This is a genomic window from Pseudomonas sp. G(2018) (genome assembly GCF_005502415.1).
Classification (GTDB): domain Bacteria; phylum Pseudomonadota; class Gammaproteobacteria; order Pseudomonadales; family Pseudomonadaceae; genus Aquipseudomonas.
This window is the reverse complement of record NZ_SCOO01000008.1, coordinates 114,234-226,350: the sequence shown is the minus strand read 5'-3', so window position 1 is coordinate 226,350 and position 112,117 is coordinate 114,234. Positions and strand designations below refer to the sequence as shown.

The window sequence follows — 112,117 nt, the reverse complement described above, 5'->3', positions numbered from 1 at the left end:
CATGCACAGGATGCCATCCGCACCCTAACCAACGCTTTTGCACCAATGAACTGCCTGATCATGGCCGCTCGCAAAGGCTGCTTCAGCTTTACCCTGGTCAACGAACACGGCATCGCCCGTCACAGCGAGCGCCTGTACCCTGATCAATACTCCAGCGCCGAACCGCTGCAGGCTGTGATCGAGCGTACCCGTCAGGCACTGGTTGCCTGAGACGCCAGCAAGGCTGAAACATCAGAAGCCCCGCTCAAAAAGCGGGGCTTTTTGTTGCGCGGAATTTCACGTTGCAGGCCATCCGGTTAAGCACCAAGCGATATAACGGTTATAACTGGAAGCCGGAAATATTTTAAAAACAGACCTTTACGCAGTGAATATGACACTACACTTCAACTCAAGCGGCTTGATCCGCTTCCGGCGAGCCTGAGTCGATTCACCGCTGCCAACGCTCCCTTCAGGTTTCGCCGACCATTTCGTGTTTCGAGGGTTTTATGGGTATCGCTGCCAGCGAACTGTGCCGCTATGTGATCCGCCCGACGTTGATCTACCTTGGACGCCATAGCGCAACCGCCGAATCCCTGCTGCTGGGTATCGCCGCCAGCCAGTCAGCCCTTGGCTCCGCCCTGCACGACCGCCGTGGCCACGGCCTGTATCGAATCGCCGAACCCCGCCACCAGGCACTTTGGGACCATTACCTGGCACTCGATCCCGAGCGTGCCAGCCTGGTCCGCGGCCTCGCCAGCCAGCATGCTTTTCTCAGTGGCCCGCACCTGGAATTAACCGTCAACCTGCGTTACGCCACAGCCATTGCCTGGCTGCTGGTCGAAGAACAGAACACCCCTCTCCCCGAAGCAGACGACCTGCTGGGCATGGCCCGAATCTGGCGCCAGACCTTCCAGCCCCAAGGACGCCTGAGAGACTTCACCTCCGCCTGGCAAACCTGTGTTTCACCGCTGAATCAGGTAGCCTGCTGATCCCCGCCTGGATCCAAAGATCGCACAACAGGTCGCGAATCTGGTCTGATTGTCCTACAAAACCGCTCTAAATCAAGCGATACAGCCTATAGCGCCCGGACAAAAATGTTGGTAATTTGCGCCCCGGTGATCACCAGGAGTTCTAATAATGAAAAAAGTAATGCTCAAAACCACCATTAGCCTCGCCGTTGCCTTGGCATCCACCCAGATCTTTGCAAGTGGCTTTGCCCTCAACGAACAAAGCATCAGCGGGATGGGTACAGGTTTTGCCGGGCGATCTTCCTCTGCCGACGACGCATCCACCATTTTTGGCAACCCTGCCGGCATGTCTCGCCTCAAGCGCGAACAAGTGACTGGCGGTGTTGCATTTATTGACGCGCACACCGATATCAGCGATGCCAGCTCCCGTCCGAACGGCGGCACCAACAAAGGTGACATGGTCCCTTTCATGGGCGTGCCGATGGGCTACTACGTCAAGCCACTCGATGACCAGTGGGCGGTCGGTTTCGGCGTCTACGCACCATTCGGCCTGGTAACCGATTACGAGAACGGCTTTGCCGGCCGTTACTTCGGCAGCAAGAGCGAAGTTAAAATCGTGACCCTGCAGCCAACCATCAGCTATGCGTTCAACGACAAGGTGTCGATCGGTTTCGGTCCGACCATCAACCGCATCGACGGCAAGCTGGAATCGAACGTATCCCTGAACCCGCTGGCACCGGACGGTGAAGTCAAGATCAAGGGTGACGACACCGCACTGGGTTACAACATCGGTATTCTGGTGCAAGCCACCGACAGCACTCGCGTCGGCCTGACCTACCATTCGAAAGTGAAGTACAAGATCGAGGGTGACACCAAGGTCAACTACGGCTTGCTCAGCGCACTGGGCCAAAACCCGAGCCAGAAGTACGACGCTTCGCTCGACATTACGACGCCTGAGTCGGTTGACTTCTCCGTGACTCACCAGCTGAACGACCAGTGGACCCTCTACGCAGGCAGCACCTGGACTCGCTGGAGCCGCCTCAAAGAAATCTCTGTCGAGAACGAAGGCGTACCTGCAGCGTTGGCCGCACGCGGGTTTGGCACCATTACTGAAGAGCAGAACTGGCACGACACCTGGGCGCACGCCATTGGTGCTTCCTACCAGCTGAACAAGCAATGGGTGCTGCGTACCGGTCTGTCCGTCGACCAGGCGCCGACCAACAACGAAAACCGCTCCCCACGTATCCCGACTGGCGATCGCACGATTTTCAGCCTGGGTGCCGGCTGGAGCCCGACCGACGACCTGACCATCGACGTGGCGTATTCCTATCTAAAGGAAGAAGCGGTCCATATCAACAACAGCAATGGTGCTCCTCGCAACCAGAGCTACAGCGCCAAGTATGAAAACTGGGCGAACGGCTTCGGTGTCGGTGCGACCTACCGCTTCTGATGATCGTCGGCGAGCCTGAACCACTCGCCGCCCGAATCAAAAAAGCCCCGCGTTCTTCTGCAGAACGCGGGGCTTTTTTGTGGGCTGTAGGAGCGAGCTTGCTCGCGATGGACGTTAACGATAACGCGTGCTTTCTGAATAAACGCGTCGATCTTGCGACCATCGCGAGCGAGCTCGCTCCTACAAGGGTTCAACCAGGATCATGGCGTGGCAGCCAGCGGCGGGGACGCCAGGGCTTTCTCCACAGCGCTAATGAACTCAGGGTCATCGGGCTTGGTCAGGCTGGAGAAACTGGCGATCACCTTGCCTTGGCGATCGACCACATACTTGTAGAAATTCCATTTAGGCGCGCTGCTCTGCTTGGCAAGAACCTTGAACAGGTGCGTGGCATCATCGCCGCGGACTTTCTGCGGTTCGGTCATGGTGAAGGTCACGCCATAGTTCACGTAACAGACTTTGGCGGTCTCGGCACCATCCTTGGATTCCTGCTTGAAGTCATTGGACGGTACGCCGATCACCTCCAGCCCCTGCTCCTTGTAACGCTGATTCAACGCCTCAAGGCTTTTGAACTGCGGCGCGAAGCCACAGAAACTGGCAGTGTTGACCACCACCAACGGCTTGCCGGCAAAGCGCTTGCACAAATCGATGGACTCATTGGCGCGCAACTTGGGCAATGAGCCTTGCAACAGCGCCGGGCACTCTGCCGCTTGAGCCAACCCGCTAAACGCTACCAGTAACGCGGGAACTGCAAACCAGCGCATCAGCATATCGGTGCCTCCTTGTGAGGAATCGTCAGGATCGAAGTTACTCGCCCTGACATCCTGCTAGCAAGCCTCCCTCTAGCACACACTCATGCCCAACTGCATCAACGCCAACCCGCCCTGATGCCAGCCCCACCACGCCAGGGCCAGCAGCAAGGCACAGACTGCCAAAAAGGTGATTCGCGGCCAGAGACTGTTCATGTTGCACTCATTTGGGTTTGCAGGCGCGCCACCGGCCGTTCACGCACCGGCCAGTTCAGGGCCGCGGCCATCAGGCTCAAGAGAATCGCGACCTGCCAGATCAAGTCATAACTCCCGGTTCGATCGTACACCACCCCGCCCAACCAGCCGCCGAGGAACGAGCCGAGCTGATGGAACAGGAAAACAATCCCACCGAGCATGGACAGGTTTCGTACGCCAAACAAGGTCGCGACCGTGCCGTTGGTCAAGGGCACCGTCGACAACCACAGGAAGCCCATGGCCATGCCGAATAGATAGGCTGTTGTCGTGGTCACCGGCGCCCAGAGGAACAGCGCAATCACCACAGCCCGCAACAAGTACAGACCCGTGAGCAACCGCGGCTTGGACATGCGCCCGCCCAGCCAGCCTGCGGTGTAGGTGCCGAAGATATTGAACAGACCGATCAGCGCCAACACCGTGGTGCCGACGGTGGCTGGAAGGTGTTGATCCACCAGGTACGCCGGCAAGTGCACACCGATGAACACCACCTGGAAACCGCAGACAAAAAAGCCGAACGCCAGCAGCCAGAATCCCGAATGGGAACAGGCTTCACGCAACGCTTCGGACAGGGTTTGTTCATGCCCTAGCACCGGCAAGGGTTTGTCCTTGAGCATGCCCACCAGCGGCACGATCAAGGCCACCAGCAACCCCAACGCCAGCAAGGCCGCGGACCAGCCGAGCCAGCCGATCAACCCGAGCGTGCCGGGCAGCATGGCGAACTGACCGAAGGAACCGGCGGCGCTGGCGATACCCATGCCCATGCTGCGTTTCTCCGGCGGCACTGCCCGCCCGACCACGCCGAGGATCACCGAAAACGAGGTACCGGACAGCCCGATGCCGATCAACAGGCCGGCACTTAGCGACAAGGTCACCGCCGAGTCGGACAAGCCCATGAACACCAGGCCCAGGGCATACAGAACGCCACCGATGAGCACCACTTTCGCCGCGCCAAAGCGGTCGGCCTGCGCGCCGGTGAACGGTTGCGCCAGGCCCCAGATCAGGTTTTGCAGGGCGATGGCGAAGGCAAAGACTTCCCGCCCCCAACCGAATTCGGCACTCATCGGCGCCAGGAACAGGCCGAAGCCATGCCGAACGCCCAGAGACAACGCAAGAATCAGCGCACTCCCCAACAAAACCCAACCGCACGTACGCCACATCGATGTCATTCTGGTTCTCCGGTCGCGGGTATATACCCGCTTAAGATCGAACAAACCGGCATCAAACCAGTTCGTCCAGCAACTTCAACAACGTTTCACGCTTTTCGGCCCCCAGACGATCAACCAATCGCTGCTGCGCCGCCTCCCAGGCCGGCAAGGCTGCTTTTAGCCGCTCGGCCCCAGCCTCGGTCAGCAAGACGATACGATTGCGCATGTCCTCGCCTTCCACCAGCGTCACCAGACCTTCGCCCTCCAACACTCGAAGATTACGCCCCAGGGTGCTGCGATCCAGCCCCATGGCTTCGGCCAACGTGGAAATGCTCGGTTGATCCAGGCGCTGCAGATTGCACAGCAAAGAATACTGCGCAACGTTGATCCCGAAGCCATCGAGAGCGCCGTCGTAATGCCTGCTGACGCCACGGGCGGCGCGACGCAGGTTGATGCATAAACATTGGGAGTCGAGCATGGTGCGTGTATATACCCGCGGTTGAATGAATGCAAATTTATGTTACATGAAACCCCTGTAGGAGCGAGCTTGCTCGCGATAGGCGTCAACGATAGCGCGCGCTTTCTGAATAAACGTGGCGGTCTCGAGTGCATCGCGAGCGAGCTCGCTCCTACAGGACTAGCGCCAACCCTACGAGTACCGCCATCTCCAGCAATTCCAGCAAGGCCCCCGCCGTATCGCCTGTCGTTCCGCCCAAGCGCCGTAGCATCACCTGCCTTAGCCAGGCAGATAGAAACACCGCCAGCACCACAGCGACAACACCGGTATAGCCAGCAATCAATACACAAGCCACCCCACTGGCCACCAACACCTGCTTGCCCGCCAACCGCGGAAGATGATCGGCCAGTGCCTGCCCCAGACCTCCAGGACGCACATAGGGTGTGGTCAGGAATAACCCCAGCAACGCGCTGCGCCCCAGCAACGGAACGATGATCAGCGCCACGGCGTACTGCTGTTCGATCAACGCCAGCAACGCGGCAAATTTCAGGAGCAGCACCAAGACCAGCGTAACCACTGCGATTGGTCCGCTGCGCGGGTCTTTCATGATGGTCAGTGTGCGCTCACGGTCGCCATATCCACCGAGCCAGGCATCGGCGCTGTCGGCCAGACCGTCCAGGTGCAACGCACCGCTGAGCAACACCCAAACCGTCAGCAACAGCGCTGCGTGCAACAACAAGGGTGTGCCCACCAACAGCCAGTTCAATGCCCATAGAATCCCGCCGAACAACAAACCCACCAGTGGATAAAACAGCAGCGATCGCCCCAGCTCTTGCGGTGCCGGCATGCCCGGCAATCGTATCGGCAGGCTGCTGAGGAATTGCAGGGCGATCCAGAACGGCAACATGGTCAATGCACTTCCTTCAACAGGCCATCGGCATCAACCGATAGCGAAAACAGTGCTCCATGACTTACTTCTACGTTGAGCAACTGCTCACGAGGCAAACCTCGGGCTTGAGCCAGCAACAAACGCATGACTCCGCCATGGCTGATCAACAGCACCCGCTCGCCGGCGTACGCCGCTTGCAAACGCGCCACCGCCGCCCGCACCCGCACAGAAAATTCGGCCACCGGCTCCCCCTGAGGCGGGGTGAATGAATAAGGATCAGCCCAAAACAACCCCAGGGCTTCGGCATCGGTTTCCATCAACGCCGCAGCGCTCTGCCCTTCCCAACGACCAAAGTGCAGTTCTTGCAGGTTCTGATCGAACGCTACCGGTAAGCCCATTTGCCCGGCGAGCTCTTCAGCGAAGCGCGCACAACGCTGCAATGGTGAGCTGATCACACGATCCCAAGGCCCCTGCTCCATCACAGCCGCGCGCATCTGCTGCCAACCCTTTTCGGTCAGCGCATCGTCGAGACTGCCACGCAAGCCGCCGCCGAGTTCGGTTTCGCCATGACGCAGCAGATCCAGGCGCAAAATCATGCCGGACGATCCGCGACCGCCGCTTCAGCGAACGTCGCCATTTGCCCGTGCAGGTCACACGCAAGCCGCAACAACGGCACGGCCAGTGCCGCGCCGCTGCCTTCGCCCAGACGCAAACCGAGGTCGAGCAACGGCTCGGCGCCCAAGGTTTCCAGCACATGCCGATGCCCGGGCTCGGCGCCACGATGACCGAACAACAACCACTGGCGGCATTCAGGATTCAGGCGCACCGCGACCAACGCCGCGACGCTGCAGATGAAGCCATCCACCAGTACCGCAACACCTTCCTGGGCACAGGCCAGATAAGCGCCGACCAGTGCTGCGATTTCGAAGCCGCCCATATTGAACAGGGTTTGCAAGGCGTCGCCACGTTGAGCGCCATGCAAGGCCAATGCGCGTTCAATCACCTCGGCCTTGTGGCTGACACCCGCCGCATTCAAACCGGTGCCCGGCCCGGCCAGATGCACCACCGGGCATTCAAGCAAGGCACAGGCCAGCGCGCTGGCGGCAGTGGTGTTGCCGATGCCCATCTCGCCACCGATGAACAACTGCGCACCGCCCGCTTTCGCCCGCAATACGCTGTCACGACCGGCCTGCAGAGCGCGTTCGCCTTGAGCCGCGGTCATCGCCGGCCCCTGCGCGAAATTCGCCGTGCCCGGGCCGACGTTCAGGTGACGCACCCCCGGCAGGTTCAGCGATGGCGTGACCGTTCCCAGATCCACCACTTCGAGGGAAGCCCCCAACTGCCGCGCCAATACGCTGATCGCCGCGCCGCCGCTGACGAAGTTATGCAGCATCTGCCCGGTGACTTCCTGGGGAAACGCCGACACCCCTTCGGCCACCACGCCGTGATCACCGGCAAAAATCACGATCGACACCTGCTCCAGACTCGGCTTGACCCGCCCCTGCAATCCCGCCAGTTGCACCGCCACCGACTCAAGTTGACCGAGAGACCCGGCCGGCTTGGTCAGTTGCTGTTGGCGGGCTAACGCCTGCTCGACCGCCTGGGCGTCGATCACTTGGCACGGGTTCAACCACCAGGATGGGCTCATAACGCAGTTCCTTTCAAAGTCAGGGGCAGGCCGGCGACGGTCAGGACAACTCGCTGACAACGCTCGGCCAGCGCTTGATGCAGCCAACCGGCTTCATCGACATAGCGGCGAGTCAATTCGCCCAGCGGCACGACACCCATTCCGGTCTCGTTGCTGACAAAAATGATTTCCCCCGGCAGTGACGCCAGGCACTCCAGCAAGGCTTCACGCTCGGCGTTCAGGCGTTCGGCATCGCCCTGCATCAGCAGATTGGTCAGCCACAGGGTCAGGCAATCGACCAACAGGCATTGATCGGCGCGGGCGTTTTCACGCAGGACACGGGCCAGTTCCAGGGGTTCTTCGATCAACGCCCATTCAGCCGGACGGCGGGCGCGGTGATGGGCGACCCGCTCGCTCATTTCGCCGTCCAAGGGTTGGCTGGTGGCGATGTAGGTCACCTGGAGCTGACTGTCTGTTGCCAGTTTTTCGGCCAGGCGACTTTTGCCGGAGCGGGCGCCGCCGAGGATCAGTTGGAGCATATTTGAATCCTTAAAATCTTTGGTGAGACAGCTGGCCTCATCGCGGGCAAGCCCGCTCCCACGAGGATCAAGGCTGCTCACAGTTTTTTTGTCCAACCGCAGAATCTGTGGGAGCGGGCTTGCCCGCGATGGGGCCAGTACAGCCACCTCAAATCCCACAGAGCTCCCGCAACAGCGCGGTATCCAGATGCTTCTCCACCAGATCCGCCAAGCGCTCGATATCCCGCTCGCGCAACCCGTGGTAATCCACATCCTGCACAGCCTGCAAACCGGCCCAGCGCAACAGCGCACTGCAGGCCGCCGGTGATTCAAACAAGCCGTGCAGGTAGGTGCCGAGAATCTGCCCGTCGATACTTTGCGCACCGTCACAACGACCATCATCGAGCTGCACCGCGGCGTTTTCCAACGCCGCTCCGGTGGTCACGCCGGCATGGATTTCATAACCGCTGACTTCAGCATTCTCCAGCGCCAGGCGCCCACGCACATTGCGCAGTTGCTTCTCTGCTTCGAGCCGGGTTTCGAACGCCAGCAAACCCAGGCCGATGCTGGAACCCGATGCGCCTTCAAGGCCCAGCGGATCGTGTACCTGCTCACCGAGCATTTGCAGGCCGCCACAGATGCCCAGCACTTTCCCGCCGTAACGCAGATGTCGAGAAATCGCGGTGTCCCAGCCGTTGGCCCGCAGATAGGCAAGGTCACTGCGCACGCTTTTCGAGCCGGGAAGAATGATCAGATCGGCCGGTGGAATCGCCTGTCCGGGACCGATGAATTGCAGGTCCACTTGCGGATGCAGGCGCAACGGGTCGAAGTCGGTGTGATTACTGATGCGCGGCAGCACCGGCACCACCACTTTCAACACCTGCTCAGCCTTGTCGGTCTGGCGCTGATCGATACCGTCCTCGGCTTCCAGATGCAGGTCCATCACGTAAGGCAGAACGCCAATAACCGGTTTGCCGGTGCGCTGCTCCAGCCAGTCCAGGCCCGATTGCAGCAAAGCGATATCGCCACGAAAACGGTTGATGATGAAGCCCTTGACCCGCGCCTGTTCGCTGGGCGACAGCAGCTCCAGCGTGCCCACCAGATGGGCGAACACTCCGCCCCGATTGATATCGGCGATCAGTACTACCGGACAATCCACCGCTTCGGCGAAGCCCATGTTGGCGATGTCGCCGGCACGCAGATTGATCTCGGCAGGCGAACCGGCACCTTCGACCATCACCAGCGCATAGGCCGCGCTCAACCGGGCATGGGAGGCCAGCACCGCTTGCATGGCGATGGCTTTGTAGTCGTGATAAGCCACGGCATTCATGGTCGTGACTGCACGACCGTGGATGATCACCTGGGCGCCGGTGTCGCTGTTGGGTTTGAGCAGCACCGGGTTCATGTCGGTGTGCGGTTCGAGATACGCGGCCTGGGCCTGCACCGCTTGTGCGCGGCCGATCTCGCCACCGTCGGCCGTCACCGCGCTGTTGAGCGCCATGTTCTGCGGCTTGAATGGCACCACGTCTACACCCTGACGCGTGACCCAACGGCACAGCGCCGTCACCAGCGTGCTTTTGCCAGCGTCCGATGTGGTGCCCTGCACCATCAAGGTGGTCATGAGGCTTCCTTGGCAAAGTCTTCGAATGCGGCGGCGAGGCGTGCCCAATCGGCTTCATCGGCCGGCAAGCCAAAACGCAGGCTGCTGTTTAGCGTGAACAATCGCAGCAGAATGCCGCGCCGGGCCATGAATTCATGGAGTTCTTCGGCACGTTCGGTGATCAGCCATTGGAACAAGGCGCAACCGCCCTGGGGTTTGAAGCCGTGCTGCTCAAGCAACGACGCCAACCGTTCGCTGGCCTCCTCGGCTCGCACCCGTTGCCGCGTATGCCCTTCGGTATCGCGCAGGCAAGCCTGACCCAGCACCCGGGTCGGGCCGCTCACCGCCCAGGGTCCGACCTGTTCGGCGAGCAGCTTGAGCAATTTGCGCTCGGCCAGGACAAACCCCAAACGCACCCCGGCCAGGCCGAAAAACTTGCCGAACGAGCGCAGCACAATCAGCCCGACCTGATGGGCAAACGGCGCCACACTCAGGTGCGGCGTGTTGTCCATGAACGCTTCGTCCACCACCAGCCAGCCACCACGCTGGGCCAGTCGCGAATGCCAATCGAGCAATCGGGCGGGCGTCAGGCTCAGGCCGGTAGGATTGTTCGGGTTGACCACCACCAGCACGTCGAGGCTGTCGACAAAAAAATCGACTTCCTGCTCCAGCACTTCACGCACGATGTAGCCATTACGACGCCAGGCTTCGGCATGTTCGGCGTAACACGGCGACAGCACGCCGACCTTGCCCGCCCGGCGCAATCGCGGCAACAACTGGATGGCCATTTGCGAACCGGCCACCGGCAATGCCTGCAGGGTTCCGTAGTAATCGCAGGCGGCCTGTTCCAGGCCGTCATCGGTTTCCGGCAAGCGTGCCCAGGCCCGCAGCGGGATCTGCGGCACCGGGAACGGCCAGGGCGCCAGGCCGCTGGACAAGTCAAGCCAATCGGCTTGCGCGATGCCGTATTCGAGCGCCGCCTTGCGCAACCGTCCACCGTGTTCAAGCATAAAATTCAGCCCCCACGCAGAGAATCAGCAGCCATAACCATACCCCGCGCTGGACCAATTGCCAGCCGCGGTCAATGGAGTCGGCGTCCGCCGGCAGGCCTTCGCCCAGTGGCGGACGCTCATGCAGTTCGCCGTGATAAATCGCCGGCCCACCCAACTCGACGCCCAGGGCACCAGCACCGGCGGCCATCACCGGACCGGCATTCGGACTGTCCCAGGTCGGGCCCTGGGTACGCCAACATTTCAAGGCCAGCCGAGTCTTGCCCAGCAGCGCGTAGGTCAACGCCACCAACCGCGCGGGAATGTAATTGAGTACATCGTCGATCTTCGCCGCAGCCCAGCCAAATCGCTCGAAGCGCTCGTTGCGATAGCCCCACATCGCATCCAGGGTGTTGCTCAAACGGTAGAGCACCACGCCTGGCGCACCGGCCACGGCAAACCAGAACAAAGCCGCGAACACCGCATCGCTGCCGTTCTCCAGCACCGACTCGGTGGCGGCGCGGGCGACTGCGGTTTTGTCGAGTTCGCTGGTCTGACGGCTGACCAGATAACCCACCCGCGTGCGCGCCTCGTCCAGATCATCGCTGCGCAGAGCCTTGGCCACCGGCTCGACATGCTCACCGAGACTGCGCATACCGAGGGCACAATACAGTGCGAGAATCTCGACGACCCAGCCAACGTAAGGCGCCCAGGAAAACGCCGTGGCCAACAGCGTCAGCGGCAACACAGCGATCACCCACGCGGTGACGCCGTGGCTGCGCCAGCCGCGACCACCGCCGTTGAAACGTTCCTCGATGCGCTCGGCAAAACGGCCGAACGCCACCAGAGGATGCCAGCGCTTGGGTTCGCCCAGCAGCGCATCCAGCGCCACGGCGGCGACACTCAACAACGCCAAACTCATGGACGCACTCCCCAATAATTTTCGTACAACAGTTCACTGAGCGGACGCGCCTGCGCCCAGCCTTCCAGCACCAGCATCGGCGCCGGATAAAATTCCTTGACCGGTCCCAGGCACAAAACGGCCAACGGCTTGGCGCCGGACGGCAGGCCCAGCAAGTCCGCCAGCGCCTGTGGCTCGAACAGCGAAACCCAGCCCATGCCCAACCCTTCGGCGCGAGACGCCAGCCACAGGTTCTGGATCGCGCAGGACAATGAGGCCAGATCCATTTCCGGCAAGGTGCGCCGACCGAAGATATGCCGTTCGCGATCATCCATCAGCGCCGCGACCAGCACTTCGGCGCAATCGTTGATGCCTTCAACCTTGAGTTGCATGAATTCGTCGGTGCGCTCACCCAGGGCTTCGGCGGTGCGGATGCGTTCTTCTTCCACCAGCGCCTGGATCTTGCCGCGCAAGGCACGGTCGCTGATGCGGATGAAACGCCAGGGCTGCATCAGGCCGACACTCGGCGCCTGGTGCGCGGCTTCGAGCAGGCGCCGCAAGAGCTCGGGCTCGACAGTGCCGCCGCTGAAGTGGCGCATGTCGCGGCGCTCGGCGATGGCGCGATAAACCGCTTCGCGTTCGGCCGGACTGAATGCGTTGTCGTTCATGGCCTCTTCGCGAGCAGGCTCGCTCCCACAGGATTCAGGTGATCATTGGTGAGAGCGAGCCTGCTCGCGAAGGCATCCCCTAGGTCAGGTGCAAACAGCGAGGCAATCGCTGTCGGATTGGACGGGAAATAAAAATGCACATACGAGGCCGTCATCCGCCCCTGACGATAAACCGCCTCCGCCCCACGCCCGCCGTTAGGGCTCAAGCCCCGGGCAATCGGCGTCAGTTCGGTGGTGGTCAGCGAATGATGATAGGTGTGGCCGCGCAGCGAACCTTCCGGCAGTTCAACCGCTTGCAAAGCCAGCGCGGCGAGACGCTTTTGCATCACCGCATCACCACCCAGCAAGCCGACCATCTGCGCGCAGGTGCCTTCGACATCGGTCAGCGAATCGAGCAGATAAAGCATGCCGCCACATTCGGCCAGCAACGGTTTGCCTGCTGCGTGGTGCGCACGTATTGCGCTCAGCATCGAAGTGTTTTGTGCCAGGGCCACATGGTGCAGTTCCGGATAGCCACCCGGTAGATACAGGCTGTCTGCTTCCGGCAAATCCGCATCACGGATCGGCGAGAAAAACCGCAGCTCGGCGCCCATCGCCCGCAGCAAATCAAGGCTGGCGCCGTAGGTGAAGGCAAACGCTTCGTCCCGGGCCACGGCAATGCGCACGCCGGCCAGCAGTGGCTCGGCGGCAATCAGATCCGGCGCAGCGAATTCAACCGCCGGCGGCAGCGCAACCTCGCAACTGCTGGCCAAGGCATCGGCCGCCGCATCGAGACGCACATCGAGGTCGTTCAACTCGCTGGCCTGGACCAGGCCGAGGTGTCGGCTCGGCAATTCGATCCCGGTTTCCCGGGACAGCGCGCCGTACCAGCGCAGGCCTTCGGTCAAGCTACCTTCGAGCAATTGTGCATGACGCAAGGTGCCGACACGATTGGCCAGGACCCCGGCGAAGGGCAAGTCCGGCTGATAGCGCGCCAACCCCAGTGCCAGTGCGCCAAAGGTCTGGGCCATGGCGGTGCCGTCGATCACGCCCAGCACCGGCACACCGAAGTGCCGTGCCAGATCAGCGCTGGAAGGTGTGCCGTCGAACAGCCCCATCACGCCTTCGATCAGGATCAGGTCGGCGTCGCCTGCGGCTTCCCACAACAAGCGGCGACTTTCCTGCTCGCCGACCATCCACATGTCCAGTTGATACACCGGCGCACCGCTGGCGCGCTCGAGAATCATCGGGTCGAGAAAGTCGGGGCCACATTTGAACACGCGAACCTTGCGCCCCTGATTGCGATGCAATCGGGCCAGCGCGGCGGTGACCGTGGTCTTGCCCTGACCGGAGGCCGGCGCGGCAATCAGTACCGCGGGGCAACGACGGGGTTGATTCACAGCTCGACGCCTTTTTGCGCTTTGATCCCAGCCTGGAACGCGTGCTTGATCATGCCCATCTCGGTGACGGTGTCGGCCAGTTCCATCATCTCTGGCTTGGCGCCGCGACCGGTGACCACCACGTGCTGCATCGGCGGACGTGCCTGCAAATCGCTGAGCACCTGATCGAGATCGAGGTAGCCGTGCTTGAGCGCGATGTTCAATTCATCCAGCACCACCAGGCCGATGGATGGATCGCGCAGCAATTCCTGCGACACCGCCCAGGCCGCTTCAGCGGCGGCGATATCACGCTGACGGTCCTGGGTTTCCCAGGTAAAGCCCTCGCCCATCACATGAAAGCGCACCTGCTCGGGAAAGCGCCGGAAGAACAACTCCTCGCCCGTGCAGTTGCGCCCCTTGATGAACTGCACCACGCCGCACTGCATGCCGTGGCCCAGCGACCGGGCGAGCATGCCAAACGCCGAGCTGCTCTTGCCTTTGCCGTTGCCGGTCAGCACCAGCAACAGACCGCATTCGTTCGGGGAATTGGCGATGCGTTCGTCGATCACGGCTTTCTTGCGCAGCATGCGCGCCAGATGACGTTCGTCACGATCAGGGGTATCAGTCATGGGGGAGCTCTCCGTTGAGGCTGGATAACGGCGGGCAGGCACAAGAATAGACGGCAAGAAGCCTGGCATCGCCCACCGTGATGCCGCTTGGATGGATCAGGCCGGTCTCCGGGCTCATGAGCGGCGTTGGCCTGACTGCGCGCCTTCCCATGTCTTTTGACACAGTGGCTCAAGACGCAGCTTTCACTCATTTACCGTTGCGGGGGCAGCGCCGGAATTGCAGACCTTCGTGCTTTGAAGTGACCACTCACCGGCTTCCCTGTTTCACTCTGTCGGCCCAAGCCACAGAGCACCTGAAACAAGCCGCGAAGGTTAGAGGGTTGGGGGTGGAGCGTCAATTGAAGACGGGGCGTATCAGTGAATAACAGCCACCCATCCACAAATTGACGCCAATCTTGTGCCACACTCTCAGCAGTGATATCAAAGAGCCACAAACCCACAACACAATAAAAAGGGTGAGCCCCATGCAAGGCATGATCATCAGCAATCCGAAGCTGGAATTCCTGCGACCGGTGCTGGAGCGCTGGTTCGAGTGTATTGACCGCTACAACGCTGTGCGTGGTGATAATGAAACACCGTACTGGCTCGACGAAAAAGCCAATCTCGGCCTGCTCTCAGCTGCGGCATGGATGGCGGAAACAGTGACCCTGCAACAATCGCCCACCCGCAAACAGACCGAAGAAGGCGAACGCAATGGCCGCGCCGACCTGTTTATCGCCACCCCCGAAGCCCGCGCCTGGCTGCAGGCCACGCAACGCTGGCCACGGGTCAACAGCTTGAACCTGACCCAGGCCCTGCACGACATCACCAGCAACGCCAAGCAAATCAGCTACGCCAGCGACCTGAAGCTCGGCTGCCTGTTCGTCGCCCCGCAAAAAGCCCAGCACGGCGCCACCCCGGAAGAACTGCAGGACATGGTCGACGACCTGCAAAAGGAGCACACCTGCGCCGTGGCCTGGTACTTCCCCTACGCCTATCGCAAGTTGCGCAACGAAGCGGGCCACTATCACCCCGGCATCGCCGTGCTGCTGAAAGAGGCTCGCGGTTGAGGGTTGAACCATCCAGCGTCCAGGCTTCTCTATGATTAGATCAAGGCATTCATAGGGAAGATCAGCAATGCGCACCTCTCAACTCGCTTTTGTCATCGCCCTCGCCGGAGGGCTCGCCGCCTGCGGTGAAACCTCCAGGCTGCAAGTCTCCGACGGCACCGGCCCGTCGCCCAAGCTGCCAGAACCGAACAAAACACTGATCCCGACTGTGAACATCGCGCCGGCCATTGGCTGGCCGGACGGCGCGAAACCCGTCGCTGCCGCCGGCACGCAAGTGGCCGCGTTCGCCGAAGGCCTTGATCACCCGCGCTGGCTTTACGTACTGCCCAATGGCGACGTGCTGGTCGCCGAAACCAACGCCCCGCCAAAACCCGCTGACGGCCAGGGAATTCGCGGCTGGGTCATAAAAAAAATCATGGGCCGTGCCGGAGCCGGCGTGCCGAGCCCTAACCGCATCACCTTGTTGCGAGATTCGGATCACGATGGCATTGCCGAGACCCGCACGGTCTTCCTGGAAAATCTCAACTCGCCCTTCGGCATGACCCTGGTCGGCAATGATCTGTACGTTGCCGATACCGATCGCCTCCTGCGCTTTCACTATGAAAGCGGCGACACAGCGATCAAGTCGCAGCCGATTAAAGTGGTGGATTTACCGGGCGGCACCCTAAATCACCATTGGACCAAAAACGTCATCGCCAGCAAGGACGGCAGCAAGCTGTACGTCACGGTGGGCTCAAACAGCAACGTCGGCGAAAACGGTATGGATCAGGAAGAAGGACGCGCGGCGATCTGGGAAGTGGATCGCGCCACCGGCAACCACCGAATCTTTGCTTCGGGGATTCGCAATCCGAACGGACTGGCCTGGGAACCCACCAGCGGTGCTTTGTGGACTGCGGTCAATGAGCGGGATGAAATCGGCAGCGACCTGGTGCCCGATTACATCACCTCCGTGAAGGACGGCGGGTTCTATGGTTGGCCTTACAGCTATTACGGCCAGCACGTCGACATTCGCGTCGAGCCGCAAAAACCCGAGCTGGTGGCCAAGGCGATTGCGCCGGACTACGCGGTGGGTCCGCATACCGCGTCACTGGGTCTGTCGTTTGCCGAGGGCAACAAGTTGCCGGCGCAATTCAGGGAAGGCGCCTTTATCGGCCAGCACGGCTCATGGAACCGCAAGCCGCACAGTGGCTACAAAGTGATTTTCGTCCCCTTCAGCGCCGGCAAACCGAACGGGCAGCCGGTGGATGTGCTAACGGGCTTTCTCAATGACGACAAAAAAGCCATGGGTCGGCCGGTGGGTGTGGTGATCGATCGGCAAGGCGGTTTGCTGGTGGCGGATGATGTGGGGAATAAAGTGTGGCGAGTGTCAGGCACTAAATAACGCAATTACCATCAGACACAAAACCCAGTGGAAGCGGCGGTTAGTGTTTACGACAAAGGGTCAGCCCATCCCCCAATGGCAATAACGATAAATCCACCCGCGAATCATCCTTCAAGGCACGATTGAGCGCCTGGATGGCGCGGGTGTCTTCACTCTCCGGATCAGCCTCAAGCACCCGGCCACTCCACAGCGTGTTATCGAACACGGCCAGACCGCCGGTGCGCAACAGACGTAACGCATGCTCCAGATAGACGGGATAGTTGGCCTTGTCAGCATCGATAAAAACAAGATCGAACTGCCCGGGCTGGTCCAGCGTACTCAGGGTTTCCAGCGCAGGCGCCAGACGCAGATCGATTCGCCCGGACAAACCGGCTTCCTGCCAGTAACGGCGCGCCGTGGCGTTGTAATCGCCGGGAATGTCACAGCAGATCAGCGAGCCGTCTTGCGGCAATGCCGCTGCCATGCACAGGGCGCTGTAACCGGTGAAAGTGCCGACTTCCAAAACACGCCTGGCGCCGATGAGTTTCACCAGCAACGCGAGAAACTGCCCCTGCTCGGGCGCCACTTGCCAACGCGCCATGGGCAACGCCTGGGTCTCGTCGCGCAAACGCTTGAGCAGGGGCGTTTCACGCAGGGAAACGTCCAGCAGGTACTGATAGAGCGAATCGTCGAGATTGAGCGTGCGAGCGGTCATGACCACAACCTCCGGCGGTTACGGATTGCGCGCCAGGTGCTCCGGTTGCAGGACGCGCTTGGCGCTCAGGTAGGCTTTCTGCCAATACACCTTGGACAAGCTGTCGAGCTTGACCGTGCCACCCGTGGCAGGCGCGTGGACGAACCGGCCTTCGCCGACGTAGATGCCAGCATGGTTGACCTGGGAACTGCCATTGGTGGCGAAGAAAACCAGATCACCTGTTTGCAGCCCTTCCTTGCCCACGCTGGCCGCTTGCATGGTGATCATTTCACGGGTGGTGCGCGGCAAGGAAATTCCGGTGACATCACGGTACACGTAACCGATCAACCCGCTGCAATCGAAACCGGAATCCGGCGTATTGCCGCCCCAGCGATAAGGCGTGCCCACCAGACCCAACGCGCGGAACAGCACGTCTTCCGCTTCAGGCGAAAAGGCTTGGGAGGGACCGAAAACGATGGGCGCGCGAACCACCGGCGCTGGCGGCGGTGTGCGGCTGGCGCAGGCGCTGAGCAGCGCTGCGAAAAGCATGATTGCGAGGCGGGCCGACGTCGACATAGGCAGAGCATCCTGATCTGGCTGCGGCTTTTTTTCTGCAGAGACGCAGAAAAGAAAACCGCCTGCGCAGCACGCAGGCGGTTTGCCATCATTCATAGATCAGATTCTAGCGCTTATGCGGCAAACTTCAAGTAAGACTTTAAGTTCGCCTTACAAACTGTCCGCTTACTTGCGAGCCGTGACGATCGGGCTTGCCGCAGGAGCCATCGCGAGGGCGCGCTTGGCTTCGATGAAGGTTTTGCTCCAGTAGCTGTCGCCCAGGCTATCGATCCGCACACCACCGCTTTTGCGGCTGCTGGAATGAATGAACTGGTTGTCACCCAGGTAGATCCCGGCGTGACTGACGCGACCGCGACGGCCATTGGTGGCGAAGAACAGCAGGTCGCCTGGTTCAAGTTTGTTGCGAGACACCAGCGGCGCATCCACGTTGATCATTTCGCGGGTGGAGCGTGGCAGGTACATGCCCGCCTCTTCGCGGAACAGATAACCGATGAAACCGCTGCAATCAAAACCGGCTTCAGAGGTACCACCAAAACGGTAACGGGTACCGATCAGGGACATGCCGCGTTCGAGGATACTGTCGGCCAGAACTGGAAGTTGATAAGACTTGCCGTCGGCGAAGGCTGCCAGTTCTTTTTCGGTTGCCGTCTCTTCCTGGAAAAGAGAGTCCTGATAACGAACGGAAGAGGCAGTAACAGGGTTTTGTACCTGCTGTTGTTGCGCTTGCTGCGACACCGGAGTGTGGGCAGCGCAACCGAACAACAGGGTAACGAGTGCGAGGGGCACGAGGGGTGCAAAGCGCTTTAGCATGGGCACGACCGTGGCTGATAGTTGTAAAGAAGCCGAGACTATGCCCGCTATCAAACCCATTTGCAAATTCAATCGAACTTTTTGTGACTTCTCGGTTTCTCGTTTACATCTAAGCGCTTAAGCACTATTTGATCGTTTGCGCAGACTACTAGTTGTAGGAAAGCGTGTTTTCTGGCGCCTGAAATATGCCAAAACTACTGTAGGCATTGGCTTTGCCGGGCTTGTTACCAGCCCAGCGTTTCTTTCAGGAACGGAATAGTCAGCTTGCGCTGGGCTTGAAGGGAGGCCTGATCGAGACGCTCAAGCAACTCGAACAGCGCGCTCATGCTGCGGGTACCGCGGGTCAGGATAAAATGCCCGACTTCATCGGTCAGGTGCAGGCCGCGACGGGATGCACGTAGTTGCAGGGCACGCAGTTTGTCTTCGTCGGAGAGCGGACGCATCTGGAAGATCAGTGCCAGGGTCAGGCGGGATTTGAGGTCCGCCAACTTCACCGGCAATTCACGCGGGGACGTCGACGCGGCAATCAGCAGGCGTCGACCGCTGTCACGCAGACGATTGAACAGGTGGAACAGCGCCTCTTCCCAATCCGCCTTGCCGGCAACGGCCTGCAGATCATCCAGACAGACCAGTTCGTATTGTTCGAGGTTGTCGAGAATCTCGATGCCGCGATCCATCAACTCGGCCAACGGCAGATACACCGCCGGCTCGCCCATTTGCTCGAAGCGCAGGCAAGCCGCCTGCAATAAATGCGTACGCCCTACCCCGTGCTTGCCCCAGAGGTAAATCAGGCTTTCGGTCCATCCGGCGTCGGCTTCGCACAGCCGCTCGACATAGCCGAGTGCAGCGGCATTGGCGCCTGGGTAGTAGTTGATGAAGGTGGCGTCGTCACGCAGACGCACACCTAGGGGCAGCTGAATCGGTTTCATGCTGACTGAACAGTTCCAAAGGAACCGTTAGTGGCCTCTGTGTAAAGTTTGCGAAGTTTATACCCGTGAGGCCGACCGCACAATGCGACAGACCACAAGCAAAATCAAAGGTTTGCGTTGGCGCACCGGTTTCATGACAGTTTCTTTGGCGCTGCAGGCAACAACCCTGCATCAATCCGCGACGCCTTTGAAGAAGCCTGAAGGCCTGGCTCGTCAACCCCACCGTAAATATCAGAATCCTTATATAAATCATGCACATGGCGCACCAACACCATGATCACCGCCGCCACAGGCAACGCCAGCAGAACCCCGGTAAAACCGAACAGTTCACCACCGGCCAGTATCGCGAAGATCACTGCCACCGGGTGCAGGCCAATGCGGTCTCCCACCAGCAACGGCGTGAGTACCATGCCCTCCAGCGCCTGGCCGACCATGAACACCGCAACGATGCCGATCATCGGGTACAGATCGCCGCCGAACTGAAACAGACCGGCAATCAATGCCGCGCCAATACCGATGACAAAACCCATGTACGGGACAATCGCCGCCAAACCGGCAATCAGACCGATCAACAGACCCAATTCCAGCCCGACCAGCATCAGACCCGCGGCATAGATCACGCCCAAGGCCACCATCACCAGCAGCTGCCCGCGCACAAACGCCCCGAGTACTTCATGACACTCACCAGCCAGTAATACTGCGCGCTCCTCGCGATCCCGGGGCAGCAGACTACGGATCCTGGCCATCATCAGGTCCCAATCCCGCAGCAAGTAGAAACTCACCACCGGTATCAGCACCAGATTCGCCAGCCAGCCAATCAACGCCAGACCGGAAGCGGTCGCCTGACTCAGCACCACCCCGACGATGTCGGTGGTCTGCCCCATGTGTTCACTGATGGCGGCCTTCAGCTTGTCGAACTTCCAGAAACCCTCCGACAAACCGAACTTGGACTGCGCCCACGGCAGCGCGGTGTGCTGCAACCAATCGAGCATCTGGGGTGCCAGCTCATATAAACGCAACAACTGCTTGGCGAGCATCGGCACCAACACCAGCAACAGCGCTGTGAAGATCAAGGTGAACAGCGCGAATACAGCGACCACGCCCAAGGTTCGCGACAGCCCGGCTTTTTCCATCCTGTCCACCAGTGGGTCAAACAGATAAGCCAACAGCAACGCCACCAGGAACGGCGTCAGAATCGGGTGCAACAGCCAGATAAACGCGCAGAGCAGAACCACCCCACCCAACCAGAACCAACGCCGCGTATCGGCCATGAACCACTCCATTGCTTCTATATAAAGAAAGAAAAACTACCAGCGAAATCGTAACTGCGGTGTCGGTGCCGGGGCTGGTGTTGCGACAGGGACCGAACCGTCAGCCACCGGTGCAACAGGCACTACGGGAGCAGGAGCGGGTGCCGTTGTAACTTCCTGCAATTTCGCCAGCGACAACTGCGCCCGCAGCTGATCGGTACTGCCATTGACCCGATAGAGGATCCGGTCGCCATTGACACTTTGCGGGCGCCCGGAAAAAGGCTCCAGCAAACGCCCAAGGGTCGCGTAGCGCTCAAGATTCATGCCCTGCACTTCCAGCAACTGTTGAGTCGCAGCCCCTGGCCTGGCGACAAAGCGCGGTGCCAGACGCTCATTGACCGCCAGCATCACCGCGTCCGCCAAAGCAGCTTGATCAGCCCCCTGGGCAGTGCCCGCCTCTTTCTGATCCCCCAGCCACAAACGCCAATTGGCTTGCCACTGCCCACCTTCTTCGCGGGCATGTACTGCCAGCAAGGCGTCGGCATTGTACCGTTCCGATGCGTTGCGCAGCGGCGCCGGATCAGCACTTTCCAGATTGGGCGCGGTGGCGACAATCTGTTCATTCAGATCCGCCAGGGGCAAGCGCAACGGCAAGCCACGGTGCTGCGCCGCGCGGCGCAGCGGTGCCGCACTGGCCTGACCATCCCCCACCAGGCTTGAACCATCGCTGTAGTCGTTCAGCCACCAACCGAGGATGGAGGGCCGATTGGCGCCCCACATGGCCAACCCGGCACGGCGCATGGCCTGTTCAGTGGTGCCCGGATCGAAATCGACTTTCAGGACTTCCGGTGGCCCGGCGTCATAACCGAACTGACTGATGATTTGCTGCGGGTCCTTGCGGATCGCTGCCAGCCCCGGACTTTGCGCGGCCTTGGGGTCGCCGGTCAGACGCAAGACAAGGGTATCGAGGGCGCGTTGAGTCGCCTGGTCCCGCTCCTGCGGCGACTGGCCACTGACTGGTTCGCGCACCTGGTAAAGGCCTTTGACGGTTTCGGCATGACTGACCAGGCTGAGCAGTGACAAACAGCCCACAAACAAGCATTTGCAAAAACGCATGGAAGATTCCTGAAGACAAGAGCAGCTGGAACAGGCCGCATGAACATGATCGAGCAAGGCTGTGACCATCGCCTGGCGCAAAACATTCACACGCCCCGGGTAAGTTTTCGCACTGTCATAACGATAGACGGTAAATGCCGATACCCTTCCCAGGCCTGAAGGATGCCACCATCACGCTGTAATGATGGTTTTTTTATGCCGATATGCCCCTGCCGTCGGCCTGAGGATGGCCGCTGCCCTTCAAGCCTGATAAAATCGCGCGCCTTCGCAGACCGGCAACAGCCGGGCACTATCGAAATTCGCGTGAGGCAATCGCCCCCGTCGATTTCGGCGCCCCCGCTGAACTCGGTCGTTACCCAGAAATCCCCCCTAAAGGCCTGGATCATGAGCAAGCAACCCTCCCTGAGCTACAAGGACGCCGGTGTAGACATCGACGCCGGTGAAGCATTGGTCGAACGCATCAAGAGCGTCGCCAAGCGCACTGCGCGCCCGGAAGTCATGGGCGGCCTGGGCGGTTTTGGCGCCCTCTGCGAAATCCCGGCCGGCTACAAGCAGCCCGTGCTGGTATCCGGCACTGACGGCGTCGGCACCAAGCTGCGCCTGGCACTGAACCTGAACAAGCACGACAGCATCGGCATCGACCTGGTTGCCATGTGCGTCAACGACCTGGTGGTGTGCGGCGCCGAGCCGCTGTTCTTCCTTGACTACTACGCCACCGGCAAACTGAACGTCGACACCGCCGCTCAGGTCGTGACCGGCATCGGCGCAGGCTGCGAGCTGTCCGGCTGCTCCCTGGTCGGCGGCGAAACCGCTGAGATGCCTGGCATGTACGAAGGCGAAGACTACGACCTGGCCGGCTTCTGTGTCGGTGTCGTGGAAAAATCCGAAATCATCGACGGCTCCAAAGTCGCTGCCGGCGACGCCCTGCTCGCCCTGCCATCGTCCGGCCCGCACTCCAACGGTTACTCGCTGATCCGCAAGATCATCGAAGTCTCCGGTGCCGACATCGAAAACACCCAGCTCGACGGCAAACCGCTGACCGACCTGCTGATGGCCCCGACCCGTATCTACGTGAAGCCGTTGCTCAAGCTGATCAAGGAAACCGGCGCCGTCAAGGCCATGGCCCACATCACCGGTGGCGGCCTGCTGGACAACATTCCGCGCGTGCTGCCAAAAGGCGCACAAGCCGTGGTTGACGTGGCGAGCTGGACCCGCCCGGCCGTGTTCGACTGGCTGCAAGAGAAAGGCAACGTCGACGAGAACGAAATGCACCGCGTGCTGAACTGCGGCGTGGGCATGGTCATCTGCGTGTCTCAAGAGCACGTTGAAACCGCCCTGAACGTTCTGCGCGAAGCCGGCGAGCAGCCTTGGGTCATCGGTCAGATCTCCACCGCTGCCGAAGGCGCGGCTCAGGTTGAACTGAAGAACCTCAAGGCTCATTGATGTCCCAGACCTGTGATGTGGTGGTGCTGCTGTCCGGCACCGGCAGTAACTTGCAGGCCTTGATCGACAGCACGCGGACTGGCGACAGCCCGGTCCGCATCGCTGCGGTGATTTCCAACCGTGCCGACGCCTTCGGCCTGCAACGCGCCAGGGACGCGGGTATCGATACCCGCACCCTGGATCACAAGGCTTTCGACGGCCGCGAGGCCTTCGATGCCGCGCTGATCGAACTGATCGACGCCTTCAACCCCAAACTCGTGGTACTGGCCGGTTTCATGCGCATTCTCAGCGCGGACTTCGTGCGCCATTACCAGGGTCGCCTGCTCAACATCCATCCTTCGCTGCTGCCCAAATACAAAGGGTTACACACTCATCAGCGCGCGCTGGAGGCTGGCGACGCCGAGCACGGCTGCTCCGTGCACTTCGTCACCGAGGAACTCGATGGCGGACCACTGGTCGTACAGGCAGTAATACCGGTAGAGTTGCACGACTCGCCGCAGAGTCTGGCGCAGCGGGTCCACGTTCAGGAACACCTGATCTACCCGATGGCCGTTCGCTGGTTTGCCGAGGGCCGGTTATCACTTGGCGATCAAGGTGCTTTACTGGATGGACAGTTACTCGCGGCCAGCGGCCACTTGATTCGAACCTAGGAGATTTTATGCGTCGTGCCCTGCTCTTCGCTTGCGCTCTGTTCGCCTTGCCCTTCGCACAGGCTGCAGACCTTCAACCTTTCTCCGCCAGCTACACCGCCGACTGGAAGCAGCTGCCCATGAGCGGCACCGCCGAGCGCAGCCTGACCAAGGAAGCCAACGGCGTCTGGAGGCTCAGCTTCAAGGCCTCGATGATGATCGCCAGCCTGTCCGAAGAAAGCACCTTGACCGTCGACAAGGACACCCTGCTGCCGCAGTCCTACCACTTTGAAAGAGGTGGCCTGGGCAAAGCGAAAAAGGCTGACCTGGATTTCGACTGGGCCGCCAAAAAAGTCACCGGCACCGACCGCGGTGACCCTGTCAACATTCCGCTCAACCGCGGCATGGTCGACAAATCCACCTATCAGCTGGCACTGCAGCATGACGTGGCCGCCGGCAAGAAGAGCATGAGCTATCAAGTCGTGGATGATGGCGAAGTCGACACCTATGACTTCCGCGTGCTGGGTTCAGAAAAGGTCGACACAAAAGCCGGCCAGATCGAAGCGATCAAGGTCGAACGCGTGCGTGACCCGACACAAAGCAAGCGCATCACCGTGCTCTGGTTCGCCAAGGATTGGGACTACCTGCTGGTCCGCCTGCAACAGGTCGAAACCGACGGCAAGGAGTACAACATCATGCTCCTGGACGGCAAGGTCAACGGCAAGACTGTCAAAGGCAGTTGAGCTACTGACACGACGAAGCCCCGCAATCGCGGGGCTTTTTTTCGCCCGGCATTCGGCAATGAAAGCGGAACGCGCCTCAAGAGGAATGCTCTATACCTTCAAGGTCTTTTTTGATCGAATGACGTTTCCTGTTGCCTGTGAGGTTTCCCATGACTGTTACCGTCAATACCGTCTCCGCCGAAGGTTTTCGCCATACCGTTCAGATCGATGACCACGAACTCTTTGCCGATGTGCCTGAATCCGCGGGAGGTGAAGGCTCGGCGCCGGAACCCCACGATTACTTCGATGCTGCGCTGGGCGCCTGCAAAGCCCTGACCCTCAAGCTGTATGCCAGGAAGAAGGGCATCCCGCTGACTGGTGTCGGCGTCGAGGTCAAACGCGACAACAGTGAAGAGCAAAAGGGCAAATACGCGCTGCACCTCAAACTGACCCTCAAGGGCGTGCTGACCGATGCACAACGTGACGAGCTGCACCGCGTGGCCGATCGCTGCCCGATCCACAAACTGATGACCAGCAGCGAAGTCAGCATCGAAACTCATTTATCCGAAGGTGCGTTCAGCCAATAGCGGCAAGGGCTGCGCAAGCGGGTTATGCTCGACCGCATCACCCGCTCAGTCTGGAACGCACCATGAACACTCCGCTCGTGATCCGCCCCCGCGCCGAAGATGTCGAAGGCCAGCCGATTCTTCGCCCGTTGCCATCCGCCAAATGCCGCAATGTCGGGCCTTTCGTATTTTTCGACCACATGCTGCAAACCCGCTACGCCGCGGGAGATGGCATGAACATCCGACAGCATCCGCACATTGGCCTGTCCACGCTCACCTACCTGTTTGAGGGGCAACTCCAGCACAAGGACAGCCTCGGTTCGGATCAAGTGGTCAACGCCGGGGATGTCAGCTGGATGACCGCCGGCAGCGCCATCGCCCACGTCGAGCGCACGCCCGAAGCCCTGAAGGAAAGCGGTTTCACGATGCACGGCTTGCAAATCTGGCTGGCCTCGCCCAAGGACCATGAACAGGGTCCGGGCCATTACAGCCACCACCCCGCGTCTACCCTGCCGGTCAGTGAAAACCTTGGCGTAAAGATCCGCATGATTGCCGGGTCAGGCTTTTGCCTGGAATCGCCGGTGCCGGTGCTTTCTCCTACGCTGTATGCCGAATTGCACCTGCAAACGGCGACGTCCTTGCTGATTCCCACCGAACATGAAGAACGTGCGCTCTATGTGTTGAGCGGCGAGGTCCAACTGGAAGGTGAATTGATAGAACCACACTCGCTGGTGGTGCTGCCCGTCGGTGAAGAGATGACGCTGTTCGCCGAGAGCGATTGTCATGCCGTGCTGTTTGGCGGAGCACCGCTGGACGGTCCGCGGCGGATCAACTGGAATTTTGTGGCAAGCGATCCAGCGCTGATCGACGAAGCGCGCCGTCGCTGGGCGGCCGGGGATTGGCCGACAGTGCCGGGGGAAGTTGAGCGGATCGAGCTGCCAAAACAGCGAAGCGAGCCCACTCCTTTGTAACTGTCTTCGGTGTGAATCACACCGCCTTCGCGAGCAGGCTCGCTCCCACAGAAGAATGCATTCCAATGTGGGAGCGAGCCGGCTCCGGGTGGCGCTCCGACGAAGAGGCCGGCACTAACACCGACCCTATAGCGGCAAAAAAGTGGTCAACCCTTGAACACTTCATCCAGCAGATTGTGCATCGAAGCGAATGCCCGGGCGGCGATCTTCGCGTCGTACATCATCATCCCCGGAACCTTGGCATGCGGGTCGGTGAACGAGTGGAAAGCCCCACCGTAGCTCAGCAACTGCCAATCCACACCGGCAGCGTTCATTTCTTCTTCGAAGGCGGGCAACTGCTCTTTCGGCACCAATGGATCGGAAGCGCCGTGCAGCACCAATACCGAGCCCTTGATGTTTTTCGCATCGTTGACGTCCGGAGTATCGAGGGTGCCGTGGAACGACACCGCCGCCTTGACCGGTGCACCGGTACGGGCAAACTCCAGGGCGCAGCAACCACCGAAGCAGAAGCCGAAGGTCGCCAGTTTCGACGTATCGACCTGCGCCTCGCCCTGCTGTTGCAACTGTTCAAAAGCCACTTGCATGCGCTTGCGCAGCAGTGCCCGGTCATTCTTCAGCGGCATCATCGCCGCGCCCGCCTCGTCGTTGTTGGTTGGACGAACCGACTGGCCGTAGAGGTCCGCGATCAGCACCACGTAGCCCTTGGCCGCCACCGACTTGGCAATCTCCTCGGCGCCGGCACCGACGCCCATCCAGTTCGGCGCCATCAGCAGACCAGGGCGCACACCTTTATGGTCGGTGTCGAAAGCCAGGCGGCTCTCGTAAGCCTGCCCGTCAATCTGGTAGACAACGGAACGTACAGTGATTTGACTCATTTCTGACTCCTGATTTTTGAACACCAGAATGAAAAAACCCGCCGAAGCGGGTTTTTCTACAACGCAGTTAAACCGACAGTTCAACCAGCAGCTTGTTGAGACGACGCACATACGCCGCCGGATCTTTCAAGCTGTCGCCGGCCGCCAGGGCCGCCTGATCGAAGAGGATGTGCGACAGGTCGCCGAAGCGCTCGTCACTCTGCTCGTTGTCGAGCTTCTCGATCAGCGGGTGAGCCGGGTTGAATTCAAAGATCGGCTTCGAATCCGGAACCTTCTGACCGCTGGCTTCCAGGATCTGGCGCATTTGCAGGCCCAGGTCTTGCTCGCCGATGGCCAGGATCGCCGGGGAATCGGTCAGGCGATGGGACACCCGCACTTCAGCAACGGATTCGCCCAGTGCAGTCTTGAGACGCTCGACCAGACCTTCCTTGGACTTGGCGACTTCTTCCGCGGCTTTTTTGTCCTCTTCCGAGTCCAGGTTGCCCAGGTCCAGGTCACCACGAGCCACATCGACAAAGCTCTTGCCGTCGAAGTCGCTGAGGTAGCTCATCAGCCACTCGTCGATACGGTCGGTCAGCAGCAGCACTTCGATGCCTTTCTTGCGGAAGACTTCCAGGTGCGGGCTGTTCTTGACCTGAGCGTAGGTTTCGCCGGTCAGGTAGTAAATCTTGTCCTGACCTTCCTTGGCGCGTGCCAGGTATTCGGCCAGGCCGACTACCTGCTCACCGTCATCACCGCTGGTCGAGGCGAAACGCAGCAGGCCGGCGATTTTCTCTTTGTTGGCGAAATCTTCTGCCGGGCCTTCTTTCATGACCTGACCGAAGTTCTTCCAGAAGCCTTTGTATTGCTCAGGCTCGTTCTTCGCCAGTTTTTCCAGCATGTCCAGCACGCGCTTGGTCAGCGCCGATTTCATGGAGTCGATGATCGGGTCTTTCTGCAGAATTTCCCGCGACACGTTCAGCGACAGGTCGTTGGAGTCGACCACGCCCTTGATGAAGCGCAGGTACAGCGGCAGGAACGACTCGGCCTGATCCATGACAAACACGCGCTGCACGTAGAGCTTCAAGCCTTTCGGCGCTTCACGCTGGTACAGGTCGAACGGCGCACGAGCCGGTACATACAGCAGCGAGCTGTATTCCAGCTTGCCTTCGACCTTGTTGTGGCTCCAGCTCAGCGGGTTTTCGAAGTCGTGAGCGATGTGCTTGTAGAACTCCTGGTATTCCTCATCCTTCACTTCAGTGCGAGGGCGAGTCCACAGGGCACTGGCGCGGTTGACGGTTTCCCATTCAACGGCCGGTTTCTCTTCACCTTCGGCAGCTGCCACTTCTTTCGGCAGCTCGATCGGCAAGGCGATGTGGTCGGAGTACTTCTTGATGATGTTACGCAGGCGCCAGCCATCGGCGAACTCGTCTTCGCCGGATTTCAGGTGAAGCACGATGCGGGTGCCGCGCTCGGCCTTGTCGATGGTGGCGACTTCGAACTCGCCTTCACCCTTGGACGACCAATGCACGCCTTCGCTGGCCGGGCTGCCGGCACGACGGCTGAATACGTCGACCTTGTCGGCGACGATGAACGCAGAATAGAAACCCACACCGAACTGACCGATCAGGTGCGAGTCTTTCTTCTGATCGCCCGACAGGTTTTTCATGAAATCGGCGGTGCCGGACTTGGCGATGGTCCCCAGGTGGGTGATCACATCTTCGCGGCTCATGCCGATGCCGTTGTCTTCGAGCGTGACGGTCTTGGCGTCCTTATCGAAGCTCACACGGATTTTCAGCTCAGCACCACCTTCCAGCAATTCAGGCTTGGCCAGCGCTTCGAAACGTAATTTGTCTACAGCGTCAGAGGCGTTCGAGATCAGTTCGCGAAGGAAAATTTCCTTGTTGGAATACAGCGAATGGATCATGAGGTGCAGCAGCTGCTTTACCTCGGTCTGGAAGCCCAGGGTTTCCTTTTGAGTTTCCACACTCATGGTCATCAAACTCCAATCAGATGGCATAAGCCGCGACCTTGAGGGTCGGCGGCGGGTTGTCATCAGAGTTGGGGGCTCCATTCAGGATTTCAAGGGCTCCTCGAGTTTGAAATGTGCCCGGGCCGTAGCGATGGCCTCACCTTCGGTGGTTTGCCAGGCCGTAACCGCCACGTTGGCCACCCGGCGTCCCTGGCGGCACACCTGGCATCGGGCCCAGGTATCGCGGAACTGCCCGGTACGAAGATAATCGAGGGAAAAGTCGATAATCTTCGGCACGCCCGGCGAGCCGGTAGCGATCAGCAGGTGCATCGCCGCAGCCAGCTCCATGAAACCGGCAATCACACCGCCGTGGATCGCAGGCAATAAAGGGTTGCCGATGTTGTCCTTGTTGGCCGGCAGACGAAACAGCAATTCATCCCCTACCCGTGAGCATTCCACTCCGATCAGCGTGGCGTAGGGCATCAGTTGCAGCAGCGAGGCGTAATCACCCTGTGCATGGGCCTGTCGCAGTTGCTCCTTGAACGTGTCGGTCATTTCTTGTCTCCAGCGATGGCACCACCAAAGCCTTTGGTGCCCTTGATGCCCTTGCCCATGCGCATGAAGGTGCCCACCACGTGGGCTATCGGTTGTTCGGGGTCATCCTGATAGGCAAAGCCGCGGGCGAAAATCACGTCGGTGGTCACCCGGTAACATTGGGCAAAGCCATAGACATCTTTATGGGGCTCGGCGGCATGCATGTAGTCGATGCGCAGATCGAGGGTCGGGCAGACTTCGAATTCCGGCAGCACGCAGAGCGTGGACATGCCGCAAGCGGTGTCCATCAGCGTGGTCAATGCGCCGCCGTGGATCACGCCGGTCTGTGGGTTGCCGACGATCTGCGGGCTGTATGGCAGAACCACTGTGAGTCCTTCACTGCTGGCGCTGTGAACGTGCAGCCCGAGGACCTGACAATGGCGCAGCGCTGACAGAAATCGCTTAGCGCGCTCAAAAAGGGGATTTTCAGCCATTTGATAAAAACTCTTGTTTAATAGTCCGGCAACGTATTAACGCCCCTGAAAAAAGTTCCACGTTAGAACAAACTTATATATCTGAACGACGTGAGGAACTTAACCCTGATGCCTGCGCTCGAAAGGCCAGTAAGATACTTTCCATCAGGAGAAACACCCCATGCGTAAGACTTTAGCTATTGCCTTGATGTTGACCGCTTCCCTCGGTCTCGCTGCTTGCGATAAAAAATCCGAGGACAAAGCTCAAGACGCTACCCAACATGCTGAACAAGCTCAGGAAAAAATGAGCGAGGCTCAGGATAAAGTGAACGAGGCGGCGAAAGAAAACGCCGAAGCCGCCAAAGCTCAGGCTGAATCGAACGAAGCAGCGGCAAAAGAAGCCGCGCCGGAAGCACCTAAGAACTAATCCGGTTTTTAGCGTGACAAAAGAAAACCCGCCAAGTGCGGGTTTTCTTTTGCCTGCAGTTTTGAATGCACTGTACGCGCTAGAGCAAAATCGCTCGAAAAGTCGGACTAATCATCAGCAATAGCGAACAGATTAAACCCACCAGCCAAATCAGACTGCGCTGCCACGCCAAGTCTTTCCAGTAACACACCAAGTAGATAACTCGCGTGATCACGAAGATGATCGCCAGCAAGTCGATGAGCCATCCTTCCGTTTGCGTGGTATGCGCCATCAACACACCCACAGCGAACAATATGAAGGCTTCGAAACTATTCTGGTGTGCCGCCACCGCGCGGGCACCCAAACCGGTGAGTTGCGCCTGCTGTTGGCGCGGCAGGTGATTGTTGTAACCACCCTGCTCTTTCATGGCCGTCGTCACGGGCATGCGCGCCACGTAAATCAGCACGGCACTGATAAACACACACCAGAACGGAATACTCATCAAGCGACCTCTTTACTCACCTCGGGCAACGGCGCCTCTGTAGGGGTATAGACCATCACGTCGAGAACGTCGGAGTGAAACTCGCGGCGATACAACACGAACACAACGCCGGCACTCATCAACATGAACAACCAGGGGCTGACGAACCAGGCCAGCATCGTCATGCCGAAGTAATAAGAACGCAGGCCGAAGTTGAACTGGTTGGCGGCCATGGAGATGACACGGGCTGCACGGGTAGCGAAGGCTTTGCGCTCCTGTTCGGAGACATGGCGCTCACCGACCATCGGCGCCGAACCCACGAGAATGGCCGCGAAGTTGTACTGACGCATGCACCAGCTGAACGTGAAGAACGCGTAGACGAACACCAGTGCCAGGCACAGCAACTTGATTTCCGACATGCCCTGGGAAGCCTGTTGCACCATCGGGATATCCGCCAGCAACGAAACGGCCCTTTCTGATGCTCCGAGTACTGTGAGAATGCCGGCCAGGATAATCAAAGTGCTGGAGGCAAAGAACGAGGCATTGCGCTCCAGGTTGCCGATCACGCTGGCGTCAGCGATGCGGTTGTCACGCAGCAGCATGCGGCGCATCCAGTCTTCGCGGTAAAGATGCAGAACGCTGGCCAGGCAGGCAGTGTCGCGGCCCTTCCATGTGGCATAGCGGGTGTATCCCCCCCAGCAGATGATGAACCAGAGCGCGGCGAGGATGTGGATCAGGTTGGCTTGGATGAACGACATGCAGGTCCTTGTGATGTAGTAACGGAACACTCAAACCTTGTGGGAGCGAGCCTGCTCGCGAAAGCGGTAGATCAATCAACATTTGCGTTGAATGAAGCGACGGCTTCGCGAACAGGCTCGCTCCCACATGGTGTTGCAGTGGTTCGACGTTAGCTCAACGGAAAAGACACCGCATCCCTCACAAAAAAAATGCCCCGCATCGATTGATACGGGGCATTTCCATTTTTTTTAGAGAGCAGCTCAAAAGCCCGCTCGTGACGGGCCAGTGAAGCTTAAGCCAGCGCTTCTTCGCGCTTGCCCAGCAAGCGATCGCAGGCCACGGCGACCACCAGGGTCATTACCGAAGGCACCAGCCACGCCAGGCCCTGCTCGCTGAGCGGCAAGTGAGCCAGCTGAGTCGGCATCCAGTCTGCCAGGCCGGCGCCCTTGAGGGCATCGATCAAGCCGAAGATGAAAGTCACCAGCATCACCGGACCGACAATGCGGCCCTGCTCATGCCAGAAGTCCTTGCAGAAGCTCAAGGCCACCAGGGCGATGCACGGCGGGTAGATCGCGGTCAGTACCGGGATCGAGAAGGCGATCAGCTTGGTCAGGCCCAGGTTAGACACCAGCAGCGAGAACGCCGCGAGGATGATCACCAGGGTCTTGTAGGACAGTGGCAGTACGCGGCTGAAGTATTCCGCGCAGGCACAGGTCAGGCCCACAGCCGTCACCAGGCACGCCAGGGATATCAGCACTGCCAGGAAACCGCTGCCCAGGGAGCCGAAGGTGTGTTGCACGTAGGCGTGCAACACCGCCGCACCGTTGGTCGCGCCGGCGGCCACTTCATGGCTGCCGGAACCAAGCCGGAACAGGCTGACATACACCAGCGCCAGGCCCACGCCGGCAATCAGGCCGGCAATGATCGCGTAACGGGTGATGAGCGCCGGCGATTCGACGCCGCGGGAGCGGATGGCGTTGACGATAACGATGCCGAATACCAGCGCCCCCAAAGTATCCATGGTCAGGTAACCGTTGATGAAACCCTGGGAGAACGGTGCTGCAACGTATTCAGGCGTTGCCTGACCAATATCACCCGCCGGCAAAGCGAATGCCGCAATGCCCAGTACCGCCAGAGCGATGATCTTCAACGGTGCGAGGAAACGACCCACGGTATCGAGCAGACGGCCTGGATAGAGCGAGATGAAGAACACCAGCAGGAAATACACTGAGCTGTAGAGGAACAGCGCCAGCGGACTTTCGCCGGTCAGCGGTGCCAGGCCCACTTCGAACGACACGGTAGCGGTACGCGGCGTGGCAAACAGTGGACCAACGGCCAGGTAGCACGCAGCCGCCAGCAGGCCACCGGCCAGCTTACCGATCGGGCTGCTCAACGCGTCCATCGCGCCACCGACCTTGGCCAGCGCGACAACGGTGATCACCGGCAGACCTACCGCCGTGACCAGAAAGCCCAGCGCCGCCATCCAGACGTTAGGCCCGGACTGCAAACCGACGATAGGCGGGAAAATGATATTGCCGGCCCCGACGAACAGGGCAAACGTCATAAAACCAAGTGCCAGGATGTCCTGACCTTTCAACACTTTCATTAAGGAAATACCACACTATTGAATCGGAATTTAGAGAGGGGTTTCCCTTATGGATGAGGGAAATGCAGTCGGTCCGTATGGGACTGACCCGTTTAGCGCGTAGCTGCCTTGTGGGCGGCGGACGCAAAAATGGCGGCTAGCCTAACGAATTTGGCCGTGAAACGCACTGTTAGAGGGCGAACATTCCGATCTACGACATTTTCGTGTCGCGTTTTTGCATGTAATTGGGCGCCGCCTGTAAGTCAGCCTTCGTGGGCAAGCCCGCGATGGCGTCCGCCCTGCCATCAAAAACCCCGAAAACGACAAAGGCCACCCGAAGGTGGCCTTTGTTTGGTAAAGCGTCAGTTAAGCGCGAGGCTTACTTGACTGCCCAACCAGTCAGCTCGGCCAGGGCCTTGCCGATGTCTGCCAGCGAACGCACGGTTTTAACGCCTGCGTCTTGCAGAGCAGCGAATTTCTCGTCTGCAGTGCCTTTGCCGCCAGAGATGATTGCGCCAGCATGGCCCATGCGCTTGCCCGGAGGAGCAGTCACACCAGCGATGTAGGAAACAACCGGCTTGGTCACGTGTGCCTTGATGTAGGCAGCCGCTTCTTCTTCAGCCGAACCGCCGATCTCACCGATCATCACGATTGCTTCGGTCTTCGGGTCTTCCTGGAACAGTTTCAGGATGTCGATGAAGTTCGAACCCGGGATCGGGTCACCACCGATGCCGACGCAAGTCGACTGACCGAAACCGGCGTCAGTAGTCTGCTTCACAGCTTCGTAGGTCAGGGTGCCGGAACGGGAAACGATACCGACCTTGCCTGGCAAGTGAATGTGACCTGGCATGATGCCGATCTTGCATTCGCCTGGAGTGATCACGCCTGGGCAGTTAGGGCCGATCAGGGTAACACCCAGCTCGTCGCACTTGACCTTGGCATCCAGCATGTCCAGGGTAGGAATGCCTTCGGTGATGCACACGATCAGCTTGATGCCGCCGAAAGCAGCTTCCAGGATCGAGTCCTTGCAGAAAGGAGCCGGAACGTAGATCACGCTGGCGGTGGCGCCAGTGGCAGCTACGGCGTCTTTCACGGTGTTGAACACTGGCAGACCCAGGTGCTCGGTGCCGCCTTTGCCTGGAGTTACACCACCCACCATCTTGGTGCCGTACTCGATGGCTTGCTGGGTGTGGAAACTACCTTGCGAACCGGTAATACCCTGGCAGATAACTTTGGTGTCTTTATTGATCAGGACGCTCATTATTTGCCCTCCGCAGCTTTGACAACTTGTTGAGCAGCGTCGGTCAGGCTGGTAGCAGCGATGATGTTCAAACCGCTTTCTGCCAGTACTTTAGCGCCCAGCTCAGCGTTGTTGCCTTCAAGGCGAACAACAACCGGGATTTTCACGCCGACTTCTTTCACTGCACCGATGATGCCTTCGGCAATCATGTCGCAACGAACGATGCCGCCGAAGATGTTGACCAATACTGCAGCGACGTTGGTGTCGGACAGGATGATCTTGAAAGCTTCGGTAACGCGTTCTTTGGTAGCACCGCCGCCCACGTCGAGGAAGTTGGCTGGCTTGCCGCCGTGCAGGTTGACGATGTCCATGGTACCCATGGCCAGACCGGCACCGTTGACCATGCAACCGATGTTGCCTTCCAGCGCTACATAGTTCAGTTCAAACTTGGCAGCGTGCGCTTCGCGCGGATCGTCCTGCGACGGATCGTGGAAAGTCTTCAGCTTAGGCTGACGGTACATGGCGTTGGCGTCGATGTTGATCTTGGCGTCCAGGCAGTGCAGATCGCCGTCAGCCTTGATCACCAGCGGGTTCACTTCCAGCAGGGCCAGATCGTGATCCTGGAACAGTTTGGCCAGACCCACGAAGATCTTGGCGAACTGGGCAACTTGCTTGCCTTCCAGACCCAGCTGGAATGCCAGCTCGCGACCCTGGAATGGCTGAGCGCCAACCAATGGATCGATAGTGGCTTTCAGAATTTTTTCTGGAGTGTCGTGAGCGATTTTCTCGATGTCCACGCCACCTTCGGTGGAAGCCATGAACACGATGCGACGGCTCGAACGGTCAACGACAGCGCCCAGGTACAGCTCTTTAGCGATATCAGTGCACGATTCAACCAGGATCTTGGTGACTGGCTGACCGTTGGCGTCAGTCTGGTAAGTCACCAGACGCTTGCCCAGCCACTGCTGTGCGAAGGCTTTGGCGTCTTCTTTGTTGCGAACCAGCTTTACGCCGCCCGCTTTACCGCGACCACCGGCGTGGACCTGGGCTTTGACAACCCACTCGCTGCCGCCGATTTTGTCGCAAGCTTCTGCTGCTGCTTCCGGGGTGTCTACCGCGTAACCGGTGGATACTGGCAGGCCGTACTCAGCGAACAGCTGCTTACCCTGATACTCGTGAAGATTCATGCTTATTACCGTCTTCGTTAGGTACTGCGCATTCGGTGCTGCACTTGTTCAAGTGCCGCACCACCTGTGACTGCTGCTTGCGTAGCCTTTCCGGATACCCGGTGCAGCTACGCAAGACTGCGTCCAGCGGACATTCCGCGGTGAGTCTTGCACGCAAGGCTCACGACGGGCCGATACCGCCGTGGTTTCTTATTGTCTTAACGCTTCTTGCGGTTGGCGATGTGGATGGCGCCGCCATTCACTGCCAAAGCAGCTTCGTGCAAGGCTTCAGACAGGGTCGGATGGGAGAAAACCATCATGCCCAGATCTTCAGCGCTGGTGCCGAATTCCATACCGATCGCGCCCTGCTGAACCAGTTCGGCAGCGCTTGGGCCAATCACGTGGACGCCCAATACGCGGTCTGTCTTGGCATCTGCGATGACCTTGACGAAACCGCCGGTATCGTTGGCAGCCATGGCACGGCCAGAGGCTGCGAACGGGAAGGTGCCGACGTTAACGTCTACGCCTTCAGCTTTCAAGGCCTGCTCGGTTTTACCGACCCACGCGATTTCCGGGTGAGTATAAATAACCGAAGGGATCAGATCATAGTTCATCTGGGCCTTGTGGCCCTTGATGCGCTCGACAACCATGATGCCCTCTTCCGACGCCTTGTGCGCCAGCATCATGCCGCGAACCACGTCACCGATGGCGTAAACGCCCGGTACGGTGGTGGCGCAGTGATCGTCAACGTGCACGAAACCGCGCTCGTCGAGGGTCACGCCGCAGTCGGCGGCCAGCAGATCAGTGGTCACCGGACGGCGACCAACGGATACGATCAGCTTGTCGAAAGTGATGTTCTGTTCGCCGTTGGCATCGGTGTAGTTCACAACGACTTCGTCGCCGTTCACTTTCGAACCGGTCACGCGAGCGCCCAGCTTGATGTCCAGACCCTGCTTGGTCAGGGTTTTCAGCGCTTCCTTGGAAACGGCTGTGTCGGCTGCCATCAGGAAGGTGTCCAGGGCTTCCAGGACAGTCACTTCAGCACCCAGGCGGGACCAGACCGAACCCAGTTCCAGACCGATCACGCCAGCGCCGATCACGCCCAGACGCTTAGGAACGGATTGGAATTCCAGTGCGCCGGTGGAGTCGACGATCACTTTCTGGTCGACCGGAGCCGGTGGAATGTCGATCGGACGCGAACCTGGAGCCAGGATCACGTTTTCGGCTTCGATGACTTCAACCGAACCGTCAGGCTTGGTGACTTCGACTTTCTTGCCGGCCAGCAGCTTGCCGTGGCCCTGGATCGAAGTAACGCCGTTGGCCTTGAACAGGGTTGCAACGCCGGAGGTCAGACCTTTGACGATGTTGGCCTTGCGGCCGACCATCGCTGGCACGTCCATGGTCACGCCAGCGTGGTTGATGCCGTGGATCGCGAAGCCATCCTGCGCTTCGTGGAATTTCCACGAGCTGTCCAGCAGGGCTTTCGACGGAATGCAGCCGACGTTCAGGCAGGTACCGCCCAGCGCCAGTTTGCCTTCCTTGTCGGTGTACTTCTCGATGCAGGCCGTGGTGAGACCCAGTTGCGCGGCCTTGATGGCAGCAACATAGCCGCCAGGGCCCGCACCGATCACTACTACGTCAAATTTCTGCGACATTCAAAAAATCCTCTTGAGCGAAAAGCTTCAAGCCGCAAGCCACAAGCCAAACTGCCTTTACTTGCAGCTTGTAGCTTGCAGCTCGCGACTGCTTCTATCAGATATCCAGCAACAGACGAGCCGGGTCTTCCAGCAGGTTCTTGATGGTCACCAGGAAGGTCACAGCTTCTTTGCCATCGATCAGACGGTGATCGTAGGACAGCGCCAGGTACATCATCGGACGGATAACGACCTGGCCGTTGATCGCCATAGGACGCTGGATGATGTTGTGCATGCCCAGAATCGCAGCCTGCGGCGGGTTGACGATAGGGGTCGACATCATCGAACCGAAAGTACCGCCGTTGGTGATGGTGAACGTACCGCCAGTCATTTCTTCCATCGACAGTTTGCCGTCACGGGCTTTCTTGCCGAAAGTAGCGATGCCGCCTTCGATTTCAGCCAGGCTCATCAGCTCGGCGTTACGCAGAACCGGAACAACCAGGCCGCGGTCGCTGGAAACAGCAACACCGACGTCAGCGTAGCCGTGGTAAACGATGTCCGCACCGTCGATCGACGCGTTGACAGCCGGGAAGCGTTTCAGCGCTTCGGTAGCGGCTTTCACGAAGAACGACATGAAGCCCAGGCGCACACCGTTGTGGGACTTCTCGAACAGATCCTTGTACTTCGAACGCAGGGCCATGACTTCGGTCATGTCGACTTCGTTGAAAGTGGTCAGCATCGCCATGTTCGATTGAGCTTCAACCAAACGCTCGGCAACCTTGGCACGCAGACGGGTCATCGGAACGCGTTTTTCAACGCGGTCGCCGGCAGCGAATACCGGAGCAGCAGCGGCAGGTGCGGCAGCCTTGGCAGGCGCAGCAGCCGGAGCGGCTTTCTTGGCGGCAACGGCTGCAACCACGTCTTCCTTGGTCACACGACCGCCTTTGCCGGTACCGGCAACGGAAGCGATGTTGATACCGTTTTCTTCAGCCAGCTTGCGAGCAGCCGGGGCAGCAACAGGATCATCTTCGCCTTCGGCAGCCGGAGCAGCGGCTTGAGCAGCGGCGGCCGGGGCAGCAGCTGGAGCAGCGGCGGCAGCGCCACCTTCAACGATCGAGCCCAGCACTTCGTCGGACAGAACGGTGTCGCCTTCGTTCTTGACGATAGCGCCCAGCACGCCGTCAGCAGTGGCCAGAACTTCCAGTACGACTTTGTCGGTCTCGATGTCGACGATCAGTTCGTCACGCTTGACGGCGTCGCCCGGTTGTTTGTGCCAGGTGGCAACGGTGCCATCGGCAACCGATTCCGGGAAAGTGGGGGCTTTGATCTCGATAGCCATTATCTGTGGTTCCTTAAATTCGGTTTCAGGTGCGCGAAGGCATTAAACGGTAAAGGCGTCTTGCAGCAGTTGTTCCTGCTGCTCGGCGTGCATCGATGCGTAACCACATGCTGGTGCAGCAGAAGCCTCACGGCCCGCGTACTCGAGTACGAGAGACTTGTTGAGGTTGCTGATGCTGCGACGCATATGGTGCTGGCTGCTGTACCACGCGCCCTGGTTCATCGGCTCTTCCTGGCACCAGACGGCATGTTTGGCGTTGGTGTACGGAGCCAGGACTTCGTTCAAGTCGTCCTCAGGGAATGGGTACAGCTGCTCAATACGCACGATGGCGATATCGTCACGGCCTTCGGCACGGCGTTTTTCCAGCAGGTCGTAGTAGACCTTGCCGCTGCACAGAACAACGCGCTCGACCTTTTTCGGGTCCAGGGCATCGATTTCCGGGATAACGGTCTGGAACGAACCTTCGGCCAGGTCTTCCAGGGTCGAGATGGCCAACTTGTGACGCAGCAGCGACTTCGGAGTCAGGACTACCAATGGTTTGCGCAGCGGGCGAATCACCTGACGGCGCAGCAAGTGATAGATCTGAGCCGGCGTCGTCGGCATGCACACCTGAATGTTGTGCTCGGCGCACAGTTGCAGGTAACGCTCCAGACGAGCCGAGGAGTGCTCCGGCCCCTGACCTTCATAACCGTGCGGCAGCAGCATGGTCAGACCGCACAGGCGGCCCCACTTGTGCTCGCCACTGGTGATGAACTGGTCGATAACCACCTGGGCACCGTTGGCGAAGTCGCCGAACTGGGCTTCCCAGATAACCAGGGCGTTTGGCGTGGTGGTCGAATAACCGTATTCGAACGCCAGCACTGCCTCTTCGGACAGGAACGAGTCGTACAGGTCGAAGCGTGGCTGACCGTCGTACAGGTTCTGCAACGGCACGTAAGTGCCCGCATCCTTCTGGTTGTGCAACACGGCATGACGGTGCGAGAACGTACCGCGGCCGATGTCCTGGCCGGTCATGCGGATCGGGTGACCTTCGAACGCCAGGGTCGCGTACGCCATGGTTTCGGCGTAACCCCAGTTGATCGGCAGGCCGCCGGCTTGCATCTTCTGACGGTCTTCGTAGATCTTGGCAACCTGGCGCTGAACCACGAAGCCTTCCGGAATTTCCAGCAGCTTGGCGGACAGTTCCTGCAGGGTCTTCAGGTCGAAGCGAGTGTCGTGACGCGCGGTCCAGGCGTGGCCCAGATACGGACGCCAATCCACGAACAGCTCTTTGTTCGGCTCTTTGACCAGGCTTTTCACCACGTGCAGACCGTTGTCCAGCGCGTTGCGGTATTCGTCGACTTTCGCCTGAACGCGTTCTGCGTCCATCACACCGCTCTGGGTCAGACGATCGGCATACAGCTCACGAGTGGTGCGCTGCTTGGTGATCTGCTGATACATCAGTGGCTGGGTGCCGCTAGGTTCGTCCGCCTCGTTGTGGCCGCGACGACGGTAGCAGACCAGATCGATCACCACATCACGCTTGAACTGCATGCGGTAGTCGATGGCCAGCTGGGTCACGAACAATACGGCTTCCGGATCATCACCATTTACATGGAGGATCGGCGCCTGGATCATTTTCGCGACGTCGGTAGCGTACTCGGTGGAGCGCGAGTCCAGCGGGTTGCTGATGGTGAAACCGACCTGGTTGTTGATCACGATGTGCACGGTGCCGCCGGTCTTGAAACCGCGGGTCTGCGACATCTGGAAGGTTTCCATCACCACGCCTTGACCGGCGAATGCCGCGTCACCGTGGATGGAGATCGGCAGAACCTTCTCACCGGTAGGATCGTTGCGACGATCCTGACGGGCGCGAACGGAACCCTCTACCACTGGAGATACGATTTCCAGGTGGGACGGGTTGAACGCCATGGCCAGGTGAACTTCACCGCCGGTGGTCATCACGTTGGACGAGAAGCCCTGGTGGTATTTAACGTCACCGGAACCCAGCTCGACCTTTTTCTTGCCTTCGAACTCGTCGAACAGCTCGCGCGGGTTTTTGCCGAAGGTGTTGACCAGCACGTTCAGACGGCCACGGTGGGCCATGCCGATGACGATTTCCTTGGTGCCGTAGGAACCGGAACGCTGGATCAGCTCGTCGAGCATTGGAATCAGGCTCTCGCCGCCTTCCAGACCGAAACGCTTGGTGCCCGGGTATTTGGTACCCAGGTATTTTTCCAGGCCTTCGCCGGCAGTGACGCGTTCAAGCAGGTGGCTCTTGATGTCGGCGGAGTACGTCGGACGGCCACGCACGCTTTCCAGACGCTGCTGGAACCACTGGCGCTGCTGGGAATCGGTGATATGCGTGAATTCAGCGCCGATGGTGCGGCAATATGTCTGCTGCAACGCTTCGTGAATTTCGCGTAGGCTCGCTTCCTCTTTGCCGATGAACAGGTCGCCGGCACGGAAGGTCGTATCAAGATCGGCATTGGTCAAGCCGTAATGATTGATCGACAGGTCTGCAGGTGCAGTACGCTGCCACAGCCCCAGCGGGTCAAGCTGGGCTGCCTGGTGGCCACGCATACGGTAGGCCTGGATCAATCGCAGCACTTCAACTTGCTTCTTTTCGTGCTCACTACTCACGCTGCCGGCGGAAACCGGTTGGGCGCGGCGCTGGTTCTTTGCCAGCAAGACGAAATGATCGCGAATTGTGGAGTGCGAAACATCGGTGGCAGAGTTGCCGTCGGCAGGCAACTTCTGGAAGTAGGTGCGCCACTCTTCTGGCACAGCGTTAGGGTCGTGCAGGTAGAGCTCGTAGAGCTCTTCCACATAGGCAGCGTTACTACCGGATAGGTAGGCGCTGTTCCACATGCGCTGCATCACGCTTTCTTGCATGCTTGGTCACCCTCGGTTAGGGGAACACCACCGGTGTCGACACCGAGCAAACTTGCAGAAGTCCAAATGCAGCGACCAAAACAAGCCACTAGGATCACACTGATAGTCCGGGTACCAGCCCGGATGCCCCTGCTTGTCTCATTTCTTCAAAGTAAGAGCCGCAGCCTTTTAAGCTGCCGCTCTGGTTATAGCCAGGACGCGGGTTGAAGCCCGCGCCTTAGCCTCTACGTTTACAGCGGCACTACATTTACAACAGCTGAGTTACAGCAGCTGAATCACACGCCGCTGGAGAGCAGCATGTGACGGATGTGACCGATGGCCTTAGTCGGGTTCAGGCCTTTCGGACATACGTTGACGCAGTTCATGATCCCGCGGCAGCGGAATACGCTGAACGGGTCATCCAGCGAAGCCAGACGCTCGGCCGTCTTGGTGTCGCGGCTGTCTGCCAGGAAGCGGTACGCTTGCAGCAGGGCAGCTGGACCCAGGAACTTGTCCGGGTTCCACCAGAAGGACGGGCAAGAGGTCGAGCAGCAAGCGCACAGGATGCACTCGTACAGACCGTCGAGCTTTTCACGCTCTTCAGGGGACTGCAGACGCTCGATGGCCGGAGCCGGCGTGTCGTTCTGCAGGAATGGCTTAACCTTCTCGTATTGCTTGTAGAAGATGCTCATATCGACAACCAGGTCACGGATAACCGGCAAACCTGGCAGAGGACGAACGATCAACTTGTTACCTTTTACAACGGCGGACAGCGGCGTGATGCACGCCAGGCCGTTCTTGCCGTTGATGTTCATGCCGTCGGAGCCGCAAACGCCTTCACGGCAGGAGCGACGATAGGAGAAACCTTCGTCCTGCTCTTTGATCAGCGCCAGCACGTCCAGCACCATCAGGTCTTTACCACCGGTATCGACCTGGAATTCCTGCATGAACGGCGCAGCGTCCTGATCAGGGTTGTAACGATAAACACTGACTTGCAACATGGCGGCCACCCTTAATAAGTCCGAATCTTAGGTTCAAAAGTCGGAACAGTCTTCGGCGAGAAGTTCACTGCACGCTTGGCAACGCGCTTCTCACCCGGGAAGTACAGGGTGTGGCACAGCCAGTTTTCGTCGTCACGGTCTTCGAAGTCTTCACGAGCGTGAGCGCCGCGGGACTCTTTGCGCACTTCTGCAGCGATGGCGGTCGCTTCAGCCACTTCCAGCAGGTTTTGCAGTTCCAGCGCTTCGATACGCGCCGTGTTGAACGCCTGCGACTTGTCGTTGATCTTGACGTTGGCGATACGTGTACGCAGATCAGCCAGCTGGGCAATACCCTTCTGCATGTATTCGCCGGTACGGAATACACCGAAGTAGTTCTGCATGCAGCTTTGCAGCTCGCGGCGCAGGGTGGCGACGTCTTCGCCTTCGGTACGCTCGTTCAGAGCGGACAGACGCGAGAGGGCCGCATTGATGTCGGCGTCGGTGGCGTCGTCGTATTCGATACCGTCGGTCAGGGCTTTTTCCAGGTGCAGACCAGCCGCGCGACCGAATACCACCAGGTCGAGCAACGAGTTGCCGCCCAGACGGTTGGCACCGTGAACCGATACGCAAGCCACTTCACCCACTGCGAACAGACCAGGGATGATGGTGTCGACGCCGTCGGCATCCTGAGTGATTGCCTGGCCATGAATGTTGGTGGCAACGCCGCCCATCATATAGTGGCAAGTCGGAACAACCGGAACAGGCGCAACAACCGGGTCAACGTGAGCGAAGGTTTTAGACAGTTCGCAGATGCCTGGCAGACGGCTGTGCAGCACTTCCTCGCCCAGATGGTCGAGCTTGAGCATTACGTGGTCGCCGTTCGGACCGCAGCCGTTGCCGGCAATGATCTCTTTAACCATCGAACGGGCAACAACGTCACGACCCGCCAGGTCTTTCGCGTTCGGAGCATAACGCTCCATGAAACGCTCGCCGTGCTTGTTGATCAGGTAACCACCTTCACCACGGCAACCTTCGGTCACCAGTACACCGGCGCCGGCGATGCCGGTCGGGTGGAACTGCCACATTTCGATATCTTGTACCGGTACGCCTGCACGCAGGGCCATGCCGACGCCGTCACCGGTGTTGATCAGGGCGTTGGTGGTCGAGGCGTAGATACGACCTGCACCGCCGGTCGCCAGCACGGTGGCTTTCGAACGGATGTAGGTGGTTTCGCCGGTTTCGATGCAGATGGCGATAACGCCAACAAACGCGCCGTCCTGGTTTTTCACTAGGTCAACAGCGTAGTACTCGTTCAGGAACGTGGTACCGGCTTTCAGGTTGCCCTGATAAAGGGTGTGCAGCAGTGCGTGACCGGTACGGTCGGAAGCGGCGCAAGTACGGGCAGCCTGCCCGCCTTTACCGTAATCCTTGGACTGACCGCCGAACGGACGCTGGTAGATACGGCCGGTTTCGGTACGCGAGAACGGCAGACCCATGTGGTCCAGCTCGAAAACGGCAGCCGGGCCTTCCTGACACATGTATTCGATAGCGTCTTGGTCACCGATGTAGTCGGAACCCTTGACGGTATCGTACATGTGCCAGCGCCAGTCATCGTTCGGGTCGGCCGACGCGATGGCGCAGGTGATGCCGCCCTGTGCCGACACAGTGTGCGAACGGGTCGGGAACACCTTGGTGATCACGGCAGTCTTGTGGCCGCCTTGCGCCAGTTGCAGCGCTGCGCGCATGCCGGCACCGCCGCCACCAATAATGATGGCGTCGAAAGAAATCGTTGGAATGTTAGCCATGAATCAGATACCCCAGAGAATCTGCACACCCCAGACGAAGTAAGCGAACATCGCAACGCCGCATACCGACTGGAAAAGGAAACGTACTGCGGTCGCGGACTTGCCCAGCGCCATCGGCGTCAGGTAGTCGGTCGCGACGGTCCACATGCCAACCCAGGCGTGAACACCCAGGGCAACGAGGGCCAGCAGACTGAAGATACGCATCCCGTTGTGGTCGAACAGGGCATGCCATTGGTCGTAGCCAATGCCCGGGTTCGCAGCGATGTATCCGATCAGGAAGATGAAATAAGCCGCGAGAACAACCGCAGACACACGTTGTGCCATCCAGTCATAGAGGCCCGAACGCGACAGGTTCGTAACGCTGGTTACCATATCCAAACTCCCGCCAGAATGATCAGCACCGCAGACACGGCGATAATGATTTTCGAGCCCAGCGTGCCGCCTTCCAGCGTCTCACCGATGCCCATGTCCATAATCATGTGGCGCACACCGGCTACCAGGTGATACAGGAGAGCGGACAGGAGGCCCCATGCTACGAACTTGGCCAGAGGGCTGGTCAAGGTTGCCTTCACGTCGGCAAAACCTTCCTCGGAACCCAGGGATTTGCCCAATGCATAAAGCATGAAGCCCAGGCCCAGGAAGAGGATGATGCCGGAAACACGGTGAAGAAACGACGTAACGCCGGTGATGGGGAGTTTGATGGTCCTTAGGTCTAGGTTTACAGGTCGTTGGCTTTTCACGGCTTTTTTTCACACTGAAGAGCCCCTAACAATCAGGGCAAAGTTGTTGGGGAGTGCACTGGTCAGGTAACCACCACCCAGGGATGCGACCCCCAATAAAGCAGGCCCAAAAGCCCTTGGCGGTCGGTGGCCGAGTATAGACAGTTAGGCTACTAATGACAACGCAAACACCTAGCCCAAATAGCTGATTGCACAACGCGTATAAAAGGCGTAAATGGCAGGCAATTTCGAGAAAAAAGTCGGGTTAAAGCCTTCTGGAGCAAGACTTTAGGCAAATTGACATTCGAATTTATCTCACTATAGTGGTGCGGGCCCTGCGTGGGGGGTCTGTCTGATGATTTCAAGCATAAATAGGAGGCCACATGGCTGACAAAAAAGCGCAGTTGATCATCGAGGGCGCAGCCCCCGTCGAGCTGCCCATTTTAACCGGCACCGTTGGTCCCGATGTTATCGATGTTCGGGGTCTGACGGCCACGGGCCGCTTTACCTTTGACCCTGGTTTCATGTCGACCGCTTCCTGCGAGTCGAAGATCACCTATATCGACGGCGACAACGGCATTCTGTTGCACCGCGGCTACCCGATCGAACAGCTGGCTGAAAAGTCGGACTACCTGGAAACCTGCTATCTGCTGCTCAACGGCGAATTGCCGACCGCAGAACAGAAGGCCCAGTTCGTTGGCACCGTCAAGAACCACACCATGGTTCACGAGCAGCTGAAGACCTTCTTCAACGGCTTCCGTCGCGACGCCCACCCGATGGCCGTCATGTGCGGCGTAGTCGGCGCCCTCTCGGCCTTCTACCACGACTCCCTGGACATCAATAACCCGCAGCATCGCGAAATCTCCGCGATCCGCCTGGTTGCCAAGATGCCGACCCTGGCAGCGATGGTTTACAAGTACTCCATGGGCCAACCCATGATGTACCCGCGCAACGACCTGTCGTACGCGGAAAACTTCCTGCACATGATGTTCAACACCCCGTGCGAGATCAAACCGATCAGCCCGGTACTCGCCAAGGCCATGGACCGGATCTTCATCCTCCACGCCGACCACGAGCAGAACGCATCGACTTCCACCGTACGTCTGGCGGGCTCTTCGGGCGCCAACCCGTTCGCCTGTATCGCCGCCGGTATCGCTGCACTGTGGGGCCCTGCCCACGGCGGCGCCAACGAAGCCGTACTGACCATGCTCGATGAAATCGGCGATGTCTCGAACATCGACAAGTACATCGCCAAGGCCAAGGACAAGAACGATCCGTTCAAACTGATGGGCTTCGGTCACCGCGTTTACAAAAACCGCGACCCACGCGCCACCGTCATGAAGCAGACTTGCGACGAAGTGCTGAAGGAACTGGGCATCACCAACGATCCGCAACTCGAACTGGCCATGCGCCTGGAAGAGATCGCCCTGACCGACCCGTACTTCATCGAACGTTCGCTGTACCCGAACGTCGACTTCTATTCGGGGATCATCCTCAAGGCGATCGGCATTCCAACCAGCATGTTCACCGTGATCTTCGCCCTGGCGCGGACCGTCGGCTGGATCTCCCACTGGAAAGAAATGCTCTCCAGCCCGTACAAGATCGGCCGCCCGCGCCAGTTGTACACCGGCTACGAGTCGCGTGACATCACCAAGCTGGAAGACCGCAAATAAGACCTGTCTTGCGATAACGTCTTGGTTGTACCGGAAACGGCCTCTATTTATATAGAGGCCGTTTTTGTTTGTGCGCCTATTGAGTCTCTTCGGTAACGACAGCTAACGTTTTCATCCAGACAGGTCGCGTGATCGTTGACGTCCATCGCGAGCAAGCTCGATCCTACAGGTGCGCGATGCTTTGGCTTTTGATCTTGATCTACCCGCCCCATCGGGAGGCTGAGAGGAGGTGTTCATCCGGAGATCGGCGCGCAGCGACGCTCGACGCAGTCGAACACGCTGCATGTAGGTGCAGCGAAGCCAACCGGAGGGCAGTGTCCCTGGATGAATGCCGGAGCGAAGGAACGCCGAGCCTTAGCGAGGGGCCGGACGCTCGGGGCGAGCGTTTTTTTGCTTACTTTTTTAGGCGCTTGTAAAAAATGTGAGTCGCCGTAAGGGCGAAACCATAAGTCGCCGTTACCGCAGGAATGGATATGTACTCGCCCAACTCCATCTGGGTCGGCTGTAAGGCCACCTCAGCAGACAAGCCCCACCTCTAAAATGTCCGATAACCGCCCAATAAAAAATGCCCCGATCTCTCGACCGGGGCATCTCGTACAACCGCGTTACTTATATATAAGCATCAAACCTTAGTGCGAAACCGCCCCACTCGCTCCCAAACCAGTCTGCGAGCGTACGAATTGCGGGAAGAACAGCGCCCGCTCATTGTCAGCCGCAGTCGACTTGTCGGTAACCGAGAAGAACCAGATACCGATAAAGGCAATGATCATCGAGAACAGCGCCGGGTACTCGTACGGGAAGATCGCCTTCTCGTGATGCAGGATCTGCACCCAGATGGTCGGACCGAGCACCATCAGGCCCACGGCACTGACCAGGCCCATCCAGCCGCCGATCATCGCACCGCGGGTGGTCAGCTTTTTCCAGTACATGGAAAGCAGCAACACAGGGAAGTTGCAGCTCGCCGCGATGGAGAACGCCAGGCCCACCATGAACGCGATGTTCTGGCTCTCGAACAGGATGCCCAGCGCGATCGCCAGCACCGCAAGGGCGATGGTGGTGATTTTCGAAACGCGGATTTCATCCTTCTCGTTGGCCTTGCCCTTCTTGATCACGCTGGCGTACAGGTCGTGAGACACCGCCGATGCACCGGCCAGGGTCAGACCGGCAACCACTGCCAGAATGGTTGCGAACGCTACCGCCGAAATGAAGCCCAGGAAGATACTGCCACCGACCGCATTGGACAGGTGCACCGCCGCCATGTTGTTACCGCCCAGCAACGCGCCGGCAGCATCTTTGAAGGCCGGGTTGGTGCTGACCAGCAGGATCGCGCCGAAACCGATGATGAAGGTCAGGATGTAGAAGTAGCCAATGAAACCGGTTGCATACAGCACGCTCTTACGGGCTTCTTTCGCATCACTCACAGTGAAGAAGCGCATCAGGATGTGTGGCAGGCCAGCGGTACCAAACATCAGCGCCAGACCGAGGGAGAACGCCGAGATCGGATCTTTCACCAGGCCGCCCGGGCTCATGATCGCTTCAGCTTTCGGGTGAACCTTGATGGCTTCGGAGAACAGCATGTTGAAGTCGAAGTTGACGTGCTTCATCACCATCAGCGCCATGAAGGAGGCACCGGACAGCAGCAGGACTGCCTTGATGATCTGCACCCAAGTGGTCGCCAACATGCCGCCGAACAGCACGTAAGCGCACATCAGGATACCGACGAGGATCACCGCAACATGGTAATCAAGGCCGAACAGCAGCTGGATCAGCTTGCCGGCACCAACCATCTGCGCGATCAGGTAGAACGCCACCACCACCAGCGAACCGCACGCGGACAGCGAACGGATCTGGGTTTGCCCCAGGCGATAGGACGCCACGTCGGCAAAGGTGTATTTACCCAGGTTACGCAGGCGCTCGGCGATCAGGAACAGAATGATCGGCCAGCCCACCAGGAAGCCGATCGAATAGATCAGGCCATCGTAGCCGGAGGTGAACACCAGGGCGGAAATACCCAGAAAGGACGCCGCCGACATGTAGTCACCGGCGATTGCCAGGCCGTTCTGGAAACCGGTGATCTTGCCGCCCGCCGCATAGTAGTCGGCTGCCGAGTTGTTTTTCTTGGAAGCCCAGTAAGTGATATACAAAGTCGCGCCAACAAACGCCACGAACATCAGGATCGCGGCGGTGTTCAGTGGTTGCTTCTGCACGGCGCCGGTCAGGGCGTCAGCCGCCCAGGCGCCCGGTGCAAAGGCTGCGATGCTCAAAAGAGCCATTAGACGCCGGATCATTGCTGAGCCTCCTTGAGAATCGCATTGTTCAGGTCGTCGAACTCGCCATTGGCGCGTCGTACGTAAATACCGGTCAGGATGAAGGCCGAAACAATCAGCCCGACACCGATCGGTATGCCCCAGGTAATCGAGGACTCAGGGTTGATTTTCGCCCCCAGTACCTGCGGCCCGTAGGCAATCAAAAGGATGAATCCAGAGTAAAGCCCTAGCATGATCGCCGAAAGAATCCAGGCGAATCGCTCCCTCTTGCTCACCAGTTCCTTGAATCGCGGACTGTTTTGAATCGAGAGGTAAATGCTGTCGTTCATTGTTTTTATCCTCGCAGCACAGATTGAGTTGGAACGTAGCCACTCTATTCGGCTCAAGGACAGGTTCCAGACGACCTTAGTCTTAGAACCACATGACGTTTTCGCCATTTACCAGCACACCATAAATAACTGTGGGAGCGAGCCTGCTCGCGAAAGCGTCGTGTCAGTCAACATCTCAGTCGACCGAAAGACCGCATTCGCGAGCAGGCTCGCTCCCACAGGGAAAAGCGAGCAGCGCTAAATTGAAGTTTATTTAGTCCAGTCAGCCACGCGCTCAGGGTGTTTGGCCACCCAATCCTTCGCGGCTGCGTCAGGCTTGGCACCTTCCTGGATCGCCAGCATGACTTCACCGATTTCGTCTTTCGAGGCCCACTGGAAGTTTTTCAGGAACTTGGCCACTTCCGGCGCCTTGGTTGCCAGTTCTTTGCTACCGATGCTGTTCACGGTTTCGGCCGCGCCATACACGCCTTTCGGGTCTTCGAGGAAGCGCAGTTTCCACTTGGCGAACATCCAGTGCGGCACCCAACCGGTCACGGCAATGGATTCGTTTTTCTTCTCGGCGCGAGTCAGCTCGGCAATCATGCCGGCACCGGAACTGGCCTTGAGTTGATAGCCGGTCAGGTCGTAGTCCTTGATCGCCTGCTCGGTCTTGAGCATCACGCCCGAACCGGCGTCGATGCCGACGATGCGTTTCTTGAAGGTATCGTCGGTCTTCAAGTCGTCAAGCGACTGGGCCTTGACGTACTCCGGCACGATCAGACCGATTTTCGCGTCCTTGAAGTTCGGGCCATAGTCGACGACTTGATCCTTGTTCTTCGTCCAGTAATCGCCGTGGGTTACCGGCAGCCAGGCCGACAGCATGGCGTCAAGTTTGCCGGTAGCCACGCCTTGCCACATGATCCCGGTAGCGACCGCTTGCAGCTTCACGTCATAACCGAGTTTCTGCTTGATCACTTCAGCCGCTACGTGAGTGGTCGCGACGCTGTCGGACCAGCCGTCAACGTAACCGATGCTCAGGGTCTGGGTTGCTGCGCTGGCGAATGTGGAGCCCATCGCAAGTGCCAGAGCGGCACCTGCGCCTAAAAGTCGTCGCATCTTCATCGTTACTTCCCCGAAAGTGCTGCGCTCGACGGGTGCCGAGTCGCTTCAACGTATTGTTATGGTGCACAGCGCCCCCATCACGCCCACCGCAAACTCTTACGATCATCAGCGGAGTACTGACGCCTTCGATAATCAACCTGACAGTCATTGCGACCTGCTCTGCCAGCGACCTCAAGGCATCGAGAAACGACATCAGAACGCCATTAAACCCGCGCCAGACAAACGCCTCGGGCAATCCGCCCGAACTTTGCATGTCAAAATCATGCAGGCCACCAAGCACGCGGAAAATGCAGGTAACATGCGCCGCTTTGCTCCCAGACGGCCTGACCATGCCCGCGACATCCCGCTTTCCTTTTTTTGCTTATCTTTTCGCCTGTCTGCTGGGGCTTTTTGCCCTTGGCGGCTTTTGGTACGGCCTGGGCAAACCGGTGTTCCTGCCGGACGCTGCCACCCCGACGCACAAGCTGCAATGCGCCTCCTACACCCCGTTCGACAAAGACCAGTCGCCGTTCGATGTGCCGTTCAACTTGCGCCCCGAGCGCATGGACGCCGACCTCGCGTTGCTGGCCAAAAGTTTCGAATGCATCCGCACCTACTCCATGACCGGCCTCGACGCCCTGCCCGATCTGGCGCGCAAGCATGGGTTGAAAATGATGATCGGGGCCTGGGTCAACAGTAATCCAGTCGACACCGCCAAAGAAATCGACCTGCTGATTGCTTCTGCAAACGCTAACGCGGACGTAGTGACCTCGGTGATCGTCGGCAACGAAACTCTTTTGCGCAAGGAGATCACCGGATCACAGTTGGTCAGGCTAATTGAAAAGGTTAAAAGCCAAGTCAAACAGCCTGTCACTTATGCCGACGTTTGGGAGTTCTGGCAGAAGCACCCTGAAGTCGCCCCAGCGGTAGACTTCATCACTATCCACCTGCTGCCGTACTGGGAAGATCATCCTTCGAACATTGACGTTGCCTTGTCGCAAGTTGCCGGTATTCGTCATATGTTCGGCAAAATGTTCGCCCCCAAGGACGTGATGATCGGCGAAACCGGCTGGCCAAGCGAAGGCCGCCAGCGTAAAACCGCCCTGCCGAGCCGGGTCAACGAAGCCAGGTTCATTCGTGGTTTTGTCGCAATGGCCGAGCAGCAAGGCTGGCACTACAACCTGATCGAAGCCTTCGACCAACCGTGGAAACGTGCCAGCGAAGGTGCGGTCGGTGGTTACTGGGGGCTGTTCGATGCCGACCGTCAGGACAAAGGTATGCTGGCCGGGCCAGTGTCGAACGAACCGTACTGGTCCCAGTGGCTGATGGTGGGCGGCTTGATCTTCCTCGGCACGTTGATCCTCGGCGGCCGCGTGCGCAGCACTCGCGCGGCGCTGGTGCTGCCGCTGCTGGGCGCCCTGGCGGCTTGCTCGATTGGCGCCTGGGGTGACCTGGCCCGCGTCACCACGCGTTTTGCCAGTGAATGGCTGTGGGTCGCGCTGCTGACGGCGCTGAACCTGTTGGTACTGGCCCATGCTGCGCTGACATTGAGCCCTCGCACCGGTTGGCGCGGGCGGGCGTTCAATGTGCTCGAGCGTCGATCTGGCTGGTTGTTGGCGGTGACAGGGTTTGCCGCGGCAGTGACGATGCTGGAACTGGTGCTCGATCCACGTTATCGCAGCTTCCCTAGCGCGGCGTTCATCGTGCCGGCGCTGGTCTATCTGTGCCGCCCGGTCAGCGCACCGCGCCGGGAGATTGCGATGCTGACCTTCATCATCGGCGCCGGCATTGCGCCGCAGTTGTACCGCGAAGGGCTGGAGAACCAGCAGGCCTGGGGTTGGGCGCTGGTGAGTGTGTTGATGGTGGCTGCTTTGTGGCGGAGTTTACGGGCTCGCAAGGCTTAAGCTTTCAGCGTGTTTGCCAACCTCTTCGCGAGCAGGCTCGCTCCCACATTGGATTTTCATTCACAAATAATGTGTTCGATGGAGATCAACTGTGGGAGCCAGCCTGCTCGCGAAAGCTGATTATCAGGCGCTACGTGGGGCCCTGACCAACCGCAACCCCGCAATCACCACCGCAAACACCGCCAACGTCGTGTTGTACAACGCCAGCGCCGGGAGCCCGAACACTAACGCCAGTACCGCCAGCCACCACCCTGCCCGCCCTGGTATCACAAAGCCGATCACCGCAGCGATCAACGCAGTCCAGCCCAAAATCGCAAAGTGAATCATCAGCCCCAGGTTCGAACGAACCTGACATTCCCAACGGTTCGCCTCGTCCACGCAGATACCCACCCATTGCGCGTCTTCCATGAAGCCATAACGCGCGCCATAACTGGCGGCCAGCCACAACGGCAGCAAAACAAGCAGCGAAATCACGGGCAGACGGCGGTACATGAAGCACTCCAATAAAGCGAAAACGGTGGCCAGCTTAATCGCCCGGCCGCCTTACGCAAGCACTAACAACTGTTAACTGGTCATGCAATCGCTGCAAAGTGTATCGTCCAGCTACTATTACTCCGAATTAGGCCTGTTTGGTGCCGATGCGTGGCACTTTGGCGCAAATCCAGTGGTCATAGCCTGCGAACTTCATTCGGCACCTTCCTTTAAGGAATCCAGTCATGCTCCGTTCCTTGCGCTTCGCCGCCCTGTTTGGCGGCCTTATCTTGAGTGCGTCCGCGCTGGCGGTGGATATCGATGCCGCCAGTTATGGCTATCCGCTGACCAACCCGTTCGAGGCGACCATCGCCACGACGCCTCCGGATTTGCGCCCGGACCTGCCACTGGACGATGACATCGATCAGTCGGACCGCAGCCTCACCTTGCGCCCGGAGCGTCAATTCGAGCTTCCAGACAACTTCTGGCCGGTCAAGAAACTCACCTATCGCATCGCCACGCAAGACAAAGCCGCACCGCTGATCTTTCTGATCGCCGGCACCGGCGCGCGCTATGACAGCAGCCTGAATGAGTACCTGAAAAAGCTTTACTACAAGGCCGGCTATCACGTGGTGCAATTGTCATCGCCCACCAGCTTCGACTTCATGAGCGCCGCCTCACGCTTTGCCACCCCCGGTATCACCAAGGATGACGCCGAAGACATGTACCGGGTGATGCAGGCGGTGCGCGCGCAGAACCCGAAGCTGCCGGTCACTGAGTACTACCTGACAGGCTATAGCCTCGGCGCGCTGGATGCGGCATTCGTGGCCCATCTGGACGAAACCCGCCGCAGTTTCAATTTCAAGAAAGTGTTGCTGCTCAATCCTCCGGTCAACCTGTACACCTCAATCACCAACCTGGACAAGCTTGTACAAACGGAAGTCAAGGGCATCACCAATACGACCACCTTCTACGAGCTGGTGCTGAACAAACTGACCCGTTACTTCCAGCAGAAAGGCTACATCGATCTCAACGATGCATTGCTCTACGACTTCCAACAGTCCAAGCAACACCTGACCAACGAACAGATGGCCATGTTGATCGGCACCTCGTTCCGCTTCTCGGCGGCCGACATCGCCTTCACGTCGGATCTGATCAACCGTCGCGGCCTCATCACCCCACCGAAAACGCCGATCACCGAAGGCACCAGCATGACGCCGTACCTCAAGCGTGCGCTGCAATGTGACTTCGACTGCTACATCACCGAGCAGGTCATCCCGATGTGGCGCGCCCGTACCGACGGCGGCAGCCTGCTGCAACTGATCGACCAGGTGAGCCTGTATGCGCTGAAGGACTACCTGCACGACAGCCCGAAAATTGCCGTCATGCACAACGCCGACGACGTAATCCTCGGTCCCGGAGACCTCGGTTTCCTGCGCAAGACCTTTGGTGATCGCCTGACCGTTTACCCGCTGGGCGGCCACTGCGGCAACCTTAACTACCGCGTCAACAGCGACGCCATGCTGGAGTTTTTCCGTGGCTAAATACCTCCTGCTTATCGCCGCGTTACTCTGCGCAACCGCTGCCAATGCCGACAACAGTAAAGCCAACGCCCCCGTGGTCGTCGACAGTGACGGCTTCAAGGAACCGTTGAGCAAACTCAAATTCAACCCGGGGCTGGATCAGCGCGAGTTCGAGCGCTCGACGCTCAGCGCACTGAACGTCTACGACCCGCTGGAAGAGTGGAACCGCCGCGTCTACCACTTCAACTATCGCTTCGATCAATGGGTGTTCCTGCCAGTGGTCGATGGCTATCGCTACATCACGCCAAGCTTCTTGCGCACCGGTGTCAGCAACTTCTTCAACAACATCGGCGACGTGCCGAACCTGCTCAACAGTCTGCTGCAGTTCAAGGGCCAGCGCTCGATGGAAATTACCGGGCGCCTGCTGCTCAACACCACCATCGGCATCGCCGGCCTGTGGGACCCGGCCACCGCCATGGGCTTGCCACGCCAGAACGAAGACTTTGGCCAGACCCTGGGCTTCTACGGTGTTCCAGGCGGCGCCTATTTCGTGCTGCCGATCCTCGGTCCGTCAAACCTGCGTGACACGGGCGGGCTGGTGGTCGATTTCAGCGCCGAATCGGCCATTAACTTCCTCAACGTTGCCGAAGTCAGTTCCAACCATCCCGAGGTGTGGATTCTGCGTGGCGTCGACAAGCGCTATCAGACCAGCTTCCGCTATGGCCAGCTGAACTCGCCGTTCGAGTATGAGAAGGTGCGTTACGTGTACACCGAGTCGCGCAAGTTGCAGATTGCCGAGTAATCCTGCGAACACAAAACACTGTGGGAGCGAGCCTGCTCGCTCCCACATTGGATCGTACTGCCAGGTTCAGCCCTTCAACGCTTTCCAGATTTTGCTGACAGCCATCACCCCCACCAACACCACCGCCCCTGCCACAATCCCTGCCAGCCCATTAAGCAACGTCGGCACGATAAACCCGGCACCACCCGCCCCCGCGCTGACGTTCTCGATCCAGTGATGCACCACCGGCACACCATGGGTCAGGATGCCGCCACCGACCAGGAACATCGCCGCAGTGCCGATCACCGACAGGCTTTTCATCATGTACGGTGCCGCTCGCAAAATCCCTGCACCAATGCTTTTAGCCACCTGCCCCGGCTTTTGAGTCAGCCACAGACCCAGGTCATCGAGTTTGACGATACCCGCCACCAACCCGTAGACGCCGACAGTCATGACGATGGCGATGCCCGAGAGCACAACGACTTGTTGGGTCAGCGCCGAGTCGGCCACGACGCCCAGGGTGATGGCGATGATTTCCGCCGAAAGAATAAAGTCGGTACGGATCGCGCCCTTGATCTTGTCCTTTTCGAACGCCACCAGATCGACTGAAGGGTCTGCCACCGCCTCGACCAGTTCGGCATGTTCAGCCTGATCTTCAGCCTTGCTGTGCAAAAACTTGTGGGCGAGCTTCTCGAAACCCTCGTAGCACAGGTAAGCGCCACCGACCATCAACAACGGTATGACCAGCCACGGAATGAACGCACTGATGGCCAATGCCGACGGCACCAGGATCAGCTTGTTGATGAACGAGCCCTTGGCGACGGCCCATACCACGGGGATTTCCCGCTCGGCACGTACGCCGCTGACCTGCTGGGCATTGAGTGCCAGATCGTCGCCGAGTACGCCGGCCGTCTTCTTGGCGGCCATTTTGGTCATCAACGCCACATCGTCCAGCACGGCGGCGATGTCGTCGATCAGCAACAGCAAACTGCTTCCTGCCATGAATCGGGTTTCCTTCTGCAATGAATGCCGTGCAGCATAGCGCGGCCCGGCGCCGCACGGAGCATTCTTGAGCGCCGCCAAAGGCCGGTGCTACCATGCGCAACCGCCAGAACAGGCAAGGAACCACCTGGTTTATGAGCACTATCCGCGAGCGCAACAAACAACTGATCCTGCGTGCCGCCAGTGAGGAATTTGCCGACAAGGGCTTCGCTGCGACCAAAACCAGCGACATCGCAGCCAAGGCGGGATTGCCCAAGCCTAACGTCTACTACTACTTCAAATCCAAGGAAAACCTCTACCGCGAGGTGCTGGAAAGCATCATCGAGCCGATCCTCCAGGCCTCGACTCCGTTCAACCCCGACGGCGTGCCCAGCGAAGTGCTGAGTGGCTACATCCGCTCGAAAATCCGTATCTCCCGCGACCTGCCGTTTGCCTCCAAAGTGTTCGCCAGCGAAATCATGCACGGCGCCCCTCACCTGAGCGCCGACCTGGTCGAACAGCTCAACGGCCAGGCCAAACACAATATCGACTGCATCCAGACCTGGATCGACCGCGGCCAGATTGCCCCCATCGACCCCAACCACCTGATGTTCAGCATCTGGGCCGCGACCCAGACCTACGCCGACTTCGACTGGCAAATCACCGCCATCACCGGCAAGGCCAGGCTGGATGAAGAGGACTATGAAGCGGCGGCGCAGACGATCATCCGGTTGGTGCTCAAGGGGTGTGAACCGGACTGATAGACCGCGGCGCACCCATCGCTGGCAGGCTGACTCCCACAAATGGATCCGAGCATCAGAGATCCCCTGTGGGAGCCAGCCTGCTGGCGATGGGGACGACTCCGTTTTGGATCAAACCCATATAGCATCCCACAACGGATAGTCGCCAAGTCGCTCGACCAGCCCCGCCCGCAATGGGTTAGCCACAACATACCGGGCGACCTTTACCAAGTCCTCTTCACGACGCAGCGCTCGATCATGAAAACCTCGCTGCCAAATGCTGACACCACGACCGGTAGACAGCCTCACTGCCTTGGTAGTCAACGATTTAGTCCTTTGCACCAGTCCACCCAACGACCCCTGCCGCAACTCAATCAACCAATGAAAGTGATCGGGCATGACAACCCAGGCCAGTGAATTAGCAAAGCCTTGATCCTGAGCGCAGCGAAATTGATTAACCACCACTCTACCCAAGGTGAAGTCTTGGAATATCGGCTCTCGGTCGCGTGTATTGATAGTCAGCAGGTAAATCCGATTGGATTCGGCATAGCGTCCGATGCGCAAGCGATTTGAAGCGGGTAGATCAGGCATTCCTTTGCCCCTTGCATGATTAACTCATGAAGAAGGCTAGACCTGATATTACCCAAGGGCGGGGCAGACATTTAGATGGATGTGTCTGGTCGTTCGTCATCGCCAGCAGGCTGGCTCCCACAGTTGATCTCTGACACTCAGATAATCCCTGTGGGAGCCAGCCTGCTGGCGATAGCGGTAACTCAATCAACCATTAATCAAGCCACCACCCCCGCATCCGCCCTCAACCCCAACGCCTCGATCGCATTGATCGCACACTGCTCATCAACATCCGACAGATCCCCGCTGATCCCTACCGCTCCCAGCACGTTTCCACCCTGATCGCGAATCAGCACACCGCCCGGTGCCGGGACGACGCTGCCTTGTCCCAGGCTGTTCAAAGCGGCGATGAACGCCGGGCGTTGTTGGGCGTCCAGCGCCAGCAGGCGTGAGCCTTTGCCCAGGGCGATGGCGCCCCAGGCTTTGCCGATGGCCACTTGTGGACGCAGCAGGCTGGCGCCGTCTTCGCGTTGCAGGGTGATCAGGTGCCCGCCGGCATCCAGCACGGCGATGGTCAGGGGGGCGGCGGAAATGGCACGCCCCGCGTTGATGGCCTCGTTGACCAGGTTGACTGCGACTTTCAAGGTTAAAGCGCTCATGGTGCCGTCCTCATTTTGTTTTTCGGAAAGCCGGTGGACTGCCTCGTTGTGCCGCAGCCCGATGCAACAAATAGAACACAATGAATTATTTTTTTGTATACAATAATTATCGAAAAGCGCCACATGCGACGAAAAGCCACAGTAGATTGGGCTTCCGACGAATGAAACGACCGCTTGAGAAAATGGATTGACCTGCGCCGTCCGCCGTGAATACACTCTGCGCAAAGCCACTTGTATACAATTACAAAACGTAAAGAGGCACAAAACCATGAGCAAAATGAGAGCAATCGAAGCCGCCGTTCTGGTGATGCGCCGTGAAGGGGTTGATACCGCTTTTGGCATCCCGGGTGCCGCCATCAACCCGCTGTACTCCGCCCTGCAAAAGGTCGGCGGCATCGATCACGTCCTCGCTCGCCACGTTGAAGGCGCGTCGCACATGGCCGAGGGCTACACCCGCGCCAAGGCCGGCAACATCGGCGTGTGCATCGGCACCTCCGGTCCTGCCGGTACCGACATGGTCACCGGGCTGTACAGCGCCTCGGCCGACTCGATTCCGATCCTTTGCATTACCGGCCAGGCACCCCGCGCCCGTATGCACAAGGAAGACTTCCAGGCTGTCGACATCACCAGCATCGTCAAGCCGGTGACCAAGTGGGCAACCACCGTCCTGGAACCGGGCCAGGTGCCTTACGCGTTCCAGAAGGCGTTCTATGAAATGCGCTCCGGCCGCCCAGGCCCAGTGCTGATCGACCTGCCGTTCGACGTGCAGATGGCGGAAATCGAATTCGACATCGACGCCTACCAGCCGCTGCCACTGGCCAAACCGAGCGCGACCCGCATTCAGGTAGAAAAAGCCCTGGCGCTGCTGGATCAGGCCGAACGTCCGTTGCTGGTGGCCGGTGGCGGCATCATCAATGCCGATGCCAGCGACCTGTTGGTGGAATTCGCCGAGCTGACCGGGATTCCGGTCATCCCGACCCTGATGGGCTGGGGCACCATCCCCGACGATCACCCGCTGATGGTCGGCATGGTCGGCCTGCAGACTTCGCACCGCTACGGCAACGCCACCCTGCTCAAGTCTGACGTGGTGCTGGGCATCGGTAACCGCTGGGCCAACCGTCACACCGGTTCGGTCGATGTGTACACCGAAGGCCGCAAATTCATTCACGTCGACATCGAAGGCACCCAGATTGGCCGCGTGTTCACCCCGGACCTGGGCATTGTGTCCGACGCCGCTGCTGCGCTGACCGTGTTCATCGAAGTCGCTCGCGAATGGCAAGCCGCCGGCAAACTGAAAAACCGCAGCGCCTGGCTGCAAGACTGCCAGCAACGCAAATCCAGCCTGCAGCGCAAGACTCACTTCGACAACGTGCCGGTCAAGCCGCAGCGGGTTTACGAAGAGATGAACCAGGTGTTCGGCAAAGACACTTGCTACGTCAGCACCATCGGTCTGTCGCAGATTGCCGGCGCGCAGTTCCTGCACGTCTACAAGCCGCGTCACTGGATCAACTGCGGTCAGGCAGGTCCGTTGGGCTGGACCATTCCGGCGGCGCTGGGCGTGGTCAAGGCTGATCCGACGCGTAAAGTCGTGGCGCTGTCTGGCGACTATGACTTCCAGTTCATGATCGAAGAATTGGCGGTGGGCGCGCAGTTCAAGCTGCCGTACATTCATGTTGTAGTGAACAACTCGTACCTGGGTCTGATCCGTCAGGCACAGCGCGGCTTCGAGATGGACTACTGCGTGCAGCTGTCCTTCGATAACCTGAACGCACCGGAACTCAACGGTTATGGCGTCGATCACGTCGCGGTTGCCGAAGGCCTGGGCTGCAAGGCACTGCGTGTGTTCGAGCCGGCTGACATCGCGCCTGCCCTGCGCAAGGCCGAAGAGATGATCGAGGAGTTCAAGGTTCCGGTGATCGTCGAGATTATCCTGGAGCGCGTGACCAACATTTCCATGGGCACCGAGATCAACGCCGTCAACGAATTCGAAGACCTGGCGTTGGTAGGCAACGACGCACCGACCGCGATTTCGTTGCTCGATTAACAGCTGATCGCTTCCCCTGTGTGGGAGCGGGCTTGCTCGCGAAGGCGGCTTCGCATTCAACACAAATGTTGACTGACACACCGTTTTCGCGAGCAAGCCCGCTCCCACAGGGAAGCTCAATCATATTTGGGAGACCACCATGCCGCGTTTCGCAGCCAACCTGTCCATGCTGTTCACCGAACAGGATTTCCTCGCCCGTTTCGAAGCGGCCGCCAAGGCCGGCTTCACGGGTGTCGAATACCTGTTCCCGTACGACTTCAGCTCTGCCGAAATCAAGGCCAAGCTCGACGCCAACGGTCTGACCCAAGTGCTGTTCAACCTGCCTGCCGGTGACTGGGGCAAGGGCGAGCGCGGTATCGCCTGCCTGCCCGACCGCGTTGAAGAGTTCCGCGCCGGGGTCGACCTGGCCATCGCTTACGCGCAGGTGCTGGGCAATACCCAGGTCAACTGCCTGGCCGGCATCCGCCCACAAGGCGTCGACGAGGCCACCGTGGAAAAAACCTTCGTCGCCAACCTCAAGTACGCAGCCGACAAGCTGCAAGCGGCGGGCATCAAACTGGTGATGGAAGCGATCAACACCCGTGACATCCCGGGCTTCTACCTGAACAACACGGCGCAAGCCCTGTCGATTCGCGAACAGGTCGGCAGCGCCAATCTGTTCCTGCAATACGACATCTATCACATGCAAATCATGGAGGGCGACCTGGCCCGCACCCTGCAATCGCACCTGGGCGAGATCAACCACATCCAGTTGGCCGACAACCCGGGACGCAATGAACCGGGCACCGGTGAAATCAATTACCGCTTCCTGTTCGAACACCTGGACCGCATCGGGTATCAGGGTTGGGTCGGCTGTGAATACAAACCGCTGACCACTACTGAAGCGGGTCTGGGCTGGTTGAAAACCCATAACGCGATCTGAACGAACAACACAATCCCCTGTGGGAGCGGGCTTGCCCGCGATGGCGGCAGCACACAATACAAACATGTTGCCTGACACACCGCCATCGCTGGCAAGCCAGCTCCCACAATGAATCTGCTGCGTCTTTAAGACTGCATTGCAGCATCGTAATAAAACGAGGATTTTCTCATGGCTAAAATCGGATTTATCGGCACCGGCATCATGGGCCACCCAATGGCGGCGAACCTGCAGAAAGCCGGTCACAGCCTGTTCCTTTCGGCGCACCACGACGCCGCGCCCGCCGACCTGGTTGCCGCTGGCGCCGTTGCCCTGGCGAACCCGAAAGAAGTCGCGCAAGAAGCCGAATTCATCATCGTCATGGTCCCGGATACCCCGCAGGTCGATGACGTGCTGTTCCGCGCCGACGGCGTTGCCGCTGGTATCGGCAAAGGCAAAATCGTGATCGACATGAGCTCGATCTCGCCAACTGCCACCAAAGCCTTCGCTGCCAAAATCAACGAAAAAGGCGCGCAGTACCTCGACGCGCCAGTGTCCGGCGGTGAAGTCGGCGCCAAGGCCGCGACCCTGAGCATCATGGTCGGTGGCGACGCCGATGCCTTCGAACGCGCCCTGCCGCTGTTCCAGGCCATGGGCAAGAACATCACCCTGGTCGGTGGCAATGGCGACGGTCAGACCGCGAAAGTGGCCAACCAGATCATCGTTGCGCTGAACATCCAGGCGGTGGCTGAAGCCCTGTTGTTCGCCTCGAAAAACGGCGCCGATCCCGCCAAGGTGCGTGAAGCGCTGATGGGCGGTTTCGCTTCGTCGAAGATCCTCGAAGTACACGGCGAGCGCATGATCAAAGGCACCTTCGATCCGGGCTTCCGCATCAGCCTGCACCAGAAGGACCTGAACCTGGCCCTGCAAGGCGCCAAGGAACTGAACATCAACCTGCCGAACACCGCCAACGCCCAGCAAGTGTTCAGCACCTGCGCGGCCATCGGTGGCAGCAACTGGGATCACTCGGCGCTGATCAAAGGCCTGGAACACATGGCGAACTTCTCGATTCGCGACAAGAAGTAAGCCCTGCCTGGCTCGCTCTCTGTGGGAGCGGGCTTGCCCGCGATGGCATCGACGCGGTCTGCCTGAACGACCGCAGTGCCTGAATCGCTGGCAAGCCAGCTCCCACAGGATTGAGTTGTCTTCCCTTCAAATAACAAGAATTCCGGGAGCCCGCCATGTCGGTCGATCCGCAACAATTCCTGCGCGAGCTGTTCGCCACAGCCATCGACGCGGCCCATCCTCAACAAATCCTCGAAGCCCACCTGCCTGCCGATCGCAGCGGTCGGGTGATCGTCATCGGTGCCGGTAAAGCCGCGGCCGCCATGGCCCAGGTGGTCGAGCGTTGCTGGCAGGGAGAAGTGTCCGGTCTGGTGGTGACGCGCTACGGTCACGGCGCGCCGTGCGAAAAAATCGAAGTGGTCGAAGCTGCGCATCCGGTCCCGGACGCCGCGGGACAAGCCGTCGCCAAACGGGTATTCGAACTGGTCAGCGACCTGAGCGAAAAAGACCGCGTGATCTTCCTGCTGTCCGGTGGCGGTTCGGCGCTGCTCGCTCTTCCAGCCGCAGGCATCACCCTGGCCGACAAGCAGTCGATCAACAAAGCCCTGCTCAAATCCGGCGCCTCCATCGGCGAGATGAACTGCGTGCGCAAGCACCTCTCGGCGATCAAGGGCGGGCGTCTGGGCAAGGCCTGCTGGCCGGCAACCGTGTACACCTATGCGATTTCCGATGTACCGGGCGACCTCGCCACGGTCATCGCTTCCGGCCCCACCGTGGCCGACCCAAGTACCTCGGCCGAAGCCCTGGCGATCCTCAAGCGCTACGACATTGAAGTACCAGCCTCGGTGCGTACCTGGTTGCAAAGTCCGGAATCGGAAACCGTCAAACCCGGCGACCCGAGCCTGGCCCGCAGTCACTTCCAGTTGATCGCCCGTCCGCAGCAATCGCTGGAAGCGGCGGCGGTGAAATGCCGCCAGGCCGGGTTCAGCCCGCTGATCCTCGGCGACCTGGAAGGCGAATCCCGCGAAGTGGCGAAAGTCCACGCCGGCATCGCCCGTCAGGTGGTGCAGCACGGTCAACCGTTGGCGGCACCCTGCGTGATTCTCTCCGGCGGCGAAACCACCGTCACCGTGCGCGGTAATGGCCGGGGCGGACGCAACGCCGAGTTCCTGCTGAGCCTGACCGACAGCCTCAAGGGCTTGCCGGGCGTCTACGCCCTGGCCGGCGACACCGACGGCATCGACGGCTCCGAAGATAATGCCGGCGCAATCATGACACCGGACAGCTACGCCCGCGCCGCCGCACTGGGTTTGAGCGCCAGCGACGAGTTGGACAACAACAACGGCTACGGCTACTTCGAGGCGCTGGATGCACTGATCGTCACCGAACCGACCCGCACCAACGTCAATGACTTCCGTGCCATCCTGATTCTCGAGAGCCCTAAACATGACGCCTGATAAGAAGGTCAAAATCCTCGCCACCCTGGGGCCTGCCATCGGCGGGATCGACGACATCCGTGAACTGGTGCAGGCCGGGGTCAACATCTTTCGCCTGAATTTCAGCCACGGTGATCACGCCGATCACGCCCAGCGCTATCAGTGGATTCGCGAAGTCGAGCGCCAGTTGAATTATCCGCTGGGCATTTTGATGGACCTGCAAGGCCCGAAACTGCGGGTCGGCAAGTTCGCCGAGGGCAAGGTGCAACTGGTGCGCGGTCAGGCCCTGCGCCTGGACCTCGATACCACGCCGGGCGATGAACGCCGGGTCAACCTGCCACACCCGGAAATCATCGCCGCGCTGGAGCCGGGCATGGACTTGCTGCTCGATGACGGCAAGCTGCGCCTGCGGGTGGTCACCAAGTACGCCGACGCCATCGACACTACGGTACTCAACGGCGGCGAACTGTCGGATCGCAAAGGCGTAAACGTGCCGCAAGCAGTACTCGACCTGAGCCCGCTGACCGCCAAGGATCGCCGTGACTTGAGCTTCGGCCTGGAACTGGGTGTGGACTGGGTGGCACTGTCGTTCGTGCAGCGTCCGGATGACATTCGCGAAGCCCGCGCGCTGATCGGCGACAAAGCGTTTTTGATGGCCAAGATCGAGAAGCCCTCGGCGGTGACCCAGCTGCGGGCAATCGCCGAGCTGAGCGACGCAATCATGGTCGCTCGCGGCGATCTGGGCGTGGAAGTGCCGGCCGAAAGCGTGCCGCAGATCCAGAAGAACATCATCAGTACCTGCCGCCAGCTCGGCAAACCGGTAGTGGTGGCGACGCAGATGCTCGAATCGATGCGTTTCTCCCCTGCACCGACCCGCGCCGAAGTCACCGATGTCGCCAACGCCGTGGCCGAAGGCGCCGACGCGGTGATGCTATCGGCGGAAACCGCGTCCGGCGAGTACCCGCTGGAAGCCGTGCAGATGATGAGCAAGATCATCCGCCAGGTGGAAAACGGTCCGGACTATCAAGCCCAGCTCGACGTCAGCCGACCGAAAGCCGAAGCCACGGTTTCCGATGCGATCAGCTGCGCGATCCGCCGTATCAGCAACGTGCTTCCGGTGGCGGTGCTGGTGAATTACAGCGAATCGGGCACGTCGAGTTTGCGGGCGGCGCGGGAACGGCCAACCGTACCGATCCTCAACCTGACGCCGAACCTGCAGACCGCGCGCCGCTTGACCGTGGCGTGGGGGGTGCATTCGGTGGTCAATGATCGTCTGCGCCAGGTGGATGAAGTGTGTTCCACGGCGCTGGAAATCGCCCAGGCCCAAGGCATGGCGCAGCGCGGCGACACGTTATTGATCACGGCGGGAGTGCCGTTTGGGCAGCCGGGGTCGACTAACTCTCTGCGTATCGAGACGTTGATCTAGAGCGCCCACCGGCCTCATCGCCAGCAGGCTGGCTCCCACATTGGTTTTGTGTCGATCACGGAATCAAGACTGAACAGAGATTCAGTGTGGGAGCCAGCCTGCTGGCGATGCAGGTGACTCGGTTTCATTGACCTTTCAGAACTGCCATGCCTGCCAACCACTTCAACACCCACTGCCCCGACTGGGCCGAGGCTTTGCTCAACGGCTTCAGTCAAATATTCCTTCAGCGCCATCCGCTCTGCGGCTTGCTGTGCCTTTGCGCCATCCTGTTCACTGCGCCCGCGCTGCTTGGCGGTGCGTTGCTAGGGGGCGTCGCCGGATTGCTCACGGCGCAACGACGCAACTATGCAAAGGCCGATCGCCAGGCGGGATTGTTCAGCTACAACGGCGTATTGATTGGCCTGTTACTGAGCCTGTATTTCCCGTGGTCGGCGATGATGCCGCCACTGATTCTGGCTGCCGGCGGCTTGAGTGCGATGATCACTCAACAGTGGCTCAAGCGTACCCGCGTCAACCAGTACGTACCCGCCTACACCGCGCCGTTCGTGGGCCTGAGCTGGTTGCTACTGTGTTTCGCCACACCCTCGGTACCGACACCCCTGATCGAACTGAACACACCGAACCTGTTTGCCGCTTTGCTAAAAGGTATTGGCCAAGTGATGTTCCTCGACCATCCGCTGGCCGGGGCGATGATTGCCGCCGGTTTGCTGATCGCCGATCGTCGAGCGTTCTGTTGGGCGCTGATGGCCTCGTTCCTCGGCCTCGGCTCCAGTCTGCTGCACCATGAGACCGGCACCGCCCTGCTCGGCCTGGGCGGCTACAACGCCGTGCTGGCCGCCCTCGCCTTCAGCGCGCAACGCCAGCAACCCTGGCTGCCACTGCTGGGCATCGTATTGGCGCTGTTGCTGACGCCAATCTTTGCCGCCGCTGGACTGGCCACGCTCACCGCACCCTTTATTCTCGCCTGCTGGCTGATCCGCGCCGGTATTCAGATGCTGGGCAAAACCACTGTCGACAGCGCGTCTTGCGCTCACGGGGACAATCAACCTAGGCTGCGCTGATCATTGAGTCAGGCGTTATCCATGGACAGCAGCAAAGACTGGCGTGAACAGCTTTACGTCATGATTTTCCAGAGCGACACCAAGGCCGGCCGGCGCTTCGACGGTATTTTGCTGTTGATCATCCTCGCCAGCCTGGTGATCGTGATGCTCGACAGCATCGACACCATCCACCAGAACTACGCCGATGTTCTGGCCTACATCGAGTGGGGCTTCACGGTTATCTTCCTCGGCGAGTACATCCTGCGCCTGTATTGCTCGCCCAAGCCGCTGCGTTATGCCTTCAGTTTTTATGGCCTGGTGGATTTGCTGGCCATCGTGCCCGGCATCCTTGCGCTGTATTACGCCGATGCGCAGTACCTGCTGATTATCCGGATCATCCGGATGCTGCGGATTTTCCGCGTGCTCAAGCTCAGCCCGTACCTCAAGCAAGCCAACTACCTGATGTCGGCGTTGCGCGGCAGCAAGCAGAAGATTGTGGTGTTTCTGGTCAGCGTCTGCACCCTGGTGACGGTGTTCGGCACGCTGATGTATGTGATCGAAGGCCCGGAACATGGTTTCACCAGCATTCCCAAAGGCATCTATTGGGCGATCGTGACCCTGACCACCGTGGGCTTTGGCGACATCGTGCCGAAGACCCCGCTGGGCCAGGTGATTTCGTCGCTGGTGATGATCACCGGTTATTCGATCATCGCCGTGCCCACCGGGATTTTCACCGCCGAACTGGCCAACGCCATGCGCGGCGAACAGCTGCAACACGACTGCCCGGTGTGTCGGAAAAACAACCATGAACATGGCGCCGCGTTTTGTTCTCGTTGCGGCAATGCATTGTTTAAAAAACTGGAATAAGCAAAGAGCTTTTTAATCTTTAAAGGCCTATGCGAGCCCGGCTATAGTCGCTGGCAAATTGCTTCAATCTTTAAATAAAAATGTACTCGAACAAGGAATGCGCAGTGAAAAAACTCTTTGGCGCCTCACTTCTGGCCGCTGGCCTGGCCCTGACCAGCGTGGCTCAGGCCGCACCGACCCTGCTCAACGTGTCCTACGACGTGATGCGCGATTTCTACAAGGACTACAACACTGCGTTCCAGAAACACTGGCAAGTCCAGCACAACGAAAACATCACCTTGCAGATGTCCTTTGGCGGTTCCAGCAAACAAGCGCGTTCGGTCATCGACGGCTTGCCGGCTGATGTCATCACCATGAACATGGCCACTGACATCAATGCCCTGGCGGACAACGGCAAACTGGTCCCGGACAACTGGGTCACGCGCCTGCCGAACAACAGTGCGCCATTCACCTCGGCCACCGTGTTCATCGTGCGCAAGGGCAACCCGAAAGCCTTGAAAGATTGGCCAGACCTGCTCAAGGACGGCGTACAAGTCATCGTGCCGAACCCGAAAACCTCGGGTAACGGTCGCTATACCTATCTGTCGGCCTGGGGCTACGTGCTGAAGAATGGCGGCGACGAGAACAAGGCTAAAGACTTCGTCGGCAAGCTGTTCAAGCAAGCACCGGTGCTCGATACCGGTGGCCGTGCCGCTACCACCACCTTCATGACCAACCAGATCGGCGACGTGCTGGTGACCTTCGAAAACGAAGCGGAAATGATTGCCCGCGAGTTCGGTCGCGACCAGTTCGAAGTGATTTACCCAAGCGTCTCCGCCGAAGCCGAGCCACCGGTGTCGGTAGTCGACAAATCGGTCGACAAGAAAGGCACCCGCGCCGCCGCCGAGGAATACCTGAAGTACCTGTGGTCGCCGGAAGGCCAGGAAATCGCTGCCGCCAACTACCTGCGCCCGCGTGATCCGGCAGTGCTGGCCAAGTACACCGACCGCTTCCCGAAAGTGGACTTCCTGTCGGTGGAGAAGACCTTCGGTGACTGGCGCACCGTGCAGAAAACCCACTTCAACGATGGCGGGATTTTCGATCAGATCTATACCCAGTAAACACTGAACATGAAAAAGGCGACCTGAAGAGGTCGCCTTTTTTGTCGGTTAAGCACCGAACTACTGTGGGTGTTTCAGCTCAGATTCCCGCAGAAAATCGCCTGGTGACCATCGGCCGGGCTTTCACGCACCACCAACGCATAGCCCCCCGCTCGAAGAGTCTCGACCGGCACGGGTGCGCTTTTCCAGAAGTATTGCATGGACGCTTGCGAATAGAACCGCGCATTCGGGCCGTCATTCATGTCGTAGGCGGGTTTGGCACCCAGACTTCCACAGCTTCCCGGGTAGATGTAGGCCTGCAAACGACCTGGTAATGCGCTGCCCATGGATTCTCCACTGACAGCAAACCAGAACACGGTTGTTTGCCCGTCGGGCATCATGATTGGCCGGGCGATATTCCCGGCATTGATGGAAGTAGCATTCAGGGGAACGTTGGTGACCTGGCGATCAGGCACTGTCGAACATCCGGAGATCGTCCCAACCGCTACCACCAACGCCAGCGAAGATACGATTTTCATCGTGATACTCCCGCTTTGTAAGGACGCGTTGAAGTGATCCCCCTGTAGATTTTAGCTATCGCGCAAAAGCTGGCATTTCTTCGGATGGTCGGTCGCTTGTGATGTGCGAGAAAATAAGCACGCTATCGAACAAGATGTAAGTGAATGTATCATCAGCCCCTGATATTTTGATTCGACGGTCATCGGCGAACGGCACGCTCGCTCGTCACTCATTCCGCAATGGAATGACTGCTATCACTCCAATCTCTCTTCCGCCGTTTTGATCAGGCCATTAGCCTGCGCGCATTCCCTTCTGTTCAGCGAGATACGTTATGAATCCAGCGACTCAGGTGCCCCACGGCACCGCCACAATGACCCGAGGCATGGTGCTGCTGTTCGCCTTCTGTTGCGGCGCGATCGTGGCCAACATCTACTACGCGCAGCCCATCATCGGCCTGATCGCGCCGGACGTCGGCCTGACCAGCACCCTGGCCAGCTTCATCGTTTCGCTGACCCAGATCGGTTATGCGCTTGGCCTGTTCTTTCTGGTGCCGTTGGGGGATTTGCTGGAGAACCGCCGCTTGATGATCATCACCACGGTGGTGGCGATTGCCAGTCTGTTGGGCGCTGCATTCACTGATCAGCCGAATGTGTTTTTGTTGATTTCGCTGCTGGTGGGCTTCAGTTCGGTGTCGGTACAGATCCTTATTCCGCTGGCCGCACACCTCGCGCCGGAAGAGTCTCGCGGTCGCGTGGTCGGCGGGATCATGGGCGGTTTGCTGCTGGGGATTCTGTTGGCGAGACCGGTGTCCAGCGTGGTCGCTGACCACCTCGGCTGGCGGGCGATGTTTGTGATCGCGGCGCTGCTGATGGCGGCGATCAGTATCGTGCTGGCCGTGACCATTCCCAAGCGCCAACCTGATCACAGTGCGTCGTATGGCCAGTTGCTCGGCTCGCTCTGGACACTGTTGCGCCAGCAACCGGTTCTGCGCCAGCGCGCGTTTTACCAAGGCTGCATGTTCGCCACGTTCAGCCTGTTCTGGACCGCGGTGCCGCTGGAGCTGGCGCGCAATCATGGCTTGTCGCAATCGCAGATCGCGATTTTCGCCCTGGTCGGTGCCATTGGTGCCATCGCTGCGCCCATCGCCGGTCGACTCGCAGACGCCGGCCACACCCGCATCGCGTCCTTGCTGGCGCTGCTGTTCGCCAGCCTGAGCTTCCTGCCGGCGTTCATCCATCCGGTCTACAGCGTTATCGGCCTGGCCGTGACCGGGGTGGTACTCGACTTCTGTGTGCAGATGAACATGGTCCTCGGCCAACGCGCGGTCTACGCCCTCGACGCCAAAAGCCGCAGCCGCCTGAATGCGCTGTACATGACCAGCATCTTCATCGGTGGGGCATTCGGTTCTTCGGTGGCCAGTGCCGTGTATGAGCATGGCGGCTGGTTGTGGATCGTCGTGGTGGGCAGTGCGTTTCCATTGGTGGCGTTGGTGCGGTTCTTGAGTGTTTCAGAGAAGCGTTCTTTGGCGACGGCATAAAACGCTAAAAGCTTTCGTCGGATCGCCGCCCGGAGCTGGCTCCGGGCGGCGATCCAACGAGGGCGATTCGACTGACACAACTCAATACCGAACCAGCTTCTCCATCGCCGCATCCGCCAGAAACGACGAACGGCTTTTGACGTTGTGTTCACGCACATAGCGGTCAATTCGCTGGATCACATAGCCCGGCAGAGTCACGTTGACCTTTTCGGTCTTGCCCAGATACGGCGAGATATCCAGCTCCAGCATCCCCCACCCCATATCGGCAAACTCCGGATTGCCACGGTGCTCGGCTGCGGAAGTCGGCATCGGAATCGTCCCCCCGTCCGCCGCGATCTCCTGAAGCAGGATGTGGGCAATCTCGACCGCTGCGTTGTAGGCATCTTCAAAGCTATCCCCGGCGGTTACCGCGCCTGGAATATCGGGGATCTGGATACCGATGGCGGTGTTCTCATCGCCCCACTCGATACAGATTGGATATTGCATTATGGATCTCCTGCGTAACTGGCCAGCGGGCAAAAAAGCCCGGCTCGCCTCCTGATGCTCTTGACCGTCCCGACCGGCAAATCCTTTTTCGGATGGGGAACGGGAATCGTGTATGGGTTGTAACGGTGGGTGAAGATGTGATGACTTCCGGTGATCCGATCCAATGTCCAACCTGCCTCCATCAACTCCTTGATCAGTAGCCTGCTCTGCACCATCCGCCTCCTTGCTCCGGCATGATTAAAAGTAACTCCAGAGTTATCTTTACTCAAGCACAAAAACCTGCAACTCGACGTTCGGTTGTTTTACGGGGTGTGATTGAAGAGTTGTCGTGGTTCGAGGTTCACCTGACAGCATCAATCCATTGTGGGAGCGAGCCTGCTCGCGATAGGGTCACTACATTCAACATCATCATCGAGATATAGACCGCATTCGTCGGAACGCCGCCCGGACCCGGCTCGCTCCCACAAAAGCGGTCCGATAACGTTCACAACTGCATAAGGACCTTGGATGGATCGCCTCGCCGCAATGGAAACTTTCGTCTACGTGGTAGAAACCGGCTCGTTTTCCGCCGCCGCACGGCGCCTGAATATCGGTCAGCCCGCGGTATCGAAAACCATCGCACAGATTGAATCGCGTCTGGCGGTGCGGTTGTTGTTGCGCTCAACCCGTGGCCTGACACCCACCGAAGCAGGCCTGGCCTTTTTCGAACGGGCCAAGCGCGCCATCGAAGAAGCCGACGAGGCGGACAACGCCGCTCGCGGTGCGGCCAGTGGGCTGACCGGCAACCTGCGTATCTGCACCGCCGTGACCTTCGGCCGGCTGCACATCGTCCCGCACCTGGGGCCGTTTCTCGAACAGAACCCGGAACTGAACATCGACCTGATGCTCGATGATCGCAACGTCAACCTGGTGGAAGAAGGCGTTGATGTTGCCCTGCGCATGGGCGCCTTGAGCGACTCGAGCCTCACCGCCCGCAAGATCGCCGAATGCCGGCGCGTGGTGCTGGGTACGCCGACCTATTTCGAAAAATACGGTGAGCCCACCTGCCCCGCTGACCTGAGCAAGCACCAGGCGGTCGTCTACACCCTGAGTGGCGGTGCCAACTGGTCGCTCAAGAGGGCTGACGTAGAACAATCCGTCGTCATTAGCGGCCGTATCCGAGTCAACGCCGCCGAGGGTCTGCGGGCTGCGGTACTGGCCCATCAGGGGCTGACCATGGCCTCGGAATGGATGTTTGCACCGGAGCTGGCCGACGGTTCGGTCAGGGAGGTGATGACCGACTGGACGTTGCCGAATCAGGACCTCTGGGCGGTTTTTCCTACGGGCAGGATGGTCAGCGCCAAGGCTCGGGCGTTTGTGGAATATGTGCAGGGGTTGCTCATCAAGAAAGCCTGAACGCGGCCCACAACTGTAGGAGCGATGCTTGCTCGCGAAGAAGGTCTGGACAACGCGATCATCCAGACAGGACGCGTAATCATTGACGTCCATCGCGAGCAAGCTCAGCTCCTACAGCACACCCCCATCAAACCCCACACCGACATTGCCCGGCAGCTCACCGCGATGCTCAATCAACCACGCATCCAACGTATGCCCGACATGGGTCAACACCGCCGTCTCCGGTTGCAATTCTTCAATGATCTGCAAGGCCAGATTCAGGTCGTTGTGATTGCGCGGTGCCTGCGGTTGCGGTGGCATTGAGCAGTCGAGCACCAGCACGTCCAGCGGCTGACGTTGCAGCCAGGCCGTGGTGGCCGGTGGCAGGCCTACGGTGTCGGTCAGGTAGGCGATGCGACGTCCTTCGCCTTCGAGCAGATAACCGAGCGTTGGTTTGGAGTGCAACAATGGCAGCGCGGTAACGTTGAGCGCACCGAAGGATCGGGTTTCAAAAGCTTCGAACGGCTGACTGAAATCGAGAATGCCCGGATGCTTGTAGAGATCCGCCAGGCCTTCCGGATCGACCGGACCGTGCACCGGAATCACCAGGCCCTGGCCCCAACGCAGATGCAGCAGCCCTTGGGCATGATCGGCGTGGTAATGGGTCTGGAGGACACCGTTGAAACTGCGTGGCGGGAAGCGTTCGGTCAAGTCCGGCAGGCCGCTGTCGATCAGCCAACGCTGATCGCCGCATTCGATCAGCGCACAGCAGGGCCGTCGGCGCCAGCGTTCATCGACGCGCGCGCGCACGCAGGCCTGACATTGGCAACCATAGACCGGCACCTGTCGGGCATCGCCGGTGCCCAGCAGGGTCAGGCGCATGCGGCAGGCTCATCGACGCAGGCGAGCAGGTGTTCGACAGTGCGCTCCAGCGGTCCGGAATTGTCGAGTACATGCACCTTCGGGTCATCGGCCAACAGACGCTCATTGAACCGGGCATTGCGCGCCAGCCGCTGATCGATCTCGGCCAAGGACTCACGCCCGCGCGCCAGCAGGCGCTGGCGCAATACTGCCTGATCCACGGTCAGCAGAACCGCCAACACATCCGGATAGCGCTCACGGGTTTGCGGCAGATGCCCGCGTGAACCGTTGACCAGCACGTCGTCCCCCGCCGCCAGCCAATCATCGATTTCCCGCGGGATGCCATAGGCCAGGCCATTGGCCTGCCAGCTCAGGGCAAATGCGCCTTGGGCCTGCATCTCGGCAAACTGTTGCATGCTGACGCCCAACGCCGCCTCGCCCACGGCTTCCGCCGAACGGGTGATGACTCGCCGCACGATACGGCAGCCGCGTTCGGCCAACCGCGCTCGCGCGGCATCCAGCAGGCTGTCCTTGCCCGAACCTGAAGGCCCGATGAGATAGATCAACCTGCCTGGCATCAAAACACCCTCTTCGCTTGTCGCCATACTTGCTGGACCACCGGCAAACCGTCCTGTCTGCGTGCCTGTACCAGATCGGCGCGCAGGCCCGGGGCAATTTCGCCGCGATCGCTCAACCCCGCGGCGCGGGCCGGGGCCAGGCTGACCATGCGCATGGCTCCGGCCAGATCGATCCGCTCGCTCTGCGCCGCCAGTGCAAACGCCGCTTGCAACAAGCTCGCGGGATAGTAGTCGCTGGACAGAATATCCAGCAGCCCTTCGGCCGCAAGGTCAGCGGCGGCCACGTTACCCGAGTGCGATCCCCCACGCACGATGTTCGGTGCGCCCATCAACACTTTCATGTTTTGCTGCCGGCAACCACGCGCCGCTTCGACGGTGGTCGGGAACTCGGCGATGGTCATCCCGTAGCGTGCCGACTCCTCGACGTGGGCCAGGGTTGCGTCGTCATGGCTGGCCACCGACAGGCCGCGGGCCAGGCAATGCTCGACAATCGCCGCGCGATAACGGTCGCTGTACTCGCGGGAGTTGGCCATTTGCAGGGTGATGAATTCGTCCATTTGCGTCGTCGTCAGGTGGTACTTGCCCATGTAGTACTCACGGTACTTGGACTCCAGCACGAATTGGCGCTGACCCGGCGAATGGTCCATCACCGACACCAGTTGCACCAGCGGATGCTCCACCAGATCGCGGAACACGCTCAGGGTGTCGGGGTGGCACAGCTCGCAGCGCAGGTGCAGGCGATGCTCGGCACGGGTCAGCCCGGCGTCGGACGCGCTGGAGATCGCTTCCAGCATTGCCGGCAGTTTCTGCATGCGGTTGCCCTTGGGATTCACGTCACCGATGGACACCGCGTCGAACACGGTGGTGATGCCGGCCGCGATGATCTGCGCATCGTGGCTGAGTACCGCCGGGCGCGACGGCCAGTCCACGCCGGGGCGCGGGGTCATGTGTTTTTCCAGGTTGTCGGTGTGCAGTTCCACCAGTCCGGGCAGCAGATAATCGCCGTTGAGGTCCTGGGCCTGGGACAAGCGGCTCGGGCCTTCGGCCACGTCGGCGATCAAGCCGTCGCGCAATAGCACAGTGCCATAGAACACGCGGTCAGCGCTGACCAGTTGGGCATTGCTGAGGATCTGCTCAACGGGCATCGGCGTATTCCTTGTCGTTCACAGCGACGGGCGTCATGTCGAGATGGCGATCGGCAACCGCTTCGCGGGCGACGCGGTCGTGGAAGATGCCGATCAGCGCGGCACCGGCTTGCTTGGCTTCGTTCATCAGTTCCAGCACCACCTGGCGATTGCTGTCATCCAGGGAAGCCGTGGGTTCATCGAGCAACATCACCGGCCACGCCACCATGAAACCGCGAGCGATATTGACCCGTTGCTGCTCGCCACCGGAGAAGGTACCGGGCGCCAGTTGCCACAGGCGTTGCGGAATGTTCAGTCGCCTGAGCAGCAACTCGGCTCGAGATTGTGCGAGGGACTTTGACCAGCCACGGGCAAGCGCCGGCTCCATCACCACGTCCAGGCAGGCGACTCGCGGAATCACCCGCAGGAACTGGCTGACATAACCCAAGGTCCGCTGACGCACCTGGAGAATGTCCCGAGGCTCGGCACCCACCAGTTCCAGCCACTGACTGTCGTGCTGCACGCGGACGCTGCCGCCCGCCGGCAGGTAGTTGCCATACAGGGTGCGCAGCAAGGTGCTTTTACCGGCGCCGGACTGGCCGTGCAGCACCAGACATTCGCCGCCCGCCACATTGAAATCCACCCCGCGCAGCACATTGAGGACCACGCCGTTCTGCTGATGCAGGGTGAAAGTTTTCGAGAGGTCACGGACCTCGATCAAGGTATTCATCATGGCTGCAACACCGAAGACACCAACAGTTGAGAGTAAGGGTGCTGCGGGTCGTCGAGGATCTGATCGGTGAGCCCGGTTTCCACCACCCGCGAGCGGCGCATCACCATCAAGCGATCAGCCAGCAACCGTGCCACCGCCAGATCGTGAGTGACGATCACCACCGCCAGATCCAGTTCACGTACCAGACCGCGCAGCAGGTCGAGCAACCGCGCCTGCACCGAGACGTCGAGGCCGCCAGTGGGTTCGTCCATGAACACCAGGCGCGGGCTCGACACCAGGTTGCGGGCGATCTGCAGGCGCTGTTGCATGCCACCGGAAAAGGTCCGGGGCAGGTCATCGATGCGCTGCGGATCGATTTCCACCTGACTTAGCCAGTCCAGTCCCGCCCCACGCAGTTGCTGATAGTTGCGCACGCCTTGGGCCATCAACCGTTCACCGATGTTGGCCCCGGCCGACACACCCATGCGCAAACCGTCCCGCGGGTTCTGCTCGACAAAGCCCCACTCGGTGCGCAGCAAGGTGCGGCGTTCGGCTTCACTGGCGCTGTACAGGTCGAGCCATTGACCCTGCTTGTCGCGATAACCGATAAGACCTTTTTGCGGCGGCAGCCTTCCACTGAGCAGTGAAAGCAAAGTCGATTTACCGGAACCGGACTCACCGACAATCCCCAGCACTTCACCGGGATACAGGTCGAAGCTGACGTCCTGACAGCCCTTTTCCGGGCCGTACAACAGCGACAGGTCACGCACTTGCAGCAAGGGCTCGGTGGACACGGACAGTTCGTTTTTCAGCGCCTGGTTCATTGGCCCTGCTCCTGCTGGCTGACGCGCTGGGCGCAGTAATAGGTGTCGGAACAGACGAAGCTCTGGGTGCCGGCGTCGTCGATGATCAGCTCGTCGAGGAACGACTCATGGCTGCCACAAATGGCGCAGCACTCGTCCCATTGCTGTGCTTCGAAGGGGTGATCCTCGAAGTCGAGACTGGTGACTCTGGTGTACGGCGGCACCGCGTACAGGCGCTTCTCGCGGCCAGCACCGAACAACATCAGCGCCGGACTCATGTCGAGTTTCGGGTTGTCGAATTTGGGAATTGGCGACGGGTCCATCACGTAGCGCTCGTCGACCATCACCGGGTAGGCGTAGGCGGTGGCGATGTGGCCGAAGGTGGCGATGTCCTCGTAGAGCTTGACGTGCATCACCCCGTAATCGTTGAGGGCGTGCATGGTCCGGGTCTCGGTTTCCGACGGTTCGATAAAGCGCAGCGGCTCAGGGATCGGCACCTGGTAGACCATGATCTGATCGGCGTGCAACGGCGTTTCCGGAATGCGGTGACGGGTCTGGATCACCGTCGCGTCCGGGGTAATTTCGGTGGTGGCGACGCCGGCGGTGCGAGCGAAGAAACGGCGGATCGACACAGCATTGGTGGTGTCATCAGCGCCCTGGTCGATGACCTTGAGCACGTCATCGTCGCCGAGAATCGCCGCGGTCAGTTGCATGCCACCGGTGCCCCAGCCATAAGGCAACGGCATCTCGCGGCCACCAAATGGCACCTGATAACCGGGAATCGCCACGGCCTTGAGCAAGGCGCGACGGATCATGCGTTTGGTCTGCTCATCGAGGTAGGCGAAGTTGTACGCCGCGTCGCGCACGGGTACCTGGCTCAAGTCATTCATGGGTGTTGCCCTCGGCAGGCTTGCGCAGTTTGCGGATCAGTTCCAGTTCGGCCTGGAAGTCCACGTAGTGAGGCAGTTTGAGGTGCGAGACGAAACCGGCGGCCTCGACGTTGTCGCAGTGCATCAGCACGAATTCTTCCTGCTGCGCCGGGGACTCGACCTCTTCGTTGAACTCCTTGGCGCGCAAGGCGCGGTCAACCAGCGCCATGCCCATGGCCTTGCGCTCGGCATGTCCGAAGGCCAGGCCATAGCCTCGGGTGAACTGCGCCAGTTCGGTGGCCGAACCGACGAACTGGTTGACCATCTCGCACTCGGTGACTTCGATGCTGCCCAGATTGATCGGGAAGCCCAGCTCTTCGGGGTCGATCCACACCTCGACTTCACCGATGCGGATTTCCCCGGCGAACGGGTGGTTGCGGCCATAGCCGCGCTGGGTCGAATAGCCCAGCGCCAGCAGAAACCCTTCATCGCCACGGGCCAGGGCCTGCAGGCGCTCGGCGCGGCTGGCGGGCAACTCCAGTGGATCGCGGGTGATGTCGGCGACGCTGTCGCCATTGTCGGACTCGTTCTTGATCAAGCCTTCCCTGGCCAGCAAACCCAGGACCCGGGGGCACGCTTCAAGGCTGGCGTCCGGGGTCGTTTGCGGCCCCGGATAATCGCCTTCAGCCAGCAGCGCGAAGTCGAGCAGGCGATGGGTGTAATCGAACGTCGGCCCCAGCAGCTGCCCGCCGGGCAGGTCCTTGAAGGTCGCGGAGATGCGGCGGCTGAGCTGCATGGTCGAGGTGTCGATCGGCAGGCTCGGGCTGAAGCGCGGCAGCGTGGTGCGGTAGGCGCGCAGCAGGAAAATCGCTTCAACCAAATCACCCGCCGCTTGCTTGATCGCCAGCGCAGCCAGCTCTTCGTCGTACAGCGAGCCTTCACTCATGACCCGCGCCACCGCCAGCGGCAGTTGCTGACGGATCTGCTCGACGCTCAATTCGGTGACCGAAGTATCGCCCCGGCGTTTTTTCGCCAGCAGACGGTGGGCATTGTCGATGGCCTGTTCGCCACCCTTGACGGCTACGTACATCAGACAGGCTCCTGTGCGATGCGGGTACTGCGCGGCAGGCCGATCAGTTCATGGCCGGCGAGGAAAAACACATCCAGCCCCCGGGGAAATTCATTGCGTCGTTCACGCTCGCGCCAGAAGCCAACGGCCACCGGCAACGCAACGCCGTGTTCGCTTTCGATCCCCGGCCCGCGCCAGCACAGCCCTGCCCCGCCATCGAGACTCGGCAACTGAACCAGCAAGGTGCAGGACTGATCGGGGTAGCGATCGTTGCCGTGGTCGAAGCCGCCCAGGTCTAGCAGGTCATCGGCGGCCAGCAAGGCAAAGCGTGCGTCTTCACGATTCGCGGTCAACGGGCAACCGCAGTGAAACGCCAGGTTGGCGCGGATCAGCGGCGTATCGACGGACGGCGCCAGCCACAGCGGTGTGTCGACATCCAGCAAGGCCAGGCACAGCGCGTAGGTCGCTGGCGCCAGGCCCTCGAGGCTCGGCGTGGCGTGCAGGGTCTGGATCAGACCGGGACCGGCCAGTGCCTTGAGTGCCGCGCGAAACCCGCGCTGGGCATCCAGCACCGGGTCGGCGAACGCCGGTTGCAACAGCTGTGCGCTCATAAGTTGTCTCCTCGCACGAGGGTGAAGAATTCGACTTTGGTGGCGGCGGTTTCCGCCTCTTTCTGCGCGCGGCGTTCGGCTTGGGCGTTGGCCAGTGGCGTAATCACTTGATCGAGCCATTTACGCTGCTGCGTGCCTTGCAAGTGCGCGTCGGCGAGCGCGGCCAGTTCGGCATGCACCTTGTCGCGGCCCGCCAGGTAGCTGTAGCCGGTACGGCCATCAGCCAGGCGCACCACGCAACGGGTCACGCTCATTTCGCCAACGTTGAACGGCGCGCCGTTGCCACCCATGCGGCCCCGGACCAGGGTCATGCCGATTTCCGGGGCGCGTATCAGCTGGTATTCGACATCGCGTAGTGCGGCTTCATGGGGCTGCAATTCGCTGCGACGGGCGCGGGCCAGCACGCCGATCCAGTGCTGCCGGGCGGAGTGAGAAGCAGGATTCATCGGTTGGTTCTCCATCAGGTGACGACCTGGTACTGAAAGCGATCCGAACGGCTGGTGGACTGCGCCAGCTCCACCGCACGGCCATCGCGATCACGGGAAAGGGTGAACACACTCAGCGCCGGCAAGTGCCGGGGCATCATCAGCAACGCGGCTTCTTCGCGGTTGGGTAAACGGGCGCCGATCAGGCTCTGGGTACGGGTCAGCGGCAGATCGCGTTCACTCAGGTACTGGCGCAGGGAGCCGCCGGTGTAGTCCGCCAGCAGTGGCGCGTAACTGGCGCAGTAGCGATGGCGAATCAGGCTGACCGGTTGCCCGTCGAGCTTGCGCAAGGTCTGCAATTCGATCATCGGTGCCATCTCGACGAGTCCCAGATGCTGCGCCTCTTCACGGCTGGCGAAGCAGTAACGGCGCTTGAGCAGCACCGCTTCGACCCCCAGGCCCTGGGCCGACAAAGACTGGCTGTAGGCACTGTCGGCTGCCATCGGGTAAATCAGCGGTCGCTCCAGCACTTGGGTGCCCTTGCCCTGGCGGCGCAACAGGCTGCCTTCGAACACCAGCTCATCGATGGCGCGACGCAGGGTATGGCGGTTGACGCCGAAGCGTTCGGCCAGCTGCACCTCGGCGGGCAGGAAGTCTCCGGCGCGGTAGTCAGCCAACTCGCGGCGCAGAATGTCGGCGAGTTCGCGGTACACCGGCTCATCTTGTCTAGACAACTGCATGCTTAAAAAAAGCGCCCAAGGGCACCCCTCCGAAAATCAGATGAACTGCTTGCGCAGGCGTTGCGAGAGGATGTCGATCAGGCTGACCACGACGATGATCACCAGCAGCACGGCGCAGGTCTGCACAAACTGGAAGGCGCGGATGTTCTCCCACAGGATCACGCCGATCCCGCCGGCACCGACCATCCCCACCACCGTCGCCGAACGCACGTTGGCCTCGAAGCGGTACAGCGCATAGGAAACCCACAGCGGCATCACTTGCGGAATCACGCCGTAGATCACCTCCTGCAAGGCACTGGCTCCGGTGGCGCGAACGCCTTCTACCGGACCTGGATCAATCGCTTCCACCGCCTCGGCGAACAGCTTGGCGAGTACCCCCGTGGTGCTGATCCACAGCGCCAGCACACCGGCAAACGGTCCAAGCCCGACTGCCACGACGAACAACATCGCAAAGACCATTTCGTTGATCGAGCGGAAGGCATCCATCACCCGGCGCAGTGGCTGGTGAATCCACCAGGGGGTGATGTTTTCCGAGCAGAGAATGCCCAGCGGCACCGAGCAGACAATCGCCAACACCGTGCCCCAGAGGGCGATTTGCACGGTGACGATCATTTCCTTGAGGTAGGCGCGCCACTCATGGAAGTCCGGAGGAAAGAAATCCGCGGCAAAGGTCGCCATGTTTCCCGAATCGCGGTACAGCGCCATCGGATTCATTTCGGCGCCGTGCCAGGCCCAGGCCAGCAGGACCAGAAACAGGCCCCAACCGGCGTACTGCGGCCAGGTGCGCTTGCCGACAGCTTCAGCGTGCAGAGTGGTCATAAGGGTTCTCTAAAAATGGCGCGGCACTTGAGAAATGTCTGGTGCAAAAACCTTGTGGGAGCGCGTCGTGAATCAACCGGCGTCGGCGGTCTTCTTGGCGGTCTTCTCAAGCAAGGTGATGCGTTCTTGCAGCTTGGCCAGTTCGGCATCGATCTCGGCGAGTTTCCTGGCCTTGTCCGCCGCTTCAAGCTTGGTGTCGGCGCTGATCGTGGTGCGCTGCTTGAACAGCTCCAGCTGGCGGATCGGCAACAACTGGTCGTCACTGGATTTCAGGAACTTGCCCAACTGCATGCCCGCGAGTACGGCTTTCTCGGCTTCGGTGTCGCCGTAGCTGAAGATGAAATCGCGGATCCTGGTTTTCTCGCTGTCGCTCAGAGCCTTGCTCCACACCAGCGGATCGGCTGGGATCAGCGGCGATTTCCAGATCACTTTCAGCAGTGCAGCCTTGTCAGGCTGGGTGACTTCCAGGCGATCCCAGCTTTCGGTGTTGAAGGTCGCCACGTCCAGTTGCCCCTTGGCCACACTCAGGGCGTTGACCTCATGGCTGGAGTTGAGGGTGCGTTTGAACGCGGTGGCCGCATCGACGTTGTTCTTGGCGAACACGTAGTAGCCAGGCACCAGGTAGCCCGAGGTGGAGTTCGGGTCGCCGTTGCCGAAGGTCAGGGTCTTGGCATTTTTCAGCATGTCATCGACGGAGTTGATCGGGCTGTCCTTGCGCGCGATCAACACGCTCCAGTAACCGGCGGCGCCGCTGGCGGCAGCGGTCTGGGCGAAGATTTCGCCGTTGGAGCGGTCCACCGCTTCGATGGCGGCCTTGTTGCCCAGCCAGGCGACGTCGACCTTGTTGAAGCGCATGCCCTGTATCAGGCCGGCATAGTCGGAGGCGAAGGTGGCGTTGATCTTCAGGCCGGTCTGCTTCTGCATGTCATCGAGAAACGGCTGCCAGATGCTCTTGAGGTTCTGCGACGACTCGGTGGACATGATGCCGAAGTTGATGGCTTTTTCTTCAGCCTGGGTGGTGCCCAGCACACAGCTGGCGAGCAGTGCTGCGCCAGCAAAAACGCGACCGATACGGTTCAACATGGAAAGGTTTCCTGAGGGGGAACGGTTGGGAAATTCGAGGTCATCACGCACGCGCCAGCACCAGCCGGGGCGCGGCTTCGGCGGGGCGAATCTGATCGGAACACATCAGGCTGGTGTCGATGCCGGCACCGTACAAATCGTTGAGGAACTGGCTGCTCAGCTCGGCGGCGCGGCCATCGAAATGAATCCGCCCGCCCTTGAGCGCCACGGCACGCGGGCAATAGCGCGTGGCGTAATCGACTTGATGCAGGGTCACGACCACGGTCTTGCCGTCACGACGGTTGATGTCAGCGAGGATCTCCATGACCTTGCGCGCGGACTCAGGATCGAGCGACGCAATCGGCTCATCCGCCAGGATCACTTCAGCACGCTGGGTCAGGGCCCGGGCAATCGCCACGCGCTGCTGCTGACCGCCCGACAGGGTCGAGGCCCGCTGCAAAGCCAGATCGGCCAGGCCGACACGGTCCAGGGACTCCAGGGCGAACTGTTTCTCCTCGGCGTTGAACAGGCACAAATTGCCACGCCAGCGCGGCATGCGACCCAGGCAACCGAGCAGCACGTTGTCGAGTACGCTCAGGCGATTGACCAGGTTGAACTGCTGAAAGATGTAACCGATATCGGCCCGCAAGCGCCGCACCTTGCCATTGAGCCGTCCGCTGGCCTGCACTTCCCGCCCCAGCACCTTAATGCTGCCGCCGTTATTGCGATCGCAACAGGCCAGGCCCGCGAGGTGGCGCAACAAAGTGGACTTGCCGGAGCCGGACGCGCCGATCAGCGCGACCATCTCACCGGCCGCGATGGTCAGTTCGAGGTCGACCAGTGCGGTCTTGCGCGCAAAGGTCTTGTTCAGATGATCGACATGGATAGCTGCGTTCATGGGCTTCTCTGTCTGGTTGAACAGCCGTCCATGGCCGTATTTGAGTTCAACCGACTTTAGGCACGGGGCATGTCAGCCCTATGACTCGCACATGTCGCTGGATTAACTATTTGATGAAGGTTTTGTGAAAGGTTGAGCAGGTGGGAGCGATGGAGAACTTGTGGGAAAACCTGCTCGCGAAGGACGTCAACGATAACGCGCCCTGTCTGAGTGAACGCGTTGTCCGGGCGTTTTTCGCGAGCAGGCTCGCTCCTACAGTGTTCAGCGATGGCCCAGCCAATACCTTTCTGCACCCAAGAAAAAGGCGACCCGAAGGTCGCCTCTTGCGCTACTGCCCGAATTTGCGTCCCAATCCACCCGGCACCCCATGGATATCCGTATCTTCCCAGGGTCCCTTAGGACTGATCGACCGGCTCCAGCCATTATCCCAGCGGTAATAAGTGCGCTGGCGATAAAAGGTATTGGGCTGATCATCAAGCACATACACACCCAATTTCGGATCCCAATGGCTATTGCCCCCCGGCGGCGGCGCGAAGCTGGCGGAGGTACGCGGCAACGGTTTGGCAGGCTTGGCCGGGATGCTCGGTTTGCTCGGGGTCGGCGAGGTAGACGGCGTAGGTTTTGGCTGCGACGGCGGGATCGGCGGCAGTGACGTCGGCTCGGGCCGTTGAACCGCACAAGCGCTCAACCCTAAAACCATACTGAGCAGAGTGATACGAGCGATGGCGGTCATAGAGGCATTTCCTGTTATTTGTCCGGGCTGTCGATGGTCAGTTTTTGCGGCGCGGTGGTGCTGCTGGCCAGAGGCTGGCTGCGGCCGATCCACTCGCCGGCCGTTGGTTTGCCGGCACGGGAGATGCGCGCAACCAGTTGGACTTCAGGGAAGTTCGACAGTTTCAACTGCGGCATCATTGCGTCGGCATCGCCCAGTTCAACGGTTGCCGGCAAGTCCGCCACGGTCAGGCGCTTGGCCGCCAGCGGCGCGGGTGGGCCAGAGGTGGCGCGAGCAAAAATGAACACGCTGTCACCCGGCTGGACCTTGGCTTTCAGGTCAGCCGCCAGGTCCACCCGGACCTTGAGCAACGCAGCAGTCTTGGCTACCGGGGCCGCGGCCACCTTGCCACCGCTGGCCACCAGTTTCTCGGTGGCGCGGTCAATACCGCCCTGCAGCGCGATACGGGATTTGTCTTCCGGTGGCAGTTGCTCCAACAGGCGATTCCAGTAATCGATGGCCTCCTGATAACGCTGGCCTTCGAACGCCGCGATGCCCAGCAGGCCGAGACTGGTGACTTCCTTCGGATCGGCTTTCAACGCTTCGTCGGTGAGCGCCTGAATCTTGTCCGACCATTTCTTGCCATCGGCGAAGTACTGGGCCTGAGCCCATTGCCCCAATAGTTCAGGCTGGCGCCCGGCCACGGCGACGGTGCGTTCGAAGATTTTCGCCGCGTCGCCAGGACGATCCTGAGTCATGTAGGTGCGGCCAAGGAAATACAACGCCTCGGCGGAATCCGGCTGCGCCGCTACCGCGCGCTCCAGACGCCGGGTCATCTCTTCCATCGACTGTGGCGCCTGGGAGAATTCCCGGGTCAGCTCGACTTTGTCGCTGGCACCGAAATGCAGGTACAACCCAAGGCCCAGCACCGGGACCAGGATCGCCGCCAGCAACGGCGCCGGTTTGCCCAGGCGCGATACCCGTGGCGCGGCAACGCCTTCGGTATCGGCGAGCAACTCCCGGGCGGCTTCGGCGCGACCGGCGTCCATTTGTGCGGCATCGAGAACGCCTTCTTCCTGCTGAGCCTGCAACTCAGCCACACGTTCTTGATACAGCGCCACGTTCAGGGCGGTCCGATCCTCTTCGAGCTGGGCACGACGACTGCGCAGAATGGGGATCAGCAGAAAACTCAGGGCCACCAGAAGCAGCAGACCAGCAGCAAGCCAGAAATCAATCATTCTTGGTTTTATCCAACAGTTGGTCGAGGCGCTCGCGCTCCTCGGCAGAAAGCTCATCCTTGGTGGCGGTGCGTTGCACGCGCCGACGGCGGACAATCACCGCAATGATCACAACACCACCGAGCAACAGGCCGGCGGGGCCGAACCAGAGCAGTGCGGTCTTGGCGTTCAGGGCCGGTTTGTAGCGGACGAAATCACCATAGCGATCGACCATGAAGTCGATGATCTGCTGGTTGTCCTTGCCCTCGCCGAGCATGCGGAAGATTTCTTTGCGCAAGTCGGCGGCGATCGGCGCGTTGGAGTCGGCAATGTCCTGGTTCTGGCACTTGGGGCAACGCAGTTCTTTGGTCAACTCGCGAAAACGCTCGCGATCCCCTTCTTTGGCAAACTCATAGGTGTCGATGGCGGCGTGAGCCACCCCGGCCATGCTCAAGCCCAGAACGACAGCGGCGATCCAGCGCTTCATGGCTTGGCCTCATCGACCAGCGCCTGATACTTGGCCGCCAGTTTTTCACGCCAGACCTGCTCGTCGATCACCCCGACGAACTTGTCGCGGATGACACCCTTGGCGTCGATGAAGAAGGTTTCCGGCGCGCCGTATACACCGAGGTTCAGGCCCAGGGAGCCTTCATCGTCGCGGATGTCCAGTTGATACGGGTTGTGGAAATCCTTCAGCCACTTCAAGGCGTCGGCGTTGACGTCCTTGTAGTTGATGCCGTAGATCACCACGCCCTTCTCGGCCAGTTTGTTCAGCACCGGGTGCTCGACCCGGCAGGAAATGCACCAGGTGCCCCAGACGTTGACCAGCGCCGGTTTGCCGAGGATATCGGCACGGGTCAGGGTCTTGTCGCCCTGCACCGCCGGCAGGGAAAACTCCGGGAATGGCTTGCCGATCATCGCCGAAGGCAACTCAGCCGGGTCCAGGTACAGACCGCGATACAGGAAAACAGCGACCACCAGAAAAATCGCCAGTGGCAACAGCATCAACCAACGTCTCATGCAGTAGCTCCCGACATGCCCAGCGCCTCACGCACGCGGCTTTTCACCTTGACCCGATAACGCCGGTCCAGCGCTGCCAGCAATCCGCCAAGTCCGGTCAGCAAGCCGCCGAACCAGATCCAGCGCACGAACGGTTTGACGTGAACGCGCACCGCCCAGGCACCCTCGCCCAGCGGTTCACCCAGGGCGACATAGAGGTCACGGGTAAAACCGGCGTCGATCCCGGCTTCGGTCATCACCGAATTCTGCACGGTGTAGAGGCGTTTTTCCGGGTGCAGCACGCTGACTTCCTGGCCGTCCTTGATCACTCGCACGGTGCCCTTGTCGGACGTGAAGTTCGGACCTTCGAAGTGCTTGGCGCCTTCGAACACGAACTGATAACCGCCCAACGCCATGGATTCGCCCGGTGCCAGGCGCAGATCGCGCTCGGCACTGTTCTGGCTCGACAGCACCACGCCCAGGGCGCAGACCGCAATGCCCAGGTGCGCGACCTGCATACCCCAGTAGCTGCGGGTCAGGGTCGGCAGGCCTTTGATCAGGCCCTTGTGCCGGGTCTTGTCGAAGATGTCTCGCACACCGGCCAGCAACACCCAGGCCGCGAGCATGAAGGTCGCCAGCACCGCCCAGTTGAAATCGCCGTAAGCGACACCGGCCACCACCGCCAGCGCAGCACTGCCGAGCAGTACCGGCGCCAGCATGCTCAGCAGCCACTTAACCGGGGTGTCTTTCCAGCGCACGATCACGCCGACCGCCATCACCAGCATCAGCAACGCCATCAACGGAATGAACAACGCGTTGAAGTACGGCGGGCCGACCGACAGCTTGGCGCCGGTCATCGCATCGAGAATCAGGGGATACAGGGTGCCGAGCAGAATCATCGACGCCGCCACCACCAGCACCAGGTTGTTGCCCAGTAGCAGGGTTTCCCGGGACCAGAGGTTGAAGCCGACCTGGCTCTTGACCACCGGCGCACGCAGGGCGAACAGCGTCAGCGAACCGCCGACCACGAACAGCAGGAAAATCAGGATGAACACGCCGCGCTCGGGATCGGAAGCAAAGGCGTGAACCGACGTCAGTACGCCGGAGCGCACGAGGAAAGTTCCCAGCAAGCTCAACGAGAACGCAGCGATGGCCAGCAACACGGTCCAGCTCTTGAACACGCCACGTTTTTCCGTGACCGCCAGCGAGTGGATCAGCGCAGTGCCCACCAGCCAAGGCATGAAGGAAGCGTTTTCCACCGGGTCCCAGAACCACCAGCCGCCCCAGCCGAGTTCGTAGTAGGCCCACCACGAGCCGAGGGTGATGCCGATACCGAGGAAGGCCCAGGCGACGATGGTCCACGGACGCGACCAGCGCGCCCACGCCGCATCGAGGCGACCGCCCAGCAGTGCGGCGATGGCGAAGGCGAAGGCCACGGAGAAACCGACATAGCCCATGTAGAGCATCGGCGGGTGCACAATCAGGCCGATGTCTTGCAGCAGCGGGTTAAGGTCGCGACCGTCCGCCGGAATCTGCGGCAGGATGCGTTCGAACGGGTTCGAGGTGAGGATCAGGAACAGCAGGAAACCAATGCTGATCATGCCCATCACCGCCAGCACCCGCGCCAGCATCACTTGCGGCAACTGCCGGGAGAACACCGACACGGCGAAGGTCCAGCCACCGAGGATCAGTGCCCAGAGCAGCAACGAACCTTCGTGTGCGCCCCACACGGCGCTGAATTTGTAGTACCACGGCAACGCGCTGTTGGAGTTGCTGGCCACATAGGCGACAGAGAAGTCGTCGGCCATGAACGCGTAGGTCAGGCAACCAAAGGCGAACAGCAGAAAGGCGAACTGGCCCCACGCGGCCGGCTGGGCCAGGCTCATCCACAAACGGTCGCCACGCCAGGCGCCGAGCAAGGGCACTACGGCCTGTACCAAGGCAAAACACAGCGCCAGAATCATGGCCAGGTGGCCCAGTTCTGGTATGAAAAGCACTGGAATAAAAATGCCGGAAGTCATCATCAACCCTCCTTGGCGGGTGTGGGGGCGGATTGACCACTGTCTTTCAACGCCTTGGTCACTTCCGGCGGCATGTACTTCTCGTCGTGCTTGGCCAGCACTTCATCGGCCACCACCACGCCATCGGCATTGAGTTTACCCAGGGCGACGATGCCCTGCCCTTCGCGGAACAGGTCCGGCAGGATGCCGCGATAGGTGATGGTCACGGACTTGTTGAAGTCGGTGACGATGAATTTGACGTCCAGGGAATCGCCGGAGCGCTGCAACGAGCCGGCCTCGACCATACCGCCGGCGCGAATGCGCGTGTCATGGGGCGCTTCGCCGTTGGCGATCTGGGTCGGGGTGTAGAACAGATTGATGTTTTGCTGCAGGGCGCTCAGGGCCAGGCCGACGGCAGCGCCGACCCCGACCAGAATCGCGAGAATGATGGTAAGACGCTTTTTACGCAGCGGATTCACTTGCCGTTCTCCCGGCGCAGACGACGCGCCTCTTGTTGCAGATACCGCTTGCGGGCCAGGATCGGCGCCGCCACGTTGAGGGCCAGTACCACCAGGCAAATGCCGTAGGCCGACCAGACATAAAGGCCGTGATGGCCCATGGCGATGAAGTCGCCGAATGAAGCAAAACTCATCGAGCGACCTCCAGGCTGTTCTGAACTTCGGCTTTCACCCAACTGGCCCGCGCCTCGCGCTTGAGCACTTCAAGGCGCATGCGCAGCAGCAACACGGCGCCGAAGAAGCAGTAAAACCCGAGTGCCGTCAGCAGCAGCGGCAGCCACATTTCAGCGGGCATCGCCGGTTTTTCGGTGAGGGTAAAGGTTGCGCCCTGATGCAGGGTGTTCCACCACTCCACCGAGTACTTGATGATCGGGATATTGATCACGCCGACAATTGCCAATACCGCGCAGGCCTTGGCCGCACTGTCACGATTGCTGATAGCGTTGCCCAGCGCAATGAGACCGAAGTACAGAAAAAGCAGAATCAACATGGACGTAAGGCGTGCATCCCAGACCCACCACGACCCCCAGGTCGGCTTGCCCCAGATTGCACCGGTGACCAGCGCCACGGTGGTCATCCAGGCACCGATGGGCGCCGCGCATTGCAGGGCGACATCGGCCAGTTTCATTTTCCACACCAGCCCGACGACGCCGCACACGGCCAGCATCACATAGATGGACTGCGCCAGCATGGCGGACGGAACGTGGATATAAATGATGCGAAAGCTGTTGCCTTGCTGATAGTCCGGCGGCGCGAAGGCCAAGCCCCAGACTACACCGATGGTGATCAGCAGTAAGGCTGCGATGCTCAACCACGGCAGCATCTTGCCGCTGATGCCGTAGAACCACTTGGGTGAGCCGAGCTTATGAAACCAGGTCCAGTTCATTACTGTTTCCATCACGGTTGCCGCTCCTCATCACGAAGCAGCCAAAAGGGTCAGCCTTTCTTCAAAAGAAGTGATCAATTTTTGATCAGGCCTCATTATTATTCGCCGACGCTGATCTTCAGGCCAGCGGCTATTGCAAAAGGTGTCAGGGTTATCGCCAGGGCGGTCAGGCTACCAAGCCACAAGAGATAACCGGTCGCCGGCATGCCCTGCAGGGCTGCCTGCAAGGCGCCACTGCCGAGAATCAACACCGGGATGTACAACGGCAGAATCAGCAACGCTAGCAACAGGCCACCGCGCTTCAAACCGACCGTCAGGGCCGCGCCCACCGCACCGAGCAGGCTCAGCACCGGTGTACCCAGCAATAAAGAAAGCAGCAACACCGGCAGACAGGCGGCAGGCAAACCGAGCATCAACGCCAGCAAGGGAGCGAGCAAAACCAGTGCCAGGCCGGAAAACGCCCAGTGTGCCAGCACCTTGGCCAAAACCAGAAGAGGCAGGGGGTGCGGCGAAAGGACCCACTGTTCCAGCGAGCCGTCTTCGAAATCACTGCGGAAAAGCCCGTCCAGCGAGAGCAAAACCGATAAAAGGGCTGCCACCCAGACCAGTCCCGGGGACAAGGTTTGCAACAATTGAGACTCGGGACCGACCGCCAAGGGGAACAGGGAAACGACGATGGCGAAAAACACCAGCGGATTGGCCAGCTCCGCGGGACGGCGGAACAGCAGACGGGCCTCACGGGCGACCAACAGGCCAAAAACACTCATACGGCCCATTTCCCCAGATCAATGTCACGATAGCTGGCCGGCATGCGGCTCAGTGTGTGGTGGGTGGTCAACACCACCATGCCGCCGCGTTCGCAGTGGCCGGCCAGGTGTTCTTCCAACTGCGCCACGCCTTGCTTGTCGAGGGCGGTGAAGGGTTCATCGAGAATCCAGAGCGGCGGGCTGTCCAGATAAAGACGCGCCAGTGCAACACGGCGCTGCTGCCCAGCGGATAGCGTGTGGCAGGGAACATCTTCAAAACCGCGCAATCCGACCGCTGCCAGGGCTTGCCAGATGGCTTCGTGGGAGGCTGGTTGATGCAGGGCACAGAGCCAGCTGAGGTTCTCTTCCGGCGTCAGCAGATCCTTGATCCCCGCCGCATGACCGATCCACAGCAGGTTGCGCGCCAGTTCCGTGCGTTGTTCGTTGAGCGGTTGGCCATTGAGCAGCACTTGACCGGCCGTCGGGTGCATCAGCCCCGAAAGCAGGCGTAACAGACTGGTCTTGCCACTGCCGTTTGGGCCACTGATTTGCACCATTTCGCCACTGGCCAGTCTCAAATCGAGATTTTCGAAGAGCAGCCGAAGGTCTCGCTCACAGGCAAGGGCAACGGTTTGCAGGACAGGACTGGTCAAGGGTTCACGGGCCTTATACGGTTCAAGTCGGCTCTGGCGCGGCCGTTAAAGAGATGCAGAATAGATGTATTGGCGGCCCGAACTAGCGAGCTGCGTCAAATAATTGCAATGTTTCCGGCACTCTGTATACAACGCGGCGGCATTATACATGCCCTTTCCTACTCTAAAGAGTGCATTTTCCCAAGGTTGTGACCGCGTATGACAGGCGAAATGAACATCCTCCCGCTACCGCAGACCACCCCGGCGACCACGCGTCCGCTGGCGGTCAGTGGCGAATTGCTCAAGCTGCTGACACCCATCGAGGGCCTGATCACTGCCGGTCAGACGGCCAAGGCCGAGGTGTTGTCGCTCAAGCAGGCGGATCAGACTTTTCAGCTGCTGCTCAAGGTCACCCTTGATAGCGGACGCCAAACCACAGTCCAGGCCACCAGCAACCTGCCGTTGGCCCAGGGTACAAGCATCGCGGTCACCCAGCCTTCAGCAGGGAACCTGGCCGTCACGGTGCAACAGGCCATCGCCTCCAGCGTCGCCACCCTCACCCGCCTAGACACCACGCAGTTGCCGGTCGGCACCCTGTTGCAGGGCAAAGTGCTGACCTCCCAGGTGTTGCCGCAAGTGCCGGGGCAACCGACGGTATTTCGCTCGATGGTCAGCCTGCTCAATACTGCCTTGAGCGGCAGCACCTTGAGCATCGACAGCCCACAGCCATTGCGCATCGGCACCTTGCTCAGCGCCCAGGTGCAGGACACCCAGACCTTGAAGTTCGTGCCCTTGAGCAGCCGCCAGGAGCAATTGGCGGTGACCCAGCAACTGGTCGGCCAACAGAGCCGTCAGGGATCGCTGGATGGTTTGCTCAAGCTGCTGCAAAACCTGCCAGCTTCAAATCAGACCTCAAGCGACTTGCGCGTGATCGTGGACAAATTGCTCGCCGGCCTGCCGGACGTACAGCAACTGAGTTCCCCCAAAGGTTTGGCCCTGGCACTGGCCAGCAGCGGCGCGTTCCTCGAAACGAAACTGCTGACCGGGCAGAACCCGGCGCTCGCGCCCGACATGAAGGCCGATCTGCTCAAGCTGATTGCGCAACTGACGCCAGGGCTGCCCGCCAGCACCAACCTCAGCGCGATCATCGCCGCCAACACCCTGGCCCAGGCCATGCCGAGCTTCGTGCGCAATGCCCTGGGCATGCTCGGGCAAGTCAGTGCCAAACCGTCGCCCACCGGCTTCCCGCTGCCCGAGCGCCTGTTGCAGAACGCCGAAGGCGAAGATGATCTCGAACACCTGCTGCGCCTGGCCGCGGCAGCGGTTTCACGCCTGCAGAGCCATCAACTGTCAAGCCTGGAGCAGACCGGTGTTACCAGTGACGGCCGCCTGATGAGTACCTGGCAACTGGAAGTTCCGATGCGCAACCTGCAGGACATCGTGCCGTTGCAGATCAAGTTCCAGCGTGAAGAAGCGCCAGACAAGGAACAACCCCATGAACGCCGTGACGAGCGAGAGCCCAAGCAACAACTGTGGCGCGTCGAGTTGGCGTTCGATATGGAGCCGCTGGGGCCGATGCAGATTCAGGCACAACTGATCAAGGGCTGTCTCTCCAGCCAGCTCTGGGCCGAACGGCCGTACACCGCCAGCCTGATCGAAAACAACCTGGCCGCACTGCGTCAACGCCTGCAGGCCTCGGGGCTGAACGTCGGCGATCTTGATTGCCATCAGGGCAAGCCGCTTCAAGGCCCGCAAACCCGTCTCGAACAACGCTGGGTCGACGAAACCGCATGAAAAACCCCAACGCCCCCCGCCAGGCCATCGCCCTCAAATACGACGGCGCCCACGCCCCTACCCTCACCGCCAAGGGTGATGAAGAACTGGCTGAAGAAATCCTGCGGATCGCCCGCGACTATGAAGTGCCGATCTACGAAAACGCCGAGTTGGTGAGGCTGCTGGCGCGCATGGAACTGGGGGACAGCATTCCGCAGGAGTTGTACCGCACGATTGCGGAGATCATTGCGTTCGCGTGGAATCTGAAGGGCAAGTTTCCGGCGGGGCAGGATCCGGATGTGCCTATGCTCGAGAAAGACATCACCGATCGCGGGGATGATTACTGAGGGTTCGAAGACGCCATCGCGAGCAGGCTCGCTCCCACAGGGGGCTGGCGGTGTCCACGCCGATCCACTGTGGGAGCGAGCCTGCTCGCGAAAGCAATCTTAGCCAAATCGCAAAAAATCAGTTCTTGTGCAGCTTACTCATCAACTCCGCCTCAGCCTGGGTCAAGCCGCAGGACTGGGTCAGCTCGTCGACGCTCGCGCCCATTCCCACCAGTCGCGCCGCCTGGGCGAACGACAGGCTGGTAGGATCGCGTTGTTCCACGCGGGTGAGCCGGTCCGGCAACGGCGCGACGATCGCGCGCAGTTCGTACAGGTCTTCACCCATGCGCACGTTGCCGTTCTGATAATCATCCACGCTTTTGGCCAGGTCCTTGATGCGCTGATCACGCAGCGCATCGCCCTGGGCCTGTTGCGCGGCGATCTTCCGTTGATCGCGAATGTACGCCAGAAACATCGCCAGCGTGCCTGCCCAAAACAGGAACAGGACAATGACCGCAACCTCGAGAATCAATCAGATACTCTCCAGTTCCGACCATTCTTCTTCGCTCATCATCTTGTCCAGTTCGACCAGGATCAGCAGTTCGTTGTTCTTGTTGCACACGCCTTGAATGAACTTGGCGGATTCTTCGTTACCGACGTTTGGCGCGGTTTCAATTTCCGACTGGCGCAGGTAAACCACTTCGGCCACGCTGTCGACCATGATCCCGACAACCTGCTTGTCGGCTTCGATGATGACGATACGGGTGTTGTCGCTGATTTCGGCATTCATCAAGCCGAAGCGCTGACGGGTATCGATCACGGTGACCACGTTACCGCGCAGGTTGATGATGCCCAGCACGTAGCTCGGGGCACCCGGCACCGGGGCGATTTCGGTGTAGCGCAGGACTTCCTGAACGCGCATCACGTTGATGCCGTAGGTTTCGTTGTCCAGCTTGAAGGTTACCCATTGCAGGATCGGATCTTCGGACCCTTTTGCCGCCGTCGCCTTATCATTCATACCCTGACCCCTCGAAAAACCGCCCTGGCGGTGTGTGTTCGGTGCTGCGGCATTTGGATGCCGTCGCCTGTTTGTTGTGCAGATTTCATTTCAGCTTTTGGACCGGCTTGCTGCCGCTCATGTGCTTTACCCCGCCACTGGCGATCAACTCAGCCAGCGCGGAAACGTCGAGCAATGCACACATGTGTTCAATCACCGTGCCCGCCAGCCATGGCCGTTGACCACGGTGGCTGCGCCACTTGATTTCGTTCGGGTCCAGGCGCAATGAGCGGCTGACCTGATGCACTGCCAGCCCCCACTCGTAGCCCTGAACCGAGATGACGTATTGCAGGCCCTGACGGAAATCATCGCGATAACGATCGGGCATGACCCAACGCGCGGTGTCCAGAACCTTCAGGTTGCCCGCCTGGCTCGGCAGGATGCCGAGGAACCACTCCGGCTGGCCGAACAGCGGCGTCAGTTCGTGGCCGGCCAGGGAGTAGATCGAGCCCAGGCACACCAGCGGCACCGCCAGGGTCAACCCGGCGACATCGAACAACAGGCATTCGAACGGCTCGGCTGCCCACGCCGGACGACCGTTGGTTTCCACTGGTGGCGGTGTGTTGGCGGGTGGCAGGTGGACTTCGACCACGGGTGGTACCAGCACCTGTTGCACCTCGACAGGGGCAGGAACCAAAACCTGTTGCTCTTCGATGGCCGGTGGCACCAAGGCTTGCAGCAAGGGGGCGATCGTCGAGACCGGCGCCAGAACGGGTGTCGGCGCATCAACCACGGCAACCGGCGTTTTCACTACCGGTGCTGTCACCGGGGCGGTCGCGACTACGATTTTCTGCGCATCGCGCGCCTGCTCTTCGAGTACTGCGGCCTGGAATTCGTCCAGCGCGGCCTCAACCTCAACCACGGCGGGCAGCGCTTCGATTTCTGGCGCGAATTCCTCGGTGACTTCCTGCAGCAGATTATCCAGGTAGGACTGCAACGCCAGTTGCGGGCGCGAAGTGGTCTTCAACGGCCGGTTCATGAACGCTCACCTGTAGGAGCGAGCATGCTCGCGATGAACCTGAGAGCGCCACGGGGTGTCAGGCTTCCCGCGTCATCGTTGACGACCATCGCGACGGTGCGACGATTCGACATGCTCGCTCCTACAGGGATCGGGGTCATCTTCAAGCCACCTGCGGAACAAGTTGTGCCGTCAGCAGATGCTTGAGCAGCGCACGGTAGGCAAGAACGCCACGGCTCTTGCCATCGAATTGCGAAGGCGTCAGCCCGGCACGGCTGGCATCGCGCAAGCGGGTGTCCACGGGAATGTAACCCTGCCAGATTTCCTCCGGAAACTTGTCGCGCAATACCCGCAGCGTGCCGAGGGACGCTTGCGTACGCCGGTCGAACAGGGTCGGCACGATGGTGAACGGCAAGGCCTGTTTGCGCGAGCGGTTGATCATCGCCAGGGTGTTGATCATGCGCTCCAGGCCTTTGACCGCCAGGTGTTCGGTCTGCACCGGGATGACCAGTTGCTGGCTCGCCGCCAAGGCATTGACCATCAGCACGCCCAGCAGCGGTGGGCTGTCGATGACCGCGTAATCGAAGTCTTGCCACAACTGCGCCAGGCTCTTGGCGATCACCAGGCCCAGGCCACTCTGGCCCGGCGACTGGCGCTCAAGGGTGGCCAGGGCGGTACTCGATGGCAACAGGGAAATACGTTCGTCGCTGGTGGACAGCAGCAATTGTCCGGGCAAGCCCTGAGGCACGCTGCCCTTATGCAGGAACAGGTCGTAGTTGCTGTGTTCCAGGCTGTCGGGGTCATAGCCGAAATAACTGGTCATCGAGCCGTGGGGGTCGAGGTCAACCACGACCACGCGCTTGCCCGCCTCGGCCAGCAAACCGGCTAAAGCGATGGAGGAAGTGGTTTTACCGACACCACCCTTTTGATTGGCGACTGCCCAGACTCTCATTTGGTTTGGTTCCTCCCGGTCGAATCGACCGGGAAATAGCTCAACGTGTTAATGCGGGTGACGGAGAATTGACGGCGCTCTCTCGTACCGGCGACTTGACCGGGGTCGGTGCAGTTTGTGTGCCAGCACGCTTCAAAGCGGCATCCGGTGTGGTATGAGCGGCTCCGGTCCCGGTCAGGCTGCGGCGCACGTCAAGATTGCGTGACACCACCAGCACTACACGACGGTTGCGCGCCCGGCCCTCGACCGTGGCGTTGTTGGCCACGGGCTGGAATTCGCCGTAGCCCACCGATGCCAGACGACCGGGGTTCACCCCCTGCATCGCCAGCATGCGCACGATGCTCGCCGAACGGGCCGACGACAGTTCCCAGTTGGTCGGGTACTGCGCGGTACGTATGGGTTGATCGTCGGTAAAACCTTCAACGTGAATCGGGTTGTCAAACGGCTTCAAAATGGCCGCGACCTTGTCGATGATGTTGAAGGCCATGTCGCTGGGCATGGCGTCGCCGCTGCCGAACAACAGGCTGGAATTGAGTTCGATCTCGACCCAGAGCTCATTGCCGCGCACGGTCATCTGGTTGGATTTGATCAGATCGCCAAAGGCTGCGCTGATGTCGTCGGCGACGCTTTTCAGCGGATCGCTGGCCCCGGCGATACCGGCGTCAACCTGTTCGGCATCCTTGACCAGCGGCTTGGCCGGGGTCACCGTCTTCGGGCGCTCTTCACCAATGGGTATTGGCTGGAGGGAACGATCGGCATCGTTGAAGACGCCGATCAGCGCTTGGGAAATGACCTTGTACTTGCCTTCGTTGACCGAAGAGATCGAGTACATCACCACGAAAAACGCGAAGAGCAAGGTGATGAAGTCCGCGTAGGACACCAGCCAGCGCTCGTGATTAACGTGTTCATCATGCTGACGGCGACGTGCCATGAGGTTATTCCCTTAGTCCATGAAGCCCTGGAGCTTCAACTCAATGGAGCGAGGGTTTTCACCTTCGGCGATCGACAGGATGCCTTCGAGCAGCATTTCGCGATAACGCGACTGGCGCAATGCAACGGATTTGAGTTTGGCGGCAATCGGCAGCAGCACCAGGTTGGCACTGGCCACGCCGTAGATGGTGGCGACGAAGGCCACGGCAATGCCGTTACCCAGTTGCGACGGATCACCGAGGTTGCCCATGACGTGAATCAGGCCCATCACCGCACCGATGATGCCGATGGTCGGCGCGTAGCCACCCATGCTTTCGAAGACTTTGGCGGCCTCGATATCGCGGCTTTCCTGGGTATAGAAATCCACTTCCAGAATGCTGCGGATGGCTTCCGGTTCGGCGCCGTCCACCAGCAGTTGCAAGCCTTTGCGCGAGTAGCTGTCGGGTTCGGTGTCGGCTACGCCTTCCAGACCGAGCAAGCCTTCCTTGCGCGCGGTCAGGCTCCAGTTGACGACACGATCGATGCCACCGGCCAGGTCGACGCGTGGCGGGAACAGAATCCATGCAAGGATCTGCATGGCCCGCTTGAAAGCGCTCATCGGTGATTGCAGCAATGCCGCGCCAATGGTTCCGCCCAGTACGATCAGTGCCGCCGGGCCGTTCGCCAGCGCACCGAGATGCCCGCCCTCAAGGTAGTTGCCGCCGATGATGGCGACGAACGCCATGATGATGCCGATAAGGCTCAGAACATCCATCAGATACAGGCCTCGACCAGGTGCTTGCCGATGTCGTCCAGGCTGTACACAGCGTCGGCGAGCTCGGCTTTGACGATGGCCATCGGCATACCGTAGATCACACAGCTGGCTTCATCCTGGGCCCAGATCGAGCTGCCGCCCTGCTTGAGCAAACGCGCGCCTTCGCGACCGTCGGCGCCCATGCCGGTCAATACCACCGCCAGAACTTTGTCACCGTAGGACTTGGCCGCCGAACCGAAAGTGATGTCCACGCACGGTTTGTAGTTCAAACGCTCATCGCCCGGCAGGATTTTCACCGCGCCACGGCCGTCGATCATCATTTGCTTGCCACCCGGTGCCAGCAGCGCCAGGCCCGGACGCAGGATGTCGCCATCCTCGGCTTCCTTGACGCTGATGCGGCAGAGCTTGTCCAGACGCTCCGCGAAAGCCTTGGTGAACGCTGCAGGCATGTGCTGGATCAACACGATCGGCGCCGGGAAGTTGGCCGGCAACTGGGTCAATACCCGCTGCAGGGCAACCGGCCCACCGGTGGAGGTACCGATGGCCAGCAGTTTGTAGGCTTTGCGTTTCGGCGCGGGCGACGACGGCGTGGCCGTATGGGCGCGTGCAGGGATCGGGGCCGGAGCCGGACGCGCAGGCGCGCTGCCGCCATAACTGCCAAGGCTGGAAGGTGCATGCGCTGGTGCAGGTGTGGCTACCGGTGCCGGAGTACTGTAGGCGCTGACACGACGGTTACTGCGCGAGATGCTCAGAATCTTCTCGCACAGCAGTTGCTTGACCTTCTCGGGGTTGCGCGAGATGTCTTCGAAATTCTTCGGCAGGAAGTCCACGGCACCCGCGTCCAGCGCATCGAGGGTTACCCGGGCGCCTTCGTGGGTCAACGAGGAAAACATCAAAACCGGAGTCGGGCAGCGCTGCATGATGTGCCGCACCGCCGTGATGCCGTCCATCATCGGCATCTCATAGTCCATGGTGATCACGTCCGGCTTGAGGGCCAGTGCCTGATCGATCGCCTCTTTTCCGTTGGTCGCCGTGCCGACGACCTGGATATTCGAATCCGCTGAAAGAATTTCCGAGACGCGGCGGCGGAAAAACCCCGAATCGTCCACCACCAGGACTTTGACTGCCATAAACACTCCGTTAGACGCCGCGGGACCTCAGACGCCCCGCTTCGCCAGAATCAAATACGCCGCGTGGCGTAACGCTTGAGCATGCTCGGAACATCGAGAATCAGCGCAATGCGACCGTCACCGGTAATGGTGGCGCCCGACATGCCCGGGGTTCCCTGGAGCATTTTGCCCAATGGCTTGATGACCACTTCTTCCTGGCCCACCAGTTGATCGACGACGAAGCCGATCCGCTGGGTGCCCACCGAAAGGATCACCACATGGCCTTCGCGCTGCTCTTCGTGAGCGGCGGAGCTGACCAGCCAGCGCTTGAGGTAGAACAACGGCAGCGCCTTGTCCCGCACGATCACCACTTCCTGGCCATCCACCACGTTGGTGGTCGACAGGTCGAGATGGAAGATCTCGTTGACGTTCACCAGCGGGAACGCGAACGCCTGGTTGCCGAGCATGACCATCAGCGTCGGCATGATCGCCAGGGTCAACGGCACCTTGATGACGATCTTCGAACCCTGGCCCTTGGCCGAGTAGATGTTGATCGAGCCGTTGAGCTGGGAAATCTTGGTTTTCACCACGTCCATGCCCACGCCACGACCCGACACGTCGGAAATCTCGGTCTTGGTCGAGAAGCCCGGGGCGAAAATCAGGTTGTAGCACTCGGTGTCGCTCAGGCGATCGGCCGCATCCTTGTCCATCACACCGCGTTTCACCGCGATGGAACGCAGGACGTTCGGGTCCATGCCTTTACCGTCATCGGAGATCGACAGCAGGATGTGGTCACCTTCCTGCTCCGCGGCCAGGATCACCTTGCCGCCACGGGCCTTGCCCGAAGCTTCGCGTTCTTCCGGCGACTCGATGCCGTGATCGACTGCGTTGCGCACCAAGTGGACCAGCGGGTCGGCCAGGGCCTCGACGAGGTTCTTGTCGAGGTCGGTTTCTTCGCCGACCAGCTCCAGGTTGATCTCTTTCTTGAGCTGGCGAGCCAGGTCGCGAACCAGGCGCGGGAAGCGCCCGAAGACTTTCTTGATCGGTTGCATCCGGGTCTTCATGACCGCGGTCTGCAGGTCGGCCGTGACCACGTCGAGGTTCGACACGGCCTTGGACATGGCTTCATCGGCGCTGTTGGCACCAAGACGGACCAGGCGGTTACGCACCAGCACCAATTCGCCGACCATGTTCATGATTTCGTCGAGACGCGCGGTGTCGACCCGCACGGTCGTCTCGGCTTCGCTGGCCGGTTTATCCGCTGGCGCCGATGCCGGGGCGCGGGCCGGAGCCGGAGCGGCAGCAGCCGCTGGAGTTTCGACTTTCGGTTCGGGCGCCTTGGCGGCCGGTTTCGGCGCAGCCTTGGCGACAGGTGCCGCCACCGGTGCACTGGTGCCTGAAGCAGCCCCGGAGGCGGTGCCGACTTCGGTGAACTTGCCTTTGCCGTGCAATTCGTCGAGCAGCGATTCGAATTCGTGATCGGTGATCAGGTCGCTACCGGCCGCAGCGGCGACAGGTGCTGCCGGAGTTGGCACCGAAGCGATGGCCGACTCCAGCGCATCCACCGCAAAGTTGCCCTTGCCGTGCAACTGGTCGAGCAGTGCTTCGAATTCGTCATCAGTAATATCGGAGCTGTCGCCGGCGGCTTTCGGCGCTTCCGGCGCGGCAGGCGCGGCAGGAGCCACCACCGCATCAACGGCAAACTGGCCTTTACCGTGCAACTGGTCGAGCAACGACTCGAACTCGGCATCGGTGATTTCGTCACTGGCAGCGCCGTCGCCGGCCGGAGCAGCCGCCGGCGCCTCGGCCTGTGCCTTCACGGCGTTCAGCGAGTCCAGCAGTTGTTCGAATTCATTGTCGGTAATATCGCCCGATTCGCTTTCAGCGACAGGCTCTTCAACCACGTCGGCAACGGGTGCCGGTGCGGCCTCATCAGCCGTTTGCGGCTCGGCCAGACGGGCCAGGGCCGCGAGCAATTCAGGCGTAGCGGCCGTGATCGGGCTGCGCTCGCGGACTTCGCTGAACATGCTGTTCACCGCGTCCAGTGCTTCGAGAACCACGTCCATCAATTCCGAGTCGACGCGACGTTCGCCCTTGCGCAGGATGTCGAACACGTTTTCGGCGATGTGACAGCACTCCACCAGCTCGTTGAGCTGGAGGAAGCCGGCGCCCCCTTTTACAGTGTGAAAACCGCGAAAAATTGCATTGAGCAAGTCCGCATCATCCGGCCGGCTTTCCAGCTCGACCAGTTGCTCGGACAGTTGCTCTAGAATCTCGCCGGCCTCAACCAGGAAATCCTGAAGGATCTCTTCATCGGCGCCGAAGCTCATTAATGGTGTGCTCCTAACAGGTCTAAAAACCCAAAAAACCTAAAATTCCAAAACTCTAGAAAACTAAAATTCTAAAATCCCAGGCTGGATAGCAAATCGTCCACATCGTCCTGACCGGACACAACGTCTTCTCTTTTATCGGCATGAATCTGCGGACCTTCACCCTGAGAGAGATGTTTTTGTGGATCTTTTTCGGCAAGCATCGCTTCACGGTCATGTTCGATGCCCGCAAAGCGGTCCACCTGACTGGCCATGAGTACGAGCTTGAGCAGGTTGCTTTCAACTTCGGTGACCAGCTGGGTCACGCGCTTGATCACTTGACCGGTGAGGTCCTGGTAATCCTGGGCAAGCAGGATGTCGTTGAGGTTGCTCGACACCGCGCGGCCGTTTTCGGCGCTGCGCGCCAGGAAACCGTCGACCCGCCGGGCCAGTTCGCGGAACTCTTCAGCCCCGACTTCGCGACGCATGAACCGTCCCCAGTCCGTACTCAAGGCCTGGGCTTCATCGCTCAGGCGGTTGACCACCGGCGTGGCGCTTTCCACCAGGTCCATGGTGCGGTTGGCCGCGGCCTCGGTCAGCTTGACCACATAGGACAGGCGCTCGGTCGCATCGGTGATCTGTGACACTTCCTCGGCTTGCGGCATGTGCGGGTCAATCTGGAAATTGACGATCGCGCTATGCAGCTCGCGGGTGAGCTTGCCCACTTCCTGATACAGGCCGCGGTCACGGGTCTGGTTGAGCTCATGGATCAATTGCACAGCATCGCCGAACCTGCCCTTCTCAAGGCTCGCGACCAGTTCGACGGCGTGTTTTTTCAGGGTCGATTCAAAATCACCCTGCGAAGATTCGTTATGCCCCATAGCTCCCCCGTGGCGCAGTTCAACCGATGCGTTCGAAAATCTTCTCGATTTTTTCTTTCAACGCCTGGGCCGTGAAGGGTTTGACCACATAGCCGTTTACACCGGCCTGGGCCGCTTCGATGATCTGTTCGCGCTTGGCTTCAGCGGTCACCATCAGCACCGGCAGGTGCTTGAGCTTTTCATCGGCACGCACGTGGCGCAGCAGATCGATACCGGTCATGCCAGGCATGTTCCAGTCCGTTACCAGAAAGTCGATGCTCCCGCTGTTGAGTACCGGAATGGCGGTAATGCCATCGTCGGCCTCGACCGTGTTGGTGAACCCAAGATCACGCAACAGGTTTTTTATGATCCGCCGCATCGTTGAGAAGTCATCAACGATGAGGATTTTCATGTTCTTGTCCAATTCGACCTCCAAGCAGACTAAAACGCGCCCAGCACCTGGACGCGCCATTTCAATCAATCTGGCAAAACACTCGAGGACTGTCTGGAGTACAGCGGATCGAGACCGGCGCGGTTCATCACCCCACCAGCCACGTCGCAGTGCCCCCACACTGCCTTCAGCGCGCTCGCCACTCTCCCAAACGCCCCCGCAAACGGGCCGCGCACTGGCTGTGTAACTGGCTGACTCGAGATTCGCTGACCCCCAGGACCTCACCGATTTCCTTGAGATTCAACTCTTCGTCGTAGTACAGCGCCAACACCAGTCGCTCACGCTCCGGCAAATTGGCAATCGCGTCCGCCAGCGCCGCCTGGAAGCGTTCATCTTCCAGATCGCGTGACGGTTCGAGATGAGCACTCGCGCCATCCTCGTGCAGCCCTTCGTGTTCGCCGTCCTGCAACAGATCGTCGAAGCTGAACAAGCGGCTGCCCAGGGTGTCGTTCAAAATCCCGTAATAATCGTCGAGACTCAATTGGAGTTCGGCCGCAACTTCGTGATCTTTAGCGTCACGGCCGGTTTTAGCTTCAATCGAGCGAATGGCGTCGCTGACCATGCGGGTATTGCGGTGGACCGAACGTGGCGCCCAGTCCCCCTTGCGTACTTCATCGAGCATGGCGCCGCGGATGCGGATGCCCGCGTACGTCTCGAAACTCGCGCCTTTGCTGGCGTCGTATTTGGTCGACACTTCAAGCAGGCCGATCATCCCGGCCTGGATCAGGTCTTCGACCTGGACGCTGGCCGGCAGACGCGCCAGCAGGTGGTAGGCAATGCGTTTGACCAGTGGCGCGTAACGCTCGATCAGCTCGTACTGCGCGTCACGCGCCGACTTCTTGTAGAGGTTGTAACCGCTGGCTGTCATAGCACAGGTCCTGCCGTTTGTTGCACGAGACGCTCGACGAAAAACTCCAGGTGCCCGCGCGGGTTGGCGGGCAACGGCCAGGTATCGACCTTTTGTGCAATCGCCTTGAACGCCAGCGAGCACTTGGACCGCGGGAAGGCTTCGTAAACGGCACGCTGCTTCTGCACGGCCTTGCGCACGCTTTCGTCATACGGCACAGCACCAACGTATTGCAGGGCGACGTCGAGGAAGCGGTCGGTAACCTTGGTCAACTTGGCGAACAGGTTGCGGCCTTCCTGCGGGCTCTGCGCCATGTTGGCCAGGACGCGGAAACGATTCATGCCGTAATCGCGGTTAAGCAATTTGATCAATGCGTAGGCGTCGGTGATCGAGGTCGGCTCGTCGCAGACCACCAGCAACACTTCCTGCGCGGCGCGCACGAAACTGACTACTGAGTCACCGATACCCGCAGCGGTGTCGATCACCAGCACGTCGAGGTTGTCGCCGATGTCGCTGAACGCCTGGATCAGGCCGGCGTGTTGCGCCGGGCTCAAATGCACCATGCTCTGGGTGCCGGACGCGGCCGGAACGATGCGGACGCCACCAGGCCCCTGCAACAGAACGTCGCGCAGCTCGCAGCGACCTTCAATCACGTCGGCCAGGGTACGTTTGGGTGTCAGGCCCAGCAGAACGTCGACGTTCGCCAGCCCCAGATCGGCGTCCAGCAGCATGACGCGCCGGCCAAGCTCAGCCAAAGCCAGGGACAAGTTCACTGACACGTTAGTTTTCCCGACGCCACCTTTGCCGCCGGTCACCGCGATCACCTGTACGGGATGCATGCTGCCCATATTATTTCTTTACCTTGTCTTGCATAGACGGAGGCCACATTACTGGCTGCGCGTTCGCAACTGGAACAATGCATGGCAGACCATCGATGTAGGTACAAAAACGATTCATTGCCACCTCAGCCTACCTGCTTGGTCGGGCTGTGGTAGATATCAGCGAACATGTCAGCCATGGCTTCTTCGCTGGGCTCTTCCTGCATTTGCACGCTCACGGCGCGACTGACCAGTTGATGACGACGCGGCAGATGCAAATCATCCGGAATCCGCGGACCATCGGTCAGGTACGCCACCGGCAACTCATGGCTGATGGCAAGGCTCAACACCTCGCCCAGACTCGCCGTTTCATCCAGTTTAGTCAGGATGCAGCCAGCGAGCCCGCAGCGCTTGTAACTGTGATAAGCGGCGGTTAGAACCTGCTTTTGGCTGGTGGTTGCCAGGACCAGGTAATTTTTTGACTTGATGCCACGCCCGGCCAGGCTTTCAAGCTGCATGCGCAGCGCCGGATCGCTGGCTTGCAGGCCGGCGGTATCGATCAGCACGACGCGTTTGCGCAGCAGTGGATCCAGCGCCTGCACCAGCGATTGGCCCGGATCGACGTGGGTTACCGACACGTTGAGAATCCGGCCCAGGGTCTTGAGTTGCTCCTGGGCACCAATACGATAGCTGTCCATACTCACAAGCGCGATGTTTTGCGCGCCGTACTTGAGTACGTAACGGGCAGCCAGCTTGGCCAGGGTAGTGGTCTTGCCCATGCCGGCAGGACCGACCATGGCAATCACACCACCCTCTTCCAGCGGTTCGACTTCCGGTGTGGCAATCATCCGCGCCAAGTGGGCCAGCAACATGCGCCAGGCCTGGCGGGGCTCTTCGATATCAGTGATCTGCGCCAGCAAATCCCGCGACAACGGGCCGGACAGGCCGATGCGTTGCAAGCGGCGCCAGAGGTTGGCCTGGTCCGGACGGCTGCCTTGCAGCTGATTCCACGCCAAAGAGCCGAGTTGTACTTCGAGCAATTCACGCAGGCCGTTGAGTTCGAAACGCATCGAGTCGAACACCCGCTGATCGACCGCAGGCGCAGCAGTAGGTGCCGGCGCAGGGCGACGGGGCTCGGCATAGGTTGGTTCGATCAGCGGCTCGGCGGCCGTGAGCGGCAGGCCGGCGAACAACTGGCGATTGGTGGCGTTATCGCTCTCGCCCTCGCTGCGCAGGCTCAATTCGGCCTGGGCGGTGACGATCCGCGATTGCGTCTTGCGCAGCTCGTCTTCGAGTTCCATGTTCGGAACACGCGGCGCCAGCGCCGACAGCTTGTAATCCAGGGCAGCCGTCAGCTCGACACCACCAGCGATCCGGCGGTTGCCAATGATGGCGGCATCGGCGCCCAGCTCATCACGAACCAGTTTCATGGCCTGACGCATATCGGCGGCGAAAAAACGCTTAACTTGCATAACCCACTACCTCAGCCGTTGGGCCCTACTGTCGCAACGATGGTCACTTGCTTGTTGTCAGGGATTTCCTGGTAAGCCAAAACGTGCAAACCCGGGACTGCCAGACGGCCAAACCGCGAGAGCATCGCGCGAACCGGACCGGCTACCAGCAGAATCACCGGTTGACCTTGCATCTCCTGGCGCTGCGCCGCATCGATCAACGAGCGTTGCAACTTCTCAGCCATGCTTGGCTCCAGCAGAACGCCCTCTTCCGAGCCTTGTCCTGCCTTCTGCAGACTATTGAGCAATATTTGTTCCAACCTTGGCTCCAGCGTGATAACTGGCAGCTCGGAGTCAGTGCCTACAATGCTTTGGACGATGGCGCGGGAAACGCCGACACGCACCGCGGCCACCAATGCGGCAGTATCTTGACTCTTGGAAGCGTTGTTGGCGATGGCTTCGGCAATGCTGCGAATATCGCGCACCGGCACCTGCTCGGCCAGCAGAGCCTGCAGGACCTTGAGCAATTGCGACAGCGACAGCACGCCCGGCACCAGTTCTTCGGCCAGTTTCGGCGAGTTTTTCGCCAGCAATTGCATAAGTTGCTGCACTTCCTCGTGACCGATCAGCTCGCTGGAGTGCTTGTACAGAATCTGGTTCAAGTGGGTTGCCACTACGGTACTGGCATCGACCACGGTGTAGCCCAGCGATTGCGCTTGGGCACGCTGGCTGATTTCGATCCACACCGCCTCCAGCCCGAAAGCCGGATCTTTGGCGGTGATGCCGTTGAGCGAGCCGTAGACCTGCCCGGGGTTGATCGCCAGTTCGCGGTCCGGGTAGATCTCCGCTTCTGCCAGGATCACCCCCATCAGGGTCAGGCGGTAGGCACTCGGCGCCAGGTCGAGGTTGTCGCGGATGTGCACGGTCGGCATCAGGAAACCCAGGTCCTGGGACAGCTTCTTGCGCACGCCCTTGATCCGCGCCAGCAATTGACCACCCTGATTGCGGTCCACCAGCGGAATCAGGCGATAGCCCACTTCCAGGCCGATCATGTCGATCGGCGTCACGTCATCCCAGCCCAGCTCCTTGGTTTCCTGGGCGCGGGCCGGCGACGGCAGCAGTTCCTGTTGACGCTTGACCTCTTGCAGAGCCTGGACCTTAACGATGTTCTGCTTGCGCCAGAACAGGTACGCGCCACCCGCCGCCAGGGCGGCCATGCTCAGGAAGGAAAAATGCGGCATACCGGGCACCAGGCCCATCACTGCCATCAAACCCGCCGACACGGCCAGGGCCTTGGGCGAGGCGAACATCTGGCGATTGATCTGCTTGCCCATGTCTTCCGAACCGGAAGCACGGGTCACCATGATCGCCGCCGCGGTGGACAACAGCAGTGATGGCAATTGCGCCACCAAACCGTCACCGATGGTCAACAGTGCGTAAACCTTGCCAGCATCGGCGAAAGTCATATTGTGCTGGAAGATACCGACCGCCATGCCGCCGATCAGGTTGATGAACAGAATCAGCAAACCGGCAATGGCATCACCGCGCACGAACTTGCTGGCACCGTCCATGGAACCGTAGAACTCGGCTTCCTGAGCCACTTCCGAACGACGGGCCTTGGCCTGGGCCTGGTCGATCAGGCCGGCATTGAGGTCGGCGTCGATCGCCATTTGCTTGCCGGGCATCGCATCGAGGGTGAAACGCGCGCTCACCTCGGAAATCCGCCCGGCGCCCTTGGTCACCACGACGAAGTTGATGATCATCAGAATCGCGAACACCACGATACCGACCACATAGTTACCGCCGATCACCACCTCGCCGAAGGCCTGGATCACCTTACCGGCGGCCGCGTGACCATCCTGGCCGTGGAGCATCACCACCCGCGTGGAGGCCACGTTCAGCGCCAGCCGCAACAGCGTCGCCACCAGCAGGATGGTGGGGAACACCGCGAAATCCAGCGGCCGCAAGGCGTAGACGCAGACCAGCAATACGACAATCGACAGGGCAATGTTGAAGGTGAAAAACACGTCGAGCAGGAACGGCGGCATCGGCAACATCATCATCGCCAACATGACCAGCAGCAACAACGGCACGCCCAGATTGCCTCGACTGAGGTCTGCCATGTGCGTGCGTGTACTGCTGAGTAACTGAGAGCGATCCACCGGTAATCCCCGTGCCTTTAAAGCAAACTTTTGACGCCTGAAGCGGGCGCAGCGGGGCTACTGCAAGAAGCTTTCCAACTTTTGCGAGGGGTTGAAATAGAGGGGTTTGTCAGAGGAAATCTGTATTGCCTACTCTGGCCTGCTCGCGAAGAGGCCGGAACTGCCTATGCGGCAAACCAAGCAATCGAATCAAATCCCTATGTGGCGAGGGAGCTTGTTCCCTCGCCACAGGTATTGGGTGATTCAGAAGATTGTGCCGCGACCGAACCTATCAGTTCTGCTAGTACCCTCCCCATGCAATCCCACCGATACTGAGCGCCAGCACTTCGAACCTTCGGAGCACTCACGCATGCCATCGCTGCCCGTCACCGTGCTCAGCCGATATCACTACGACGCCCTGGACCGCCTGATCGCAAATGCGTCGGCAAACGCGCCAGAGCAGCAGTGTTTCTACTGCGAAAGCCAACTGACGACCGTGATAACCGCCGCGGCGCACTCCTCCATTGTCCAACACCTCGACCAGTTGTTGGCTCAGCAGCAGGACGACGGCAATACTCGCGACACCACGCTATTGGCAACCGATCGACAACGCTCGGTGTTGCAGACGCTCAAGGCCAATCATCCACGACACTCAATCGCCTATTCACCCTACGGCCACCGCTCAGCTGCCAGTGGATTACTCAGCCTGCTCGGTTTCAATGGCGAGCGAGCGGATCCGGTGACCGGGTACTATTTTTTGGGTAATGGGTATCGAATGTTCAATCCGGTTTTGATGCGTTTTATCAGCCCGGACCGCTTGAGTCCATTTGGGAGAGGGGGGATAAATCCATATGCTTATTGTTTGGGAGATCCGGTAAACAGGAGTGATCCGAACGGGAAATATTCAAAACTTCTTATCGAGGCAACTCGAATCAGTGGAAAAGTAACGCGTAACGGCAAACTTTACAGATACTCCAACTTATCTCCCGAGGACGCCCTGAAAACCAACGATAAAATAATAAAATTAGATAAAAAAATCCTGAAAAAAGACCCCATACAAGCCAAATTCCGTAAAGATTTTCCTAAAAGCTCCACCAATACCATTTTAAGTTCTACGGAAGCCTCGTCTCCATCAACTACGAACAATTTCCTGGACGATCAGACAAATTTATTTAACCACATTAATAGCGGAGACGCTTCACGCCCAATACTTAATGAAAGCGCTCTGATATCCGCAGCCAATCAAACTGACACGCATTTTGTTCTCGTTACCCCACAAATCAACAAGAACCTTGCTAAAGAATACTTAGAACAAATAAATCGCATACGCAACCCTAAAATAGAAAAATTAAAACAGGAAAGAGATATTCTTGACTTTGATTTTCGCCTCTCCAGACAAACGTAGAAAATTTAATAATGAGTATTTTTAAGTCTATGAATTCAACGATATTAGAACGCAACCAGTTCGAAGCACTATCGCACAGGACAAAAGCTCTATCTTTGAATTAATGGTGACATCAAGAATCTCGCCGCAAATCCGGCGGAATCGGCAAATCATCCTTCAACGGATCCGGCCGCTTGCCTTTGCCCGCCTTGTACTGGCGAATCTGATAGACGTACGCCAGCACCTGCGCAACGGCGAGATACAAGCCCCCCGGAATCTCCTGCTCCAACTCCGTGGAGTAGTAAATCGACCGCGCCAGTGCTGGCGATTCCAGCAGCAGAATTTCGTTGGCCGCCGCAATTTCTCGAATTTTCAACGCGAGGAAGTCACTGCCCTTGGCGATCAGCATCGGCGCGCCGCTCTTGTCCGCGTCGTACTTGAGGGCCACGGCGTAGTGGGTCGGGTTGGTGATGACCACGTCGGCGTCGGGGATGGCCGCCATCATTCGTCGCTGGGACATTTCCCGTTGCAGCTGACGGATCCGTTGCTTGACCTCTGGCCGGCCTTCCTGGTCCTTGTGCTCGTCGCGCACTTCCTGCTTGGTCATTTTCAGTTTCTTGATGCTTTCCCAAAGCTGGATCGGCACGTCAACGGCGGCAATGATGATCAGCCCGCACGCCATCCACAGGGTACTCCAGCCGACCACTTGCAAACTGTGGGTGATGGCGCGGTCCAGCGGTTCATGGGCGATGCGCAACAGGTCGTCGATGTCCGCCGACAACACCACCAGCGCCACGAACAGGACGATGAAAAACTTCGCCAGGGCCTTGAGCAACTCGGCCACGGCCTTGGCGGAGAACATGCGTTTGAGGCCAGCGCCGGGGTTCATGCGGCTGAATTTGGGGGCCATGGTGCCGGCAGAGAACAGCCAGCCACCGAGGGAAATCGGGCCGATCAGCGCGGCCAGCAACAAGGTGATCATCACCGGCTGAACCGCCAGCAAGGCAATCTGCCCGGAGTGCAGCAGGTAAGTACCCATCGCCCGTTGATCCAGCACCACGTCCCGCGACAGGGAAAAATTCAGGCGCATCAGATCCATCATGTCCTGGGCCAGCGCGCCACCGAAGATCAGCAGAGCACCGGCGCCGGCGAGCATGATCGCCAGGGTGTTGAGTTCCTTGGAACGGGCAATCTCGCCCTTCTCACGGGCGTCCTTTTTCTTTTTCTCCGTGGGGTCTTCTGTTTTGTCCTGACCGCTCTCGCTCTCAGACATGACTCAGCGCGCCTTTGCCAGTTCGCGTAAAAACTGCAAGGCCTCGGTGGCCAGCGGTTGATACTGATTGAGAATGTCCGCCAGCCCGACCCAGACGATAAACAGCCCAAGCACCAGGGTCAGCGGGAAGCCGATGGAAAAAATGTTCAGTTGCGGCGCCGCCCGGGTCATCACGCCAAAGGCGATGTTGACCACCAGCAGCGCGGTGATCGCCGGCAGCACCAACAGCAGCGCCGCGCCAAGCACCCAGCCGAGCTTGCCGGCCAGTTCCCAGAAATGATTGACCGTCAAGCCGCTGCCCACCGGCAGCGTGGTAAAGCTTTCGGTGAGTACTTCAAACACCACCAGATGACCGTTCATGGCCAGGAACATCAGCGTCACCAGCATGGTGAAGAACTGCCCGATCACGGCCACCGACACGCCGTTGGTGGGGTCGACCATCGAGGCGAAGCCCATGCCCATCTGGATGGCGACGATCTGCCCCGCCACCACGAACGCCTGAAAGAACAATTGCAGGGAGAAACCGAGGATCGCGCCGACGAGGATCTGCTCGCCAATCAGCATCCATCCGCTCAGGGCCAATGCATTGACCGGGGGCATGGGCGGCAGGCTCGGGGCGATGACCAGGGTGATGGCCAGGGCGAAATACAGGCGGATGCGCTTGGGTACCAGGGAGGTGCCGAACACCGGCATGACCATCAGCAAGGCGCCGATGCGGAACAGCGGCAACATGAACGCCGCCACCCAGGTGCTGATCTGGGTGTCCGTCAGTTGCAGTAGCGACGACATGGCTTAGCCGATGACCTGCGGAATGCTGCCGTACAACTGCAGGATGTACTCCATGAAGGTTTGCACCAGCCACGGGCCGGCGACGATCAGCGTCACCAGCATCACCAGCAGGCGCGGGAGGAAGCTCAGGGTCTGTTCGTTGATCTGGGTCGCGGCCTGGAACATCGCCACGATCAGGCCGACCAGCAGACTCGGAATCACCAGCACCGCGACCATCAGGGTGGTCAGCCACAAGGCTTCGCGGAAGATGTCGACGGCGACTTCAGGCGTCATGGCGAGACACCGCCAAAACTGCTGGCCAGGGTGCCGATGATCAGCGCCCAGCCATCGACCAGCACGAACAGCATGATTTTGAACGGCAGGGAAATGATCAGCGGCGACAGCATCATCATACCCATGGCCATCAGCACACTGGCCACGACCAGGTCGATGATCAGGAACGGGATGAAGATCATGAAGCCGATCTGGAACGCGGTTTTCAACTCCGAGGTCACGAACGCCGGTACCAGAATGGTTAACGGCGCCTGATCCGGCGAAGCAATGTCGGTGCGCTTGGACAGGCGCATGAACAGCTCCAGATCACTGGTGCGGGTCTGGGCGAGCATGAAGTCCTTGATCGGCACCTGGGCCTTGGCCACCGCATCCTGGGCGGTCATTTTTTCCGCGAGATACGGTTGCAAGGCGTCCTGGTTAACCCGATCGAACACCGGCGCCATGATGAACAGGGTCAGGAACAGCGCCATGCCCGTGAGGATCTGGTTCGACGGTGTCTGTTGCAGGCCCAGGGCCTGGCGCAGGATCGAAAAGACGATGATGATCCGGGTGAAACTGGTCATCAGCATGACGAACGCCGGGATGAAACTCAGCGCGGTCATGATCAGCAGGATTTGCAGACTGACCGAGTATTCCTGGGCACCCTCGGCATTGGTGCCCAGGGTGATGGCCGGGATCGACAACGGATCGGCGGCGAACGCCAGCGGCGCGACCAGCAGCAGGGCCAGCGTCAAGACGATGCGTAACGCACCCATTACTTCTTATCCTTCTGATCCTTGCCGAGTATCTTCAACAGATGCTGGGCAAACTCCGGAGTTGCTTTGTCGGCGGTGGTCGGCACTTCAATGGGCTCTTTGAGCACATGCAGCGCAGTGATCGTGCCGGGGCTCAGGCCGAGCAGGATCTGCTCGTTGCCGACTTGCACCAGCATCAGCCGGTCACGCGGACCGAGGGCGCGGGAACCGATCAGCTCGATCACCTGCCCCTTGCCGGCGGGACCTGCCTGCTGGACCCGGCGCAGCAGCCAGGCGAGGAAGAAGATCAACCCCAGCACCAGCAACAAACCCAGCACAAGCTGCGTCAATTGCCCAGCCACCCCGCTGCTGGCCACCGGCGCAGCGGCGGCAGTGGCAGCAGGCTCGACCGCCAACACACTGAGCGGCAACGCCAACAGGCTCCAAAGAAGCGTTTTCACTCAGCGCAGCTTCTTGATGCGTTCGCTTGGGCTGATCACGTCGGTCAGGCGGATGCCGAACTTCTCGTTGACCACCACCACTTCGCCATGGGCGATCAGCGTGCCGTTGACCAGCACGTCCAGCGGCTCACCGGCCAGGCGATCGAGCTCGATCACCGAACCCTGGTTGAGTTGCAACAGGTTGCGAATGTTGATGTCGGTGCTGCCCACTTCCATGGAGATCGACACCGGGATATCGAGGATGACGTCCAGGTTCGGGCCATCGAGGGTGACCGGATCATTGTTTCTCGGCACGCTGCCGAATTCTTCCATCGCCAGGCGATTGGAAGAAGAACCGGAAGCATCGGCGGCCAGCAGTGCATCG

The 112,117-nt window shown here is 59.9% G+C and carries 117 protein-coding genes, 1 pseudogene and 1 riboswitch (2 of these 119 only partly in view); of the genes and pseudogenes, 29 read left to right on the top strand and 89 right to left on the bottom strand.

Going from position 1 to position 112,117, the window contains the following annotated elements; all coding sequences use genetic code 11:
- The 3 genes from FFS64_RS11460 to FFS64_RS11450 form a co-directional block, all read left to right on the top strand.
- Positions 1-210 carry the 3' portion of a hypothetical protein gene (locus FFS64_RS11460; RefSeq protein ID WP_003204606.1) on the top strand. The gene continues 15 nt to the left of window position 1, outside the view, so only the last 210 of its 225 coding nucleotides appear in the window; the start codon falls outside the window, past its left edge; its stop codon occupies positions 208-210.
- Between the two features lie 275 nt (positions 211-485).
- Positions 486-968 (top strand): hypothetical protein, encoded by a 483-nt coding sequence (locus FFS64_RS11455; RefSeq protein WP_137805467.1) that lies wholly within the window; start codon positions 486-488, stop codon positions 966-968.
- Positions 969-1,116: 148 nt separating this feature from the next.
- The gene (locus FFS64_RS11450; RefSeq protein WP_137805466.1) at positions 1,117-2,397 is read left to right on the top strand and encodes an OmpP1/FadL family transporter; all 1,281 of its coding nucleotides are present in this window, start codon (positions 1,117-1,119) and stop codon (positions 2,395-2,397) included.
- 200 nt (positions 2,398-2,597) lie between these two features.
- Here FFS64_RS11450 and FFS64_RS11445 read toward each other — a convergent pair whose 3' ends face one another.
- The 14 genes from FFS64_RS11445 to cobO all read right to left on the bottom strand — a co-directional run bounded on the left by FFS64_RS11445 (position 2,598) and on the right by cobO (position 14,179).
- Positions 2,598-3,164, bottom strand: a complete 567-nt coding sequence (locus FFS64_RS11445; RefSeq protein ID WP_137805465.1) for a glutathione peroxidase — start codon at positions 3,162-3,164, stop codon at positions 2,598-2,600.
- Between the two features lie 72 nt (positions 3,165-3,236).
- A complete protein-coding gene (locus FFS64_RS31680) occupies positions 3,237-3,359 on the bottom strand; it encodes a hypothetical protein (protein WP_256660442.1) in 123 nt (40 codons plus the stop codon).
- Complete coding sequence (locus FFS64_RS11440) at positions 3,356-4,564, bottom strand: MFS transporter (protein ID WP_137805464.1); 1,209 nt, start codon at positions 4,562-4,564, stop codon at positions 3,356-3,358. The genes FFS64_RS31680 and FFS64_RS11440 overlap by 4 nt, the downstream gene beginning before the upstream one ends.
- A 52-nt stretch (positions 4,565-4,616) precedes the next feature.
- Positions 4,617-5,021 (bottom strand): MarR family winged helix-turn-helix transcriptional regulator, encoded by a 405-nt coding sequence (locus tag FFS64_RS11435; protein ID WP_137805463.1) that lies wholly within the window; start codon positions 5,019-5,021, stop codon positions 4,617-4,619.
- A 151-nt stretch (positions 5,022-5,172) separates the two neighbouring features.
- Complete coding sequence (locus tag FFS64_RS11430; protein ID WP_137805462.1) at positions 5,173-5,907, bottom strand: adenosylcobinamide-GDP ribazoletransferase; 735 nt, start codon at positions 5,905-5,907, stop codon at positions 5,173-5,175.
- A gap of 2 nt (positions 5,908-5,909) precedes the next feature.
- Positions 5,910-6,485 carry an alpha-ribazole phosphatase family protein gene (gene cobC / locus FFS64_RS11425; RefSeq protein ID WP_137805461.1) on the bottom strand — a complete coding sequence of 192 codons (576 nt, stop codon included), beginning with the start codon at positions 6,483-6,485 and terminating at the stop codon, positions 5,910-5,912.
- Positions 6,482-7,537, bottom strand: a complete 1,056-nt coding sequence (cobT, locus tag FFS64_RS11420; RefSeq protein ID WP_137805460.1) for a nicotinate-nucleotide--dimethylbenzimidazole phosphoribosyltransferase — start codon at positions 7,535-7,537, stop codon at positions 6,482-6,484. Before cobT ends, cobC begins: the two co-directional genes overlap by 4 nt.
- Complete coding sequence (gene cobU, locus FFS64_RS11415; protein ID WP_137805459.1) at positions 7,534-8,055, bottom strand: bifunctional adenosylcobinamide kinase/adenosylcobinamide-phosphate guanylyltransferase; 522 nt, start codon at positions 8,053-8,055, stop codon at positions 7,534-7,536. The genes cobT and cobU overlap by 4 nt, the downstream gene beginning before the upstream one ends.
- Positions 8,056-8,203: 148 nt before the next feature.
- Positions 8,204-9,655, bottom strand: a complete 1,452-nt coding sequence (locus tag FFS64_RS11410) for a cobyric acid synthase (RefSeq protein WP_137805458.1) — start codon at positions 9,653-9,655, stop codon at positions 8,204-8,206.
- A complete protein-coding gene (gene cobD, locus FFS64_RS11405; RefSeq protein WP_137805457.1) occupies positions 9,652-10,644 on the bottom strand; it encodes a threonine-phosphate decarboxylase CobD in 993 nt (330 codons plus the stop codon). The genes FFS64_RS11410 and cobD overlap by 4 nt, the downstream gene beginning before the upstream one ends.
- The gene (gene cbiB / locus FFS64_RS11400; RefSeq protein ID WP_137805456.1) at positions 10,637-11,545 is read right to left on the bottom strand and encodes an adenosylcobinamide-phosphate synthase CbiB; all 909 of its coding nucleotides are present in this window, start codon (positions 11,543-11,545) and stop codon (positions 10,637-10,639) included. Before cbiB ends, cobD begins: the two co-directional genes overlap by 8 nt.
- Positions 11,542-12,192, bottom strand: coding sequence for a 5,6-dimethylbenzimidazole synthase (bluB, locus tag FFS64_RS11395; RefSeq protein ID WP_137805455.1), 651 nt, complete (start codon positions 12,190-12,192; stop codon positions 11,542-11,544). The genes cbiB and bluB overlap by 4 nt, the downstream gene beginning before the upstream one ends.
- Positions 12,189-13,571, bottom strand: a complete 1,383-nt coding sequence (locus tag FFS64_RS11390; RefSeq protein WP_137805454.1) for a cobyrinate a,c-diamide synthase — start codon at positions 13,569-13,571, stop codon at positions 12,189-12,191. The genes bluB and FFS64_RS11390 overlap by 4 nt, the downstream gene beginning before the upstream one ends.
- Positions 13,568-14,179, bottom strand: a complete 612-nt coding sequence (cobO, locus tag FFS64_RS11385) for a cob(I)yrinic acid a,c-diamide adenosyltransferase (RefSeq protein WP_137805453.1) — start codon at positions 14,177-14,179, stop codon at positions 13,568-13,570. The genes FFS64_RS11390 and cobO overlap by 4 nt, the downstream gene beginning before the upstream one ends.
- An 81-nt stretch (positions 14,180-14,260) precedes the next feature.
- A riboswitch (cobalamin riboswitch) is annotated at positions 14,261-14,491 on the bottom strand.
- Between the two features lie 152 nt (positions 14,492-14,643).
- Between cobO and FFS64_RS11380 the strand changes: the two genes are divergently transcribed.
- Together FFS64_RS11380 and FFS64_RS11375 are read left to right on the top strand one after the other, a co-directional pair.
- The gene (locus FFS64_RS11380) at positions 14,644-15,228 is read left to right on the top strand and encodes a hypothetical protein (protein WP_137805452.1); all 585 of its coding nucleotides are present in this window, start codon (positions 14,644-14,646) and stop codon (positions 15,226-15,228) included.
- A 67-nt stretch (positions 15,229-15,295) separates the two neighbouring features.
- On the top strand, positions 15,296-16,609 hold the full coding sequence (locus FFS64_RS11375; RefSeq protein WP_137805451.1) for a sorbosone dehydrogenase family protein: 1,314 nt from the start codon (positions 15,296-15,298) through the stop codon (positions 16,607-16,609).
- A 40-nt stretch (positions 16,610-16,649) separates the two neighbouring features.
- Here FFS64_RS11375 and FFS64_RS11370 read toward each other — a convergent pair whose 3' ends face one another.
- The 6 genes and pseudogenes from FFS64_RS11370 to FFS64_RS11345 form a co-directional block, all read right to left on the bottom strand.
- Complete coding sequence (locus FFS64_RS11370; RefSeq protein WP_137805450.1) at positions 16,650-17,303, bottom strand: O-methyltransferase; 654 nt, start codon at positions 17,301-17,303, stop codon at positions 16,650-16,652.
- Positions 17,304-17,321: 18 nt separating this feature from the next.
- Positions 17,322-17,858, bottom strand: a complete 537-nt coding sequence (locus tag FFS64_RS11365; RefSeq protein ID WP_137805449.1) for a C40 family peptidase — start codon at positions 17,856-17,858, stop codon at positions 17,322-17,324.
- A gap of 165 nt (positions 17,859-18,023) precedes the next feature.
- Positions 18,024-18,668, bottom strand: a complete 645-nt coding sequence (locus FFS64_RS11360; protein WP_137805448.1) for a C40 family peptidase — start codon at positions 18,666-18,668, stop codon at positions 18,024-18,026.
- Between the two features lie 224 nt (positions 18,669-18,892).
- Complete coding sequence (gene hda, locus FFS64_RS11355; protein ID WP_007936072.1) at positions 18,893-19,597, bottom strand: DnaA regulatory inactivator Hda; 705 nt, start codon at positions 19,595-19,597, stop codon at positions 18,893-18,895.
- A 200-nt stretch (positions 19,598-19,797) separates the two neighbouring features.
- A pseudogene (locus tag FFS64_RS11350) lies at positions 19,798-20,868 on the bottom strand (AI-2E family transporter); the annotation flags it as partial.
- A 36-nt stretch (positions 20,869-20,904) separates the two neighbouring features.
- Positions 20,905-21,963 carry a DUF2066 domain-containing protein gene (locus FFS64_RS11345; RefSeq protein ID WP_137805447.1) on the bottom strand — a complete coding sequence of 353 codons (1,059 nt, stop codon included), beginning with the start codon at positions 21,961-21,963 and terminating at the stop codon, positions 20,905-20,907.
- Positions 21,964-22,347: 384 nt separating this feature from the next.
- Between FFS64_RS11345 and purM the strand changes: the two genes are divergently transcribed.
- The 5 genes from purM to FFS64_RS11320 all read left to right on the top strand — a co-directional run bounded on the left by purM (position 22,348) and on the right by FFS64_RS11320 (position 26,294).
- Positions 22,348-23,406, top strand: a complete 1,059-nt coding sequence (purM, locus tag FFS64_RS11340) for a phosphoribosylformylglycinamidine cyclo-ligase (RefSeq protein WP_137805446.1) — start codon at positions 22,348-22,350, stop codon at positions 23,404-23,406.
- On the top strand, positions 23,406-24,056 hold the full coding sequence (purN, locus tag FFS64_RS11335) for a phosphoribosylglycinamide formyltransferase (RefSeq protein WP_137805445.1): 651 nt from the start codon (positions 23,406-23,408) through the stop codon (positions 24,054-24,056). The genes purM and purN overlap by 1 nt, the downstream gene beginning before the upstream one ends.
- Before the next feature lie 8 nt (positions 24,057-24,064).
- A complete protein-coding gene (locus FFS64_RS11330; protein ID WP_095195640.1) occupies positions 24,065-24,778 on the top strand; it encodes a DUF3108 domain-containing protein in 714 nt (237 codons plus the stop codon).
- Between the two features lie 149 nt (positions 24,779-24,927).
- Positions 24,928-25,344: an OsmC family protein gene (locus tag FFS64_RS11325; RefSeq protein WP_137805444.1), complete on the top strand. Its 417-nt coding sequence runs from the start codon at positions 24,928-24,930 to the stop codon at positions 25,342-25,344.
- A 62-nt stretch (positions 25,345-25,406) separates the two neighbouring features.
- Entirely contained in the window at positions 25,407-26,294 is an 888-nt protein-coding gene (locus FFS64_RS11320; RefSeq protein ID WP_137805443.1) for a pirin family protein, read from the top strand.
- Between the two features lie 146 nt (positions 26,295-26,440).
- Here the strand turns inward: FFS64_RS11320 and FFS64_RS11315 are convergent, their stop codons facing one another.
- The 4 genes from FFS64_RS11315 to FFS64_RS11300 all read right to left on the bottom strand — a co-directional run bounded on the left by FFS64_RS11315 (position 26,441) and on the right by FFS64_RS11300 (position 30,148).
- The gene (locus FFS64_RS11315; RefSeq protein WP_137805442.1) at positions 26,441-27,169 is read right to left on the bottom strand and encodes a dienelactone hydrolase family protein; all 729 of its coding nucleotides are present in this window, start codon (positions 27,167-27,169) and stop codon (positions 26,441-26,443) included.
- 67 nt (positions 27,170-27,236) lie between these two features.
- A complete protein-coding gene (gene htpG / locus FFS64_RS11310) occupies positions 27,237-29,141 on the bottom strand; it encodes a molecular chaperone HtpG (protein ID WP_137805441.1) in 1,905 nt (634 codons plus the stop codon).
- A gap of 81 nt (positions 29,142-29,222) precedes the next feature.
- Positions 29,223-29,675: a PaaI family thioesterase gene (locus FFS64_RS11305; RefSeq protein ID WP_137805440.1), complete on the bottom strand. Its 453-nt coding sequence runs from the start codon at positions 29,673-29,675 to the stop codon at positions 29,223-29,225.
- The gene (locus tag FFS64_RS11300) at positions 29,672-30,148 is read right to left on the bottom strand and encodes a PaaI family thioesterase (protein WP_137805439.1); all 477 of its coding nucleotides are present in this window, start codon (positions 30,146-30,148) and stop codon (positions 29,672-29,674) included. The genes FFS64_RS11305 and FFS64_RS11300 overlap by 4 nt, the downstream gene beginning before the upstream one ends.
- Before the next feature lie 160 nt (positions 30,149-30,308).
- Between FFS64_RS11300 and FFS64_RS11295 the strand changes: the two genes are divergently transcribed.
- Complete coding sequence (locus FFS64_RS11295; RefSeq protein ID WP_095195646.1) at positions 30,309-30,554, top strand: hypothetical protein; 246 nt, start codon at positions 30,309-30,311, stop codon at positions 30,552-30,554.
- A 79-nt stretch (positions 30,555-30,633) separates the two neighbouring features.
- On the opposite strand, the gene FFS64_RS11290 is transcribed toward FFS64_RS11295, so the two are convergent.
- The 12 genes from FFS64_RS11290 to sdhC form a co-directional block, all read right to left on the bottom strand.
- Positions 30,634-31,035 (bottom strand): MAPEG family protein, encoded by a 402-nt coding sequence (locus FFS64_RS11290; RefSeq protein ID WP_137805438.1) that lies wholly within the window; start codon positions 31,033-31,035, stop codon positions 30,634-30,636.
- A complete protein-coding gene (locus FFS64_RS11285; protein WP_137805437.1) occupies positions 31,035-31,772 on the bottom strand; it encodes a DUF599 domain-containing protein in 738 nt (245 codons plus the stop codon). The genes FFS64_RS11290 and FFS64_RS11285 overlap by 1 nt, the downstream gene beginning before the upstream one ends.
- Before the next feature lie 272 nt (positions 31,773-32,044).
- Positions 32,045-33,358 (bottom strand): branched-chain amino acid transport system II carrier protein, encoded by a 1,314-nt coding sequence (gene brnQ / locus FFS64_RS11280; RefSeq protein WP_137805436.1) that lies wholly within the window; start codon positions 33,356-33,358, stop codon positions 32,045-32,047.
- Between the two features lie 358 nt (positions 33,359-33,716).
- Positions 33,717-34,598 carry a succinate--CoA ligase subunit alpha gene (gene sucD, locus FFS64_RS11275; protein WP_003223019.1) on the bottom strand — a complete coding sequence of 294 codons (882 nt, stop codon included), beginning with the start codon at positions 34,596-34,598 and terminating at the stop codon, positions 33,717-33,719.
- Positions 34,598-35,764 carry an ADP-forming succinate--CoA ligase subunit beta gene (gene sucC / locus FFS64_RS11270; RefSeq protein ID WP_003223015.1) on the bottom strand — a complete coding sequence of 389 codons (1,167 nt, stop codon included), beginning with the start codon at positions 35,762-35,764 and terminating at the stop codon, positions 34,598-34,600. The genes sucD and sucC overlap by 1 nt, the downstream gene beginning before the upstream one ends.
- 197 nt (positions 35,765-35,961) lie before the next feature.
- Positions 35,962-37,398, bottom strand: a complete 1,437-nt coding sequence (lpdA, locus tag FFS64_RS11265) for a dihydrolipoyl dehydrogenase (protein WP_137805435.1) — start codon at positions 37,396-37,398, stop codon at positions 35,962-35,964.
- Between the two features lie 97 nt (positions 37,399-37,495).
- Positions 37,496-38,716, bottom strand: coding sequence for a 2-oxoglutarate dehydrogenase complex dihydrolipoyllysine-residue succinyltransferase (gene odhB / locus FFS64_RS11260; RefSeq protein WP_095195651.1), 1,221 nt, complete (start codon positions 38,714-38,716; stop codon positions 37,496-37,498).
- Positions 38,717-38,758: 42 nt separating this feature from the next.
- Positions 38,759-41,590, bottom strand: a complete 2,832-nt coding sequence (locus FFS64_RS11255; protein WP_137805434.1) for a 2-oxoglutarate dehydrogenase E1 component — start codon at positions 41,588-41,590, stop codon at positions 38,759-38,761.
- A 275-nt stretch (positions 41,591-41,865) separates the two neighbouring features.
- Positions 41,866-42,570: a succinate dehydrogenase iron-sulfur subunit gene (locus FFS64_RS11250; RefSeq protein ID WP_095195653.1), complete on the bottom strand. Its 705-nt coding sequence runs from the start codon at positions 42,568-42,570 to the stop codon at positions 41,866-41,868.
- An 11-nt stretch (positions 42,571-42,581) separates the two neighbouring features.
- Complete coding sequence (sdhA, locus tag FFS64_RS11245) at positions 42,582-44,354, bottom strand: succinate dehydrogenase flavoprotein subunit (RefSeq protein ID WP_137805433.1); 1,773 nt, start codon at positions 44,352-44,354, stop codon at positions 42,582-42,584.
- A 3-nt stretch (positions 44,355-44,357) separates the two neighbouring features.
- Positions 44,358-44,726 (bottom strand): succinate dehydrogenase, hydrophobic membrane anchor protein, encoded by a 369-nt coding sequence (gene sdhD, locus FFS64_RS11240; protein WP_095195655.1) that lies wholly within the window; start codon positions 44,724-44,726, stop codon positions 44,358-44,360.
- Complete coding sequence (gene sdhC / locus FFS64_RS11235; RefSeq protein WP_083348457.1) at positions 44,720-45,094, bottom strand: succinate dehydrogenase, cytochrome b556 subunit; 375 nt, start codon at positions 45,092-45,094, stop codon at positions 44,720-44,722. The genes sdhD and sdhC overlap by 7 nt, the downstream gene beginning before the upstream one ends.
- A gap of 362 nt (positions 45,095-45,456) precedes the next feature.
- Between sdhC and gltA the strand changes: the two genes are divergently transcribed.
- Positions 45,457-46,746, top strand: coding sequence for a citrate synthase (gltA, locus tag FFS64_RS11230; protein ID WP_007936034.1), 1,290 nt, complete (start codon positions 45,457-45,459; stop codon positions 46,744-46,746).
- 629 nt (positions 46,747-47,375) lie between these two features.
- On the opposite strand, the gene FFS64_RS11225 is transcribed toward gltA, so the two are convergent.
- From FFS64_RS11225 to FFS64_RS11215, 3 genes are all read right to left on the bottom strand, one after another.
- Complete coding sequence (locus FFS64_RS11225) at positions 47,376-49,034, bottom strand: cation acetate symporter (protein WP_095195656.1); 1,659 nt, start codon at positions 49,032-49,034, stop codon at positions 47,376-47,378.
- A complete protein-coding gene (locus tag FFS64_RS11220; RefSeq protein WP_102701990.1) occupies positions 49,031-49,342 on the bottom strand; it encodes a DUF485 domain-containing protein in 312 nt (103 codons plus the stop codon). The genes FFS64_RS11225 and FFS64_RS11220 overlap by 4 nt, the downstream gene beginning before the upstream one ends.
- A gap of 249 nt (positions 49,343-49,591) precedes the next feature.
- Positions 49,592-50,443 (bottom strand): glycine betaine ABC transporter substrate-binding protein, encoded by an 852-nt coding sequence (locus tag FFS64_RS11215; RefSeq protein WP_095195657.1) that lies wholly within the window; start codon positions 50,441-50,443, stop codon positions 49,592-49,594.
- Between the two features lie 287 nt (positions 50,444-50,730).
- Here FFS64_RS11215 and FFS64_RS11205 point away from each other — a divergent pair, with 287 nt between their 5' ends.
- Positions 50,731-52,326 carry a beta (1-6) glucans synthase gene (locus tag FFS64_RS11205; protein WP_137805432.1) on the top strand — a complete coding sequence of 532 codons (1,596 nt, stop codon included), beginning with the start codon at positions 50,731-50,733 and terminating at the stop codon, positions 52,324-52,326.
- A gap of 123 nt (positions 52,327-52,449) precedes the next feature.
- Here FFS64_RS11205 and FFS64_RS11200 read toward each other — a convergent pair whose 3' ends face one another.
- The gene (locus FFS64_RS11200; protein ID WP_137805431.1) at positions 52,450-52,818 is read right to left on the bottom strand and encodes a hypothetical protein; all 369 of its coding nucleotides are present in this window, start codon (positions 52,816-52,818) and stop codon (positions 52,450-52,452) included.
- A 224-nt stretch (positions 52,819-53,042) separates the two neighbouring features.
- On the opposite strand from FFS64_RS11200, the gene FFS64_RS11195 reads away from it, so the two are divergent.
- Both FFS64_RS11195 and FFS64_RS11190 read left to right on the top strand, forming a co-directional pair.
- On the top strand, positions 53,043-54,341 hold the full coding sequence (locus FFS64_RS11195) for a serine/threonine protein kinase (protein WP_095195660.1): 1,299 nt from the start codon (positions 53,043-53,045) through the stop codon (positions 54,339-54,341).
- Entirely contained in the window at positions 54,334-55,122 is a 789-nt protein-coding gene (locus FFS64_RS11190) for a VacJ family lipoprotein (protein ID WP_095195661.1), read from the top strand. Before FFS64_RS11195 ends, FFS64_RS11190 begins: the two co-directional genes overlap by 8 nt.
- A 66-nt stretch (positions 55,123-55,188) precedes the next feature.
- On the opposite strand, the gene FFS64_RS11185 is transcribed toward FFS64_RS11190, so the two are convergent.
- Positions 55,189-56,103, bottom strand: a complete 915-nt coding sequence (locus FFS64_RS11185; RefSeq protein ID WP_137805430.1) for a DUF808 domain-containing protein — start codon at positions 56,101-56,103, stop codon at positions 55,189-55,191.
- Between the two features lie 134 nt (positions 56,104-56,237).
- Here FFS64_RS11185 and FFS64_RS11180 point away from each other — a divergent pair, with 134 nt between their 5' ends.
- The gene (locus tag FFS64_RS11180) at positions 56,238-56,843 is read left to right on the top strand and encodes a TetR/AcrR family transcriptional regulator (protein WP_137805429.1); all 606 of its coding nucleotides are present in this window, start codon (positions 56,238-56,240) and stop codon (positions 56,841-56,843) included.
- Positions 56,844-56,954: 111 nt separating this feature from the next.
- On the opposite strand, the gene FFS64_RS11175 is transcribed toward FFS64_RS11180, so the two are convergent.
- Both FFS64_RS11175 and FFS64_RS11170 read right to left on the bottom strand, forming a co-directional pair.
- Positions 56,955-57,413 carry a transposase gene (locus tag FFS64_RS11175; RefSeq protein ID WP_137805428.1) on the bottom strand — a complete coding sequence of 153 codons (459 nt, stop codon included), beginning with the start codon at positions 57,411-57,413 and terminating at the stop codon, positions 56,955-56,957.
- A gap of 197 nt (positions 57,414-57,610) precedes the next feature.
- On the bottom strand, positions 57,611-58,051 hold the full coding sequence (locus FFS64_RS11170; protein WP_137805427.1) for a heme-binding protein: 441 nt from the start codon (positions 58,049-58,051) through the stop codon (positions 57,611-57,613).
- Between the two features lie 268 nt (positions 58,052-58,319).
- On the opposite strand from FFS64_RS11170, the gene gcl reads away from it, so the two are divergent.
- From gcl to FFS64_RS11125, 8 genes are all read left to right on the top strand, one after another.
- Positions 58,320-60,095, top strand: coding sequence for a glyoxylate carboligase (gene gcl, locus FFS64_RS11165; protein ID WP_137805426.1), 1,776 nt, complete (start codon positions 58,320-58,322; stop codon positions 60,093-60,095).
- A gap of 139 nt (positions 60,096-60,234) precedes the next feature.
- The gene (gene hyi / locus FFS64_RS11155; RefSeq protein ID WP_137805425.1) at positions 60,235-61,017 is read left to right on the top strand and encodes a hydroxypyruvate isomerase; all 783 of its coding nucleotides are present in this window, start codon (positions 60,235-60,237) and stop codon (positions 61,015-61,017) included.
- Positions 61,018-61,185: 168 nt separating this feature from the next.
- Complete coding sequence (locus FFS64_RS11150; protein WP_095195668.1) at positions 61,186-62,079, top strand: 2-hydroxy-3-oxopropionate reductase; 894 nt, start codon at positions 61,186-61,188, stop codon at positions 62,077-62,079.
- A gap of 155 nt (positions 62,080-62,234) precedes the next feature.
- Positions 62,235-63,515 carry a glycerate kinase gene (locus FFS64_RS11145; protein WP_137805424.1) on the top strand — a complete coding sequence of 427 codons (1,281 nt, stop codon included), beginning with the start codon at positions 62,235-62,237 and terminating at the stop codon, positions 63,513-63,515.
- Positions 63,505-64,920, top strand: a complete 1,416-nt coding sequence (gene pyk / locus FFS64_RS11140) for a pyruvate kinase (protein WP_137805423.1) — start codon at positions 63,505-63,507, stop codon at positions 64,918-64,920. The genes FFS64_RS11145 and pyk overlap by 11 nt, the downstream gene beginning before the upstream one ends.
- A 146-nt stretch (positions 64,921-65,066) precedes the next feature.
- Positions 65,067-65,981 (top strand): urea transporter, encoded by a 915-nt coding sequence (locus tag FFS64_RS11135; protein WP_137805422.1) that lies wholly within the window; start codon positions 65,067-65,069, stop codon positions 65,979-65,981.
- A 21-nt stretch (positions 65,982-66,002) separates the two neighbouring features.
- Positions 66,003-66,827 carry an ion transporter gene (locus tag FFS64_RS11130; RefSeq protein WP_095195672.1) on the top strand — a complete coding sequence of 275 codons (825 nt, stop codon included), beginning with the start codon at positions 66,003-66,005 and terminating at the stop codon, positions 66,825-66,827.
- 104 nt (positions 66,828-66,931) lie between these two features.
- On the top strand, positions 66,932-67,927 hold the full coding sequence (locus tag FFS64_RS11125; RefSeq protein ID WP_137805421.1) for a sulfate ABC transporter substrate-binding protein: 996 nt from the start codon (positions 66,932-66,934) through the stop codon (positions 67,925-67,927).
- A gap of 74 nt (positions 67,928-68,001) precedes the next feature.
- Here the strand turns inward: FFS64_RS11125 and FFS64_RS11120 are convergent, their stop codons facing one another.
- Positions 68,002-68,445: a hypothetical protein gene (locus FFS64_RS11120; protein ID WP_137805420.1), complete on the bottom strand. Its 444-nt coding sequence runs from the start codon at positions 68,443-68,445 to the stop codon at positions 68,002-68,004.
- Positions 68,446-68,756: 311 nt separating this feature from the next.
- Here FFS64_RS11120 and FFS64_RS11115 point away from each other — a divergent pair, with 311 nt between their 5' ends.
- Entirely contained in the window at positions 68,757-69,962 is a 1,206-nt protein-coding gene (locus FFS64_RS11115) for an MFS transporter (protein WP_137805419.1), read from the top strand.
- A gap of 81 nt (positions 69,963-70,043) precedes the next feature.
- On the opposite strand, the gene FFS64_RS11110 is transcribed toward FFS64_RS11115, so the two are convergent.
- Positions 70,044-70,448 (bottom strand): type II toxin-antitoxin system HicB family antitoxin, encoded by a 405-nt coding sequence (locus FFS64_RS11110; RefSeq protein ID WP_137805418.1) that lies wholly within the window; start codon positions 70,446-70,448, stop codon positions 70,044-70,046.
- Positions 70,448-70,660 (bottom strand): type II toxin-antitoxin system HicA family toxin, encoded by a 213-nt coding sequence (locus FFS64_RS11105; protein ID WP_137805485.1) that lies wholly within the window; start codon positions 70,658-70,660, stop codon positions 70,448-70,450. Before FFS64_RS11105 ends, FFS64_RS11110 begins: the two co-directional genes overlap by 1 nt.
- Before the next feature lie 295 nt (positions 70,661-70,955).
- Between FFS64_RS11105 and FFS64_RS11100 the strand changes: the two genes are divergently transcribed.
- Positions 70,956-71,843, top strand: coding sequence for a LysR family transcriptional regulator (locus FFS64_RS11100; protein WP_137805417.1), 888 nt, complete (start codon positions 70,956-70,958; stop codon positions 71,841-71,843).
- Positions 71,844-71,954: 111 nt separating this feature from the next.
- On the opposite strand, the gene phnP is transcribed toward FFS64_RS11100, so the two are convergent.
- The 23 genes from phnP to ccmA form a co-directional block, all read right to left on the bottom strand.
- Positions 71,955-72,704 (bottom strand): phosphonate metabolism protein PhnP, encoded by a 750-nt coding sequence (phnP, locus tag FFS64_RS11095; protein ID WP_137805416.1) that lies wholly within the window; start codon positions 72,702-72,704, stop codon positions 71,955-71,957.
- The gene (phnN, locus tag FFS64_RS11090; protein ID WP_137805415.1) at positions 72,695-73,261 is read right to left on the bottom strand and encodes a phosphonate metabolism protein/1,5-bisphosphokinase (PRPP-forming) PhnN; all 567 of its coding nucleotides are present in this window, start codon (positions 73,259-73,261) and stop codon (positions 72,695-72,697) included. The genes phnP and phnN overlap by 10 nt, the downstream gene beginning before the upstream one ends.
- Positions 73,261-74,406 carry an alpha-D-ribose 1-methylphosphonate 5-triphosphate diphosphatase gene (locus tag FFS64_RS11085; protein ID WP_137805414.1) on the bottom strand — a complete coding sequence of 382 codons (1,146 nt, stop codon included), beginning with the start codon at positions 74,404-74,406 and terminating at the stop codon, positions 73,261-73,263. The genes phnN and FFS64_RS11085 overlap by 1 nt, the downstream gene beginning before the upstream one ends.
- The gene (phnL, locus tag FFS64_RS11080; RefSeq protein ID WP_137805484.1) at positions 74,396-75,115 is read right to left on the bottom strand and encodes a phosphonate C-P lyase system protein PhnL; all 720 of its coding nucleotides are present in this window, start codon (positions 75,113-75,115) and stop codon (positions 74,396-74,398) included. Before phnL ends, FFS64_RS11085 begins: the two co-directional genes overlap by 11 nt.
- Positions 75,115-75,921: a phosphonate C-P lyase system protein PhnK gene (gene phnK / locus FFS64_RS11075; RefSeq protein WP_095195682.1), complete on the bottom strand. Its 807-nt coding sequence runs from the start codon at positions 75,919-75,921 to the stop codon at positions 75,115-75,117. The genes phnL and phnK overlap by 1 nt, the downstream gene beginning before the upstream one ends.
- Positions 75,918-76,790, bottom strand: coding sequence for an alpha-D-ribose 1-methylphosphonate 5-phosphate C-P-lyase PhnJ (locus FFS64_RS11070; RefSeq protein ID WP_137805413.1), 873 nt, complete (start codon positions 76,788-76,790; stop codon positions 75,918-75,920). The genes phnK and FFS64_RS11070 overlap by 4 nt, the downstream gene beginning before the upstream one ends.
- On the bottom strand, positions 76,783-77,859 hold the full coding sequence (locus tag FFS64_RS11065; protein WP_137805412.1) for a carbon-phosphorus lyase complex subunit PhnI: 1,077 nt from the start codon (positions 77,857-77,859) through the stop codon (positions 76,783-76,785). Before FFS64_RS11065 ends, FFS64_RS11070 begins: the two co-directional genes overlap by 8 nt.
- Complete coding sequence (gene phnH / locus FFS64_RS11060) at positions 77,859-78,449, bottom strand: phosphonate C-P lyase system protein PhnH (protein WP_137805411.1); 591 nt, start codon at positions 78,447-78,449, stop codon at positions 77,859-77,861. Before phnH ends, FFS64_RS11065 begins: the two co-directional genes overlap by 1 nt.
- Positions 78,446-78,895 carry a phosphonate C-P lyase system protein PhnG gene (gene phnG / locus FFS64_RS11055; protein ID WP_137805410.1) on the bottom strand — a complete coding sequence of 150 codons (450 nt, stop codon included), beginning with the start codon at positions 78,893-78,895 and terminating at the stop codon, positions 78,446-78,448. Before phnG ends, phnH begins: the two co-directional genes overlap by 4 nt.
- A 14-nt stretch (positions 78,896-78,909) precedes the next feature.
- A complete protein-coding gene (phnF, locus tag FFS64_RS11050) occupies positions 78,910-79,614 on the bottom strand; it encodes a phosphonate metabolism transcriptional regulator PhnF (protein ID WP_137805409.1) in 705 nt (234 codons plus the stop codon).
- 36 nt (positions 79,615-79,650) lie between these two features.
- The gene (gene phnE / locus FFS64_RS11045; RefSeq protein WP_034146313.1) at positions 79,651-80,433 is read right to left on the bottom strand and encodes a phosphonate ABC transporter, permease protein PhnE; all 783 of its coding nucleotides are present in this window, start codon (positions 80,431-80,433) and stop codon (positions 79,651-79,653) included.
- Between the two features lie 72 nt (positions 80,434-80,505).
- Positions 80,506-81,516: a phosphonate ABC transporter substrate-binding protein gene (gene phnD, locus FFS64_RS11040; RefSeq protein ID WP_137805408.1), complete on the bottom strand. Its 1,011-nt coding sequence runs from the start codon at positions 81,514-81,516 to the stop codon at positions 80,506-80,508.
- A 43-nt stretch (positions 81,517-81,559) separates the two neighbouring features.
- Complete coding sequence (phnC, locus tag FFS64_RS11035) at positions 81,560-82,393, bottom strand: phosphonate ABC transporter ATP-binding protein (protein ID WP_137805407.1); 834 nt, start codon at positions 82,391-82,393, stop codon at positions 81,560-81,562.
- A gap of 328 nt (positions 82,394-82,721) precedes the next feature.
- Positions 82,722-83,126, bottom strand: coding sequence for a hypothetical protein (locus FFS64_RS11025; RefSeq protein ID WP_137805405.1), 405 nt, complete (start codon positions 83,124-83,126; stop codon positions 82,722-82,724).
- A 14-nt stretch (positions 83,127-83,140) separates the two neighbouring features.
- A complete protein-coding gene (gene ccmI / locus FFS64_RS11020; protein WP_137805404.1) occupies positions 83,141-84,343 on the bottom strand; it encodes a c-type cytochrome biogenesis protein CcmI in 1,203 nt (400 codons plus the stop codon).
- A complete protein-coding gene (locus FFS64_RS11015) occupies positions 84,336-84,809 on the bottom strand; it encodes a cytochrome c-type biogenesis protein (RefSeq protein WP_137805403.1) in 474 nt (157 codons plus the stop codon). The genes ccmI and FFS64_RS11015 overlap by 8 nt, the downstream gene beginning before the upstream one ends.
- Positions 84,806-85,342 carry a DsbE family thiol:disulfide interchange protein gene (locus tag FFS64_RS11010; protein ID WP_095195693.1) on the bottom strand — a complete coding sequence of 179 codons (537 nt, stop codon included), beginning with the start codon at positions 85,340-85,342 and terminating at the stop codon, positions 84,806-84,808. Before FFS64_RS11010 ends, FFS64_RS11015 begins: the two co-directional genes overlap by 4 nt.
- On the bottom strand, positions 85,339-87,342 hold the full coding sequence (locus FFS64_RS11005; RefSeq protein WP_137805483.1) for a heme lyase CcmF/NrfE family subunit: 2,004 nt from the start codon (positions 87,340-87,342) through the stop codon (positions 85,339-85,341). The genes FFS64_RS11010 and FFS64_RS11005 overlap by 4 nt, the downstream gene beginning before the upstream one ends.
- A 2-nt stretch (positions 87,343-87,344) precedes the next feature.
- Entirely contained in the window at positions 87,345-87,800 is a 456-nt protein-coding gene (gene ccmE, locus FFS64_RS11000) for a cytochrome c maturation protein CcmE (RefSeq protein ID WP_137805402.1), read from the bottom strand.
- Positions 87,797-87,973: a heme exporter protein CcmD gene (gene ccmD, locus FFS64_RS10995; RefSeq protein WP_057398391.1), complete on the bottom strand. Its 177-nt coding sequence runs from the start codon at positions 87,971-87,973 to the stop codon at positions 87,797-87,799. The genes ccmE and ccmD overlap by 4 nt, the downstream gene beginning before the upstream one ends.
- Complete coding sequence (locus tag FFS64_RS10990) at positions 87,970-88,725, bottom strand: heme ABC transporter permease (protein WP_137805401.1); 756 nt, start codon at positions 88,723-88,725, stop codon at positions 87,970-87,972. Before FFS64_RS10990 ends, ccmD begins: the two co-directional genes overlap by 4 nt.
- Before the next feature lie 98 nt (positions 88,726-88,823).
- Positions 88,824-89,492 carry a heme exporter protein CcmB gene (gene ccmB / locus FFS64_RS10985; RefSeq protein WP_007983326.1) on the bottom strand — a complete coding sequence of 223 codons (669 nt, stop codon included), beginning with the start codon at positions 89,490-89,492 and terminating at the stop codon, positions 88,824-88,826.
- The gene (gene ccmA / locus FFS64_RS10980; protein ID WP_095195696.1) at positions 89,489-90,124 is read right to left on the bottom strand and encodes a cytochrome c biogenesis heme-transporting ATPase CcmA; all 636 of its coding nucleotides are present in this window, start codon (positions 90,122-90,124) and stop codon (positions 89,489-89,491) included. The genes ccmB and ccmA overlap by 4 nt, the downstream gene beginning before the upstream one ends.
- 198 nt (positions 90,125-90,322) lie before the next feature.
- Here ccmA and FFS64_RS10975 point away from each other — a divergent pair, with 198 nt between their 5' ends.
- A complete protein-coding gene (locus tag FFS64_RS10975) occupies positions 90,323-91,897 on the top strand; it encodes a flagellar hook-length control protein FliK (RefSeq protein ID WP_137805400.1) in 1,575 nt (524 codons plus the stop codon).
- The gene (locus FFS64_RS10970; RefSeq protein ID WP_137805399.1) at positions 91,894-92,223 is read left to right on the top strand and encodes an EscU/YscU/HrcU family type III secretion system export apparatus switch protein; all 330 of its coding nucleotides are present in this window, start codon (positions 91,894-91,896) and stop codon (positions 92,221-92,223) included. Before FFS64_RS10975 ends, FFS64_RS10970 begins: the two co-directional genes overlap by 4 nt.
- 118 nt (positions 92,224-92,341) lie before the next feature.
- Here FFS64_RS10970 and FFS64_RS10965 read toward each other — a convergent pair whose 3' ends face one another.
- From FFS64_RS10965 to flhA, 14 genes are all read right to left on the bottom strand, one after another.
- A complete protein-coding gene (locus FFS64_RS10965; protein WP_137805398.1) occupies positions 92,342-92,734 on the bottom strand; it encodes a DUF2802 domain-containing protein in 393 nt (130 codons plus the stop codon).
- On the bottom strand, positions 92,735-93,220 hold the full coding sequence (locus FFS64_RS10960) for a chemotaxis protein CheW (protein ID WP_007980742.1): 486 nt from the start codon (positions 93,218-93,220) through the stop codon (positions 92,735-92,737).
- Positions 93,221-93,305: 85 nt separating this feature from the next.
- Positions 93,306-94,238, bottom strand: coding sequence for a CheW domain-containing protein (locus FFS64_RS10955; protein WP_137805397.1), 933 nt, complete (start codon positions 94,236-94,238; stop codon positions 93,306-93,308).
- A 142-nt stretch (positions 94,239-94,380) separates the two neighbouring features.
- The gene (locus FFS64_RS10950; protein ID WP_095195701.1) at positions 94,381-95,169 is read right to left on the bottom strand and encodes a ParA family protein; all 789 of its coding nucleotides are present in this window, start codon (positions 95,167-95,169) and stop codon (positions 94,381-94,383) included.
- Positions 95,170-95,209: 40 nt separating this feature from the next.
- Positions 95,210-96,100: a flagellar motor protein MotD gene (motD, locus tag FFS64_RS10945; protein ID WP_137805396.1), complete on the bottom strand. Its 891-nt coding sequence runs from the start codon at positions 96,098-96,100 to the stop codon at positions 95,210-95,212.
- Positions 96,101-96,112: 12 nt separating this feature from the next.
- Positions 96,113-96,853, bottom strand: coding sequence for a flagellar motor protein (locus tag FFS64_RS10940; protein ID WP_095195703.1), 741 nt, complete (start codon positions 96,851-96,853; stop codon positions 96,113-96,115).
- Entirely contained in the window at positions 96,853-97,983 is a 1,131-nt protein-coding gene (locus FFS64_RS10935) for a chemotaxis response regulator protein-glutamate methylesterase (protein ID WP_137805395.1), read from the bottom strand. The genes FFS64_RS10940 and FFS64_RS10935 overlap by 1 nt, the downstream gene beginning before the upstream one ends.
- Before the next feature lie 50 nt (positions 97,984-98,033).
- The gene (locus tag FFS64_RS10930; RefSeq protein ID WP_137805394.1) at positions 98,034-100,292 is read right to left on the bottom strand and encodes a chemotaxis protein CheA; all 2,259 of its coding nucleotides are present in this window, start codon (positions 100,290-100,292) and stop codon (positions 98,034-98,036) included.
- 71 nt (positions 100,293-100,363) lie between these two features.
- Positions 100,364-101,152, bottom strand: a complete 789-nt coding sequence (locus tag FFS64_RS10925) for a protein phosphatase CheZ (RefSeq protein ID WP_137805393.1) — start codon at positions 101,150-101,152, stop codon at positions 100,364-100,366.
- 19 nt (positions 101,153-101,171) lie between these two features.
- Complete coding sequence (locus tag FFS64_RS10920) at positions 101,172-101,543, bottom strand: chemotaxis response regulator CheY (protein WP_008006721.1); 372 nt, start codon at positions 101,541-101,543, stop codon at positions 101,172-101,174.
- A 166-nt stretch (positions 101,544-101,709) separates the two neighbouring features.
- The gene (fliA, locus tag FFS64_RS10915) at positions 101,710-102,450 is read right to left on the bottom strand and encodes an RNA polymerase sigma factor FliA (protein WP_007894214.1); all 741 of its coding nucleotides are present in this window, start codon (positions 102,448-102,450) and stop codon (positions 101,710-101,712) included.
- A complete protein-coding gene (gene fleN / locus FFS64_RS10910; protein ID WP_137805392.1) occupies positions 102,447-103,277 on the bottom strand; it encodes a flagellar synthesis regulator FleN in 831 nt (276 codons plus the stop codon). Before fleN ends, fliA begins: the two co-directional genes overlap by 4 nt.
- A gap of 116 nt (positions 103,278-103,393) precedes the next feature.
- Positions 103,394-104,719 (bottom strand): flagellar biosynthesis protein FlhF, encoded by a 1,326-nt coding sequence (flhF, locus tag FFS64_RS10905; protein WP_137805391.1) that lies wholly within the window; start codon positions 104,717-104,719, stop codon positions 103,394-103,396.
- A gap of 11 nt (positions 104,720-104,730) precedes the next feature.
- Positions 104,731-106,860 carry a flagellar biosynthesis protein FlhA gene (gene flhA / locus FFS64_RS10900; protein WP_095195708.1) on the bottom strand — a complete coding sequence of 710 codons (2,130 nt, stop codon included), beginning with the start codon at positions 106,858-106,860 and terminating at the stop codon, positions 104,731-104,733.
- A 349-nt stretch (positions 106,861-107,209) separates the two neighbouring features.
- On the opposite strand from flhA, the gene FFS64_RS10895 reads away from it, so the two are divergent.
- Positions 107,210-108,244, top strand: coding sequence for an RHS repeat-associated core domain-containing protein (locus FFS64_RS10895; RefSeq protein WP_137805390.1), 1,035 nt, complete (start codon positions 107,210-107,212; stop codon positions 108,242-108,244).
- Between the two features lie 112 nt (positions 108,245-108,356).
- On the opposite strand, the gene flhB is transcribed toward FFS64_RS10895, so the two are convergent.
- The 6 genes in view from flhB to fliN are tightly spaced (at most 3 nt apart) and all read right to left on the bottom strand, a layout consistent with a single transcriptional unit that may run on beyond the window.
- On the bottom strand, positions 108,357-109,496 hold the full coding sequence (gene flhB, locus FFS64_RS10890) for a flagellar biosynthesis protein FlhB (RefSeq protein ID WP_095195710.1): 1,140 nt from the start codon (positions 109,494-109,496) through the stop codon (positions 108,357-108,359).
- A 3-nt stretch (positions 109,497-109,499) separates the two neighbouring features.
- Entirely contained in the window at positions 109,500-110,285 is a 786-nt protein-coding gene (fliR, locus tag FFS64_RS10885; protein WP_137805389.1) for a flagellar biosynthetic protein FliR, read from the bottom strand.
- 3 nt (positions 110,286-110,288) lie between these two features.
- Positions 110,289-110,558 carry a flagellar biosynthesis protein FliQ gene (gene fliQ, locus FFS64_RS10880; protein WP_008058625.1) on the bottom strand — a complete coding sequence of 90 codons (270 nt, stop codon included), beginning with the start codon at positions 110,556-110,558 and terminating at the stop codon, positions 110,289-110,291.
- Complete coding sequence (gene fliP, locus FFS64_RS10875) at positions 110,555-111,313, bottom strand: flagellar type III secretion system pore protein FliP (protein ID WP_137805388.1); 759 nt, start codon at positions 111,311-111,313, stop codon at positions 110,555-110,557. The genes fliQ and fliP overlap by 4 nt, the downstream gene beginning before the upstream one ends.
- On the bottom strand, positions 111,313-111,753 hold the full coding sequence (gene fliO, locus FFS64_RS10870) for a flagellar biosynthetic protein FliO (RefSeq protein WP_137805387.1): 441 nt from the start codon (positions 111,751-111,753) through the stop codon (positions 111,313-111,315). The genes fliP and fliO overlap by 1 nt, the downstream gene beginning before the upstream one ends.
- Positions 111,754-112,117, bottom strand: partial view of a flagellar motor switch protein FliN gene (gene fliN / locus FFS64_RS10865; protein WP_137805386.1) — the 3' portion only. It continues 95 nt past the right edge of the window; 364 of the gene's 459 nt are visible here — the last part of the coding sequence; its start codon lies beyond the right edge, outside the window — the gene reads right to left on this strand; its stop codon occupies positions 111,754-111,756.

Excerpts from the sequence above, each read along its gene's own strand:
- FFS64_RS11370 (WP_137805450.1), bottom strand. The coding sequence starts at position 17,303 with ATGACCGCTCGCACGCTCAATCTCGACGATTCGCTCTATCAGTACCTG.
- FFS64_RS11215 (WP_095195657.1), bottom strand. The coding sequence starts at position 50,443 with ATGAAGATGCGACGACTTTTAGGCGCAGGTGCCGCTCTGGCACTTGCG.
- purM (WP_137805446.1), top strand. The coding sequence starts at position 22,348 with ATGAGCAAGCAACCCTCCCTGAGCTACAAGGACGCCGGTGTAGACATC.
- sdhA (WP_137805433.1), bottom strand. The coding sequence starts at position 44,354 with ATGGCTAACATTCCAACGATTTCTTTCGACGCCATCATTATTGGTGGC.
- sdhD (WP_095195655.1), bottom strand. The coding sequence starts at position 44,726 with ATGGTAACCAGCGTTACGAACCTGTCGCGTTCGGGCCTCTATGACTGG.
- FFS64_RS11450 (WP_137805466.1), top strand. The coding sequence starts at position 1,117 with ATGAAAAAAGTAATGCTCAAAACCACCATTAGCCTCGCCGTTGCCTTG.
- FFS64_RS11285 (WP_137805437.1), bottom strand. The coding sequence starts at position 31,772 with ATGTCGTTCATCCAAGCCAACCTGATCCACATCCTCGCCGCGCTCTGG.
- FFS64_RS11255 (WP_137805434.1), bottom strand. The coding sequence starts at position 41,590 with ATGCAAGAAAGCGTGATGCAGCGCATGTGGAACAGCGCCTACCTATCC.
- FFS64_RS11375 (WP_137805451.1), top strand. The coding sequence starts at position 15,296 with ATGCGCACCTCTCAACTCGCTTTTGTCATCGCCCTCGCCGGAGGGCTC.
- FFS64_RS11085 (WP_137805414.1), bottom strand. The coding sequence starts at position 74,406 with ATGCCCGTTGAGCAGATCCTCAGCAATGCCCAACTGGTCAGCGCTGAC.
- FFS64_RS10925 (WP_137805393.1), bottom strand. The coding sequence starts at position 101,152 with ATGGGGCATAACGAATCTTCGCAGGGTGATTTTGAATCGACCCTGAAA.
- phnF (WP_137805409.1), bottom strand. The coding sequence starts at position 79,614 with ATGCAGTTGTCTAGACAAGATGAGCCGGTGTACCGCGAACTCGCCGAC.
- FFS64_RS10935 (WP_137805395.1), bottom strand. The coding sequence starts at position 97,983 with ATGGCAGTCAAAGTCCTGGTGGTGGACGATTCGGGGTTTTTCCGCCGC.
- phnK (WP_095195682.1), bottom strand. The coding sequence starts at position 75,921 with ATGAACCAGGCGCTGAAAAACGAACTGTCCGTGTCCACCGAGCCCTTG.
- purN (WP_137805445.1), top strand. The coding sequence starts at position 23,406 with ATGTCCCAGACCTGTGATGTGGTGGTGCTGCTGTCCGGCACCGGCAGT.
- FFS64_RS11145 (WP_137805424.1), top strand. The coding sequence starts at position 62,235 with ATGTCGGTCGATCCGCAACAATTCCTGCGCGAGCTGTTCGCCACAGCC.
- FFS64_RS11115 (WP_137805419.1), top strand. The coding sequence starts at position 68,757 with ATGAATCCAGCGACTCAGGTGCCCCACGGCACCGCCACAATGACCCGA.
- sucD (WP_003223019.1), bottom strand. The coding sequence starts at position 34,598 with ATGAGCGTCCTGATCAATAAAGACACCAAAGTTATCTGCCAGGGTATT.
- fliQ (WP_008058625.1), bottom strand. The coding sequence starts at position 110,558 with ATGACGCCTGAAGTCGCCGTCGACATCTTCCGCGAAGCCTTGTGGCTG.
- cobT (WP_137805460.1), bottom strand. The coding sequence starts at position 7,537 with ATGAGCCCATCCTGGTGGTTGAACCCGTGCCAAGTGATCGACGCCCAG.
- FFS64_RS11320 (WP_137805443.1), top strand. The coding sequence starts at position 25,407 with ATGAACACTCCGCTCGTGATCCGCCCCCGCGCCGAAGATGTCGAAGGC.
- FFS64_RS11120 (WP_137805420.1), bottom strand. The coding sequence starts at position 68,445 with ATGAAAATCGTATCTTCGCTGGCGTTGGTGGTAGCGGTTGGGACGATC.
- FFS64_RS11410 (WP_137805458.1), bottom strand. The coding sequence starts at position 9,655 with ATGACCACCTTGATGGTGCAGGGCACCACATCGGACGCTGGCAAAAGC.
- brnQ (WP_137805436.1), bottom strand. The coding sequence starts at position 33,358 with ATGAAAGTGTTGAAAGGTCAGGACATCCTGGCACTTGGTTTTATGACG.
- fliR (WP_137805389.1), bottom strand. The coding sequence starts at position 110,285 with ATGTCGTCGCTACTGCAACTGACGGACACCCAGATCAGCACCTGGGTG.
- FFS64_RS11135 (WP_137805422.1), top strand. The coding sequence starts at position 65,067 with ATGCCTGCCAACCACTTCAACACCCACTGCCCCGACTGGGCCGAGGCT.
- phnH (WP_137805411.1), bottom strand. The coding sequence starts at position 78,449 with ATGAGCGCACAGCTGTTGCAACCGGCGTTCGCCGACCCGGTGCTGGAT.
- phnL (WP_137805484.1), bottom strand. The coding sequence starts at position 75,115 with ATGAATACCTTGATCGAGGTCCGTGACCTCTCGAAAACTTTCACCCTG.
- FFS64_RS11225 (WP_095195656.1), bottom strand. The coding sequence starts at position 49,034 with ATGATCCGGCGTCTAATGGCTCTTTTGAGCATCGCAGCCTTTGCACCG.
- FFS64_RS11170 (WP_137805427.1), bottom strand. The coding sequence starts at position 58,051 with ATGAGCGCTTTAACCTTGAAAGTCGCAGTCAACCTGGTCAACGAGGCC.
- FFS64_RS11200 (WP_137805431.1), bottom strand. The coding sequence starts at position 52,818 with ATGTACCGCCGTCTGCCCGTGATTTCGCTGCTTGTTTTGCTGCCGTTG.
- FFS64_RS11295 (WP_095195646.1), top strand. The coding sequence starts at position 30,309 with ATGCGTAAGACTTTAGCTATTGCCTTGATGTTGACCGCTTCCCTCGGT.
- FFS64_RS10930 (WP_137805394.1), bottom strand. The coding sequence starts at position 100,292 with ATGAGCTTCGGCGCCGATGAAGAGATCCTTCAGGATTTCCTGGTTGAG.
- flhF (WP_137805391.1), bottom strand. The coding sequence starts at position 104,719 with ATGCAAGTTAAGCGTTTTTTCGCCGCCGATATGCGTCAGGCCATGAAA.
- FFS64_RS11100 (WP_137805417.1), top strand. The coding sequence starts at position 70,956 with ATGGATCGCCTCGCCGCAATGGAAACTTTCGTCTACGTGGTAGAAACC.
- FFS64_RS11315 (WP_137805442.1), bottom strand. The coding sequence starts at position 27,169 with ATGAGTCAAATCACTGTACGTTCCGTTGTCTACCAGATTGACGGGCAG.
- sucC (WP_003223015.1), bottom strand. The coding sequence starts at position 35,764 with ATGAATCTTCACGAGTATCAGGGTAAGCAGCTGTTCGCTGAGTACGGC.
- FFS64_RS11110 (WP_137805418.1), bottom strand. The coding sequence starts at position 70,448 with ATGCAATATCCAATCTGTATCGAGTGGGGCGATGAGAACACCGCCATC.
- hda (WP_007936072.1), bottom strand. The coding sequence starts at position 19,597 with ATGAAACCGATTCAGCTGCCCCTAGGTGTGCGTCTGCGTGACGACGCC.
- FFS64_RS10895 (WP_137805390.1), top strand. The coding sequence starts at position 107,210 with ATGCCATCGCTGCCCGTCACCGTGCTCAGCCGATATCACTACGACGCC.
- FFS64_RS11205 (WP_137805432.1), top strand. The coding sequence starts at position 50,731 with ATGCAGGTAACATGCGCCGCTTTGCTCCCAGACGGCCTGACCATGCCC.
- cobU (WP_137805459.1), bottom strand. The coding sequence starts at position 8,055 with ATGCTCCAACTGATCCTCGGCGGCGCCCGCTCCGGCAAAAGTCGCCTG.
- phnE (WP_034146313.1), bottom strand. The coding sequence starts at position 80,433 with ATGACCACTCTGCACGCTGAAGCTGTCGGCAAGCGCACCTGGCCGCAG.
- FFS64_RS11300 (WP_137805439.1), bottom strand. The coding sequence starts at position 30,148 with ATGGCTGAAAATCCCCTTTTTGAGCGCGCTAAGCGATTTCTGTCAGCG.
- FFS64_RS11290 (WP_137805438.1), bottom strand. The coding sequence starts at position 31,035 with ATGAGTATTCCGTTCTGGTGTGTGTTTATCAGTGCCGTGCTGATTTAC.
- motD (WP_137805396.1), bottom strand. The coding sequence starts at position 96,100 with ATGGCACGTCGCCGTCAGCATGATGAACACGTTAATCACGAGCGCTGG.
- FFS64_RS10990 (WP_137805401.1), bottom strand. The coding sequence starts at position 88,725 with ATGAACTGGACCTGGTTTCATAAGCTCGGCTCACCCAAGTGGTTCTAC.
- FFS64_RS11435 (WP_137805463.1), bottom strand. The coding sequence starts at position 5,021 with ATGCTCGACTCCCAATGTTTATGCATCAACCTGCGTCGCGCCGCCCGT.
- ccmD (WP_057398391.1), bottom strand. The coding sequence starts at position 87,973 with ATGAGTTTTGCTTCATTCGGCGACTTCATCGCCATGGGCCATCACGGC.
- FFS64_RS11250 (WP_095195653.1), bottom strand. The coding sequence starts at position 42,570 with ATGTTGCAAGTCAGTGTTTATCGTTACAACCCTGATCAGGACGCTGCG.
- fliA (WP_007894214.1), bottom strand. The coding sequence starts at position 102,450 with ATGACAGCCAGCGGTTACAACCTCTACAAGAAGTCGGCGCGTGACGCG.
- phnD (WP_137805408.1), bottom strand. The coding sequence starts at position 81,516 with ATGTTGAACCGTATCGGTCGCGTTTTTGCTGGCGCAGCACTGCTCGCC.
- FFS64_RS10940 (WP_095195703.1), bottom strand. The coding sequence starts at position 96,853 with ATGGATGTTCTGAGCCTTATCGGCATCATCATGGCGTTCGTCGCCATC.
- fliP (WP_137805388.1), bottom strand. The coding sequence starts at position 111,313 with ATGGGTGCGTTACGCATCGTCTTGACGCTGGCCCTGCTGCTGGTCGCG.
- FFS64_RS10955 (WP_137805397.1), bottom strand. The coding sequence starts at position 94,238 with ATGAACCGGCCGTTGAAGACCACTTCGCGCCCGCAACTGGCGTTGCAG.
- FFS64_RS11180 (WP_137805429.1), top strand. The coding sequence starts at position 56,238 with ATGAGCACTATCCGCGAGCGCAACAAACAACTGATCCTGCGTGCCGCC.
- FFS64_RS11430 (WP_137805462.1), bottom strand. The coding sequence starts at position 5,907 with ATGTTGCCGTTCTGGATCGCCCTGCAATTCCTCAGCAGCCTGCCGATA.
- phnG (WP_137805410.1), bottom strand. The coding sequence starts at position 78,895 with ATGAATCCTGCTTCTCACTCCGCCCGGCAGCACTGGATCGGCGTGCTG.
- FFS64_RS11175 (WP_137805428.1), bottom strand. The coding sequence starts at position 57,413 with ATGCCTGATCTACCCGCTTCAAATCGCTTGCGCATCGGACGCTATGCC.
- FFS64_RS11185 (WP_137805430.1), bottom strand. The coding sequence starts at position 56,103 with ATGGCAGGAAGCAGTTTGCTGTTGCTGATCGACGACATCGCCGCCGTG.
- cobD (WP_137805457.1), bottom strand. The coding sequence starts at position 10,644 with ATGCTTGAACACGGTGGACGGTTGCGCAAGGCGGCGCTCGAATACGGC.
- cobC (WP_137805461.1), bottom strand. The coding sequence starts at position 6,485 with ATGATTTTGCGCCTGGATCTGCTGCGTCATGGCGAAACCGAACTCGGC.
- FFS64_RS10960 (WP_007980742.1), bottom strand. The coding sequence starts at position 93,220 with ATGAATGATAAGGCGACGGCGGCAAAAGGGTCCGAAGATCCGATCCTG.
- FFS64_RS11345 (WP_137805447.1), bottom strand. The coding sequence starts at position 21,963 with ATGCGTTTTTGCAAATGCTTGTTTGTGGGCTGTTTGTCACTGCTCAGC.
- FFS64_RS11065 (WP_137805412.1), bottom strand. The coding sequence starts at position 77,859 with ATGTACGTAGCCGTCAAGGGTGGCGAACAGGCCATCGACAATGCCCAC.
- gltA (WP_007936034.1), top strand. The coding sequence starts at position 45,457 with ATGGCTGACAAAAAAGCGCAGTTGATCATCGAGGGCGCAGCCCCCGTC.
- FFS64_RS11025 (WP_137805405.1), bottom strand. The coding sequence starts at position 83,126 with ATGACCGCCATCGCTCGTATCACTCTGCTCAGTATGGTTTTAGGGTTG.
- ccmI (WP_137805404.1), bottom strand. The coding sequence starts at position 84,343 with ATGATTGATTTCTGGCTTGCTGCTGGTCTGCTGCTTCTGGTGGCCCTG.
- FFS64_RS10950 (WP_095195701.1), bottom strand. The coding sequence starts at position 95,169 with ATGAGAGTCTGGGCAGTCGCCAATCAAAAGGGTGGTGTCGGTAAAACC.
- FFS64_RS11330 (WP_095195640.1), top strand. The coding sequence starts at position 24,065 with ATGCGTCGTGCCCTGCTCTTCGCTTGCGCTCTGTTCGCCTTGCCCTTC.
- FFS64_RS11440 (WP_137805464.1), bottom strand. The coding sequence starts at position 4,564 with ATGACATCGATGTGGCGTACGTGCGGTTGGGTTTTGTTGGGGAGTGCG.
- FFS64_RS11380 (WP_137805452.1), top strand. The coding sequence starts at position 14,644 with ATGCAAGGCATGATCATCAGCAATCCGAAGCTGGAATTCCTGCGACCG.
- FFS64_RS11150 (WP_095195668.1), top strand. The coding sequence starts at position 61,186 with ATGGCTAAAATCGGATTTATCGGCACCGGCATCATGGGCCACCCAATG.
- FFS64_RS10970 (WP_137805399.1), top strand. The coding sequence starts at position 91,894 with ATGAAAAACCCCAACGCCCCCCGCCAGGCCATCGCCCTCAAATACGAC.
- FFS64_RS11195 (WP_095195660.1), top strand. The coding sequence starts at position 53,043 with ATGCTCCGTTCCTTGCGCTTCGCCGCCCTGTTTGGCGGCCTTATCTTG.
- odhB (WP_095195651.1), bottom strand. The coding sequence starts at position 38,716 with ATGGCTATCGAGATCAAAGCCCCCACTTTCCCGGAATCGGTTGCCGAT.
- htpG (WP_137805441.1), bottom strand. The coding sequence starts at position 29,141 with ATGAGTGTGGAAACTCAAAAGGAAACCCTGGGCTTCCAGACCGAGGTA.
- bluB (WP_137805455.1), bottom strand. The coding sequence starts at position 12,192 with ATGAACGACAACGCATTCAGTCCGGCCGAACGCGAAGCGGTTTATCGC.
- FFS64_RS31680 (WP_256660442.1), bottom strand. The coding sequence starts at position 3,359 with ATGAACAGTCTCTGGCCGCGAATCACCTTTTTGGCAGTCTGTGCCTTG.
- cbiB (WP_137805456.1), bottom strand. The coding sequence starts at position 11,545 with ATGAGTTTGGCGTTGTTGAGTGTCGCCGCCGTGGCGCTGGATGCGCTG.
- FFS64_RS11325 (WP_137805444.1), top strand. The coding sequence starts at position 24,928 with ATGACTGTTACCGTCAATACCGTCTCCGCCGAAGGTTTTCGCCATACC.
- FFS64_RS11455 (WP_137805467.1), top strand. The coding sequence starts at position 486 with ATGGGTATCGCTGCCAGCGAACTGTGCCGCTATGTGATCCGCCCGACG.
- phnC (WP_137805407.1), bottom strand. The coding sequence starts at position 82,393 with ATGAACGCAGCTATCCATGTCGATCATCTGAACAAGACCTTTGCGCGC.
- FFS64_RS11220 (WP_102701990.1), bottom strand. The coding sequence starts at position 49,342 with ATGAACGACAGCATTTACCTCTCGATTCAAAACAGTCCGCGATTCAAG.
- ccmB (WP_007983326.1), bottom strand. The coding sequence starts at position 89,492 with ATGAGTGTTTTTGGCCTGTTGGTCGCCCGTGAGGCCCGTCTGCTGTTC.
- FFS64_RS11130 (WP_095195672.1), top strand. The coding sequence starts at position 66,003 with ATGGACAGCAGCAAAGACTGGCGTGAACAGCTTTACGTCATGATTTTC.
- cobO (WP_137805453.1), bottom strand. The coding sequence starts at position 14,179 with ATGACTGATACCCCTGATCGTGACGAACGTCATCTGGCGCGCATGCTG.
- FFS64_RS10920 (WP_008006721.1), bottom strand. The coding sequence starts at position 101,543 with ATGAAAATCCTCATCGTTGATGACTTCTCAACGATGCGGCGGATCATA.
- phnN (WP_137805415.1), bottom strand. The coding sequence starts at position 73,261 with ATGCCAGGCAGGTTGATCTATCTCATCGGGCCTTCAGGTTCGGGCAAG.
- FFS64_RS11015 (WP_137805403.1), bottom strand. The coding sequence starts at position 84,809 with ATGAAGCGCTGGATCGCCGCTGTCGTTCTGGGCTTGAGCATGGCCGGG.
- FFS64_RS11365 (WP_137805449.1), bottom strand. The coding sequence starts at position 17,858 with ATGTCGACGTCGGCCCGCCTCGCAATCATGCTTTTCGCAGCGCTGCTC.
- pyk (WP_137805423.1), top strand. The coding sequence starts at position 63,505 with ATGACGCCTGATAAGAAGGTCAAAATCCTCGCCACCCTGGGGCCTGCC.
- gcl (WP_137805426.1), top strand. The coding sequence starts at position 58,320 with ATGAGCAAAATGAGAGCAATCGAAGCCGCCGTTCTGGTGATGCGCCGT.
- FFS64_RS11445 (WP_137805465.1), bottom strand. The coding sequence starts at position 3,164 with ATGCTGATGCGCTGGTTTGCAGTTCCCGCGTTACTGGTAGCGTTTAGC.
- lpdA (WP_137805435.1), bottom strand. The coding sequence starts at position 37,398 with ATGTCGCAGAAATTTGACGTAGTAGTGATCGGTGCGGGCCCTGGCGGC.
- FFS64_RS11010 (WP_095195693.1), bottom strand. The coding sequence starts at position 85,342 with ATGAGACGTTGGTTGATGCTGTTGCCACTGGCGATTTTTCTGGTGGTC.
- hyi (WP_137805425.1), top strand. The coding sequence starts at position 60,235 with ATGCCGCGTTTCGCAGCCAACCTGTCCATGCTGTTCACCGAACAGGAT.
- flhB (WP_095195710.1), bottom strand. The coding sequence starts at position 109,496 with ATGTCTGAGAGCGAGAGCGGTCAGGACAAAACAGAAGACCCCACGGAG.
- FFS64_RS10975 (WP_137805400.1), top strand. The coding sequence starts at position 90,323 with ATGACAGGCGAAATGAACATCCTCCCGCTACCGCAGACCACCCCGGCG.
- FFS64_RS11070 (WP_137805413.1), bottom strand. The coding sequence starts at position 76,790 with ATGAATGACTTGAGCCAGGTACCCGTGCGCGACGCGGCGTACAACTTC.
- phnP (WP_137805416.1), bottom strand. The coding sequence starts at position 72,704 with ATGCGCCTGACCCTGCTGGGCACCGGCGATGCCCGACAGGTGCCGGTC.
- fleN (WP_137805392.1), bottom strand. The coding sequence starts at position 103,277 with ATGGGCAGCATGCATCCCGTACAGGTGATCGCGGTGACCGGCGGCAAA.
- FFS64_RS11305 (WP_137805440.1), bottom strand. The coding sequence starts at position 29,675 with ATGACCGACACGTTCAAGGAGCAACTGCGACAGGCCCATGCACAGGGT.
- FFS64_RS11005 (WP_137805483.1), bottom strand. The coding sequence starts at position 87,342 with ATGACTTCCGGCATTTTTATTCCAGTGCTTTTCATACCAGAACTGGGC.
- FFS64_RS11360 (WP_137805448.1), bottom strand. The coding sequence starts at position 18,668 with ATGCTAAAGCGCTTTGCACCCCTCGTGCCCCTCGCACTCGTTACCCTG.